Consider the following 115343-nt stretch of genomic DNA (forward strand, 5'->3'; position numbering starts at 1 on the left):
ACACAGATTTCTTGTTTTATCTTGTTAAAGAGCAACTCAACCTCGTAAGAGAAGGTGAGTACCACACTGAGCGTCGAACGCTTCCAGTTGGCTAGGGCTGCGTATTTTACGCATTTCCCGTTTCGCGTCAAGGAGTTTTTACAACTTCTTGCTACGATTGAATTAAGTGCTTAAAAGCGACTCAATTCAACTTAACTCGTCAGCTGGCTTTCGCTGCCTGCCGTGTCAGTGGATGCGCATTATAGGCAGTGAAACTTTTTGTGCAACCCCTATTTTAAGGAAATTTGCAGTTAATTCTAATTATCCAATCTAGCCACACCATACCCACCACTTACCCCCAAAGTTATCCACGCCCGCTCATTTTAGACTCAGTTTCAACTTAAAATGAGGTTTGATGAGCCTCTATATACTAATAAAGCACGGAGATTCCGTTGATTCTCGAGGCCAGAGGTGGGTTCTTGATGCAGCTTGTTCTAATAAATGGGCGAACGATAGATTAAAGAAACTCTTTGCCGACTTAATCAGAGATACAGGCCGTATTGCACAAAGCTGATATTGGCCACTTGTTAGTTATGAGCTTATCTATATAAAGCTAAGTTGATTTATCAAAGACGTAATGCACATTAAGAGTGACATGTTCGCTTACCTATATTTAGTGACAGGAAATTTAGTGACAGAAAATTTAGTGACAGAAAATTTAGTGGCAATAATTTAGAAGCAAAAAATACCCGCCAATGGCGGGTATTTTCTCATTCAGCTATGGCCTTAAACGCTGAGCTTATTCTTCAACAGGCGAGACCACGAACAGTAAGTCGCCTTGAGACACTTGCTGACCATTGCTGTTCAGGATGCGCTCGATACGATACTTCTTATCTTCAGGGTACAGAATCGCACTCTGACGGTTAAAGCCAGCTAAGGTCACTTGCGAGAACATCTTCATCGCTTCTGTTAGTGCTAGCGTTTGATCGACCGTGACTATGTCACCTTCTTTCACGAAGTCCGCTTCACCCGGTGCAGAAGAGGTATAGAAGATACCTGCGCCTTGGGCTAACACTTTCAGTTCGTTACTTTCGCCAACACGCAGTGACTCAGTGTCCACTTCCACAGTTTCAGCGGCAGCTTCCATTTCTGCGATCAACGCAGGAATATCGAGCTCAGCCATTAAGCGTGGCAGATAGTTAGTGTCGTAAACACCTTCGTTGAAGGTACCATCTTTCAAGATCAGCTTGAGTAACGGAATGTTAGTCGCGATGCCTTTCAGCACTACACTGCCTAAGTATTCGTACAGTTTGGCAATCACATCTTCACGGTTTTCACCGCGCATGATGATTTGCGCAATCAAGCTATCGTAGTATGGCGATACTTCTTTACCTGGCGCAGCAATCGAAATGATTTCCACATCTGGATGATCTGGGAACACACACTCAGTGATCTTGCCAGGATTTGGAATAAGCTGCAGTATGCCATGGCTATCGAGCGCCGCTTTCTCAGCCGTCACACGTACTTCCATCGCATAACCAATTTCTTTCGGTTCTAACGCTGCAATTGAACGGCCAGCGGCAATATCAAACTGCGCACTAACGATATCAATACCTGAAGTCGCTTCCGTGACAGGATGCTCAACCTGCAGACGCGTGTTCATCTCCATAAAGTAGACTTCGTTTGCATCTAAGTTATAGATGAACTCAACGGTACCTGCGCCCATGTAATCGGTCGCGTCGCCTAAGGCACGGGTATAAGCCAGCACTTGCCGCTTCAGCTCATCCGGCAGCATAGTTGAGCCAGATTCTTCGACCACTTTTTGGTTGTTACGTTGAACCGAACAGTCACGCAAACCTAATACTTTCGCGTTGCCGAACTTATCACGCAGCAACTGCACTTCGATGTGACGTAGTGATGTCACATACTTCTCTAAGTACAAGTCACCATTACCGAAGGCGGCGGCCGCTTCAGTTGCGGTTTTTTGGAATAAACCAATCATGTCTTCAGGACGTTTTACAACCTGAATACCTTTACCGCCACCACCTTGTACCGCTTTAAGCAGTACTGGATAGCCGATTTCGCTCGCCACGTTTACGGCTTGTTCAGCATTGGTCAGAATACCGTGCGAACCAGGAACAACAGGTACGTTTTGCGCTTGCGATGTCTTAATTGCGTTCGACTTGTTACCCATAGTCGTCATTGAATGCACGCTAGGACCGACGAAGTTAACACCGTTATTCACACACAATGCAGCAAACTGCGGGCTTTCTGAGAGGAAACCAATACCAGGATGCAATGCATCAACCTGTTCATATTCGGCCACTTTCAGCACTGAGTATGCGTTCAAGTAACTTTCGTCCGATGTGTTACCACCAAGACAAACTAACTTGTCGGTTTCTTTGAGCATGTCCGCGGGCACTGATGTCATATCAGGATCAGACGCCACTAATACCACATTGATATTATTGTCATGCGCCTTACGAATAAGTTTTACAGCTGTACAACCACGAGCGTGAACCAATACTTTGTTAATTGGCTTCATTAACTTACGTGGATCGTTCTGCACGATCACTTCTTCTTCAACAGTAGCTTCAACCACTAAGGTCGACAGTGCATTGATGATCACATCGTTAATTTTTGCCGAAGGCATTGGCATCAGAGGATCGATACCTGCTAACTGAGAGTCTAAATTGTCGCTGAATGGGTTATGGACTAAGCCCGCCATTGCGCCAGGTACTTTTGACAAGTAGTTAGACAGCGTTGCCGTTGATGGTAAGTAAGCTGGCACCACCATTTGACCTGCGAATGGCATGTTAGTACCAGACAGATAGTAAGTTTGCACCAATGGGTGAGTCACAAAACTCGCCTGCGCACCACCGGTACAGTCACCAAAACCAAACATCAGTACTGGCAATTCGTTATCACGAATAAAGCGCGTGATACGATCGTTCACCACAGCCATAGAGAATAGCGCCGCGGCGCCTTCTTTAGTCTGCATACCGCCTGAACTGATAAAGCACACAACGGGTAATTTACGCTTAGCACACTCGATTAATAGTGCAGAGAATTTCTCAGCACTGGCCATATCGAATGCACCCGCTTGGAATGCGGTGTTAGACACTGCCACACCCACACGCACTTTTTGACCTTTTTCTTTAAAGTCAGCAATACCTGTGATCAAACCACATGGGCGAATGCCTTTATCTAATGCGTCTTCAATCGATAAACGGAAGCCTGGGAAGTTGAGCAAGTTAGCCGACATTTTGTCGCCGTTGATCTCTTCGAAATGGGTAAAGAACTGCTTCACCACATTTTCCCAAGTCATGTTGCCTTTACGTTTTTCGTCACGCAGCACTTTTTGGATCAATAGATCTTGATAACCCATGGTCAAGCGGTTCCAGAAGTCCTTACGACGACCGATACGCACAGGGTTGATCGCACCAGTGTACTTGCTGGTATCGCTTTCACTATCGAAATACTCAGGCAGTAAACGCTCGAAGAAGTAAGTCAGTACCACGAATAGACTGTCGTTAAGTTGTGGGAAACCCACACTCTTCCACTGCTCTACTCGCACCAACAAATCGGCGCGGTTCGATTGACCCATAAAATACTTGAGCCACTTATAGAACTTAGCTTTGTCATTCGAGGTATCTTGCGTCGACAATGCATGGTCAATTGACTTGTGCAACAGGTTGTTCACTGAGTTACGTGACAAACTCTTCGACATCATGGCTTCTTTAGCGATTGACGCTAAGCTGCCCACAACGTTGTCATACAAGGCATTGAAGATCAGAATGTTATGGCATTGCCAAATAAAGTCTTCACGCAGTTCTTCATTTACCACCACATCAAGCACAGTCAGCTGATTCAGCTCAGGCCATTTAGCTTGAGTCACAGACTTTGGCAAACTTTCTAAGTGCTGAATCAGCCCTTTAAAGTTGTTAGCCGCATTGCTCTTCCAGCGGTGATACAAAGACCAGCTGATGTTGAATAACAACGCCTTACGTGCTTTTTTATAGTTCTCTTTTGGCTCACCCAAAATCAAACGTGTCAGCATGTTACGCTCGGTAGAAACTTCGTCACGTTTAGCGACAAAGTTAGTCCATAATTTATTCAAATCTTCGTCATAAACTAGCTTGTCAGGGTTAGACAACCAAGCTTGGAACACACGGTCTTGTTCCTGTTGAATACGTGCCAACAGATCACCTTCTGGCACGCTAGCACGTGACAGACGACCATATTGCTCTTGAGAAATAGAATGGATACGGCTACGTAGCGTTAAATAACGCAGATAGCGATAGGCGCTACCGAACAAGTTATGGTGACTGGTCGGGCTCGTTGCCACAGCCAATTCTGCGTTCAGTTCCAAAGCCATCAAGTTTTTAGATGGATTAAGGAAACGAGTTAAACTGCGATCATAATGCTCACGTAAATCTTTAGATTCACGCACAAAATTCATCGCTGCACGCTCAACCGCTTCTACGCTGCTAATAATAGCGCGGCGCAGATTGTGCTGACGCTCGTCACGATCGCCCGGTGAAAAGTCGATGATACCGTCGATACAACCTGAGGTATAAAGCTCTTCTGGTGATACACCCACAGATTTCGCACATTCTTGCCAAGATAAGTTGTACTTACGGGCAATACTTTGCAGACCTTGTGGCTGGATCGTGTTGAAAATACCGTCACGCAACGACAACAGAATGTTCGCCGCCGCTAATGGAATCGCACCACCAGAATAACCGGCACCGATAACAATACCGACTGTCGGTACGTCAACGTTAGCGCTTTCAGCAATAGCCTTAGAAATTGAATGCGCTTGGTTTTGGCTGTTAGCGATTTCGCCAGCATCAGCTCCAGGAGTATCAATTAAATAGATAATAGGCATAGACAATTCGGCAAAATGACGAATTGCTTTACAGGCGGCGTAATGATGCTCAGGCATCCAAGCACCGTTTGCGGTAGTGCGTTCTTGGGCGATAAAGCCAATACGACGAGTGCGTGAACCAAAGTTCAGCTCGACCTCAGCACTGTAAAAAGAGCCCAAGTGAGTTTCAGTAATCAAGCGACCTTTAAGATCGGCAATGATACGTTTTGCACCAGGACGACCTTTATCTTGGGTCGGCTGGATTACTTTAGTAACGTAACCGTCGACATCTAACGATGCCAAGTCTTTCAAGTTTGCCTGAATGGCATCCTCATTTAAAAGACCTTTAATTTCTTCCGATAAACTCTGTTTACTGTGCTTAGGAAACAGAGAAAAATCCTTTGCCAAATGCTCGGCTTGTAAAAAAAGCGGATCGGGCGTTTGGGCTTGAGTCATGTGTGTGGGCTGATTATTGCTGGTCATCAAAAGATCCTCTGCTTAGCCTCTGAAAATTTTTAGCCAATAAATATAACTTTGTTATCCCGTCAAATGCCATTAAACTGCATAAGACGCTATGTTCCAAATATGAGACAGTGGGAAAAACATGCCAGATTTAAACGGTATGATGCTATTTGCAGCCGTAGTTAGAGCTAAGGGATTCTCCCAAGCTGCACGTGAAACCGGCCACCCAAAATCCACCATAAGTCGCAAAATCGCGCAGCTTGAAGAACAACTTGGCGTGCGATTGCTACAGCGCGACACCCGTAACCTGAGTCTGACCCAAGTCGGGGCACTCTTTTACCAACACTGTGATTCCATTCGCAATGAGGTGGAAGCGGCCAAGGCAGTTATCGAGAATACTCACGATGATGTGTCAGGATCATTACGCATTGCAATCCCAGTGTCATTTAGCCAAGAACTTATCGCTAACCTCTGTAGCGGATTTATGCGTTTATATCCCAATGTTGAATTGGATGTCCAGTTTACCGACAACGATATTGGTTTAGTCGGTGAAGGATATGACATAGCCATCAAATATGGTCCACTTCAATCGTCAGACCTAGTCGCAAGATTACTGTTTGAACGCCAGCCAATTTTAGTGGCAAGCCCTGCATACTTAAAACTCAAAGGCACCCCCGCGACCCCAAAGGAACTCAGCCTGCACAGTGGGATTTTATTGGGGACTTCTCGCTCAGCACCAATTTGGCCATTGGGTAAAGGTTCGCGTAAAACCATGGCGAACTTTCAGCGTAAAGTGAGGGTCAACAGCCCGATAATGGTGAAGCAATTAGCCATAGATGATTTTGGCATCGCCATGTTATCCAATTCAGCCTGTAAAACCGAACTTGCTAATGGACAGCTAGTACCGATTTTACAGGAGTGGCCGATTGAACCTTTTAAGGTTTACGGGGTTTATTCGAGCCGACGCCAACTGGCCACCAACATCAGTGTCTTCTTAGACTTCTTCGTAAAACGCTTCAGCAGCCAAGAAAGCCTGCAATCCCTAATGGGTTAACGTTTCCCGTCGCATCAAGGAAACCTGTTTCAAAAAAGCCCAATAAAAATGCCTAGATCTGAGTCTAGGCTTTCAGTATCACGATTGATGTCAGCTAAGTAGGCAGCGTCATACGCAATTCTCGCAAGGTTTGGATACGCTATGCTTACACGACCTAGCATGGGCTAAGGAATAACGCGTTCCCGTTTTAAGATTTCCTTAGTAATGGCTTGACGCAATGGTAAACCTGCCGCGTCGGGAATATCCATATTCATCGCAAAAAACCATACATTATCATCGAGTTCAACCCAACCTACCCACCAGCCAATGCTTGGTTCTGCTCTGACTGCATAACCGGTTTTCGCACGGATAATATAGTCAGAATTCGCTTCAGTCAGCATGGCTTGCTTAACAATACGTAAACTGCGCTCAGAAGCGTGTATCTTGTTGTGATAAAGCTTACGTAGGAAATCGATTTGCTCCGTAGCCGAAATTTGTATGCCACCATCTAACCAAAAGCTATCCAAATTTCCCGAAATATCCTCATTACCATAATCAAACGAGGCGATCATCTTCGACATACGCGCCTCACCAATTTGGCGAGCAAACTCTTGGTAGACAGGCACAACCGAATACTTCATTGCAGTAATAAGGTTATGATCACGATTCCAAGTTGCGATATCTCGACTTTTACCATCCCACTTAAAGACTTGATGCTCATCCTTCACCACGCCAAGCTCTAGCGCGATCAAACTGTTAGGAATCTTAAACGTCGATGCAGGTAAAAAACCTTGATTGGCACGTTTAAGATTATTAGTGAATCCCTGTTGCTTGTTTTCATTCCATAACACCACTACGCCTTTAGTTTGGTGCTGAGTAAAACTAGCATCCCAACTGCGGGTTTCTTGCCACTCCTTAGCTGTAGTAGATGCAAAAGTCGGCGCCACTAAGCTTGACGACACTAAAATAGACGACATCACCAGCACAGCCGATATGGTGAACAAACGCATAAAGTCTCCTTGTAGAAAAACAAACAATCCAATGAACTAAAAAAGTGATTAAGGCTATCACTTAGGGTTTTGGCAAGCCCTAGCAAACTGCTGACCAATTGTGGCAAAAAAGAGGCAAACTAGACCCTATTGCACTGTTGCAGATGGATTAATGTCAGCGCCACATGATTTGTGATAGAAGATATTGGCATAAGATGACAAAGATCACTGAGCTTAACTTTATTACCCTCAGCTTGTAGTGCATACTTTTTGGCATAAGAGACTATCCGCACGAAAAAAATAATCATTATTTCCAATGAATAACGTCTAATCACTACAGGGAAGCAAAACATGTTAAAGCCAATGTTAACACTCATCCTCACCACCAGCTTAATGACTACAGCCAGTGCCGTGCAGTTATTTGGTGATGTTGAAGTTTCCCGCCTACCAACAGCCGAAAAAACCATAGGCGACGTAGTCACTCGCTATCAAGCACTTGACGATGGTCTGGCTCAACTGAGCTCAAAGAAAAACGAAGTTGACGCCACCCAATTAGCGGCGCGCCAAGGACACAGATTATGGCAACAAGCTGTCCGCGATGTACAGTCAGGGCATTTTGACGACCGAACTTTATACTGGGCTCGCCTTGCCATGCTTAATAGTCTAAAAACCACCAGCGCCAACTTTAAAATGGCCGATTGGCAACAAGACATATTAATGAGTGCGGTTGAAAAGGCCTCACGGGGTTTTAGCGATATTCAATATGGTGATGATGTCCAAATCAAAATATTTCTCACTGGTTTCGATCCTTTCTTCCTCGACAAAGATATCACCCAGAGTAATCCTTCAGGTTTAGTCGCCCTCGCCTTGGATGGTTTTCGCTTTGAAATTAATGGTAAAACGGCGCAAATAGAAACCGCTATGGTGCCAGTGCGTTTTGCAGATTTTGATCAAGGACTTATCGAGTCGCTATTGAGCCCGATTTATCGCGATCCCAAAACCCAATTTGTGTTCACCGTTAGCATGGGCCGAACTGATTTTGATATTGAACGTTTCCCAGGGCGAAATCGCAGTGCAGCGGCGCCCGATAACCAAAACGTACTCACTGGCGGCACTAAAACCGCACCGGTTGCCCCAAAGCTTAATGGTAAAGATTTTATCGGCCCCGAATTTGTGGAATTTTCACTGCCTGTTTCGGCTATGCAAGTCAAAGATGGTCAATGGAAAGTCAATGATAACCATACTGTCACTACCCTTGCCCGCGGCGAATTTAGTGCAACATCATTAAACGAACTGCAAAACGAAACCTCAGTCGAAGGTTCAGGCGGCGGTTATCTCTCTAATGAAATCTCCTATCGCGCCATAGTCTTGCAGCAAAAGTTTAATAGCCATACCAAGGTCGGCCACATTCACACACCAAGAGTCAAAGGCTATGACGCAGATACTGAGCAAGCCATAGTCGAACAAGTACGCACTATGGTGATGCAGGCGGCAGCGAGTTTATAGCCAAGTCACACTGGCTGAAACTGGCATTGTCAGATAGCGTTCGCTATGATGCGAACGCTTCTGATGTGAACGCTTAGGCAGGCTTAATCACCGATAAGTTTTAAGCACTCAATTTTATCTTTAACCGACGAGATCCAACGCTAACCCTATGCTGAAACCCGCTGACTTACTCAATGCCTTACGCCGTCGCAGCAGTGAAGCACTTGCCCCGCTGTCAAGGTCGACGCACGCAGCCTTAGGCAAAAGCCAAGATAAGTCGCAGGTGATAACGAGTCCACCAGCACCCAATCCGACTCAGGCACATATTTTCACCGGTTCATCACGCCCACTCTCGTCACTACAAATTCAAGTACTAGAGCGAATTGAAGCCTGTTATCGAGAGGCCGAGATATCGCTTAAGCGCACTTTTCCACGCCCAGTCACTCAATTTAGTCTAAGGGGTAAGAGTGCGGGTACGGCTCATCTGCAACAGAATCGCTTGCGATTCAATCCTGTATTGCTACGCGAAAACAGCGAGGCATTTCTGACTGAGGTCGTCCCCCACGAAATTTGTCATTTACTGTGTTTTCAGCTTTTTGGCAAAACCAAGCCCCACGGTAAAGAATGGCAATCTTTGATGTTAACGGTATTTAAGGTCAATCCGAGTACCACACATAGCTTTAATACCACTTCAGTTACAAGTCGCGATGTTGAGTATCGCTGCGCCTGTGGACCGATTCGACTGAGTATTCGCCGCCATAACAAGGTGTTGCGTGGTGAAAGTCGTTATATTTGTAAACGCTGTAAGACCCATTTAACTGCGATCTAGCGACTTTCAGCAAACAAAACCCCACCTAAGTACGACTCAATTTGCATAAACAGCGATATTTCCCTTACCATCACGCCATAAAAGATGAGCCAAAGGCTCGCGTAGTGTTTGTTATTTTGGGATAAATTTTGAACATAGCTTCTTTAACCGTTAATTCACGGCGACTTTTGTTGTGCCTAATCACTTGGGCGGCGACCTTATCTGTGCCCGCAAGTGCCTCAGTGTCACATCCCAGCAGTTTCAGCCAAGCGAAAACCAAGTCACAGGCGCTCTACGCAGGCAGTCGCCAAGGTACTCTGCCCGCAGTCAGCTTTTACTGTGGCTGTGAAATTCAGATCAAAGGCAAATCGTGGAAACCCGATCTCGCCAGCTGTGGTTATCAAGTCCGTAAACAGGAAACCCGCGCCAACCGTATCGAGTGGGAACACATAGTCCCCGCCTGGGAATTTGGCCATCAACTCCAATGCTGGCAAAAGGGCGGCCGTAAAAACTGTGCCGATAACAGTAATGAATTTAATAAGATGGAATCGGACATGCATAATTTGGTACCCGCAATTGGTGAGGTCAATGGCGATCGCAGCAACTTCCGGTTTAGCCAATGGAACGGTAAGGCCGACCAATATGGCCAATGTGCTATGGTAGTCGACTTTAAGAATCGTCAAGCACAACCTCCCGCGAATACCCGCGGTAAGATAGCCAGAACCTACCTCTATATGCAGCAGACCTATGGTCTTAAAATCGCCTCTAGCCAATTAAAATTGTTTAAGGCATGGGATAAAACCTATCCAGTTGATACTATTGAGTGCAAACGTGATAACGCCATAGCGCAAACCCAAGGTAACCATAACCCCTTTGTACAGAATGCCTGTAATGCGCCACCACAGCGTCAACAATTAGCCGAATAAGGTCGACAATGAGAGTCCCAAGAATTTATCAACCTCAGCCATTAGCCATCAATCAACAGTTGAACTTAGACGAAGATGGCACGGCCCATATCGGCAAGGTGCTACGCATGGGCAACGGCGAACATATCAGTCTATTTAATGGCGATGGCAATGATTATCTTGCTGAAATTGTCGATGCAGGTAAGAAGCATGTCACAGTAAAACTGCTTTCCTGTGAGGCCAATTTATCTGAGTCGCCACTCAACTTGCACTTAGGCCAAGTGATTTCCCGTGGCGATAGAATGGAGTTCACCATTCAAAAATCAGTCGAGCTTGGCGTGAATACGATTACGCCGCTGTTTTCAGATCGCTGCGGTGTGAAACTCAACGGTGAACGCCTAGAGAAAAAAATTCAGCAATGGCAGAAGATCGTCGTGAGCGCCTGTGAGCAATCGGGACGCAGCCAAGTGCCCATGGTTCGCCCAGCGATGGACTTGCACGATTGGTGCAGTGAGCCGACCTCGGCGCTTAAACTCAATTTGCATCCACGTGCCGCACACGGTATCAATGGCTTAGATTTAGCCCATACCCGCGTGCGACTATTAATTGGCCCAGAAGGCGGTTTGTCGGCGGAAGAAATCGCCATGACAGAAACCTATCAGTTTACCGATGTGTTGCTTGGCCCCAGAGTGCTACGCACCGAAACCGCCTCGCTCACCGCCATTACTGCACTGCAACTCAGATTTGGTGATTTAGGCTAGACCGTCCACAACCGCACACAGCGGTGGTATGGCACCCCATTATCCAATAAATGCTTTTTTGCCTGCAAACGGCGACAAATAAGGAACAGATTAATGATAAAACTCGGCATAGTGATGGACCCCATCAGTGAGATCAACATTAAGAAAGACTCCAGTTTTGCCATGTTAATGGCCGCGCAGGAAAGAGGTTATCAGCTGTTTTATATGGAAATGGCCGATCTTGCCATGGTCAACGGTGTGGCTATGGCCAATATGCGTCCGTTAACTGTTTTCAATGATGCGAGCAAATGGTTTGAACTCGGCGAAGCTACAGACACGCCGATGAGCGAACTGGACGTGATCTTAATGCGTAAGGACCCGCCATTCGATACTGAATTTATCTACGCAACTTACATGCTTGAACGCGCCGAAGAACAAGGCGTGTTGATCGTTAACAAGCCACAAAGCTTACGTGATGCTAACGAGAAACTGTTTACCGCATGGTTTAGCGAATTCACCCCAGAAACGATCGTGACCCGTGATGCCAAACGTATCCGCGCTTTCCACCAAGCGAAGGGCGATATTATTCTTAAGCCACTTGATGGTATGGGCGGCACCTCGATTTTCCGCGTGAAGCAGGACGACCCAAACCTTGGGGTCATCATAGAAACCTTGACCAGCTATGGCCAACAATATGCCATGGCGCAAGCCTTTATCCCTGAGATAACCAAAGGCGATAAACGCATTTTAGTGGTCGATGGTGAGCCTGTGCCCTACGCCTTGGCGCGTATCCCAATGAAAGGCGAAACCCGTGGTAACTTAGCGGCAGGCGGAAGCGGTGTGGCTCAACCTTTATCCGACAGCGATTGGGCAATTGCCCGCGCCATTGGTCCAGAACTTAAAAAACGTGGACTGATTTTTGTCGGCCTCGATGTCATTGGTGACAAGCTGACTGAGATCAACGTAACCAGTCCAACTTGTATCCGTGAGATCCAAGCAGCATTTGATGTCGACATCACCGGCATGTTAATGGATGCTATTGAAGCACGCATTAACACCAAAGCATAAAAATTTACCAACGAGTTTGTTGATTTAAGGCGCTTTGACATCACAAGCGCCTAGCCACTTTCTAGGGATGTGATATGAGTTTCACCAAAGCGCCATTCTTGTTACTCGGCATAGGTTTATTACTATCGACTCCGACTTGGGCCAACATAGAAACAGGTCCAACGAAAGCACCGTCGCGTCCCAAAAATATTGTCATCATGATAGGTGATGGTATGGGACCGTCTTACACTAGCGCTTACCGTTACTACAAAGATAATCCTGACACAGAGGAAGTCGAACAAACCGTATTCGACCGTTTACTTGTAGGGATGGCGAGCACTTATCCCGCCAGTGTCAGTGGTTATGTTACCGACTCAGCCGCGGCAGCAACTGCGCTCGCCACTGGCGTTAAATCTTACAATGGGGCGATTTCGGTCGATACCCAAAAGCAACCGCTGCCGACCATACTCGAAAAAGCCAAATCCCTTGGCCTCAGCACAGGTGTGGCTGTTACATCCCAGATAAACCACGCCACGCCTGCAGCCTTTTTAGCCCACAATGAGAGCCGTAAAAACTACGACGCCTTAGCACTCAGCTATCTAGAAACCAACGCCGATGTATTCTTAGGCGGTGGTCAAAAATACTTTACCCCTGAACTATTAGCGCAATTTAAAGCCAAGGGTTATCAACATATTACTCGTTTTGAAGACCTCGCCAGCATCACCCAACCTAAAGTGCTAGGCTTGTTTGCCGAAGTCCAATTACCTTGGGCGATTGATGAAAAAGATGCGAAAAAACTCAGCACTTTAACCCAAAAAGCGCTCCGTTTACTGTCGCAGAATGACCAAGGTTTTGTACTGTTAGTCGAAGGAAGCCTCATCGACTGGGCGGGTCACAATAACGACATAGCTACAGCCATGGGTGAAATGGATGAATTCTCCAATGCCATTGAAGTGGTTGAGCAATTCGTGCGTGAACATCCTGATACCCTGATGGTGATCACCGCCGACCATAATACCGGTGGCCTATCGATTGGCGTCGATGGAAATTACAACTGGAACCCTGAAATCCTACGTAACATTTCAGCCAGTACCGACACATTAGCCTTAGCCGCCATCAGCGGTGAACAATGGCAGGCCGATCTCGCCCGCGGTTTAGGTTTTGAGCTCAACGAAGAAGAAATCGCAAAATTAACGGTCGCCAGAATGCAGGGATTAGAAACTATCGCGGTTGCAATTCGCCATGTTATTGATAAGCGAACTGATACAGGTTGGACAACCGACGGTCACACAGGCACAGACGTACAAGTGTTTGCCGCAGGTCCCGCATCTGAGCTGTTTAACGGCCATCAAGACAATACTGATATCGCCAATAAGATTTTCAGCTTATTGCCAAAACCGAAAAAACCTAAGAGCTAATGTCTAAGTGATTCAACGAATAGAAGGCAACCGCATAATGCAGTTGCCTTTTTTATTGGGTCTTTTGATTAGGGATTTTATCAGGTCTTAGCGCAGGGATTCGATGCAAACTGGCTCAGGCGTGAATAACGGGTATAATGCCCACACTTAAGTTTATAGGTGCCTGTAACTGTGTTAACCAATCCATCGCAAGTCATTATTCGTAATCAAGACAGCCTAAGCCAACATAAGGTGTTAGTGCTCAATCATGAAGCCGATCTACTGCCAAAAGCCCTGCTCGATGTCACGGCCTCGGTCGATGCCCTCGCCTTGGATTATCACCATTATTTACACTTAGCGCCGCACGCGAATTCAAAACTGCGTTGCTACTTCGGCCACGAACTGCCACATCAAGACCCAATTAAACCTGAAAAGTACGATACGGTTATCATTTATTTCCCCAAGGCTAAACCCCTCGCACCTTATCTATTTAACCTCGCCGCCAACCATCTTGTGCCTAACGGCCAACTGTTAGTGGTTGGGGAAAACAAAGGCGGGATTAAGTCTTTAGTTAAACTCTTGCCTGAGTATTTTGCGACGGGGATGAAACTCGATAACGCCCGCCACTGCCTGCTGTTTGGTAGTAATTTAGAGGGCTGCGCCCCGGCAATGAAACTTAGCGACTGGGTCAGTCAGTATCAACTCACAACGCCGCAAGGCGAGATCAGTATCTGTAATTTAGTCGGGGTATTTAGCGAAAAACGGTTAGATCTCGGCACTGAATTATTATTGTCACACCTACCAACACTCTCGGGCCGAGTGCTCGATTTTGGTTGCGGCGCTGGCGTAATCACCGCAGCTCTACTAAAAGCACAACCGAGCCTATCCCTAGAATGCGTTGATATTAATGCCATGGCGTTAGCTTCTTGCGAACTCACCCTCGCGGCCAATGGCATGACAGCCAAAGTGTATCCATCCGATGGGCTCACGCAAACCACAGGAAAATTTAACGGCATTATCTCTAATCCGCCGTTTCATGATGGCCTCGCCAGCACCACCAGCATAGCGCAGAACTTTGTTACCGATAGCGCTAAGCAATTACAACATAATGGTATTTGGCAAATAGTCGCCAATCGCCACCTGCCCTATTCCGATATTATCGCTGCCGAATTTGGCCAATTGAAAGTGGTTGCCGACAACAACAAGTACAAGTTGTATTACTTCCAGCACAAATAGATGTTTGATTAATAACGCGCAGATGCTTTCGCTGAAGCGCGTTATTGGCAACTCAGCCACTCACTCTTATCCCAATCCCTGTTTGTTTTCAGATAAAACCTCCCTTTCATCGTGTTACAAAATTCAATATTGTGATTTGCCGCATGCCAGCGATTCTGACAAGTCCTCACTTATAGTCACTCAACAGCCGTTCCTAACATAGGGATTCGATTTAAAACATCAAAATAATGGTTAAACCTAAAATCAATATAAGTTGTGGTTTATTCAGTAATTTTTGCTATAAAACCAGAGATAACACTGATTATAGGGCTCAATTTTTTATAAAAAACTATTTTAAAATTCACTCATAGACCATTAACAACAAAATGACAACATTTGCTGATTTTGCAGCCAAAAAGGCTTCTTTACCCTAAGTTTCTACTGTTATACTCAAAACAGCTTCTTAACAAGAATAAAACGCAATTACTAGGAATGCCCCTATGCTGGACCCTGAACTCATAGAGCTAAACAGCGATAAGACAAAAGCTGAATTGCGCCTGATCCCTAATGTCCATGGTCCAGTCACCCATGAAGACATAATGCGCCTGTTGTCTTTACCTGAATTCGCCGCCCTGTTTCCGCTAGAGCCAGCCATTACTAAAACCGTCGCTAAAATCAACTCTCTTTGTAATCAAGACGATGGAAAATTTGAGCTCTATACTACTTTGGCCGAACGTCGCGATGGCAGCATAGCTATCGAGATTAGTCCCGATAAAATGCAAGCCAGCCTTAAACTTACCGCAGCATGGGGTGGTAAACAGATAGATTTGCCAGAGATCCTCACTCATCTCAAAAAAAACAACGTCTGCATGGGGCTAAGCAAACTCAAAATTCAAGCTCTACTAAAGCAACTCAGCACACTCAAGCCAGGGGAAATCTGCCAAAGCGAAATAGCCCAAGGCAAAGCCCCTGTTAATGGACTCAATGCGGTATTAGAACGCAAAGTATTCCTTGCGCGGGAACGCTTGCTTCAGCCTCAAGAGCGCGAAGATGGCAGTGTCGATATGCGCAATTTAGGCGCAATGATCGTTGTTAAAGCCAATGATCTCTTGATGGTTAAACATTTAGCCACCGAAGGCACTCCAGGCTACAACATCAAGGGCGAAGTCCTTAAACAAAAACCAGGTAAGGATGCAGTGCTTCAAGCAGGTACAGGCACAGCTTTTCATCCCAAAGATCCCAATAAGCTGATCGCCACAGTGCCGGGGCAACCCGTCGAAACCCGTACAGGTATGAATGTCGATGATGTACTGCAACTTAAAGATGTCGACATCAGTACAGGCCATGTCACCTTCAAGGGCAGTATTTTAATTACAGGTGATGTCCACGAGGGCATGATAGTTAAAAGCTCAGGCGATATTACCGTGATGGGGTTTGTAGACTCCGCCACCCTTGAAGCAGAAGGTGATGTGACTGTGAGTAAAGGCATCATTGGCCGCCAGATTAAAGCCAATGAATACTCTACCAATATCTATTCTCAAGGGCAGATCAGCGCCCAATTTGTGCAATATTCTCAATTAGTTGCCAAAGGAAATATCTTAGTCACTAAACAGTTGCTGCACAGTAATACCAAAACCGCCGGCAGTTTAACGGTCAGCGATCCTAGCGGTCGTCGTGGCGATCTGGTTGGTGGAGTCGCACACGCTGAAAAAGGCATCACGGCGGTTGTCATAGGTGCAACGGCAGGGACTAAAACTGACGTTTACTGCGCAATGGGACAGGCTGAACTCAAGCAAGATCTCAAGCTACTCGATGAGAGCGTTAAAGCTATGGTCGTCGCCAGTTTAGATATCGAGGCTCGCCTCAATAAACTGCCCCCCAAGTCAGAATGGCAAGCTGACGCGGTTATGATTGAGCAAATAAAGATGATGCTTGATGAGAAGAATCGCATCATGGACGAACGTACCCGTGAAGAGCTTGAATTCGATACCTTTAAACAAGAAGTCGAAGGCTACTACGAAAAATACCGCATCGAAGTGCTTAAACACGTATTCCTTAACGTTGAGCTGCATATAGGTCCAGCAAATCACCGTACGGCACGTGAACACGGCACTTGTTGTATTGCCAATGTTAATCAAGAGATTAACTTTGACTATAACGCCAAGGCCAAAGCTGCACCGAGCACATAAGGTTCACTAGGGTCCTTAACTTATTGCCCGCTCAGCCAGTGCTGAGGCGGCTTTCGCTCGGCAGCCAAACCTCTGAACTCGTTCTGGCCTCTATCTATCTTCTCCAAGCGTGGCATACTGCTCACAGATAAACGCACGCAGCAGTATGCCAAGTCACCTTCTTGCAAAATCCTAATCCTTGTCTACTGCCGCCGATTGATCTCAGAGAATACCTCAGAGCCCATTTTAAACTTCCTAAGGATCTGAAATGACTAGCGTTAAGATGTCGAGTATTGAATGGCCAGCGATTGTAAAACTGACTCAAAATGACGAATTACTTTACCTAGAACATCAAAGAGATTGGCTCGAACTGGCCTGTCTCTATCAGCATCACTTCATCGAAACCGATCAATTATTAGACTCCAAAGGGCAGCGATACCTTATCAGTGCCTGTCCAAAAAAAATCCATGAAGATCCTGTTGGCGAATTACCTCGATTACTGCGCCAAAAACAGGATTTGCCACTCAATGAATTTATCAAATGGGTTCAAAATCATGCCCAAGCACTAGGACAATGTTGTGTTGCTAAACTGGCTTTCACGACAATTGCCCAAGGAATCGAAATTGTTCGTACCCTCGATGAATAAACAGCAAACACATGATAAGCCATAATAAATGGCTATCAATGACTCAGTTAATCAATAAAAAACAACATGACCTTAAAAGCTAATATCCTCATAATCAATTCACAGGCATAATTTGCCGCGGTGTAACAGCGCTAAGCCAGACGGTAAAGCGCTTAAGATGCACTCCAAAATAACCGTTTTCTGCGTCGACTCAAGGGATGACGTTTAAGTTGGCACTAAATATACAAACAGATGGAACCGAAATTGGAACTACTTAAGATTGACTGCTTAGGCAAACAACTGCGCTTAGAAGGCTCGCTCGCGGGCTGGCAACAACTCTACTGGGACAACACCTTAGTCTCACAAAAAGAAGCTTCCGTCGATAATGGCGGCCTCAAAGTCCATGTCTTTGAGCTCACCCACCACAGCAGCCCGTTGGTGACAGAAAGTGGTGAGCAAGCCATCGCCATAACAGAAGCTAAAATCCAAGTTCGCCTCGAAACCGATCTCGTTTGGCAGCCTTTCCGCCTCGATTACTGCTTGCTGATGGATGACAAGATTATCGACCAAGGGCGACGGACAGAGAAAGATATCGAACGCCAAACACCAGAAACGCCCATCGTTAAGCAGCAAAAAATCAGCATGATAGGACTCGCCTCCCTCGGCTTTAAGCTGTTAAAGAGCGCTAAAGTCATAAAGGTAGTGTTAGCGGGCGCCAGTGTTGCCGCTTATTCTTGGCTATTCTCCTTCCAATTCGCCCTCGCACTTATCGCCTGTTTGGTATTCCACGAATATGGCCATATTCGCGCAATGAAATATTTTGGGATGAAAACCAAAGGGATTTACCTTATTCCCTTTATGGGCGGACTCGCGCTCTCCGATGAAAAAATTAATACACGTTGGCAAGATGTGGTGATTTCTATCATGGGACCTACCTTTGGGCTCTTGATGTCCATCGCTTCCTTGATTGCTTACCACGCAACGGGCAATGTGTTTTTTGCTGGCCTTGCCGCCTTTAATGCGCTGCTTAACCTATTTAATTTATTGCCTATTTTGCCACTCGATGGCGGCCATATTTTAAAGAGCATTAGTTTTTCGATGAACAGCATCATGGGGTTGGTCGCCTGCGCCGCCGGTGCCGCTTTTGGTGTGTATATCAGCTACACCTTAGGCTTAGCGCTATTGGGCTTCTTGTTGTTGATCGGCAGCTTAGAAATTATTTTCGAATGGCGAACTCGTCATCAAAGCCACCTGCTGCCATTAGACAGATACGGGCAAATCTTCTCGGTTATTTGGTATTTACTCACGGTTGGCGCCTTAGTCGGCATCATCTGGCACTTAGCGGGAACGGGCGATGATATGCTCAGTCTGCCGCTGCAAATATTACGCAGCTAATGTGGCTTAACGGCTAAACGCAGCGCAAAGGCACTAGCACGAGTGCTTACACTTGCACTTGCCCAGAGTGATGCAATACAAAAAACCGCTATTAATAGCGGTTTTTTATTTTTCTGTCGCGCTGTGATGCTTTTACAAAAATGCGCTATTCCTTTGCCAAAGGCGGGGCAATATCACTGCCACCAAGGGCTTGATAAAGTGTCGCTTGGGCGGTGAGTTGGTTATAGCGATTCTCGAGTAAAGCCGCCTCGGCGCTGCGACGATTCTCTTGGGCATCAATCCAATTCTGAATACCGATAGCGCCATTGCGGTACTGGCTCTCATAAATGGCTTCAACGGCCGCCGCTGCGCTAAATTGCTGTGCCAACTTCTCCCCTTGATAACGATATTGCTGCTTAGCCGAAATCGCGTTATCGACATCCTCAAAGGCGGAATAAAGCGTCTTGCGATAATTCACCACTGCGGTTTGATAATCGATATCGGCAATGTCGTTATTGATTTGCATTTGATTCCACTGCAAAAAGGGCAAGACTAGCCCTGCGCCTAAACTGCCAACGGGATTACGTAACAACTCTTTTAACTCAGAGGTCGACTCCCCAACACCGCCGGTTAAACTCAGGCTTGGGAAATAACTCGCATAGGTCGCATCTTTACTCGCCAAGGCGGAGCGCAGTTGATACAAGGAGGCCTTCACATCTGGCCGTCTCACTAATAAATCTGCGGGTACACCCACGCTAACGTCCGGCACTGCTACGTCGGGGAGTTGCTTAATCTCAACCCAAGTTTCGCCTGAGGCTAAACTCTGCGCAGGAACAGCTGCAGGAGTCTGATTGAGTAATATCGCGAGGGCATTTTTAGCCACAGTTAATTGCTGAATAAGCTGGCTATGGGCAGCCTCTTGTCCCGCCATACTGCGCTGAGCTTCAAGCACATTCACTTGCGTCACGGCCCCAGAATCATACTGCCTTTGGGTTAATGCCAGCGTTTGCTGACTGTACTCGATACTCTTTTGGCTTAAATCAATCCGTTGATTTAAATAACCTATCTGCCAATACAAGGATGCAGTGGTCGCCACTAGGCTTTGGGTGGTACTTTCTCTATCTTCGGCGCTCGCCAGCGCCGCCCATTGAGCTTGGTCGATATTGGCCGACACTTTGCCCCACAAATCCACCTCATAACTCACGGACAATTTTGCTTGATAACTCTTAGTCGCATCGCTACCCTCCAGTGGCTGATTACGGGAAGCGTCAAGGTTTGCCGATAACTGTGGGTATAGATCATCCCGCGTTAGCCCTGCCTGCAAGCGTGCCTTACGCAGCGTTAAGGTCGCTAGGGTTAAGTCATTGTTAGTGCTCAATACTTGGCTGACCAGCTTATCGAGCTCGGGCTGATGAAACTGCTGCCACCAAGGATCAACTCTCACTTGCTCATTCACTGTGGTGTTTTGCCACTGTTCGGGAATAGCCAGTGCGGGCGGTTCAAAGTCTGAACGCATAACACTGCCACAGCCACTCAGCAAGGCGATTCCTAAAGCCATGCCCACAGCAATCGCGCAACTACGAGGCGAAAAGTGTCGATTAAATATTTTTGTATTCATGGTGTTATTACTCTCTGGCTAATGCGTCAACGGGATCTAACTGCGCCGCATTGCGGGCGGGTAAGAAACCAAATAGCACACCAATTAAGGTCGAACAGGCAAAGGCGGCAACGATGGAGGTGGTGGAATAAATCATTTGGAAACTGCCTCCCGTTTGAGCAAACACCACGCCAATCAAGTAGGACAAGGCGATGCCTAAGGTGCCACCGCACAAACACACTAAAATGGCTTCGATAAGGAACTGGCGCAAAATATCACTCTGGCGCGCACCCACCGCCATACGAACACCGATTTCACGGGTCCGCTCAGTCACAGACACTAACATAATGTTCATCACCCCAATTCCGCCAACGACAAGGGAAATCACCGCGATAGCCGAGATCAGTAAGGTCATGGTTGCTGTGGTTTTTTCGATGTTCTGCCTAATGGTATCGGTATTGATGGTGAAGAAATCTTGCGTGCCGTGGCGCATTTTAAGCAGCGCGATAATACCCTGCTCCGCCGCGTTACTCGGCACAGTTTCATCGAGTCGAACGGTAATACCATCCAAATAGTTTTTACCCACCATACGGCCAGAAACTGTGGTGTAAGGCACCCACACATTAAGCGCATCGCTGTTACCAAAAGCACTTTCTTTGGGTTGAGTCACACCTATGATACGTACGGGTAAATCTCCAAGGAAAATCACTTGCCCTATCGCCGAGTTATTGTCGGCTGCACTGTTAGGGAAAAGCTCCTTACGGGTATTATCATCAATCACCGCATCTTGGGCGAGCGATGCGACACTGGCATCATCCCAAAATTGGCCCTGCGCTAACTCGTACCCTCTTACACGGAAAAACTCAGGCCCCACTCCATTCACCGATGCCGATACCGCTTTATTACCAAAACGAACCGTTGCAGTAGAGCCAATGCTTGGCGTCACGCTATCAACATAGGGCAGATTTTTAAGGGCATTGGCGTCCGTTGCGGTTAAGGTGCGCACCCGCGCCGAGCGTCTATCGCCAAAACCAGAACCCGGGCGAATATCAATCGTGTTAGTCCCCATCGAACTGATACTTTTGAGAATGGCCTGCTGCGAGCCTTCACCTAAGGCCACCACAGAAACCACAGAGGCGATACCGATAATAATCCCGAGCATAGTCAAGAAAGTACGTAACCTGTGGGTCGACATCGCCACCAGCGCCATTTTAAGCGCTTCGACATATCTGTCCAACGAAGCCACCCGCGCACGCGAGCCATCTTTTGCTGCCACTGTTTTTGCGACCACAGTGCCGCTAGGCTTTTGTGGCGCCATATTTTGTAACGTTGAGCTTTGCAACATCGAGCTTTGTGGCTTAGCCGTCTGTTTATCCTGACTGCGCTCATCGCTGATGATCACGCCGTCTTTGATTTCGATAATGCGGTCGGCATATTGGGCCACGTGCATATCGTGGGTCACGATAATGATGGTATGACCGTCGCTGTGAAGCTCCTGCAACAACTGCATCATTTCTTCGCCGCTGTGACTATCCAACGCACCCGTCGGCTCATCGGCAAGGATCACATCGCCGCCATTCATCAAAGCGCGTGCCACACTGACCCGCTGCTGCTGTCCGCCACTGAGCTGATTGGGTTTATGGTCAAGCCTGTCGCCAAGGCCTAAACGCGTTAACAAATGCTCGGCCCTGTCTTTACGAACCGTGCGTTCTTTACCCGCATACACAGCAGGCACTTCGACGTTGCCTATGGCGGTCAAATCACCCAGTAAATGATAACGCTGAAAGATAAAACCAAAGTGCTCGCGGCGCAGCAGCGCTAACTCATCAACGTCCATAGTCGAGGTATCTTGGCCGTTGATAAAATACGCGCCCTTTGACGGCTTATCTAAACAACCAAGAATGTTCATTAGGGTCGATTTACCCGAGCCAGAAGCGCCAACTATCGCCACCATCTCGCCACGGCCAATCGACAAGTTCACATCTTTCAGCACAGTGAGTTGCTGCTCACCCGCCTGAAAAGTGCGATAACAACCTGAAATTTCAAGTAATGCCGTTGTCACTGTTAAAACCTCACGCTAGGTGAGCGACGTAATTTACTGCTGCCATCATCGGAAGACGGCATGCCAAGCACAACCTGATCGCCTTCCTTCAAACCCGCGGTGATTTCAGCATTGATTTTGTTGTTAATCCCCACAGTGACATCCACATATTGCACTTGGTTATCAACTAATACAGGCACTTGATATTGCGGGCCGCTGCGTGCTTTACGCTCGACAGGCTTAGCCTCTGGCGCCGCGGATTTCTCCCTCGGCTTTATACGCAATATCTGCGCAGGCACTAATAGCGCATCATCGGCCTTAGCTAACACTATAGACACCTGCGCCGTCATGCCGATACGCAAGGTGCGGTCAGGGTTTTCTACATCAAACAGACCATGGTAATAAATGGCGTCTGAGTCGCTAGAGCTCATATTGCTATCGTCGCCATCCATCGAAATCGGCCCAGGTTCAATCGCCCTCAAAACGCCGCGGTAGGGATGATTCGGTTTTCCAAGGACAGTGAAATACACGGCTTGACCCGGATGGACATTGACAACATCGGCTTCGGAAATCTGCGCTTTAACTGTCATGGTATCCAGCTGCGCCATTTCAACTATGGTCGGTGTTGTTTGATTAGCGTTAACGGTTTGCCCCACTTCCACCGCGGAATACACCACAGTGCCATCCATCGGCGCGGTAATTTTGGTATAACCTAAATCGATTCTGGCACTGTCGACGTTAATCTCAGCCTGTTGTTTTTGCGCTTCTAATTGCTCAAGCTCGGCTTGATAAACCGTTAGATTAGCATCGGCCACTTCATAATCGGCACGAGAACTGGCCTTATCGGCAAGCATTTGCTGCTGGCGGCTAAATTCCAATTTAGCTTGGCGGATCTGCGCCTGTTTAGCACGGAACTGAGCATTGATACTCTTGAGTGATGCGAGGGCATCCTTCAAATTATTCTGCTGCGCTAGGCTATCAATCTGAGCAATCAAATCGCCTTTCTTTACTTCATCACCCAGTGCCAGCGGCAAACTTAAGATTTGCCCCGATACCTGCGCACCTACACTCACCAGTTTGGATGCCTGCAACATGCCATTGGCCAGCACTGAGTTTTCGATATCGCCACGGCGCACCGCTTCAGTTACATAGGTAGGTACCGTTTCAGGCTTATGCCACATAAAATAAGCACCGCCACTAAGGAGTATTAAGCCGCTTAACGCGAGCAGCAATTTACGCTTTGAGGATTTTTTCATCGGTATTGTCGTGTCCATCAATGCTAAAGACAGCAAGCATTCATCTTGCTAAGGAACTGAAATTGTTCCAACAGTATATAGAGTTAGCCAAAGACAGTAGACGAAGGAAGTGTCGTTAACAGGTAAAGATTTGCAAATATCTGTGTAGAAATTGACAAGGAAAGCACGATTGAGTGGTGCTTAGGCTCAATGCCGATTTAGTACGATACCAAATCGTTAGGTGGTAAATTGTTGTTGTCTACATTCTATGACTGTGCCACTTGTGGTAGTTCAGCCATTCAAACGAATCTAGATACAGACTTCAATTGATTCTTTTTCAAGAAAAATCAACGTCGTGGGGTGAAGCCTTATGACTTTGATGTCGATTTAAATACAAAAACGACCAACCCGCTACGAAACATTCACGCCAAGTACTGGCCATTCTCAGTGAATAACCCAATGATTAATCGAATCAATCACTCAATTCGACTAATTCATGCTGGCGAGGATCACCTGCGTGGCATCAAAACAGGCAAAACATGGCTCGCCGACAGCCAAACTCTGCATTTGGGTGAGTGGCATCACTGAATAGATGATGTCTTTGCCATCAATATCTATGGCTAATTCGGCCTTATCGCCAAGTTCAGTCACGCTCAGCAAACGACCGCTTAGGCAATTTTGCCCATCCACTTCACAGACATGAGTCGTCGCCAGTACAGCGGGGGCTTTAAACAGTAACAACACAGATTTATCCAGGGCTAACTGCAAGCGTTCGCGGCTCGAATGGGTCACTGAAATCTGAATCTGTTGTCCGCCCGCTAAAGTCACGCTGATGTTGTCATTTAATCCAAATGAATCAATGCTATTGATACGCCCCGTTAACTGATTGCGGGCGCTGGTGTTGAGAGAGAAATGCGCCATCACATCCAATAAACTGTGCATATCGACGGACTCATCGAGCAAGGCAGCCAAAGCCATTTCTTGTACTTGGGAGGTGATGGAATACACCTTAAGCAACCGTTCGCCAAATTCGGTGAGTTTAGCGCCGCCACCGCCTTTGCCGCCCTTTTCGCTACACACTACGGGTTCGGGCATGGCGGTGTTCATCTCATTGATCGCGTCCCACGCCGCTTTATAACTGATCCCCGCAAGCTTGGCGCCTTGGCTGATCGAGCCTGTGTTGGCAACCTGCTCAAGCAGGCTTATCCGCCTAGGATTGGCGAAGGGCTTGTCCCCGAGGGAAAGCGTAAGTAATGCATGTAAATCCATCGTTTATCCAGCACCCAAGTCAGACTTGAGTCCTATTGTCCTTCATCGTCTTGAGGATACCAATAAGATTACCTAGATATTTCAGCGGATGAATGCCATTAATCAGCAAGAAACCGCACACAGATCACTAATTGATTGCTTAGGGCTTGAATTATCGATATATAGATTGGTATATAACGATCACTTTTTATCACGGAGGAACACAATGAAATCCATTCACCTTAAGCAATTACTGCATTTTACCACGGCTTCGTTATTCACAATGGTACTGACATCTAGCCCAATTTTTGCGGCAGACAATGAGCAAGTGACTGTTTTTGCAGCGGCATCGCTCACCAATGCACTTAACGAAATCGGCCAGCAATATGAAAAAGAACACAATACTAAGGTGATATTCTCCTTCGCCTCTTCTTCAACACTGGCAAAACAAGTGGCCAATGGTGCGCCAGCCGATCTGTTTGTCTCGGCGAATCAAAAGTGGATGGATTATCTGGTCGATGCTAAAGCGGTCGATGTTAACAGCCGAAAAACCTTGTTAAAAAATACCTTAGTCTTGATTGCCGAGAAAAATAGTCCCATCACAGAAGTCGTGCTCAATGGCGATTGGGATATTAAAGCCGCATTAAAAGGCAGTCGTATGGCTGTTGGCGATCCAGATCATGTGCCTGCTGGACAATATGCCAAGCAAGCCCTCGAAAACCTCAAGCTGTGGCAAGCCGCTGAGCCCTTACTCGCCCGTGCTAACAATGTCCGTGCCGCCCTCGCTTTGGTTGAACAGGGTGAAGCGCCGCTTGGCATAGTGTATTCAACCGATGCGAAAGTCGCCCAAAAGATCAAAATCGTTGGCACCTTTCCAGAAACGAGTTACAGCCCAATTGAATACCCTGTCGCCTTAGTCAAACAAGAATCGACCGCAAGCGCCAAAGCGTTCAATGAGTATCTGCAGGGCCCAAGCGCAAAAAATGTGTTTGAGAAATATGGCTTTGGAGTGAATTAGGGTGCTGAGTGGTTCTTTGTTAAGCGGCTCTATGCTAAGTGGCTCTCTTTTAAGCGACTATGAAATTGCCGCACTACTACTCAGTTTAAAGGTGTCATCCGTTGCCGTTATCGCCAGTTTACCCTTGGGCATTTTATGCGCTTGGGTGCTGGCCAGGGTCGAGTTTCCTGGCAAGGCTATATTTGACAGTGTGCTCCATCTACCACTGGTGTTACCGCCCGTGGTAGTGGGTTACCTCTTGCTGATCAGCATGGGCCGCCAAGGTTTTATCGGCCAGTGGTTATTTAATTGGTTTGGCATCAGTTTTAGCTTTAGTTGGCGTGGTGCGGCCCTCGCGGCGGCGATAGTGTCATTCCCGCTGATGGTCAGAGCCATACGCCAATCCTTTGAAACTGTTGATATTCGACTCGAGCAGGCCGCACGCACTTTAGGTAGCAGTCGATGGCGGGTATTTCTCACCATCACACTGCCGCTCACCTCTCCAGGGATAGTGTCAGGCATGATTATCGCCTTTGCCCGCAGCCTAGGGGAATTTGGCTCGACTATTACCTTCGTTTCTAATATCCCAGGTGAAACCCGTACGATTCCGCTCGCCATGTACTCTTTTATTGAAACCCCAGGGGCAGAATATCAGGCCATGCGTCTGTGCATTATCTCGATAGTGATCGCACTCGCATCTTTACTCGCCTCTCAATGGCTGAGTAAAAAAGCCCTGCAGAGGACGGCAAGCGTATGTTAACAATCAATATTGAAAAACGACTCGGACAACTGCAACTGAAAGTCGATACCCAATTGCCATTGCAAGGCGTGACAGCCGTTTTTGGACGATCGGGTGCGGGTAAGACCTCACTAGTGAACCTACTCGGTGGGCTTTCAACCCCAGATAGCGGTGAAATCCGCCTCGGCGACAAACTGCTTTATCAACAAGGCAAAGTGAACCTTCCCCCAGAGAAGCGCCAAATTGGCTATGTATTTCAAGAAGCACGACTGTTCCCGCACTATAGCGTGAAGGGCAATCTCAACTATGGTGTGCGTAAAGCTAACCCAGTCTTGTTCGATAGAATTGTGCAGTTACTGGGAATTGAAAAACTCCTCAGTCGCTATCCCAGCACGCTATCGGGCGGTGAAAAACAACGGGTTGCCATTGGCCGTGCCCTGCTGACATCGCCCGATATGCTGTTGATGGATGAGCCGCTGGCATCGCTCGATTTACCCCGTAAACGCGAGTTACTGCCCTACTTGCAAACCTTATCGCAGGAACTAAAACTGCCGATAGTGTATGTGAGCCACAGCCTAGATGAGATCTTACAACTGGCGGATTATATGCTGGTGCTGCATCAGGGGAAATTGATCGCCAAAGGGGCCTTAAGTGAAGTGTGGAATAGCGAGCAAATGCGGCCTTGGGTGCCATTGCAGGAACTCAGCTCACTCCTCAGTGCAAAGGTCGCCGACAGACATCCCGACTACCCCATGACGCGACTCGTGATGGATGATGGAAACTATTTGTGGGTAAGTGGCTATCTGGCTGAAACGGCAAAGAAACTCAAAGTGCGTATTCAGGCAAATCATGTCTCGGTTTGCACTGAGATCCCCAAAGGCTCAAGTATCCGCAACCTGCTAAAGGGAGAAATTAAAGAGTTATACCCCAGTGATAACGGCGAGCAAATCCAATTAAAAATCGCCCTAGGCCGCGATGAACTTTGGGCCAACATCACCCCTTGGGCCTGCGACGAACTGCAACTCACTCATGGCAAAGCGATTTATGCACAAATCAAAGGCGTGACTATGACACAAATGGATATCGCCGAATCCCACTAGCTCAACCTAGAGCACCGTTCGAAAACCAAATTTCACGCACAAAAAAACCGACTCTAGGTCGGTTTTAGTTCCTTCATCTGAAGGATTTGGTACCAGTGGCCAGACTCGAACTGGCACGCTTTTAAGGGCGGGGGATTTTGAATCCCCTGTGTCTACCGATTTCACCACACTGGCATATCAAATATGCACTTAGAAGCAATCAAAACAACTGGCTGTCTCTAAGTGCTGGGAATTATACCTTTGCTTATGACAATGGCAAGTCTTTTGCCGCGACTTTAATACAAATTGCATTTAACCGCTCAAAAATCATGCTCTTGGGGTTATTCTGCGCCATGGGATAATAAAAAAGCGGTATATTCTTTATCACTTTTTTGAATATGGTTTACCAACCAAGCTTTCAAGAAAGCCATTAATTCGTCGGCAACATCTTCACCTCTAACAACTCGCTTTTGAAAATCAAGTACTTGCCCTACTAACTTGCCGTGTTTTTCCTTGTGGCTGTCAGTTTGAGGGTAACCAAAACGCGCAAAGAGTTCCTCTTCATAGGCAAAGTGATTGGCCGTGTAATCTACTAACCCTTGCACGATACGTTTGATGGCTTCGAGTCCATACTCTTCATTTAATGTGCGGTGTAATTCATTGATCAATGAGACTAAGCGCTGATGTTGACGATTGATCTCTGGCATTCCTATGTCTAACTCAGGCCCCCATTTCACAAAGAGTTTATTTTGCGCCTGACTCGAATTAAAAAATGCCGCATTCACATGGAATCGATGCAGCAAGGAGCCAATTTCCTGCGACATGTTATACACTTTCAAACTCGATAAGTTAGTGTTGTTGGTGTGGGAGGCATTACTCAGGGCTAGCTCAGCCATCACACTGATATTTTTATTAATTTCCTCTGCTACTGTATGTTGTTGTCCCGATGCAGTGGCAATTTGATGGGACATATCGGTAATGGTCTCCACCTGAGCGACAATCTGCCCGAGTGCACTGTGAGCTTGATCAACCATATCAGCCGTTTCGTCGGCAATCGCCACGTTTTTCAACATGACTTCAACACCATGTTGTGCGCCTTTTTGTAATGCGGCGATTTGCTGCTGGATCTCAACCGTGGCTTCGGATGTTCGTTTAGCGAGATTACGCACTTCATCGGCAACTACAGCAAAACCGCGACCATGTTCACCCGCTCTCGCACTTTCAATGGCAGCATTTAAAGCGAGTAAATTGGTCTGTTCGGCCACCTGCGAAATGGTTTCAATAATGCTACTGATATTATTGCTGTCGGCGGCCAAGTGCTCGATCACGGTTCGAGTATCATGGATCTGTTGCGACATAGCGCCAATTTTAGTGACTATGCCATTCATGATTTGATCGCCGCGCTTAGCAGAACTTTGGGCAATATCAGCTGCCTGCGCAGCGCTCACCGCATTTTGCGATACGGCTTGTACGCTTGAAACCATCTGCGTCATCGCACTGGCGGCCAGTTCCGTTTGATGTTCTTGCTCTAACACGCCTTGTTTTGCCTGCTCACTGATGACCTTGATATCCGAGGCCACTTTTTTCATCCCTTCGCAGGTATCAGACAAAGATAAAATCGTGCGGCTTACATCCTCGCCCATGCGGTTGATACTATGCACGACCTTAATGAACACGCCCGCATCTTTCTCTTCTAATTGATAACTTAAATCCCCTTCGCCTAAATGATGGGCGGCGCGCTCAAGTTGTCTCAAATTACGAATTAATTTATTGATGTTGAACATTAAAATGGCGGCGAGCGCGCTTAAACACAAAATGGCAACAAAGTGCCCTGTGATCACCAAACAATAGAGGGGATAAATCAGCAACAATAGTGGCGCAAAGATAGAATTATATCCCATTGAATCCTTGTGACTTTTTTTAGAATCCATTTTTTACTCCTTTAAAAAACTGATATCGCGCCTTCATATAAAAACAAGAACGAATAAATGGAATAGCGCGTTAACTGAATATCGATCGAGTTGAATAGGTTAATCCTAGACGCTAACGGAAGAAGAAACAAAGCTAAATTATTTGAACTCGTCGCTGTTAAGCATACCCTTAAATTTGACCAAGATCACAGAGTTAACTAAGGGTTATGACTTTGTATTCCTATGTCGATTTTTTATTGATCGAGATCAGTATTTTAGCTATCGAATACCGCTAATTTAGCGAGGACTTCACAGGAAAGAGGATTTCATTCATGGCATTTTGGTTAGATCTAATGTTTGGTAACCCCATAGGCTTACTTTCAATGATCGTTATCTTTAGCACAATAGGGATAGTGTCCTATATCACTTGGATGTTCATTGTGAAGTCGGCACCGAAACAATAGTTTTTGCTCCAGTTGTTCTTCATGTTCTTGTATAAATGCAAAATCTAGGGGGTTTTTATCACCCCCATTTTTTGTTATCTCACTTTTCAGATTACTGCAACTTACCTAAGCCAGCACTCATCCGAGCGAGACAAAACACGCCTATGCGGCGTGTTTTCTGTTTTGTACTAGACCATTTAAAAACTGCGGACGTGCCTTAATCAACGACTGCATTTCCTCTTGGCTCGGCTCACCCGCAGGTAAACGCAGCACATCGCGGTTGAGGTACATGCGGGCCTTCATGGCAATCTTATAATCGGCTGTCGGTCCCTGAATCGCATAATGACGCTCGTTACCTAGCTTTTCTAAGATACAGGCATTCAATAAACTTTTTACGGCAGGCTCATTTTGCGGCAGAGTCAAAATCGTGGCGCCCTGAAGAAAAAACTCTCTGACTAATGCTCGCTCAGCGGGATCAAGCAAGTTCACTTTAGCTTCAATCGTCTCAATAACGCGCTTATCACTTAAATGACGGATAGACTCATCTAAGCCTAAGTTAATTAATTGACTCAAAAAATAAGCGATAGAAACGATTAGACCTAATCCAACAAACTGTGCATGTTCTGGCACAAATTTATCGAGCGCCAGCACTGCCAGCACATTAGGGGGAATAAGAAGTAAGACAGAACAACTCACCATAAGCCACAGCATGACTCTAAACATCATTTTCTTCGGGCTAAAAAACTTAACTGAATCCAGCTTGAGTTTAAACATAGTGCTATCCCAGTGACAAAAAATTGAACTTATCGGCTAATAAGCAAATTTAATGCCACAAATGAAGACATATTTCGTTGATTTTATCTGCGAGAAAATGCACTTTCTGGATCTGTAGGTCTATGCTTATAAGCATCTCAAGCCGCTATTGCATAAAGAAAATTTAAGATGCTGACATTCTTTAGCCAACTTATCAAAAGCCCCATAGGCAGGCACCTTACCCTGTCTATTGTACTTTTTAGTTCTGTTATCACCTTAATCACCACTGCGTATCAGTTGATCAGTGATTATCGCAATGATGTCGTGCGTATCGATAGAGTATTTTCCAACATGGAAAAGGTGAACTTAGATGTGCTCGCCGCCAGTATTTGGGTTATTGACGAGCGGCTCATTAACACTCAGCTCAATGGGCTAATTCAGCTGCCCGATATTAACTATATTTCGATTAAAGATGACAGCGGCCAAGCATGGAATGCAGGCGAGCAGAAACAAGAACACTCCTTAGATAAAACCTTTCCTTTAGTCTATAAATCACCGACTGAAAACATCAATGTCGGCACACTCGAAATACAAGTCGATGTCGATGCTATCTATCAACGCTTGTATGATAAGGCCATTATCATTCTGCTTTCTAATGGCATTAAAACCTTCTTAGTGGCTGGGTTTATTCTATTTTTAGTGTGGTTCAACATTACTAAACACTTAGATAAACTCAGCCAATACTGCAAAAATATCGACATAGACCATGAATATGAGCCACTACAATTTGACCGTCATGAAAAAATTGATGAATTCAAACAAGTCGCCGATTCCATCAATAGCATGCAAGTACAACTTAGAAGCTCATTTAGCGCCTTAAAGAATTCTAAGACGGAACTGCAAATAGCCTTAGAAGATAGAGAGCGGCTACTCAAGCTCGAACGTAGCTATAAAGAAGAGCTCGCAAGACAAGTCAAAGAAAGAAAGAACACTAGAGTTAGAACAATCCCTTAGCGCACTAAAACGAGCACAACAGGTTTTAGTTGAGCAAGAAAAAATGGCGGCCTTGGGTGGACTCGTGTCAGGGGTTGCCCATAAGATAAACACCCCAATTGGCATTTGTTTGACGGCGGCGAGTGCGCAGCTCAGCCATATTGAAGAACTGATCGATCTGATCCACAGCGATCAAGCTACATTAGATGAGATAAATGAAATACTTAATGAGTACCAAGAAAGCTGTGAACTCATTGTCCGTAATATCACTAAAGCCAGTAGTTTAATTCAAAAATTTAAAACGATCGCCATCGATCGCAGTCATGAAGAACACCAATGCTGTAATCTAAACCAGCAGCTACATGAAATCCTAGAGTCGACATTAATTATGCATCCCAATGTTAACGCCTCAACGGAGATCAACGTGGAGCCTACACTCAATATCAAAACCAATATCAGTTTGTTAAATCAAATTGTTAGTAATATTCTCTCGAACGCCTTTACCCATGCATTCCAAGGACATGAAGACAATCTTATCCACATTAGTGCGACTTTGGATGAAGAATCAATTCAAATCAGCATTCAAAATAATGGCTTAGCCATTCCAGCCGATGTTGCTGAGCACATGTTCGAACCCTTCTTTACTACAAATCGTAATAAAGGTGGTACTGGCTTAGGATTATCAGCGGCCTTTAATGCCGCAACACTGTTGAAAGGCACTATGAGTTATCGCGCAGACTCAAAACTAGGCGGCCCGCAATTTGATATTAAATTTCCATACACTCAATGTGAACCAGTCAATAATCAACAAGATTTTTATATCTAGGTATAATCAATGAAAATACATAATATTGAAGGGGTATCACCGCCCTTGAAAGCGGTGATATCTTGACTGAATCTAGGTTAAGAGTTTAAACCGCCTCTTGAGCCTGCTGTGCCAATCGCGCTAATACGCGACTTGCCGCCACAAAACCAAATGTCCCAGTGACCATAGTTACAGCCCCAAAACCAGAAGCACAATCCATCCTCATGCTGCCATCAGCCGCCGCTTTAGTACCGCACACTGAGCCATCGGCTTGGGGATACACTAACTGCTCACTGGAAAAAACAGCATCGATAGCAAACCGGCGTTGCAGGTTTTTAGAGAAGTTATACTCGCGGCGCAAAATATTACGCACTTTGGCTAGCAAAGGATCTTGGTAGGTTTTAGCGAGATCAGTTAACTGAATTTGCGTCGGATCTGTCTGTCCACCCGCACCGCCCACTGTCACTATCTTAATTTTTTGACGTTTACACCAAGCAATTAACGCAGCCTTCTGCTTAACGGCATCAATACAATCAATAACATAATCAATATTGCCCCCCTCTTTAGCCCCGAGCAAATACTCGCCTAGATTATCCAATGTAATAAAATCTTCAATTTCATTCACTTGGCAATCAGGATTAATTTCACGGATCCGCTGCGCCATCACAGCGACTTTAGAGCTGCCGATAGTGGAACTGAGCGCGTGAATTTGACGGTTAGTGTTAGTGACACAGATATCGTCTAAATCCATCAAGCTTATCTGTCCGATGCCGCTTCGCGCTAAGGCCTCTGCCGCCCAAGTACCTACGCCACCAATACCAATCACCACCACGTGGGATGTGGCAAATTTAGCCAGAGCCTTTTGTCCATACAAACGGCCAATTCCGCCAAATCGATTTAGATAGGCCTCAGTCATAAATACTTACCTTATATTACTCAATAACAGCAGGAGCGCTTGCCCTAGCATCGAATGGATGCCAACAGGGCAGCTTAAAAGCAACACCAGAAATGTGCCGTGGATTCTAAACGATATCGACATAAACCGAAATCAGATCCTCAGACACCAGATGCAAAGGGATACGAATACTAAATGAGTGTAATAAAAGCAAAGGCCCATCATTTACCACCGAGTCATTTGGTAATCGACTTAATAAAAACATGTATTTCACTTGTAAAACAATATGTTGAATAAGCCACCCTTTATATGAAACATGATCAAGATCACACTTTATCATTTCAAGTCTGTGCAGACTTTGCCGCATAAAAGCTCAACAGCATGCATAGATACTGAAGTGATCAATGCATATAACAGCGATAAGCACAGGAAAATGAAGATGAAAAAGAATCTACTGACGACGGCTATTATTTCTAGCCTCACACTCTATTCATTCACAGCACTCGCCGATGGCCCTGAATTCTATGGCCATGCTGATCTTGCCATTACCAATTCAGACACAGGTTATGCAACTCAAAACCAAAAGGAGGGCACTGTTCTTGAAAACAACTTCTCTTGGTTAGGCGTAAAAGGTTCTGAAGCTGTAAGCCCTTACTTTGACATCATTTATCAAATGGAATTTGGTGTCGAAAACTTTGACAACTCAAATAAAACCTTCAATGCCCGTAATACATTCCTAGGTATCAGAAGTGCCGCAGGTACGGCTTTAGTGGGTCGTAACGATACCGTATTTAAAGCAGCTGAAGGTAGCTTCGATCTTTTCGGTAATACCAATGCTGATATCGACTTACTGGTTGCAGGCCAAACACGCTCAGCCGATGGCATTTCTTACTATTCACCTAAAATTGCCGATCTCGTGACGCTTAATGCCACTTATCTGATGAGTGATAACTATGACCAAGTGGATAGCAATGGCAACGACGTGTATAGCAAAGATCAAATGTATGCTCTGAGCGCCACCTTAGGGGATAAAGCCTTTAAAGCACAAAACTACTATGTCGCTGCCGCCTATAGTGATGGTATTGATAACGTTGAAGCCTACCGTGGTGTGGCCCAAGCTAAATTCGGTGACGTAATCTTAGGTGCCTTATATCAACACAGTGAGCATGTAGATGATAAGTTTGCCAATCTCTCAGGCGATACCTATTTTGTCAACGCAGCCTACTTAATTGGCGACTTAAAACTAAAGATGATGTACGGCAAAGATGACTCAGGTTTAGGTAAATACGTGAGCCGTTATGTTGGTGACCAAGACAACAGTGGCCTAGAACAGGTCCGTGATGTTGACCTGCAACAGTTCAGTGTGGGCGCAGATTACCGCCTGAGCACTAAGACTATGGTCTATGGTCACTACACGCGCTTCGATGGTGATCTTATGTTGGCCGATGTAAAGCAAGACCTGAATGACAACATCTTTACTGTCGGTTTACGCGTTGATTTTTAAATAGATTAATCAACTAACCCCAAGGTTATTTATTGATAAAAAAGCGGCTTCGGCCGCTTTTTCTGCTTAGATATCGCCCCCAAACACAAATCTATAACCAATATGACAGACTTGCTACAGCATTAGTATATGCTACAGTTACCCTCGCCGACGCACTATCTAAGGCTATCCGCCTTACCTACCACTTAAGTAGTAAGTGAAAAATAGAGTTTTACCCCTTTCAGGTAAATTTGCAGTCAAGATATAAGGAAAGATCCCAGAAATGGCCCGAATATAGGCAAGGAGAGCCAAAAACATGATCTGCGCCACAGCCTGCGAGTCGTAAAACTGTAAAAATCGGCGGCAACTTTGTTACCGACTCAGGTAGCAAATGCGTTAAACCACACAAAAACCATGAAAAATGGATAAGAACTTAGGTTCGAGGGAGCACAAAACATGAAAAAGACATTCATCTCTGCATCAGTTGCATCAGTATTGGCATTGGCTTCATTCGGTGCGCTAGCCGAAGGCCCAAGCTTCTATGGTCGTTTAGAGCTTGCTCTAACCCATACTGACACAGGTGCCACTCTACAATCAGGTACTAACGGCTTAGAAGCAAACTATGCCGATGAGAATAACGCAGGTACTTATTTAGAAAACAACTTCTCTCTATTAGGTGTTAAAGGCTCAGAAAAAATCGCTGATGGCTTTGATGTTATCTACCAAATGGAATTCCAAGTTGAAAACACTTCTGGTGCAGGTGATGTTTTCAAAGCACGTAACACTTTCTTAGGTTTAAAAACTAACGCTGGTACTATGTTAGTGGGTCGTAATGACTCAGTATTCAAACAAGCCGAAGGTGCTGTGGATATTTTCGGTAACACTAACGCCGATATCGACCGTTTAGTCAGTGCCCAAACTCGTACTGCCGATGGTGCTTGGTACTATTCACCAAAAATTGCAGGCTTAGTGACATTAAACGCTAACTATCAATTTGATGATAACGACACTACAGCTAAGACTTCTGAAAGCCTATATGCATTAAGCGCAACTCTAGGTGACAGCAAGTTTAAAGAGCAAAACTACTACGCTGCAGTAGCCTATAACAAAGGCATCGCGGGTGTTGATGCATACCGTTTAGTTGGCCAAGCAAAATTCGGTCAATTCAAAGTTGGTGGTTTATTCCAAAACTCTGAAGATGTTGTGAACAATGACATCGAAGGTAACACTTACTTTGTTAACGTTTCTTATGATCTGAACGGTGTAAACCTGAAGGCTGAATACGGCATTGATGAAGCTGGTTTAGGTGGCGCTTACACTAAACTGGGCGGCGTAAAAGGTGCTGATGACATCAATTTCCAAAACTTCAACATTGGTGCTGATTATCGCGTAGCGAAATCAACTATGATCTATGGTCAATACGCTATGTACCGTGGTGATTTTACTGTTGCTAATGCTAAAACAGATCTACAAGATGACAACGTATTCTCTGTAGGCGTACGTTACGACTTCTAATCTCTTACCTAAGAGATAATAGAAACCTACTGTAGTAATACAGTAGGTTTTTTTATGTCTAAAATCTAATCCAAAAGCGCCAAAAATAAAAAACCACCTAAGCCAAACTGAGGTGGTTTTAGTTAACCCATTAAGTTCTTTACAGCATTGAAACCATTACAAAGCATTAGATGCTCGCTAAAGCATCACCACCGTCACCTAATTCAACGCTATCGACACGTTGTAATCCTCTAGGCAATTTTGCACCACGACGTCCACGTTCACCTCGATAATGCTCAAGATCGCTTGGCTTCAGTGTGAGTTTGCGCTTACCTGCCCACAAGGTAACCGGCGTATCACTCGGCACTAATTGTAAATGCGTCATAAGTTCATCGCGACTCTTGGCCCTTTCGGTTGGTATGCCAATAATTTTATTACCTTTACCCTTGGATAATTGCGGTAACGCTTCTAGCGAAAACAGTAACATCCGCCCTTCGTTTGTGATCGCTAGCAGTGACATTTCTTTAGTGCGGTCGATCAACTTAGGCGTTAATGATTTAGCGTTTGTTGGTAGACTCAGCAAGGCTTTACCTGCCTTATTGCGCGACACCATATCGTTGTATGAACAAATAAAACCGTAACCTGCATCCGTAGCTAACAAGTAACATTGGTCTTCTTCACCCATCAACACATGCTGCATGGTTTCGCCAGGTGCCATATTGAAGCGAGTCGTAATAGGCTCACCTTGGCTACGGGCCGATGGCAGAGTATGGCTATCCGTCGCAAAAGCCCGCCCAGACGAATCAATAAACACTGCGGCCTGATTGCTACGTCCCATCGCGCTACATAGATATTGGTCGCCAGACTTATAGGAGAGCGACAAAGGATCGATATCGTGGCCCTTAGCACAACGCACCCAACCTTTTTCAGATAAGACAACCGTCACGGCTTCTGTCGGCGTTAACTCTTGTTCAGTTAATGCTTTGGACTCATTACGCAATACGATTGGCGAGCGACGATTATCGCCATAGGTTTCCGCATCTTGAATTAATTCTTTCTTGATCAAAGTCTTCAAGCGACGCTCTGAGCCCAATAACTGCTCCAGTTTTTCGCGTTCGGCTTCAAGCTCATTTTGTTCGGCCGTGATCTTAAATTCTTCTAACTTAGCTAAATGCCGTAACTTTAACTCGAGGATTGATTCAGCTTGTTTATCACTGAGTGAAAAACGGGCCATCAACTCAGCTTTAGGATCATCGTGAAAACGAATAATCTCGATCACTTCATCAATGTTGAGGAAAGCGATCATTAGGGCTTCGAGTATATGTAACCGCGATACCACCTTGTCTAAACGATATTCTAAACGACGTTTAACCGTATCAACGCGGAACTCTAACCACTCAGTTAATAAAGTTTTCAACCCTTTAACTCGCGGACGTCCATCGAGACCCAGCACGTTTAAGTTAACTCTAAAGCTCTTTTCTAAATCCGTGGTGGCAAACAAATGCGCCATCAGTTGATCGCAATCGACGCGATTGGAGCGCGGCACCACCACAAGACGCACTGGGTTTTCATGATCCGACTCATCGCGTAAATCGGCCACCATAGGCAATTTCTTCGCCTGCATTTGACCAGCGATTTGCTCTAAAATTTTACCGCTACTGGCTTGATGCGGCAGCGCCGTTATGATGATTTCACCGCCATCGACAGTGTAAACCGCGCGCGCTCTTAATGACCCACGGCCCGACTCATAAATTTTTGCAATATCGGCAGACGGGGTAATAATCTCGGCTTCAGTTGGATAATCAGGGCCTGGTACAAAGGCCATCAATTGCTCGAGTTCAAGCTTAGGATCATCGAGCAATGCTACGCAGGCGGAGACTAATTCTCTCACGTTATGCGGCGGAATATCCGTCGCCATACCTACGGCAATACCAGTAATACCATTGAGTAAGATATGCGGTAAACGTGCAGGCAGTACTTTAGGTTCCTTCAAAGTGCCATCGAAGTTAGCACCCCATTCAACCGTACCTTGTCCCAGTTCACTGAGTAACACTTCAGAGAATTTAGAGAGACGTGCTTCGGTATAACGCATAGCCGCAAATGACTTAGGATCATCGGGGGCACCCCAGTTACCTTGGCCATCGACTAACGGGTAGCGATATGAAAATGGCTGCGCCATCAATACCATAGCCTCATAACAGGCACTATCGCCGTGAGGATGGTATTTACCTAATACGTCACCAACCGTACGGGCCGACTTTTTATGCTTAGATTGAGCCGATAAACCTAACTCACTCATCGCATAGATAATTCGACGCTGTACCGGTTTAAGTCCATCCCCAATGTGTGGCAGGGCTCGGTCCATAATGACGTACATGGAATAGTTCAGATAAGCCTCTTCGGTAAAGCGCCGCAATGGCATTTGCTCTACCCCATCGAGACTTAACTTGATAGCGTCACTCATTTTCTTCTAGTTCCTGTGTTTCTTCAGTACTATCGCCCTTATAAAACAAGCGATACACGTTACCTTTTAAATCATCGGAGATGTACATAGCACCATCGGATGCCGATAACAGCGCAAAGGGTCGAGCAACGGGAAATTCACCGTCAAGGAAACTAACAACCGTTTCACGACTCACCACTTTTTGATCTTCAATCTTAAGCATAACTACTTGATAGCCAACTTTACTCGAACGATTCCACGAGCCATTTTCGGCGACAAACAACTGATTATGGTAAATATTAGGAAATTGACTGCCGCGATAAAATGCAAGTCCCGTGGGTGCAACATGGGCTGGCAACTCATACATTGGCAGAGTGATTTTTAAGTTTTTCGGTTTTTCATAGGCAGGTTCGACAACACTACTGGCATGTAAATAAGGAAAGCCATAATGACTCCCTATCACATCGATGCGGTTAATCTCATCGGGTGGCAAGTTGTCCCCCATCCAATCACGGCCTTGATCGGCAAACCATAATTTTTTGTCTATTGGCGACCAATCAAATCCACTTGCATCACGCACACCAGCCGCAATCTGCTCACTCGCGCCTGTATCAACATTGATCGCTATGATACTACTGTAAGGCACTGGCGCTTCACAGACGTTACAGGGCGCACCAATAGACACATATAAACGGCCATCTGGGCCAAAATTAATTGCCCGAGAACTTTTCTTCTCTGAGTAAGGCAAGTCACTGTAAATCTCTTTGGGTCGACTCGGGCGGCGCAATCTTTGTTCAATATCAACAAAGCGCACTATTTGATTTTCAGTGGCAACAAACAAGTCACCATTGTGGAATGCAATCGCATCGGGTGATTCAAGCCCCTTGGCTATCACATAGCGCTTATCGACACGACCATCTTGATTACTATCAACGAGAGCATGGATAGTGCCGCTCTTATTGGAACCGACAAATAAAGTGCCATTAGCCCCCATCGCCATCTGCTTAGCATCGCCAATATCCGAGGCATAAAGCGATAAACCAAACCCCTTAGCGACGGTAATCATGATCGATTGGGAACCCGCAAAGGCGCTATTGCAGAGCAATAACGTCACACTCGCTAAGAGCGTAAAACCGGCAGAAAACACCTTTAAGCAATTATAATTATTAGTTTTAATATACAACATTGTAATTTTCTTTATGCCTATGTTTTATTGTTATCGGCAATAGTGCACAACATTAAAGTAAAGCCATGTCACCCTTATCTTCAAGCCAGTTTTTACGGTCCGGCGAACGCTTCTTAGCGAGCAACATATCCATCAAAGCATCCGTTTCTTCGATGTCATCTATCGTCAACTGTACTAAACGACGGGTGTTTGGATCCATCGTTGTTTCACGAAGTTGTAAAGGATTCATCTCACCCAAGCCCTTAAAGCGGGTGACTTGTACCTTACCCTTTTTATTCTCAGCGGCAATACGGTCTAAAATACCCGCTCTTTCTGCCTCATCTAAGGCGTAATACACCTCTTTGCCGATATCAATACGGAACAACGGCGGCATAGCAATATACACATGACCCTGCTCAACTAAGATACGGTAATGCTTCAAAAATAGCGCGCATAACAAGGTAGCAATGTGCAGTCCGTCTGAGTCGGCATCCGCAAGGATACAAATCTTGCCATAACGTAATTCAGAGATATCACTACTATCGGGATCGCAACCAATCGCGACCGAAATATCATGGACTTCCTGTGAAGCTAACACCTGCGAAGCATCGACTTCCCAGGTATTCAAGATTTTGCCACGCAGCGGCATGATGGCTTGAAACTCACGATCGCGGGCCTGTTTAGCACTACCACCCGCAGAATCCCCTTCCACGAGGAATAACTCTCCGCGCATCGGATCTTGGCCACTACAGTCTGTCAGCTTACCCGGCAGTGCAGGTCCCGAAGTCACCTTTTTGCGGGCCACTTTTTTGGCAGCCTTTAAACGACTCTGGGCATTATTAATGCACATTTCGGCTAAGGATTCAGCTAACTCGGTATTTGAGTTCAACCAGAGTGAGAATGCGTCACGCACAACGCCAGACACAAAAGCAGCACATTGGCGACTAGAAAGCTTTTCTTTTGTTTGACCAGCGAATTGCGGTTCTTGCATCTTCACCGACAATATAAACGCGGCGCGATCCCAAATGTCTTCGGGTGACAGTTTAATACCACGGGGAATTAAATTTCTGAACTCACAAAATTCGCGCATAGATTCCAATAAACCTTGGCGAAAACCATTCACATGGGTACCACCGAGCGGAGTCGGAATTAAGTTAACATAACTCTCGCCAATAGATTCGCCGCCTTCAGGCAACCAAGTAATGGCCCAATCTGCGGCTTCTAGTTGGCCTTTAAAGCAACCCACAAACGGCTCTTCTGGCAACCTTAAATTGTCGCCAATCGCTGCCTTCAAATAATCAGTTAGGCCGCTTTCATAGAACCATTCATGGACTTCGTTTGTCTGTTTATTGGTGAATTTGATCCGTAAACCTGGGCACAGTACCGCTTTAGCACGAAGTAGATAAATCAGTTTTGAATTTGAGAAGTTAGCCGAATCAAAATAGCTCGCATCGGGCCAAAAATGCACTCGAGTCCCCGTATTACGACGGCCACAGGTCCCTGTTGGGCGTAAATCTTCAACCTTAAAGCCATTTTCAAAAGCGATGTCATACACTTGGCCATCACGGCGAACCGTGACTTCGACACGGCGCGACAAAGCGTTAACCACCGAGATACCGACACCGTGTAAACCACCGGAGAACTGATAGTTTTTATTCGAAAATTTACCGCCGGCATGCAATTTGGTCAGAATTAACTCAACTCCAGGAATGCCTTCTTCTGGGTGGATATCCACCGGCATACCACGGCCATCATCAGTGACTTCGAGGGAGTTATCTGTATGTAGAACAACTTCAATTTTTGTCGCGTGACCTGCCAATGCCTCATCGACACTGTTATCTATGACCTCTTGGCCCAAATGGTTCGGTCTGGAGGTGTCGGTATACATACCTGGACGGCGTTTAACAGGATCGAGTCCGTTGAGAACTTCAATGGCGTCAGAGGTGTATTGATTTGTCATAGGGCACGCTATAGGTTGTTATATCCGGCCATGTTGCGGCTCGGCATGTCAGTTTGTCAAGGTAAGTGTAAAAATTGGCTTACAGTTTGCAGATGCGACTCATAACCAACAAAGCTGTGATCACCACCCGCTTCAACTCGCAATTGACAGTGATGATACTTATTGACCGCTTCGCGATAATCCAGCACATCATCACCTGTCTGCAATAATACCAAAAAACGATCCGGATTGCGGATCACAGCCGTATTAAATTCAGCGACTTCAGACTTATGCTCAGGTAAGACAAGATAATGCTGTTCAGTGTAAGGATTGAATTGCGGCCCCATAAACTCATCGAACAACTCAAAGGGTTTTACCGCTGGATTAACTAACACCGCTTTGCCACCGTAGGTTTCGGCTAAATAGCTGGCGAAATACCCGCCTAAAGATGAGCCTATATAAGTTAATGGCTCGTTGGCATCAATCGCCGCCTCAACATAAGCGGTTAAGAGCACCATCGCAGCCTTAGGTGTATTGGGTAATTGGGGCTGATGGAAGGCCACACTAGGATGATGCAGCGCCATGTACTTAGCCGTCATCACAGCTTTATCTGAAAATGGAGAACTATTAAAACCGTGAATATAAAGCAGCATATTTCCTCAGGCTGCGGCTATTCGCGTTAATAACCGCTAGAGTTGTTGTCGGGGGAAAAATGGTTACCCGGTACGCGATACACTTTAGTGTTGATGCTACCATCGGCTTTCAACTCCAGCAAACGATAACCCGGTTGCACGCCATCCAAGGCAAAATAAGGCGATAACGGCTTAAATTGAATACAAGTGGAAGGTGTCGCCATCAACTGCAACGTGCCATGGGGCCCATTATGATGGGTATCAATACATTGGTGCACATGTCCCCAGAGCAATCCTTTGACCTGCGGATACTTTGCCACTCGCGCGATAAACTCGGCGCCATTGTCCATGCAGTGCTGATCCAGCCAAGTACAATTCACAACGATGGGATTGTGATGCATCACCAGTAAAGTATGGCATTCAGGATGTGCGGCAATGGCTTCATCAATTAATTCGAACTGAGTCTCGGCCATATTGCCGCCAGGCTTTCCCCGCACGGTTGAATCCAACATGAGGATTTGCCAGTTTCCCGCCAGAATACGCTGCTGCCCAAAAATCTGTTCACCCTGCATGTGCAGATACATGATCCGTGGATCGTCATGATTTCCAGGAAGATAATGGCAAGGTAAGCCAACGGGAGTGACTGCTTTCACAAATTGCTGATAGGACTCAGCCGAATAGTCTTGACTCAAATCGCCTGTGGCGAGCATCAAGTGAGCAGGATAGTCCACAGCTCTAATCGTATTTAATACGGCAGCAAAACTTTTGCTAGTATTAACTCCTAATAGCTGAGCTTCAGGATCGGCAAAAAGATGCGGATCTGTGACTTGCACGATACGCACGCTTTCCCCTTCAGCTATGGAGTAAGAGACAGCCTCTTTCAGCACATTGAATACCCAATTCTAAGACTGGCACACGACACTGTGTTGGTAACCAATCTTTAATAACTCTTCCAGGAATGCATTCACCTGGTACTTTTCATCACTTTGATACATGCGTACATTGGGATAATCATACACTGGGCGTAATTGGTAAATCTGTTGGCCAGTTAACACTTCTGCTAATTTAGCATCGTGATAAATTCTCACTAACACCTTGGGAGTATTGATAAACTCCTTGATTTCGATGGGACGAGATATCTCAACTAGCTGAGTATATTTGGTATTTTCTAAAATTCGCACTACTAATATACCAAACTCACCTTCGAGTCGCCATGACTCACCGATAGCTATCTCTAACGGTAACCATTTCAACATGTAACCATAATTACGCCCGCACAGTGCTAAAAAATCACTGACGTTGGGTTTATAGCGCCGTTTTAGACTCGAAGTAGCCAAATTCATCCCAACTTAAACCAGTTGCTGATAGTTTAATTGTAACCATTGTAATCCAATAACGGTCGACGCATTATCGATCTCGCCCGCAACCACTCGCTCATAAGCTTGCTCGCGGCTCATGACATGCAATCGAATATCTTCGTGCTCTTCAGCTAATCCATGCAATCCACGGGCGTCGTTTGAATCGACATCAGCCCAATAGAAATAGAAACGTTCTGTACTACCACCTGGGCTCGCTAAATAGCTATTTACACTGTGTATTTGCTTAGCCATTAAGCCAGTTTCTTCCATTAATTCTCGGTGTGCAACATCCAGAGGCGTTTCTGCGGGCGCAATCATACCCGCGACTAACTCAAGAAGCCAAGGAGATTTAGCAGTTGCTAATGCAGGAAAGCGTACCTGTTCGATGAGTACGACTTTATCTTGCTTGGCATCATAGGGAAGGACGACCACAGCATGACCCCGTTCAAACACTTCGCGAGTGACAGGCTTACTCCAGCCACCAGCGAATAATTTATGCTTGAAAGTGTATTCGTCCATTGAGAAAAACCCTTGATAAAGGGATTTTTTTCCTAAGATCTCAATATCCGTTTGCGAAAAAACAGGGGGTTTCATACTCTATCCTTAAAAGTTAAATTTGCGCCTATAATCAAGGCAATTTGAGCACATTTTTAAAATAAAATCTGTTACACTTCGAATTTGACTTGAAAGTGTCAGAGTTCTTAGACTCTAGGTCATTAAGTTTTAGCTGTATCGGGAAGCGTCGGGAAGCGCAAACCGCCTTGGTAAAGGCATTACTTAGTCTAAACGAAGTTAAAATATTCCTCCGTGGGGGGATTTTGTCTAATAAGGACAGCAAATGAAATTTAAGATCCATAATTTATGCGCAGCATTAACACTTGCGGCTTCCGCTTCAGCGGTGCAAGCAGATGATTTGTTGCAAATTTATCAGCAAGCACTGACTAGCGACCCGCTCGTATTGCAAGCCCAAGCCCAGCGTAATGGTTTGTTTGAGAAAATCGAACAAAACCGCGCTCCGCTGTTGCCAACCATTAGTGCAAACGTCGGTTATGACAAAGCTTGGAATGATCCGAAGGATGATGCAAGTGGTCTAGTAGGTAGCCTGAAATTAAATCAAGTCATCTATGATCACAGTGCTTGGGTTGGTTTAAGTCTTGCTGAGAAAGCCGCTTCTCAAGCTGATTCCGCTTATGCTTCCGCATTACAAAACTTGATTACTCGTATCACTAAAGCCTATTTCGATGTATTAACGGCGAAAGACAACTACGAGTTCCAAGGTGCAGAAAAACGCGCCATCGAGCGTCAACTTGAACAAACTAAACAACGTTTCGCAGTGGGTTTAACCGCGATTACCGATGTGCATGAAGCTCAAGCGCAATATGACTTAGCCTCAGCCACTGAAATTTTAGCCGAAAACACGCTCGCCAATAGTTATGAAGCCTTACGTGAAATCACCGGCATCGATCACAAGACGATTAATGTGTTAGATACCAACCGTTTCTCAGCCGTTACGCCAGCGCCAACGTCATCTAGCGAATGGTTAAAAATTGCTGAAACCAATAGTGTTGATTTAATGACTCAACGTATTGGTAAAGATATTGCCCAAGAGACCATTAAGCTTTATCAAGCAGGCCACATGCCGTCTTTAAGCTTAAATGCCGGTTACAACAAAGGTCTTGAGCAAAAAATGGGGAATCTCAACGAACCTGATTTTGATAATGTCAGCGTTGGTGTCAACTTAAGCATTCCGATTTTCGAAGGTTTTAAAGTCAGCTCACAAGTTAATGAAGCACAATTCCAGTATGTTGAAGCAAGTGAAAAGCTTGAGCAAATTTACCGTGGTGTAGTGAAAAACGTTCGTAATAACTACAACAACGTAGGTGCTTCTATCAGTTCAATCAAAGCTTATGAGCAATCTGTTATTTCATCAGAAAGTGCCCTAAAAGCCACTCAAGCGGGTTTCGAAGTGGGTACTCGTACTATCGTTGATGTTTTGAACCGTACCCGTGACTTGTACGACTCAAAACGTAAATTATCCGATGCGCGCTATAGCTACATCAACTCAGTTGTTGCACTAAAGCAAGCTGCGGGTACATTGAATGAAGATGATGTTATCGCCATCAATAATGGCTTGATTGCACAGTAACAACGCTCTCAGTCATTAAATATAAAAAACCGCCATTTGGCGGTTTTTTATGCTTTAAAGTTAAAATCAACAAAATTAGAAGTTGATTTCAACACCCGCAAAATAACCTTTAAATTTAGTATCAGCACTCACACCCGAGAAATTACTCACATCGAATAAAAATTCACGGTAGCCTACACGTACACGGGTATCGACGGCCAAACCATCAAATTGCCAACCTAAACCAATTGCATAGTCGTGCACGCTTGACTCATTGACGCCCTGCATCAAATCAGCAAAACCGTACAAGCCTAAGCCAGGCATACCTACATGCGTACTGGCGTAACCCATCACAATACCGCTATCGACATCTTTCTCTTCTGGATGGCCAGGATCTTGCACGCGCAGTGAACCATTCATTAACTTGTATGCAGCACCAAGGTCCAATGACACTATGTCGTTATCCAATATTTCGTAATACAGCACGAAATCTGTGTTACTCAAATCAGTATAAGCAGTCACATTACCTTTAAAATCATGACCATTGAAGTTGAAATCAGCACCAGACATGCTGCCTTTCTGATCTAGGCTATTTTCACGGATTTTAATGTTAGGGACAAATGGCAATGGGTGCTCAACTGCAATCCAATAACTGCCTTGAGCAGATGAACTGTAATCAAATGTTTGTTGTGGTTGACCTTTATCAGCAAAAGTACCGCTAGTATCGGCGCGCCAGTAATCACCACCAATCGTAAAACCAACCACAGTTGCCGCTTGGGCAGATGTGGCCATACAGAATCCTAATACCGCACTGGCGAGGAGAGTTTTTTTCATAATTAACCTTGAGATAGCAAGTTCGTTAAATCAATCACCGCGGCATTCGCACGCGACACATAGTTAGCCATAACCAATGAATGATTAGCGACTAAGCCAAAACCGCTGCCATTCAGCACAACAGGGCTCCAGACAGTTTGCTGAGTCGCCTCCAGCTCACGAATGATCTGTCTTAGGCTCACTTCAGCATTTTTCTTCTTTAAGACATCTGCAAAATCGACTTCAACGGCACGCATAAAGTTCAACAACGCCCATGAAGCACCACGGCTCTCATAGAAGACATCATCAATTTTCCACCAACTGGTTTTTACCTGATGGCTGGTCAAATTTGGGGTTGATTGACGCGCCGAATTGTCACCAGCTAGGTCTGTATTTAAGCGCTCTTGGCCAACGCTGGCAGATAAACGCTGCGACATACTGCCCAGACGTTTCTGCACTTCTTTCAACCATTCATTAAGGTTGTCAGCACGGGCATAAAACTGTGCATCTTGATTATTTGGGTCCATCATGCGGGCACGGTAAAGCTTCAGCAATTTGATTGCATCGCGATATTCGCTTTCGGCACTCGGTACTAACCAGCTAGTGTGGTCAATATTGAGCTTAGATTGGGCTTCGCCTAAATCTTTGTCCGCTGCAGATTGTGACTGTGAGCGGCTAAACTCTTTACGCATAATCAAGGCTAAATCACGGGCTTGCTCCAAAGCACCATATTCAAATGCGGGCATGTTATCCATGAAGATGGAAGGTGGCATCACATCGTTTGATAACCAACCACCTTGCTTATCGAGTAAATTTTCGACTGTGAGGATTAGCGATGTAGTGGTAGCGTACCCAACAATATTCTTATTGGATGCTGTTAATTGTTGAGGGCTAATCGGATCCGGTTCGATACTCCACCATACACTCACGCCATAACCGATTAATACTAAAAATAAACCGACCCCGGTAACTTTTTTCCATGTAATTTGCATCAAGCGACTCCTTAATGATGGTGATGATGCTCTTGCTCTGCGGCGTTTTCTACTGCTTTACTAACAGGCAGGGTAATTGCCATTTTCTCGCCACCGTCAAACTCTAATTGCAGTTCAACTTGTTGCTCTAACACCAATGGCGCTTTTAAGCCAAGCAACATGACGTGATCCCCTGACGGCGTTAACGTTAATGTGCCATGGGAGGGGATGTCAAAACCTTCAACATGGCGCATCTTCACCATGCCTTGGTCTTCGATAATCGTGTGTAATTGGGCATCCTTTGCCACAGTCGTACTGACACCGATAAGACGAATCGCTTTATCTGTGTGGTTTTCAAGCGTAAAGTAAGCGGCAGTATTTGGTACTGTCTCAGGCATGGCGCGTATATGACCTTCAGTCATGACTACGTTCGCCAACGCTGAAAATGATGCACAAGATAAAACTAGACAATTAAACAGCTGTTTGAATATTGGTTTCAATGTCTTAAACTCCATGTCTACCCAATGTCGTCGTAAAGGAAACAACCCATGAGTCATATACAGGTTCAGGATGATCAGGGCGTGCGTATTATTAGCTTTAATCGCCCTGATAAACGCAATGCACTTGATCTTAATATGTATAAACAACTGACAGAATACCTGATCGAAGGTGAAGCAGACAACGACATTCGTGCCTTTATGCTCCATGGCCAAGATAATTGTTTCACCTCAGGCAATGATGTTACTGACTTTTTGAAAAATAGTGACTTAGGGCCAAATCATCCCGCAGTACGTTTCTTATTTTGTCTACTCGAACTCAAAAAACCTCTGGTAGCTGCCGTTTCTGGTGCCGCCGTCGGTATAGGGACAACCGTACTGCTACATTGCGATCTGGTATACGCTGACAACACGGCGAAATTTCAACTTCCCTTCGTCAACTTGGCTCTCGTGCCGGAAGCGGGGGCTAGCCTACTCTTACCTGAACTCATTGGTTATCAAAAAGCGGCAGAGTTACTGCTACTTGGTGAAAGTTTTAATGCCGAGACGGCCCATAGACTCAATATGATCAACGAAATTGTGGCCCATGAAGATTTACTCAGTTATGCATTATCTCAGGCAAAAAAATTGGCCAATCAACCGCCACAAGCACTACAAATCACACGTCAATTAATGCGTCCGCATAAAAATCGTGTACAACACCAAATGCACCAAGAACTTGAACAATTTAGCGCTAGGCTAAAAAGTGATGAAGCCAAAAGCAGATTTCAGGCTTTTTTGAAAAAGTAGTCTGCAAGGCAGTATGCACATACATTTTCGCATGAGGGTCAAAGTGCCCTCTTCTTGATAGGTTTAACTGCATCATTTTAAATCAAAACAAGCCACTTATTAGCTCATCAACACCAGCCATCACTGCATGCTTAGGCTGGTTTTTTCCATTGGTCAACTAACAATGCTAAAACAAAGTAAATTAGCAAACTTACACCCGGCATAAATACAACTGCACCAGCCCACACCGCACGAGTCCAAAAACAAGACCAATCAAATTTCCACGCCATGCCTGCAGCAACACCACACACTAACCGCTCTGGACTCTCCATACGCACTTTTAATCGTTTCATCTAAAACCTCGGCTCAGTTGATCGCGAACTTATTTATCACTAACACTATGCCACTGAAACCAGCAAATAATGCCTGAAAACAACGCAAGACTAATTACAGGTAACAGTAGCAATGTCATCAAAGGTGCTACAAACCACATAAGCAGATCCTTTACTTAGCGCTATATTCATCGACACCTGCCGATTCACCTTTATTTTCAGCGTTTAAGCTAAGTTGACTGTTGAAGTCATAAATACTTTCAGCCAGTTGTGTTTGCAATGACATCACAAATTCACGCTTTACACTGACGAACAATTCTTGTGTCTGCGCAGTTAATGTTTGCTCAATAGTTCCCACAACATCTGATATTGGTGCGGCTTCTGCGTGTGCTGCAACGCTACCGACTAACGCGCCTAATAACACACTCATTTGTACTGATTTTTTAATGGTTAACGTAAACATGATGGCATCCCTTTCGATTAATTAACTTGACGAAAGGAGTATTACAAACTGCGTGCCAACTTATAAAAGTATTTTTAAGATTATGATTTTAATCATTTTAAAAAAAATTTTATATGGACAAGATGAGATATAGGGATGGATTGGAAAATAACAAGTGGTGAAAAATACTACTCAAATTAGTAAATTTCACCATCTTTTAAGTCGAGTGGAATTACTCTACAACTTCAGCCTGAATATTCTGAAAAGCCTGCTTTACCACTTCTATCCCAGCGCCGTTTTTATGGGCATTTTCGCTCAAATAACGACGCCACGCACGGGCACCCGGTAAGCCTTGAAATAAACCTATCATATGACGAGTAATATGATTGAGCCGGCCACCAGACTGCAAATGCGCTTCAATATAAGGCAACATAGCCTCAATCACAGCCTCGCGGCTGATCACTGCTTTTTGACTGCCACACAATATTTGATCCACCTGCGCCAGAATATAAGGATTCTGATAAGCCTCGCGCCCCATCATTACTCCATCGAGCTGCACTAAATGAACTTGTGCTTGCTCGAGAGTTGTTACGCCGCCATTAATACCAATATTAAGTGCAGGATAATCACGCTTAAGTTGATACACACGCTCATAATCGAGCGGCGGGATCTCGCGATTCTCTTTTGGGCTTAACCCTTGAAGCCACGCCTTACGCGCATGGATAGTAAAATCCGTACACCCTTTTGCACTGACCACATCAATAAACTGGGTTAAAAACGCATAACTATCTTGTTCATCAATTCCGATACGCGTTTTCACAGTCACAGGAATATCAACGACTTGTTTCATGGCGTCAACACACTCAGCCACTAACTCAGGTTCCGCCATCAAACACGCGCCAAAGCGACCATTCTGCACTCGATCGGAAGGACAACCCACATTGAGATTAACTTCATCGTAGCCTCGCTCAGCAGCGAGTTTAGCGCAACGAGCCAAATCTAAGGGATTAGAGCCACCTAACTGCAACGCCAAAGGATGTTCTTCTTGGTTATACGCTAAGTAATCACCGCGACCATGCAATATCGCTCCTGTTGTCACCATTTCCGTATACAACAAAGCATTAGCCGACATCAAACGTGCAAAATAACGATAATGACGATCCGTCCAATCCAACATGGGCGCAATGGAAAAGGTACGATCGAGGGTTTTAGGCGCTAAACCTTGGTGTTGCTGGGTTTTATCTAAATTCATTACAATCCGAAAAGTTAATATTTTTGCTAATTTTTGTACGTTTTTGCATGTTTTGCATTGCTCGGGGAACCTATAGTGATCCACAATGGATTGGACTGAGGGGTTCGGGGAACCAAAAAACATGGCATCTTATAGCATTCAAAAACGTGAAAAAGCCGACGGTACTGTGCGGCATCGCTGCCTAGTTCGTGTAAAGAAAAACGGCAAAATATTATACACGGAGCAACGTACCTTTACCAAATATGCCGCTGCCGAGGCATGGGGTAAAGATCGGGTGATTGATATTGAGTCAAACGGGTTTGCTACTGAGGATACGGCTCCTATTACATTGGGCAGCATCATCAGCAAAGCCCTGACAGATGAAAACATCGACAGCAGCATTGGTCGTTCGAAGCGCTTTTGTTTACGGCTGTTATCGGATTGCGATATTGCTAAATTGAATCTGACTGATATTAAGCCGCACCACATCATCGATCACTGTAAATTGCGACGCAGCGCAGGCACAGGGCCATCTACTATTGCAGTTGATGTAAGCGTGATCCGATGGCTACTACGAATCGCTAAATCAAATTTTGGGCATGAGGTTTCACAAATTTCGGTTATTGAGGCTTACGATGCACTGTATAGCCAAGACTTGATCGCTAAATCGGGGAAGCGTTCGCGCAGACCGACTACGGATGAGATTGAGAGGTTAAAAGTTGGATTAGCTGCAAGAGCAGATCAACGAGCTGCGCATATTCCTTATATTGATTTGCTCGATTTCTCGATACTGAGTTGCATGCGTATTGGTGAGGTATGCCGGATAACATGGGACGATGTGGATGAGGCACAAAAGGCCGTAATCGTTCGGGACCGCAAAGACCCACGTAAAAAAGCAGGCAACCATATGTTGGTACCACTGTTGGGTGGGGCATGGGAGATACTGCAAAAGCAGCCTAGGAATGATGCGCGGGTTTTCCCCTACAACGAGCGCAGCGTTACTGCAGGGTTTCAGCGGGTGCGTAATGAATTGGGAATTGAAGATTTACGCTATCACGACCTAAGGCGCGAAGGTGCCAGCCGTTTGTTTGAGAAGGGCTATAGCATTGATGAAGTGGCGCAGGTGACAGGCCATAGGAACATCAACACACTGTGGCAGGTGTATACCGAGTTATTCCCTAAGCGATTGCATGATAAGGATGTTTAAACCTCTATCTCCACAAATGGCAAGTCGGGTGCCGTCCCTAGCACCCTGCCATCTTGTACGTAGATGTGATCACCAACCGTTCCCGAGCCAATGGCGCGGATAGTGTGGCCGCTGGCACTGCTGGCGGTGACCGTTCCATCGGCGTTTACTGCAGCTACAGTCATGATCATCCGTGGCAGTACTAACGCTGTTTGAAGTTGTTTAAGCATGGTGCCTCGCTGGCTGTTAGCAGGGTTACGCGATTGAGCGGATCACTGTAATGGATTGTTCGATATCGATATCACCGCGATCACTGACGCTGGCGCGGATGCTCCAACTGTCACACGTTCCTTTAAAGACTTCGGCACCTTCACGAATACCAATTAACATGCCAGGCGTTGCGGGTGGCAAATCAACCATGACGGGCAAGGATAGCGTGACGTTCAGCTTGTCGCCTGTATCTGCCAGCGCATTGGTGCCAGCGATGCGCGCCGCTTGGTTATCTACGATCAACTGAGCGCTAATATCAGCAGCAGGAATATTGCCCGCGCTGCCGGTGCGTTTCACCTTGGCGCTAATCCCCTGTTGTTCACCACGCAGCCACACTACATCACACAAAGGATTGCGGGAGACTGATTCGCTGTAATTGGTGATCACAGCATCGTGCACTGTTAGGTCCGGTACCGCTGTTGCCATTTCCCACGGCACGGTTGGCCAGCGTGGAATGATAGTCAATTTACGGGTGGCATCATCCGCTAAGATCATGCAGCCCAATTGGCTCGCTGCTTCATTAATCGCGTCGATCGGTGACTTGTTACCCACACTGAACGCGCCTGCAGGGACGCTAAAATCTGGTATCCCGCTTAGCTCTGCAGTCCAGCCTGTGTTTTGCAACAGATCACCAATAATACCGCCAAGGCTGCGCAATACAGTGTTGGTGTAGCTGATAGGCAAAAGGTAAGGCGATGACAGCTCTGCGGCGCGTGATCGGCCTGTGCTGCTGTGGGTTTCAATACCAAAGGCTTTGCTGGCGCTTGGCTGCTCGGTAATGGCATAAAACTCATAACCGTTGATGGTGATCAGCAATAGTTCATTGTGAGCACGCTGCGCATCGATACGGCTTGAGAACTCAAGGCTAACCGACCTCGCCCACTGTCCACGGCTTTGGCTAATGCTCACACTGGTGATCACAATCGGTAAACTGTCTGATACTCGCACGCATGTGATCGTTGGCTGCATTAAGTAGTACCTGCGGATTTGTGGTTCAATCGGGATTTTAAAATCGATATTGGGTAATGGTGGGTTAGCATCGATAAGGCCGCCGCCATCGTCCCAGTAGCACACGTTCGGTGAGGCCGTAAATCTAAGCCGTGTTGGGCTAGTTGAGTTGATCCAAGGTTCGCTAAAGCGCAGCGTGACCTTACCCACTGGCGGTACGTATTTACTGGAACATACCCATCTCGCCGCATGGGGAGCCCATGCCACAGTCTTATTATCACCTTGGCTTTGAATGTTGGTATAGCTAAGCGCTATCTCAGTCGCGAGTTGCTCGCCGATATGCAGTTTAACGGTAATTTGCTGGCTCTTGGCGGCGGCCTGTGACCACTGCATTTCAAGCATTATCTGCTGCAGCTCTGGCACTATCCATTTGCTTATGGCTTGCTGACAATGAGCCTCTGGTACTAACCAATTCATGTTGAGTTGAAAAGGTACCAGCGTATTCCATTGCCAGTTAACAGCAAATATTTCGCCAGCTAATGGCGGCGTATTCCATACCATTACAATTTGCTGTTTTAAGCTAAAAAAGCTATCCCATGCAAACACTGCATGGGCAGCATGTGATTGACTGCGCTGGCTTAGTGTAAGTTGCTGCTCGATAATTTGACTCGTATTGAAAACCACCCCGCAAACCATTCCAATGGTTCCTACACGTATAGGATCTGGCTGCTCTGGGACCTGTTCATCACCAAACCGCAAAGTTATCGGTGATGTAGCATTGAGCCAAGGTGTATTAAATCTTAACTGTATCGGTTTGGTTATGCGTACAGTTGTTGAAACTTCAACTTTACTCTGTACAGATAAACTAAATCCCTGCAAATAATTTTCATAAACATTGATAGTTAAATTAGACGTAACTGCAATGACTCGATCTGCAGAAAACTGAAAATCTACAGCTTCACCGTTTGGCGGGAAATAAGCCCCTTGAGGAAACTTGAAATCAATCAATTGGGATCACCCTGTCAAAGACTAAGGCATTAAGTGCGGAACTATCCTCAGCCAAACAAACCACATAATGTTCATCTGGATATGCAGTTTCAATGAGGTAGTCACCCGAACTATCAGAAGTGGTTGAACCAACGAGCAAACCACTACTGCGGAGATATGCTCTAATATCGGTGATGATACCGGTACCATTCTCACCAATCACTTGACCAGATATTTTCTTTAGTGACACAGACCTGAATTGGTACGTGTTGGATGGTGTTAGCTGTTTGCCAAAATTGCCATTTCCGACTAATGCTTGACCAGATGCAGAGGTCGAGTCCATGATAAAAAACTGAAGATAACTGCCTGCATCAGTACCCGCAGTGCAAACCAGTTCAATATTACCTCTCGAAAACTTGATCGCGAGGTCGGTCTTATTTAAATTGCTGTTACCGTATTGCGACCAACTGATAAATAGAATTGCAGCATCTGCCGTTTTATACCACTTGGCATTGTACGATTTACTATCAACATTGGGGCTCTTACAGTTAATAACAAATGAAGGGTTGATCGTGGCGCGTGATGTATAGGCACGAGGTACACTGACTTGACTGGGTGCAACGGCTACTATAGCACGACTAGACGATGAGACAGAGCCCGGTGGTTCGTCAACATAAATACCGATTGATCCCTCAGTTGATTGCATTATTTTGGATGATAGCCCATCTATTGCTGTTGGAAACCCTATATCTATTTCCGTTGCAGCATCATCAGCCTGAACCAAGCCGGGTAAAGTGGCAGTATCACTGAGGCCAAGCTCAGTAGCCCATGCGCTGTATGCGAGCAATGCATTAGCGTGTAATGGTGTTATTTCAACAATGTCATTGAAAATTTGCTTGCCAGTTTTAGGGTCGATAATCATAGTGACACCCTAGTGTCTGCACTTAATAACGTAAACGTACCTGTTGCACTGTATACCAAATCATCAATTTGCTGAGACAAATGGAACGTTGCCCCTTCCCAATAGCTAATATATTTGACAGTAGAACCAGCAGAAACGGTGAATTGCACGTTATTCACTAATGAAATAACACCATTGCTTGGGGCAGAGAAAACGCAATCTTGGCGTGGCGAACTCAATTCATTATCAACACCATTAGCACCTGGCTCACCACTGTGAATAGCAATTTTATCGATAGCGATAGCACCAAGAAGGATGTTTTTTGTAGCAACGCTTATTACCGTATTCATGCCGTTAATATCCAATTTCAATATCATTACTATTGACAAGTGGCAGACGTACACCATCTGCAACCACTGCATTGAATGTTTCATTATCATCAATCATTAGCACGATCACGCCATTGATAGCATAGCTTTTGCGAACCAAGTGCCTAACTATTACACCCGGCTTGATACCACCTTGCCAGATCAATTTCATAGTCACTCGGTCTAAAATGGCATATCGCTCAGCAGCAACATCGGCATCCAGTTCAAACAACCCGACAAGGTAATTCGAACGCTCAATGATTGGTTTAGCAATAAAATCACTCATACCAATCACCTGTTGAAATCCACAAATTACCTGCACCAACATGATTAATAGGCATATGATAGAATGCCACACCATTTACAGTTCGAATCAGTGGTAATAGTGAATCACAATACCCAGTGAATGAGGATTGAAGCATCCCGGGCAGATAACCTCTAAATGCAGGATGGAGATTACTGTTACACATGTTTTGACCAGTAGAGTCCAAAAATGTAGAAGAGTTGGATGAAGGGTTGATAGAACTGGCCTGAATTCTGGCGGGTGTAAATAGCATTGCCAAACCATCGCTAGGTAATGCGGTAATTCTGGTGGTCTGGAACGTATCAGATGAAAGAGATATCACCATCTGTTTTGGATTATCAGTACCGTCAGTTTGGTGCATTTTAGCAACTGGTGTGCCGTTACTTATATACCCAATCCCGTAAGACCAATCTGGCGTGGTTGAATCGATCGCATCCGTATTAGATGGATACGAATATGTGATAAAGCGGTTAAAATCGTTGGGTATGACACTGTGAATATCACCAACGAAAAAACTCAACATTATGCTTGTGTTAAATGGTGTTTTATCTACTGGTGAATCACCGTGAGTAAATAAATAAAAACTGGCTGCGGTGGCTATTATTACCCATTTGTAGGCAAGTGCTGAATTACCAGTGGCACAACGCCAACCACGATTGCTTGTACTTTCCCAACTTTGGTTCAGTGATGATAGCAATGTTGCAGATTGAAAGAATATTGTAGCCTGCAAAGCATTACCAGCAGATTTAGGCCAAAACTTAACAAAGCCACCTGAGCTTAGTAGTGTTGAATTGCGAAACACAACTTGCTGTGTCGCTTCATCTTCAAATGGCACAGACCAGCCAGCGCCCGATTTTGAACCATACCCATCCACCAAACATTTCTTGAGCACGTTGATGAGTTCTGAAGGTCTGACACCTTTTGACATTTGCGGTGCCCCCGCATCATCCCAACGATAAACAGTAACTGGTAATCCCATTACAATAACTCCTATGACTCGTTGCCGAAAAATGACAATACGGCTTTATCTGTAGTGATTTGACTGTGACCTACCTGCACATTGCGTAGCAACATAATCGGATTTGAGGCCGCGAACGTGGCGAAACGAATCGCTTCGCCTTGCTGCCAACCGCCACCCCATGCACCTGAGCGAATGATGAAATAAGGGGCATTTGTCAGTGGGTTAATCGGTGAAAAATCATTGAGTGTGTCACCTGTGGCGATTTGGCCAAGACGGCGGCCAACACAGCGAAATGAGCTGGCTGAGGTCATAATCAATACCCAATCTTCATTCACTGCAGTGGTGTTTTTGACTTCAAACGGATAGTCAACCGCATTCACGTTACCCGTAGCAGGGGCGCCATCGAGGTCCCAATTGTTGGCCCAAGCTGTCATATCGCGAACTCTGCCAACACGGGCCTGCAGGTCGCCAAGGATTTGCACACTGGCTAATGTCGTACCTACTGGATATTCACGGGCTAATGGCTTGGCCAGCACAAGGCTATTGCCTGTAAACGATGACACTAGACCGAGTTCCATAATGGTATCACTTAGCACAAACGGCGCAGTAAACCCCGAAAAATCACTGTTAATCGTGACCGTTCCTGCCACCTTATTTACCGTGAAATGGTCATTGTTATTGGTCCATAGGCTGGCGTCATTGGCATCAGTAATATCCACAAACTGGGCATTTTCACGAATAGTAAACACTGTGCCGACAGAGCCTGTGACTTGCTGCACTTGAGTATGAGAAAGCGCGACAGTGCCCCAGCGTCTGAACATATCGACAATACCGTCATTGGGGATACGCAGTGGGTTTAGCCCATAAATTTCGGCGGGTGGTAGCTGGCGCAATTGGTCGGTAATGTCATAGCGCAGCGTGGTTAAATCCACCGGATTGGTAAATAACAGTTCAACCAAACCATCTACGATAGTGCCGCTAATGCCACTGCCCGTTATCACGCCTTGGTTGTCAGAAGATGCGCTGATAATGGCGTGATCGGATATCCGCTCAACCTGCACGTAAAAGCTCTCTAACAATGGATTAGCCACACTCAAGGCAAATTTAGCCGTAGTATCGCCGGCAGCCGCTGCAGTGGTTGATTCAACTAAACCTGAATAGGTCAATTCAAAATCACCACGGCTGACCGTTTGCTTAGTAACGACACCCGTAAAATAATCAATGGTCGCCAGCAACTCAGTGGTGTCATACAACTTACCGATACCACTATTCACATTTTCAAAAACGTCCTGAGGCACATAGTTACTATCAGCAAACACAGCGCGGCCTTTGATACTGCCGACCGTTAGCTGCTTATTGGCTGGAAAGGCATTAGCGCTTGAGTAAATGCTGTATTTATACGCAGAAACATAATAGAGCGATACTGTGGGATTATAGGCAAAGCGCACATCAGGCCGCAGCGTAACGGTCACGTTCCCAGTCCCCACAGTAATCGACTGAACTAATGCATTATTCCCGCCGAAAACGCCAAAAGGATCGGTAGAAACTGCAGTGACAACATCAGTGTCTATCAGTAAATCCGCTGTGGTGAAGGTATAGCTGTACGTCCCTTCTGCACTTGGCTGACTAATTACTTTGCGGATCACTTGGCTAACAGTAGCATCGCCATTATCACTGCCACCCGTAATAGTATTGCCGGGCTTTGGCGCTAAAGTGGTGATCGCAGGCAGTAGTGATAATTGAGTCGCGCCCACAGCTAAATTTACCCCGCTGGCGGCGGCAGTCAGCTTAGTTACCCCGTGGAATTTTAATGGTGATGCAGTATTAGATAATCGCAAGCGAGTGCATTTACTCTGGCCATTGATTTGCAAACCAGGTTCTGGTGTCGCAAACGGGATCGGCGGGTCAAATACTACGGTACCCACAGCACCGTTCACTATGCTGGTGCGCGTGACTTTGCAAAAATGGGTTTTGCGTGGCCATGCCACGTTTTCAATGCCAGGATATTCCACGGTGATGCAGATCACTTGGCCAACCTGCAGATAAGTCGTTTTCCAATAGTCGCGATCATTAAAGCGATAAGACGACTGCAGGTAATCCGAGGAAAACGAGTTTTGATTCACAAGGAAGCCGGGACCACCTTCACGGATCAACTCCCCTGCAGTGACTGACGACTCAATGATCTCTTTCATATCCGTCATGCGAGATTCATCATCCAGCGCGGCAGACTCGATCATGAATACGTTAACTAATGGGTCTATCGGTGGCTCACTGATAAAAACATGTGCATCAATCAAAGTGCTGGTATCTGGCGTATCGAGCGCAGGGAACGCTTTTACAATGTCGATACTGGATTGGGCATGGTCGATATCGGATATCGCTGAAAATAGCTCGTTAAGCAAGCCTGACTGCACTGCGTTCTTAGTCCGTTGGCCGCCAGCCTCATTACTTGAACCCAGTAACTCGGGTTTAAATACTTTTAAATCTAAACGGGAAATAGTCATAAATGGCCTATAAGGTCAGAAACTTAAGAACCACGTTAGTGAGCTTTTCAAACCCGCCAACTTCGTCGAATAAATCCTCACCCGTTATGGGCGAGCCTGCAGTGTTATCCCAAACTACGTTGTAACTGGTGCCTTCATAGGCCAACGTGAAGGCGGTTAACGTAGTGGCGGCATGGGCTTTTAGTTGTTCAAACTCAGTGCGCAGCATCCATCCAGATTTGGTGCCCAACTCCATGGCAATACCGGCTGGGATAATGGTTTGCTGCACCAATGGCGCACCGTTTAAGGCGCGCTTCATATTGGCCGCAACGCGGGGCGTGTTGTCGCGGTTTAACCACAGCAAATCCACCGCGATATCTATGCTATCGATGGTTGTCATAGGGACCTTTGATTAATTGGAGCGAATAACAGGATTGGCTAACCGCCAACAGATTGCAGGCGTTTGATCTCATTCATCAATTCAGTGACGAGGCTGCGCTTCATTTGGGCGTTAAAGGTGCTATTGCCAACCTGCAGTTGCAGCACTTGCATATCTGAAGTGTTAGCCACAGATTGCGTGCTGGTTTGGGTATTGGCTTGCATGTTAACGCTAGCGGTTGCTTGAGTTTGAGCCGCAGCCTTAGCCGTTGCAGCACTGGCTTCGGCTTGCTTCTTCGCCTCGGCAGCGCTTTGCTTATCGGCGGCTTGCTGGGTTTTAATTTCAGCAGTGCGGAACTCATAAACTTGCTTTAGCGTTCGCTCTGCTTCATGTAAATCGGCAATAAGCTGCTTATCGCCTGTGCGTTCAGCAGCGGCGAGTTGTTCTTTAAGATCGGCAACTTGTTCTTGATAGCGGCGTTTTTCTATTTCATCTTGACGGCCAAGGTAGCCATCAAGCTCATCCTGCAGTGACTTAAGCGTGGACTCGGCACTATCGCGCAGAGAGTCCATGCGCTGTTTGGCGCTTTCCAGTGCGGAAGTGAGCAAAGACATATCTTGATCATTCACTAGATCAAGCGCTTTAGTTGCTCGTGTTGCGCTGTTGATAATGCTGAGATTCGCTTTATCGGTATTATCGAGCGCATCCACTAGATTAAGCAGTTCAAGCTTTTGCCGATAATAAGCGCGTTCGGCAATCTTGCCAGCTTTCTCGGTTTCAAGTGCCCAGTTGCGAAGCCCGACAAAATCAACCGTTTTAGCTAACGTGTTATCAAGCTCATAAATAACACCCGTTAAACGTTCTATTTCGTTTTCGACTTGCCCAAGATCACCAAATTCCTTTTTCACGTTCTGCACACCATAAACAATGGTGTTGAAGTAACGCGCAGCACCATCACTTAAAGCTTTTACGTTGTCATATATGGCGGTACCAATATCGGCAAAATATTGGGCAATAGACTGCAACCCAATGCCAGCTTGTTCGGCTGACTTTTCTACCGTATCCATCGTATTAGATATGGTGGTACCTATTTCTGTAGAACCTTTTTTTACATTATCAGCCGTTTGTTGAGTGTTATCACCCAAGCCAGATTGGGCATCTTTTAAACGAGAATATTGCGCAATAAGTTTATCGATATCGCCAGCAAGCCCCATAGTCGCAGCTTGCTGCCTTAGGCTAGCCTCAACCTGCCCATCACTGGCTTGACCTACTTTTAATGAGGCTTGTTCAGCCTTAAGCGCAGTTTCAGCATATTTTAAAAACGCTTGGTTTAGCTCATTGGTTGACGCAGTGCCATCCTTAGCGCCTTGTTTAACTTCTTCATACGTCTTTTTAGCCTCGGCCGCTTGGTCACGCAAAACCTTAATTGTGGTGATGCCAGCCTTTGCCATTGCCAATTCAAAATCATCAGCGGCAGTGGAGGTTTTTTTAACTTCCGTGGTTAGCTGAGATTGCGCCTTTGCCAACTCAGTGGCTGCTTTCTTGGCATTGTCTTGGGCTGTTTTATAGTCCTCAACCGATGCTTCACCCACAATAAAGGCATCACGCACTTTAGTCAGTTGATCTTGAGCTAGTTGGTTCTGTTCATTCCTTAGGTCAATAGTTGCCCACATCAATTCCATATTTGACAAAGCAAGCTTAGCTTGTTTATCAAGTTGGTTTTCTTGTACGTCACTTAATCTTAGAGTTGTATTTTCAAGTGCAATTTGTGCTGTTTCAAGCTCAGCCATACTGGCTGTACCTGAGTTTTTTAATGCAGTGTAATGCTCTTTAGCCGCCTGTTCGCGAGCCTTCCATGCATCAACTTCTTTAGTTGCAGATTCATTGGCTTTTTCGGCCGCTGCCACCGCTTGTTGACTCGCTTCTATCTGTTGTTCAAGCTGGCTTTTAACTGCCGCTTTTACTTTTTCAGCATTATCAACTTGGGTCTGAGTGGTGCCATCCGAGTCTAAACGGATATCAACACCCATTTGTTTAAGTGCAGCAGTCGCATCACGGGCATCTTGCTCGACTTGATCAAGATAAGCCTTAGAGACAGCCTTAAGCGCGTTCGCTTGGGTTTGAAGAGTTTGCGCTAACTCATCACCACCAAACACCCCAATGACCGTCGCCCAACCTTGCAGAATAAGGGCGAACACGCCACTTATTGCGGCGCCAAATGTAGCCACCACAGAGGTGAAAACGTTAAACACTAGCCTTATGGAACCCGCGACAACATTAAGCCCAGTAGCAAAGGCAGTAATGTTTTCCAACATGCCTTTAAGGCTTGCGCCACCATCTTTTAAAATGGCTTTGAAAAAGTCACTGATATCTTGTGCTGCGGCCTTAATCTTGCCGCTTTGATTTAACTGATCAAAACTGGTGTTAATGTCTTTGAGTAAATCAATCGCCACTTGATAGGCGCCAGAATCAGCAATGATCTGCTTAAACGACTCCCACTTATTCGAGAGAAGATTTAACTGACCACTTAACCGATCGAGACTTAATGCCGCTTGACCATTGGCTTGCTTGCCCATTTCGTCAAACAGTTGCTGCATCACTTCACGGCCAAGCTTGCCCGCTTCACTCAGCTTACCCAGTTGGACCGTGTTTTTACCAGTGACCTTTTCCAGTAAGTCCCACACGGGAACGCCGCGTTCTACCAGCTGCAGAATTTCTTCACCTTGCAGCTTTTGCTTGGCCCACGCTTGGCCTGTGGCGAGGATGATGCCTTCTAGTTTTTCTTGGCTACCACCTAGCTTAGCGTTGTAATCGACCATCGATTGCAAGGCCCCATTCATGGGGTCAATGCCGAAGGTTTTTAACGAGGCGAAGGCTTGCTTAGCGCTATCGAGCTGGGTACCAGTACGGTTAGCAAAATCCTTGATCCACGCAGTTGCTTGCTCGCCGCCCGCAATACTGCCCATCATGGCAGTCATTTGCGCACTAAAAGAGGCCGCTTTATCGCCTGCGGTGAGGATTGACTTTAGGCTTTCCCATAGGCGATCTACGCCCACATAGGCGCCAGCCATCGCAATGAGTGAGCCCGTTGCGGCTTTGATGCTACCGCCAAAATCACTCGATGATTTTTTGCTTTCATCGAGCAATTTATTGTGGCGCTCAAGCCGAGTGTTTACGCCCTTAATCGCGATTTCAGCGGCGGCTTGCTGGGTCTTTAAGTCTTTGCTGGCATCAGCCAGCTTGTTCATATCAATACCGGCTTTATTCAGCACGGTTTGTTGTTTGTCTAACTCCGCCTTGTTGCGGCCAAGGCTAGAGCCGAGTTGATTTAACTCAGTGCGCGCGCCTTTAACCTTAAGCGCATATTCGGCCTTTTTCTGGCCAGCCTGATCAACTTCGCTACTTAATTGCTTAAGCTCAATGCGCTCTTGCTCAAGCTCGGTCGCCAGTTGGTTAGCACTGGTAGCAGTATTTTTTTGCGCTGTTTCGAGCTGTTGTAAATCGGCATTCGCGGCAGCAAGGGCTTGTGCTTGATCTTTACTCGCCTGAGCGCCTTTATCTTGCGTCGCAGTTAAGCGCTCAACCTCAGCACGGGCAGCGGCCAGCTGTTCATCGTATTTGCTTAGCTCAGCAACTGTTTGGCTGTACTCAGTTTCAAGTTTACTGGTTGAGGTTGCCGCCTCTTTTTGGGCCTGCTCAAGTTGCTTTAAATTCTGCGCGGCTTGCTTTTGCTCTTTGCTGAATTGTTCGAGCGCGCGCGAGCCATCGATAAAACCCTTTTCGCCTTTAGTGATGGCGGCGGTGAGATCATCAATCGCCTTAATTGCAGCCTGTTGCTGCTTTAAATCATCTAGGCGTTCGTTTAAGACTTCACTTTGGTTTGCTAACTCTTGCAATGCCTTTTCTGATTTAGCCGCCTCGCTTGAAAACAAGTCGCGGCCTTGGATGATCAGGTTGATTACTTGATCTTTAAAACTCATGGCATCACCGATTGATAGGAATTAACAAACCAAAATAAAAGCCCACAGCACATGGATCACATGCTGTGGGCTATTGGGAACAATCTTTCGACTTATGCTGCACTACGGACGAAGAACTTAGACTTACCCGTGGCAACGATTGAGCTGTCAGCGAGTACAGCACCTTCAATATCGAAGCTACCGTAATCGGTACCGATCAAGTCTAAGCCTGATGTGGGTGTGGGCTTCCACTTATAAAACTTCAGCATCCACGGTTTACCGGTTGAGTCGTTAATACCGTCAACAACCACACTGACCGTTTTGCCTGATTCCGTTAATGCCTGCAACGCATTACCCGCTTGGCTGGTGTAGCCAATGGTTAATGTTTGGCCTGCTGTAATAGCGCCAGTCGATAACGCGCGGATACCTGCGGCACTGACAACATAATCTTCATCAAGTACATAAGTCACATCACCCGCTTCATTTTTAACAACAGGGGCGATACTGGTATCAATCATTTTTGCGGTTTGCGCTAAGCCATCGAGCACAGCGATAATTTCTTCATCTGCGACGGGTGTTGCGGTTAATACATCAATCTTACCGCGCATAGCTAGCGCTAAGTTCTCGTTGTTAAAATCGTAAAAGGTCGCACTTAATTTTACGGATTTAATCAACGTGACTTCATCGGCATAACCTCCGCCACCACGGTAATTGGGCAAGGATTTGGTTTCTTGTTCGATAGCGAGCTTTACGCCGCTCACGTTGCCACAGTCACGGCCATCGATATAGACGATCGCTGAGCCGATGTAACTTTCGGTTACTATTTCACTCATAGTGAGTCTCCAAATTTAACGGTATTAACAAGGGATAGGGTGATAACCGCTAAGCCGTGTTTTTCATGGGCTTCGGGCATGATGTACTTGCAGGGCTCAGACTCCTTAAAGCTGATCACCGAGGGCAACCAACTGGGTTTCTCGGTATTACGTTCATCTTTATAAAACGTACTTCGAATGGCGCGAACCAAGTTAATGAGATCGGCTGTCGGGTTGGTTGACTTGGTCAGATTGATACCCGCGACCACTTGCAGCACCAAATCATCACGATAATTATCGCGACCATTTACCGAACGAGCTTCATCAGTGAATGGCTGCAAAAAGATAAACTTCTTTTCAGATGCGACTGATTGCACATAAAAACCTTCGCGCACAGTGACGCCGTCAACCAGCGCGAGGCGGTCTAAAATTGCTTGGATCATGGGACTGTCCTTTCGGTATTTATCCTTTAGGCATTAACGATTAGCGTACTGGCCATATTTATTTCGCAGATGAGCAATAATCGGCGGCTCAATATCGTCGCGGATCTTGCTAAAACTGCCTGCCACTGAAGGGCCGTACATCGCTTTTTGTCCTTTAAGCTTTCGCCAACTGTTATCACCTTTCTGGCGTTGGAACATGATTTGATTGCCATTGCGACCAATCAAGGTAAAGGTGCCTTTAAACCATGTAGGTTGATTTCGTAGCGCACTGATCATATGACCGTCAGGCCGAGAGCCACCGTTCTTTCCGGTTCGGGTTAAGACTCTGGCATAACGGGTTAATGTGCTGGCACGATAACGAGCGGTGATAAACCCTTTTAAACTGCGTGGGTCAAAACTGACAGACAAATGCTGCTCAATGTAACTGCGGGAACGGAAACCATAACGGGCAAATATCGCATCGACTGCCGCCTTTTCACCAAACTTTACCGAGTCCTCAATCGCCCGATTAATCGCTGGCGCTTGTGCATCACGAATGCGGTTCAGTTCCTTTGTTACCGCCTCCATGCCTTCAATCTTTATGCGTGCCATAGCTATGCCTCAAGCGGAATATAGATAAAGGTCACGCTGACTGAATCCATGCTTACCCTTTGGGTGAGCCGTCCTTGCTGGACGCTAATGCCCTCACCTATCGCAAACTCATCACCAGAATTTACCGCCCCTTCAGACTGTAAAAACTCGGCACGACTGATTAGCTCGGGAACATATTCATTAGACGAGGCCGCAATTTCAGCGCCGTTATCATCCAAACTCACCAGGCGAGTAAATGGCGCGGAGCCATCGCTTGGGGTAAAAAGGCACGGATCAGCCAAACGCTGAAACAGCCGCACCATTTTACCCCGCACTCGTTCGGCAAAGTGGTTGCCAACGTTAGGCATTGATCTTCACCCAGACGGACGTTGAGGGATTGCCTGCACCCAGCCACGCTTTACCGACTCGCGTATTATCAGTCGCGGTGGCAGTGATCACCTTAGCGGTATCATCCCAATACACATCATCGCCTTGGCCGATATCAGCGGTATTGGCTTTGGGTAATTCAAAAACGCCTTCGGCAACAAACTCGCCAGGCGTGTTAGCAGGGATATTGCTTAAAGCAACGGCCAGCAAAGCGCCGATTAGTAATGCCGCGCCGCTAATCACAACAACTGTTGGGGTGAACGTGATGGTCTTGCCATCTTGCACATAATTTTTCATGAGAGTGTTCCTACTTAAAAACAAAACTGAATAAAAAAGGGCTATCGTTTGATAGCCCATTTATGTCGGTTTAGCGCTGTTTACACGCCTGTTGATTTCACCAATCCACGGTAATCAAGCGGCGCCACACCCGCATCGATACGCACTTTGGTGGCTACACCGTCGATAGTGAAGCCTTGTTGCTGCTCAATATAAGGCGTGTCGATACCATCAAGATAAGCCACCTCAATGGTGTCACGGCCTTGACCTGCGGCCAAGAACCATTGCACTGCGCTGCTATCGTCTAAGCGTGGTTCGGCGATCACTTCGGCAAAGTTTTGGATAGGGTTAGCGATACCCGCGTTAACATCCGCACCTTTGACTGAACTCGACTTGATGATCTGGTTCATGGTGGTTTCAAGCGCTACAGGGCATAGCACAAATTCAGGGCGAATGTTGAGGCTGCGATTACCCGATTTTTGCTTACGCATTAACATGCGGTTGGCATCGAGCGCAGCGACACTAGGTACACCTGCACCTAAGTTGCCATGTTCAGCGTGGAACAATGCTTTACCATCGCTCATTTTAGGGTTTTGCGTTAGCACAGCATAAACCAAGTCGCCAATGGTGCCTTTGGCGGCAAAGCCCATCTTCATTGGGATATCAGTCAACATCGACATATCGTCGTTGATGATGGCGTGGCGGGTAATGCTGAACAACTCGCCGTAAGTTGCCAATGCGATTTGTTGCGCATGGTCGCCAACGGTGACGTATTTATACTCAGCCCCTTCGCGCACTTGGCGCAGACTATTAAAGTCGCCAAGGCCAACACGCTTGGCGATTTTAAAGTCGCCTAAAATACCTTTTTTGGTCCAACGCTCGAAGGTTTCTTCGGCGGTTTCCCAGCCCATTAACACTGATTTATTCGCTACATCTAACAGGATATTGCCAAAGTCGCTTGAACTGTGAGTAAAGGCTAGGCCGACCATCTCCATTTTGTTGAGTCCAGCGCAGCCAATACCGCGATCTAGCAGTGATGCGCGCGCTAACTCAAGCATTCCGTAGCTTGAATAGTGGTTGCTCGCTTCAGCTTTCTCGTGGCCTGAACGCGACATTAACTGAGCGCGGATCGAGTCACCAACGATATTGCCGTTACCCGAGTGGATAATAGTACGGGTTGGGATAGTTGCTGCTGGCGTGGTGTTTTCGCCCAACTTTGCCAAAATGCGGTCTTTGGCAATTTCAGCATTGATGTTGGCATCCGCTAAACATTCATTCTTCAGATCAGTCAATTGCGGGAACGCAGCGAACGCAGCATTAATGCCGGTCATACGCTGAGTATTAAACGCAATCGCAGCCGCTTGAATGGTTGCTGCATCAGGTTGAGCAACTGGCACTGTAATTGGTGTTGGAACCTGAGCACTTGGCGCAGGCGCTGGTTGTGGTGCAGGCGAAGGAATGTTTCCCTTGGGTGCAAACAGGTTTTTTAGATGTTCAGGCATATTGGTAAAATCCTTAAGACGTTTTGAATTAAGTGATGCCGCCATTTGCAGCGGATCGGTTAGTGTGTTGGCAAAACCTTTTTCCACTGCTTCGCGGCCTGTTAACCATGTTTCAGCGGCTAATAAGGCGTGAAGTTCATCTTCGGGTAAGCCTGTTTTTTGTTGATAAGCCCCGACTAAGTTACCTTCCACTTTGTCGAGTAAATCGGCGTATTTGCGCATATCATCCGCATCACCGAGGGTTCCGCCCCAAGGTTTATGGATCATCATCATGGCGTTTTCCGGAATGATGATTTCATCAAAGGCCATGGCAATTACACTGGCCATCGAGGCGGCAAGACCATCGATGTAGCAAATCTTGTTCGCTGGGTGGCCCTTTATCATGTTGTAAATCGCCATGCCTTCGAATACATCGCCGCCAGGCGAATGAATACGGGCGGTAATGGTGCCCACTTTGCCTAGCGCTTGCAGATCACGGGCAAACTGTTTGGCTGTAATACCCCAGCCGCCAATCTCGTCGTAAATCATCAACTCGGCATTGCCGTTTTGCGCCTTGAGGCTATACCAGCTTTTGCTTGGGTGAGACTCGTTGTTAATCTGGCTCAGCGTTGCGGCGGGCGCGGTCAGCGCTCCGCTTGGCAGCATTGCGCTTAGCGCTGCTGCCGCTATTGCTATCTTGGTTTTCTTCACTGGTTTGTTCTCCAAGTGTCGGGTCGGGATCATTGGCCGTGACCATTTGGTTTTCGCGGTTGTATTCCACCTCGCGTTTACGCTGGCGTTTCACTTCCGCAGGATTACGGCCACGGGCTCGCGCCCACTCGGCCTCGGTAGCAGCGTTGCCGGCTATCATCATTTCCCAGCCTTCGGCCTCTTTGCGTGGGTCAATCCATGGCATGGTGGGGCCGTAGTACACGGCATCAAACAAGGTGCGGATGTCGAGATCAGGCGGCAACACTAATGGGTCCTGCTTGTTGAGCATTTCCATTTTTAAGAAGTTGCGGAACACAGGGCGCGACCAGCCAGCACAAAACCATTGCTGCATAATGCGGTTCGATTCGTCTTGCTCAACTAGCTCTTGGCGCTGGCTTGAATAACTGCCTTTGTAGTCACGTGAAATACTGGAATAACTGCCACGGCTACCCGCTGCTGCAGCTTTTAATTGGCCGTTACGAAATTCAACTAAGTGCACATTAGGCCGATTAGATTCAATCATCCCGACATCTTCACCGGGCTTTAAATCGTCGAAGGTCATGCCAGGTGCAATAGGAATTTCACGACTTGACGATTCACCGCTTTGGTTGTCTTGAAACATAGTTGCATCGCCGCGTTTGATGTAAAACGCCAGCGCGGCGGCAATCCTTGCGGCTACGCGCTCGGATTCTTCATAGTCTTTAATGTCACCAAGGCGGGTTAAAATGCCATGGAATAGCGACACGCCGCGCAGCTGGTGCAGGCGTTTGAACAAGCCTAAGTGCATCATGCTCGATGCGGGTACCGCTTTAGTTTTGTAGCGAAAGCCAACCTGATCCGCTGGGTGATCCAGCAATACGTGATAGTTAACGACTTGGCCCCAGCCGTTCACCTCAAGTCCTTGCCGTACCCGCTTTGCTGGTTCGTTTAACTCGTAGGGGATAAAGTCGGCTTCTAAGGCTTCAATACTGTATTGAGTGCCTTGCTCGTTGGGGTGGCCGAACTTAGGCACTTTACCCATCACATGCTGGCCGAACACATCACCATCACGCAGGGCGCTACGTAACACTAAACGTTCTAATTCAGGGCGACTAAAGCGGCCCGTCACATCACACTTAAGCGACCATGCACCGAAACGGCGTTGAATATCGTTAGCTAAGTCATCAAGGATTTCACCGCTAATACTGCGCGGCTGCGGTTCAACCACAATCCCTTGGGCACCGATCACCCGTTCTTCCATCCGGTCGAGAATGCCGATACTGAGATCATGATTTTCGTCTAACCAGCGCGCTTGCTCACGCAGGCTTTTACCTGCTGCAAATACCGCTTGGTTAGCCCCGCGACTTTCCTTTTTAGCGCGATGCGTGCGGCTTGGGCTAGCAGCTTCATACCCTTTCAGGTTGCGGTAGCTCATTGCTGCCGCTTCACGCTGTAATGCTAAACGCGGGGCAAATATCGCCAGCGCATCATTGATAATGCTCATGTGTTGCTCCGACTTATATTTTTAGAAGTGCCCTATTAATGCGGCTTGATTAGTTAAAGCTGGCTAACTTGACGCCGCCCTGTGGACGGCTAAAGGCATTTAAACGGCGCTCCCACTCAAGCCGACCTTTGCGAATTTCGCCTAGGTCCTCGGTGGTCATCGTCTTGCCGTTGATCGTGGTTTGCTTGCCTGCCAACACATCAAGCTCGGCCTGAAAGTACGCATCGATCATCTGTTGGCATTGGGTTTGGGTCATGCTGTTATCCTTGGCTTTATGGCATTGACTACAGCCAACCGCCAGAACTGCCACCACCGCCACCGTTTAGGTAAGCAGCATTCGCATTGGCCTGTTTTGCGGCTTTGGGTTTAGGTTCTTTGGGTTGGTCGCTTGATATGGCGATCGGGGTAACTTTTGAAAGCTTGTCGAGGTTGATACCGAATTTCTCTATCGCGATATACAGCGCGGCCAAGGCGTAAACAAAACAATCTAGTGCCTCGTTGCGGCGCTTGCCTGCAGACCATTTATAGATAACGCGCCCTTTGTCGCGCACTGGCACCTTGCGTTCACTGGTGAGCTGTTGCAGTTCAACGTCATCACATACCGCTTCGTTTAGCGGGAAGTGAATCGCACCAGGCTTGCGCACATCAACATCAGGGGCAATTCGCAACATCGACATCAACAACTCTTTGGCGTTGTCAGTACCGACCTCCGTTAAGTAAACGCCTTTGGCGGTTCGCTTACGGGGGAAATTGGCGATCGGCTTGCCGTAAACGTTGGCGCCTTTAAGCGGGATCACCCGCATTAGCCCAAGCTTTTTACTCATGGCATAAACGTCATCGGTGTAGTGACCACCAGAGTCCCAACCAGCGACGCCGATATTCAGCACAACGCCATCGGCACGGGCATAACTTTTGGCGATACGCTCGGCCACTTTGTCTTTTAATACTTGGCTTGCTGGGTCGCCATATAAAATAAAGCGGTCGATTAATGCCGCCTCTTTACCTGCGCCCCAACCCCAAATGCGGCCCTCATAACGGTCGTCTTGGGTGTCGATACCTGCCGTTAAATACACCACCCAGTTAGGCACTTTGCCACTCGGGTACATTTCGCGACGCTTAGCTAAATCTTCCCACTCTAAGCGCTCGCCGTTGTCGTTATCCCACGGTTGGCCTAACTTAGTGTTGACGAAGGTTTGCAGCTTTTCTTTATCGCCTTTGGCTTTAAAGAACTCAGTAACCAGTTTCGCCCAGCTGTTGAGCGAGTTATAGGCCGACCAGATATGAATCGAGATATTGGGTGGTGTGGTGATGTCGCTTCCGTCGGCATCATAAAAATCTAAAAAGTCGCCGGTGCGGATGCCGGTGTTTTCGCATATCCAAATCGCGCTTGGGTGCAGCTCCATATCGTCGAGCTGATTGTTTTCGATGCAGCAACCACAGTGCTCGCATAGGTAATAGGCTGTGCTTGGGTCATGCTCGCCCTTGGCATTTTTATGCCACTTAATACCAAAGGGTTCTTCGGGGCCGCCCCACTTTAAATCCTGCAGTTCGTCGCAGTGTGGGCAAGGCAAGTTGAACCTAAAATAGTGCGGTGATTCGCTGCAGGCTTTTTCAATCTGGCAGGTACCGAGCACTTTAGGCGTTGAACCGCGGATCGACTTAGGAAACATCGACAGTTCGATACGAGTATCACCGAGCGAGGTTGCGTTACCTTCGTGCTCGATGGATTCATCAAAACCCGCTAGCTCATCGTAGATCACATCATCAGTGGAGATTTCGCGATAGTTAGCTGCAGCGGTACCACCGCGCACCATCAGCGTTTTGCCGTTGGTGAAAATCTTATCTTCTAGCGTGCTGTCTTTATGTTTGCGGCCCATCCAAGGTGCAAGCGCGCGCCAAACGGGGATGTCACGAATCGCCGTTTCAACGTGCTTTTTCATGAAGGTTTTGGCTTGACCATCACGAGGCTGATAGATCAGCACGTTGCGCTTTTTGTGCTCAATCTTGTAAGCAGCGTTAGCCATCAGCATTTTGGTGTAACCGACCCGCGCTGACTTCATTAAGTTAAGCGTGCTGATTTGGTCGTTACCCATGGCATTAAGAATGCCAATTTGAAACGGTAAACTTTCCCACTTGCCCTCGGTGTAAGAGGACTCAGACGACATGTAAAAGTGCTCGTCGGCGTACTGTGAACAGGTGAGCATGGGTGGGCGATAGAACGAACGCAGCCCAGCAGAAACGGCGGCTTTCAGATTTTTAATCTGCGCTGCCGATATACTCATCTAATAAACCCTCAATGCCCTCCGCAAGATCGGCGGCGGTGTTTTGGCTTTTAATCACCTCCGCTTTGATAGCGTCGATTGTGCGTTCTGGAATGTCGGGAAATTTGCGTTTTACCCGTATATGTATTTGATCGAGCACTGGGGCAATTTGCGCAGCAATGCGATTTAGCACAAAGGTGGCAAAGAGCACTTCGACCACTTCTTTACGGTCTTTTTCGTTTTTAAGCTCTTGGCCGTCGGCTTGTGCTCGGGTTAAGCGCCAGCGTTCGAAGTCGATATTTGGCGCATCGGGATCATCTTCGTCGGGTTTAGTGATGGTTTTTTTGCGCTCGTTGGCAACTCTGTTGCCCACCACATCGGCCATCTTGTATAAACACACGCGACCGCGCTTGCTGTGCACTGGCACGTCCCACTTATCAAACGCTTGGGTGCTGATCTCAAGGCTTTTGCATAGGTCGGTTTTACTCAGTAGAACAGGCTCGGGTGGTGATGGTTGAATGCGGGCCATTAGGATGCTCCACTTGTTTTAGCAGGGCGGCTTTCAGTTGCATGTCGGCGGCGTGAAGTTCTTGTTTGCGCTTTTCGTCTTTTTCTTCTTGTAAGCGCTCTCGTTGCTCTTTGCGACGCTCACGTTGACGGCGAAACTCTTGATAAGCAAAGTTGCCCAAAAAAGTGAGGAAGGCGAGTAATACGCCAATTAACATCGCCACTTTATCCATAGTAAAGGCACCTCCCAATGTGCTCATTAGTGACGATATATAGGCGCTCAACGTAAACCCTTTTTGGGTGGCAACATCATTAATGTATGGATTGTTCATGCTGTTTTTCCGTTCGCCATGTTTCGATGTTATGCAAATCGGTATCACACTTGGTGATCACGGCTAAGAGTTGAATGATGCAATCGGGCAGATCGGCATTAGCGTCTGAACTACATTCGGCTGGCAGGCACTGGCTCATTAATGATTGCGGCGGTAGTACATATTGGGTCTGCTTGGTGACTACGGTGCGCGCAATAGGCGGCGTGTTTGAGCAGCCGCTTAACATCATCAGGCACAGCAGTATTAGCCCAACTTCGGGTTTGTTCATTGGCTGAGGTCCTTAGTTTTTTAATGGCGTCTCGCTGATCAGCAAGCTGGCGATCAATCTCGGCCTTGGCTTTAGCGGCTTTTTCATTGAGCGCTAAGGCAAAGGCGTAATCCTTAGCGAGCCTGTCACGCTCGATGGTCTGCGCTTGCAGTTCATCGGTAACAACCGTGAGATAATCTTGCAGCATGCGCTGGTTAACGGCGGCGGTTTCTAGCTGCGAGTTTTTTAACGCGAGGTCAGCTTTAACGGCGGTGAGGCTAAGGCCAAGTAGCGTTATCACTATGATGAGCGCAGCAATCAAATACAGATGCAGCGAGCCCGTGGCATTAATGATTTTATTCCACATATAAATCCTTTAAGCAGATTGTTTGCTCTTTTGCGCGGCGTTCGACTAAGCCTGGTAACTTGATGTCACGCGCATAGACAAACCCATTACAGCCCTTTTTTCCGCAGGCTTCGGTGAGTTGGTGGCACGCTGCCACCCGTTCGCCGCGGAGTAACAATTTGCGCAAGGTGGAGGTTTGAAAGTTACCCGCGCCAAAGTTATAAATCAGACTGAGATAAGCAGCGTGTTCACCTTCAGTAAGTTGCACCGGATACGTTAGCCGCCGCAGCTGCCGATCGGCTTTACCTAAATCCTTGGCGAACATTTCAATGCATTGCTGCTCGCTAAAAAACTGGTTGTTCTCAAGCTCGGGGGCAGTGTGGCCAAAGCAAGCAGTGATAACTTCCACCGGATCAAGATAGGTGTGCAGAACGGGCTCGCCGTTCGGCGCTTCAGCGGGGGCAATCAAATTAGCCCCAGCCAGCGCGACAGCAGAAGAAAGCCCCAGTGCCACGAGCTTTTGCTTTAATGACATAGGTCAGTCTCCTTTAAAATGAGGTTAGCCTTAGCGCGGCCAACGGTTAGATCAACGGTGAGGTAGCCGCCTCTAACAGCTGATGTTTTTAGTGTCTTTCAACGTCCGTAGCGGCAATGTCAAACACCACGGCAACACATACCCACCACGACCACCATTGCAGCGACCGTTTTTTTTCAGCGGGGGTTAGCTAACGAACAGCTATTTGGATGTTTGCGAACAAGAAATAGCGCCAAATAAAAAGGGCCCCTAAAAGGAGCCCTTGGCAGAGAAATAACGTGCGACTGAATAAATGTAACCTTAGCAAGCGTATACAAATGTACTCGATTTTAAGGGCCTTGAAAGCGGCAAATGTGCCGCATAAAGCGACAAAAGTGCCGTTTCGGAATTTGTAAATATGTGATACGTGAAAACTTAATCACAGAGGATTTATTGTTTTACTTATCACTTAAGTGATTTAATCCAAAAATGAGAAACTGTTAGATTGTACCTCGCCATTTTCAATCACCTTTGAGTCAATCACTTGATAGGTGGTTTTTGTATTTTCATCTCGTTCGAGAACCTCGATTGAAGTTATACCGTCTTTAGAGCTGGTACTAAGTACACCACCACATGCATTAAGAGCTTTTGAGAACTTTCCATCACCACCAGTAATCTTCACCACAGATAATACTTCAGCGCAAGAACTGCCACCTGTAGCACCTGTCACCAAAACATATGCAGATGTTTCATCACCACCGATCAATTCCGCAGTTACTCCCATGAGCATTGTTTTACCCAAAAGCACACCATCAACCATGTAAGTTTGCTGACCATATATAGGGCTATCATCTTCTAGAACAGTTTCAATAACAAAAAGCCCTGCTTTAGTTTCAATCTGGGTAATTTCAGTTTTTGCATGCACTACATTAGATAAAAGAAGGGCTAAAAGTAGAGGGTAAGATCGGGACATTTTCATTCCTTGAAGTTAACGATCAAAAAAGATCTAAAGTTGTGGTAATTATCAAGCTCAGATGATAGCAACAATTTGTTAACACACAAGTGTTTTTCAAGGGCTATTAGATAGTTAGTTGTCGAATTTTGAGGATCTGAAAGTAGAAAATTTCATAAGCATAAAACAACAACCAACCTCCCCAAAATTCTCATATGTAGTGAAGCATTGCGCGTCACTGCCCCCGCAGTGAAGGCAGCCGGAAGGACCCGTGATGATAATAGGTCGCATCTAGCTCTGATGATAGCCATTCTCATTTGAACAAGCCGCGCCTAACCTATTGACAAAGATGATATTTCACAACCAAACAACTCGTCGCGATAGTACTTGAGTTCCGCTATCGACTCCCGAATATCGGCTAAGGCTTCATGCTGATACTGCTTAGCCTTAATCGCATTACGCTCAACCTCTGGCGCCCAAGCTCTAGCTGCGAGCCCTATTGCTGATATGTCTAGCTGCCTGTAATGCATGTACTCATGAAGCTCAGGCATTTGGCACATGATAAACGAACGATCAAGCATGATTGAGTTACCAGCAAACACCACACCAGTCTTAGCTTTACGGTCATGCTTAGGTATTCCCAGTGCTTTCAGGTGTTCGAGTACCATCTGCTCAGCATGTGCTAACGATACTGATGAGGCACGAACAGCAGCTAACAACCCACTCTTGGTATGCACATCTATCGCCCACTCATGTGACCTTGCAATGTGTTCATCGTCTTGATGCACAACAACGTGCAGCGCTTCACCCACTTGGTTTAACTCACTATCAGTCACGATAAAGGCCAGCTCAAAGATAGGGTAATACTCCATACCCAGCATCCCATTGTCTAAGCGGCCGTTCAGTCCACCCGTTTCTAAATCTCCAAACAAAAAGAATTGCTCCATCACCCACCTCACTTTACTAATTGAATCTCTGCCCTTCTCAACCAATACACATACGACTTCTTACTGTCGAACCCCATCAATGCCCACTGGCCTTTGCACACGTAACAGGTGCGAATCGCCCGAATACAGTTTGGCGATAACCGCTCAATCATCCTATCGAACTGGACCACCTGCTTAGGAACGCTCAACTCCCTAACCAACGCACATCCATAAACCTGCACCTCACCTAACTTATCGCAAGCACTGCGATTAGTGAAACCTTTACCGAGTTCTTGGAACGCCCAATAACGCCCCCAGGCATTGAGCCCAGCACGAAGGGCTTTCATGTTGACCAAGTCATCACGCCCATCAGCAACCAATGTCACTCTTAAATTAGATGGCCTCATTCGCTACCTCCGTGATCTGCTCAATCGATAAATGAAATACATCATCCAAGATGGCAAGAAAATGGTTAGAAGGAACATTGCTCTTACCGCTCTCCCATCGCTGATAAGTACGGCGATCCACTCCGTAAATCTCAGCCACTTCATGCTGACTAAAGCCCCGAATACCACGCCCAGTTTTTAGAATGATTGCTGACCGATTGCTCATAAAACCACCTTATTTAGTGCCATTGCATACTCTTGTAAGGCTGATGCAACGATCATCACAGCCACCCACTCGCACCAAGGGTTTGAGTACTCCCAACATTCGCAGACGATCTAGGGATTATCTCGGGCGCAACCTCACTAAAACCGAGCGAAATTAAATGCGCGTGATACGCATCAAGCGCACTCAACATACCCTTATCCAAAGTCGAATGAACATAGGTACGCAAAAGCACAGGCAAGGCATGATTAAGCAACCGCTCACCCACCATAGTATCCACGCCCATATCTTGGATAATCGTTCGGCAAAGCTTACGCAGATCATGCGAGGTAAACTCTTTAAACCGAATCGTCTCACTCCAATAATGCGCAGTGCGCTGACTAATAGCGCCAACATCACCCGCAAACAAAAACGCCCGCTTACCCACATTTTTAAGCTGCCACTGCAAATAATGCTGGATCAGCGCCTTAGCCGTAGGCGTTAACGGTAGCCGGTGCTCTTGGCGGTTCTTCGCATTCGCCGCAGGAATAAACCAAAACTCACCCGCAAAATGCTCCCATCGTGCCAAACGGGTTTCACCAATGCGCGTCCCAAACATCAGCATCAACATAAACAACATCGCCACCGGCATAAATGCATCCCGCAACGCCACAAACAACGGCCCGAGGTCCGACTCCATCAAGCGCGTATCAGGCTTAGGTGATAAGGTTAAACTCATCGTCACTCGATAACCCATCAGAGGATTAAGTAATAACAACCTAAAATCCGCCGCCAAACTCAACGCCCGCTTAAGCACATTCACACTCAAACGAATGTAATGCGGCGCATAACCCTCATTCAGCATCAGCTTCACCAACGCACTATCCACCACCAAAAACGACAACTCAGCCAAGGCCACATCACCCAACTTAGGCAACAACTGCTTACGCATAATCGACCTACAGTTATCGCGCCAGCTCGGGCTTAAGGTCGAATTACCATCCAAATAATCCCCATACCACAACAGCAAATCAGTCACAGTCGCAAACTCACCGCGCAACACATCCGCACCCGCACTACGCTTAGCCAGCATCACAGGTAAATCCGCTAAAAACGTCTTAATACACATGCTTGGCCACACGCCTTGCTTCTTCCAAACCGTCTTATCTCCCTCATTGATCACCAAATGCACACTCGCCTTCGTCCTATCCGCCGTCGCCCGTAAACGCAGCTCAGGAAACTGCGGGTCCCTAAAATCCCGAGTCAAACCGCCACGTAACCAACGGCGCAGTGCTGCATCGTTCAACTTACCCACCTCAACCCCGCTAGCAGCCATCGTTTGCCCCCTTAAGCCCAAGGTTTGCCCGTAAATTGGCAATAATCGATTTCGCCTTTGACGCCTCAGTCGGCCGCGTCACCGTTTCTGGTAGTGCTTTTGGCAACTCAACATCGGTCAACTCGCCACAGCTAAAGCGCCTGCATAACACTTTGTAATTGCGCTCAAAGGTCATCAACACGTCCTTTTCAAGCCCAGTCGCAAACATCCAACTGCCTGTCTCGCGCACCGCTAAGCGCACCACATCATGGCTCCATGTATGCTTGTCAGGGTGATGGTAATGGCGGGTTGCCTCCTTAAACGCCGCTTCCAACTTGGGCAATCCCAAATCACAGGCCGTGGGTTGGCACCACAAAGCAAACTGGCGCGGTGTCGGCCAAAACTGCCTATCGCCCTGCTCACGTCTCGCGCGATTCAACCCCGCTTGCACTTGCTCGCGGCTCGCAATCCCTTGCGCGGCCAAGGTTTTAAGCCACTCACCTTTGTGGGTCGCTTCGTCCTCAGGCCGTGGCGCACTCACAGGGAACAACACCCGCAACTTGCTAAACACGCTGTCCACAATCGCCATATCCATCGCCGTCGGCTCAGGTTGCGTCACCCGTTCGCCCTGCCCAACCAGCGGCTGGCGCATCAAGGTCTGCAGTGATTTCATGCTCGTATTTTGCTTGGCAGTCATATCAAAGGATCCTCAGGGTCATACACCGCATGGCGCCAATCCACTTGCCCAACGGCAGTTGCTATCGGTCTTGGCAACGGCGTTAGCCAATGGCGTTCGCGGATAAACTTGGTAATACCGAGCACAAACTGGCCGTTAGCGCTAAAGCCCCAACTTGCATCCAGCGCCGCAGCCTCCTTCAACCACGTCACCGCCAGCACGCAATCGGCGTCGGTCAGCTTTTCGGCCTTCCACGCTTTCCACGCAGCCGAATCCGACCCGCCTTTGCGATGGGCGGGATAGGCTTTAAAAAACGCATTGAAAACCGACTTAGCACTCGTTGCTGGACAACTATCTTTTAAAGATTCATTGATAGGTTCTAAAGAGTGATAGATTCCGGTGCTATCTGGTGGCACAGGGGGTGTGCTATCTGGTGGCATACCTATGCTATCTGGTGGCACCCCTTCGGTGCTATCTGCTAGCACAGGGGGTGCTACCTCGTAGCAGATTGAAATCGTGTAAATATTGGTTAAATTTCCCTTAGGTCCCTTACGATTTTTAATCGTCACAAAACCCATATCAACCAAGGCCGCAATATGCTTTCTCACAGTGCTATGACCAATCTCGCACTGGTCAGCAATATGCTGATGGCTCGGCCAACACTCGCCATTATCGTTCGCGTTGTCGGCCAGCTTAATCAACACCAGCTTACGCAGTGGATTACCCACCTTGGCCTTCATCGCTTTTACCATCAATTCCATGCTCATAAGCCACCGCCTAACTGCGCGACAGCCAGCACAAAATTGACGAAATCATCATGTATACGTAACATGTAATCGCCTCTCTTAGGTATTAAGCCCGCGCTCAGTCGCCAAACTTTAGCGGGCTTTCTTATTTCAACTTAAACCCTTTATGTTTTGTCACATCATCAATACTCAGCCATCCAAGTGATAAATATCCCGCGCCAAATTAGTCCGTAACTGGCTATAAATATCGCGCCGCTTGATATGCTTGGCCTGATTAACGGGGTCAATCCGCGTCACCTCAATCGAACGCTCGGCGCGCATTTCTTCCATCTGCAAGTAACCCAAAAACCAATCCACGCACACCCGCGGCAACATCAAGGTGCCTGCATCACCTAAAATCACCCGACTCACCACTTTGTTGGCGATCTCCACTAAGCTGACGGTATCTAACGCCTCTAACTCGGGTTGCGTTTGCAACAGCTCAACAATGCGCCACACCTGCGCACGGCTAAAATTATCCAACGTAGTAAAACCGTAAAAAGTCGCTAACTCGCGCCGTAAATCAACTTGGCACATGGGTAAGGTGTTTTTACTCAAGGCTGCTGCCTGCATCATCAGCACGTTAGCTTGAGCAACCAATAACGCGACCTTTGGATCGGCCGCTTCATCCTCTCGCCGCATATAATCTGCAAACGCTGGCGTAACAGGTTCATCATCACGATTCGCAACATCGCCATGCACCGAACACACGGCGCCGCCCTCCAAACAACAGATTAAACATTCAGGATCAAACATACCGCCCCCTTGCATGCCTTAAAGCCGTGGTATCAAGGCCGACAATTGACCCAAAGCCCATGCTTACGTAACATGCTGTTGCCTAACTTAGGTATTAAGCCCGCTGCCTCCACAGCTCTAGCGGGTTTTCTTATCTTTACCGCTAATCAACATGCCAATCACTTCTCGGCCGCGTATTGCGCCGCCTTACCGCCATGACTCGCTAAATACGGATACGCCAGCTCTAGCGCTGCCATGCTGGCTTGCGTGGTCGCCGCCGACTCTTTTAACTCTCGGTGCGCCGCCACTAACTGCTCTCGCTTGGGCTCCTCGCCCAAATGGATCACCGCCACTTGCGCCTCGGCGTTCTCTTTGGTGAGCGATGCCGCCATATCGGCCACATGCAACACATGGCCGTCACTCATGCGATCGGCAATGACCGTCACCCCAGTGCAACCAAACACATCGTTGAGATACTGCACCCGCAAATACTCGGGCAGCGCCGCCACCAGTGCTTGCTCAACATGAAACAAGCGATCAACCTGCGGATGTTGGCCCTCGTACTGGCCAAGCCAACGGAACAGCTTTTGGGCATTAATTCGCGCATCGTTGTGCACGTCTTGACTGCTGGCAAAGCTAATGCCCTCCGCCGCTAACACCTCGCTTAGCCCAAGGCGCTCAACCGCCGCAACAAAATCTATCGCCAGCGCAAAGCGCGTCATCTTGGGCAACTCCAACACCCGATGAATCGTTTTCATCAACAAATTCAAACGGCTGTCATTTTTACGTGAATGGGTTTTCATGTGTACTGTCCTCCTTCAACCTAAAGTGAACCTAAGCCACATTCGCCGACTCAGGATTATCTAAAACAACGACGGGATTAACTTTGAGTGCGCCATCGGTTAGGCGCTCGATTTGATAAGCGCGGAGCTCTGGAACGTCTTCACCCCACTGGCTAATTGCAGAAGGTTTAATATTCAAAACCTGAGCTAGCTTGGTTTGAGAACCATAAAATTTGACGGCATCATCTTTTGTCATGGGTTGATCTCCACATTAAACAAATAAGTTTTCTTACACAATAGAAAGAAAGGAAACTTATGTCAACAAAAGATAAGATCACTTACATGAAAACACTCGGTCAGCGCATACGCGAAAAGCGTAAAGAATTAGGTATCACCCAAAAAGCACTTGGTGCTTTAGTTGGGGTCTCTGCTGTTGCAGTAACACAGTGGGAAAAAGATGAGACTGCTCCAAAGGGCGCAAATTTATTTGCTCTGGCGAAATCATTAAAATGTGATCTCAGCTGGCTTCTAAATGGACAGGTCGCTTCGAAACCTGAGTCGAATGCTGAATGGGCAGGCGGGTTTGATCTATGGGACAACGATAGCCCATTAGGTGATGATGAGGTTGAGATCCCCTTTTACGTGGATATCGAACTGTCAGCGGGCGAAGGCATTGCAGAAGGTGTTGAATATAAAGGCCCCAAGCTCCGTTTTGCCAAAAGCAGCCTTAAGCGCCAAGGCGTAAACACGGACCATGCGGCCTGTGTCAAAGTGAATGGCAACAGCATGGAACCTGTATTACCCCACGGTTCAACTGTGGGCGTGGATACCTCAGCCACCGAAATAGTTGATGGTAAAATGTATGCCATTAACCACGATGGCATGATGCGCGTCAAAATGCTCTACAAACTCCCCGGTGGTGGCTTACGTCTACGCAGCTACAACCTTGATGAATATCCCGACGAACGCCTCGATGCCGACCAACTAAAACAGGTTAAAGTGATCGGCAAAGTGTTTTGGTACTCAGTCCTTATATGAAGTTTAGTTTTTATAGCGTCCTAAATTTCACTATTAAAAACTAATAATTTAAACTTGAATTTTAAATTATTTACTAGATCTTTGGCCCCCAATTATTACGTTCTGCAATTACTTGCCATTCTGGTTTTTGATTACCAATTAACTGTTGGCAATACTGAATCAAATTTATAATAGATGCGTCGGTACTATGCATGAGACATATAGGAGTTGATTTATTAATACTTATAACATGATACTTTTGCAGCTCAGTGATAACATTAAATAAACACTTAATTAATTCTTTATCTTCTGTTACTGCTTTTACTTTACCAAGTTTAGTTATAAGAGAAGCTACTGTTATAGTTTCTTTACTTAATGCAATCACATTTTTGTACAATTTCATTATCTCACCCTATTCAATACGACAATTATAAAATTCACAAAATACAGACTTTCTCACAGAGAAAAACACAGGAATAAATCTATTATCACAAAAATTACAATTACCCTCTGACAATTTGCTGCTTAGAATTAGTCACAAAATTTGTCTTTGATAGTGGAGACTTGTAATAATCTTCATCTAGAAATCTTAGAAGCATTTTCAAATCAGATTTGTTATTAGGAATACTTATTACTTCAACACCATCTACATCTATTGTTACAAACGGAATATTAAAATCAATCGCAGCGGCTCTCATTTCATGAATAGGAACGTTCTGCAATATACCACTTTGTTGAATTAATGATATCTTCCTTCTAACCCATGAATCTGCCAAAGGCAGAAAAACCTCAGAATCCACTGATTGAATTCTTTCTGCATCCAAAAACTCTTGAACATCATCGTCAGTTGCAACCTTATAATATTCACTTAGATCAAACATTTGACGAGTTGTATGAAAACTATAAAACTTTAATTTTCCTAATTCTAAAGTAGCAGTCAATTTATAGTCAACAGTAATACCGATACCTTCTATTTTCTTGTAAACATTATTAGAATGGAAAATTGACAAACCGTTAGTCGATATAATTTTGCGTCTATCAAAATTTTGAAGAAGTATTTTTATAGTTCCAACATCAGTTTCATAGCCAGTAAACAATGCCTTTATCTCAAGAAAGAAATCTTCATTAGGATTAACAGGCTCAACACCTAAAGGATTTATTATTGCATTTTCTAACCCATCAATATCATCGTAGCCATCAATGTATAGCACCTCATCATGTTCTGGTTTGTACTTCCCATCGAACTCAATTTCTTCATGAGCTGCATCAAAAAATTCTTCTTGGATTTTCAAGTACTCGGTTAACTCAATCTGAACTGGACCAGACAGTTCAAACTTAACAATTCGACTTGCTGGATTGTTTGTTAATGCAAAAAGGCTTAGCAACATATATTACTCCATGATCATTCCGTCAGACAGCTTAATAACTTGCCTGATATCCTTAGGGCTTCTAATTACTCTTTGAGTTATCAACATATAAACCATGCCGTCACTCGATTCGACCTTATAAAATCGAAACTTTAATAGATAAAGTATAGGGTGCGATGGGATATTGGAAATATACCATGCGACTATAAAAATCAATAAAATAACCATTGAAGCTATAACAAAATTAATCTCTGCCATTTTCATAACTACAGGAGCGGCGTAACTAGCCAGAAAAACAAGCAAAAAATAGTCAGCGGATTCAACCTTTTTCGCAATAAAATTTTCTCTCTGGGCCTCTTTCTTTGCTAAATATAGTATTAAAAATGGTAATGTCATGCCTAACAACGAAATTACTGATAGTTGAACTGTCAATAAATCAACACTTCCAATAGTATAAAATCTAACACCTGCAAGCACCAAAAGTGTTGGTGAAAAGGCGGATACAAACAAGACGGTTTTAAGACAATTTCTCACAATTTAGTTCCATTAATTAGCGAAAGTTCATGCTTACTATTCATTAACCATCTTTACCTAACAAACCTATCAGACTTCTATCAAATAATATAGAAATTAATTCACTATTAAAGTAAGAATTTAACATTGAAACCACAAGCATTCTCAATTAGATTTAATCACACAATAATTTAAATTACACAAAACACAACCACTTTCTAAATTAGCATTTAATAGCTATTTGAATAGAAATACAATAAAAACAACTATACCTATAATCCACCACATAGCTGATGAACGACTCTTTTTAGGACTTTTTACTTTTTTAGCAAATGTTCCATCATGTTCAATACTTACATTAATTACGTGATCTCGACCTGAATTAGATTTTGCATCTTCACTTTCCCAACTTGGTTTAAACTCCCCAATTACGTATCTATTTATTTTCTTTATAATTGGTTTTATTCCAACAGCAACTTCTTTATAGTCACCATTTACTTCTTCAAAGCTTGTCCGATACTGCCAATTACTATCAACTTTCGGATTGATACTATCAGGTAATTTGTTAATAGTTTCAATAACTTGCCCATAATTAAGCGCCGGACACAATTCGTTATCCTTCAATATAAGCTCAAGCTCATGCCTTATTCTTTTTTTGTCGAAATGCCAAACGCCTGCGCCATCAAATTCACCATAATCAAGCCAACCACCACCCCATTCATTGATAGGCATGTTTAGTCTCTTACAACCCCATATATTCGCTTCATATTCTTTATCACCAAAACAGAACTGCGCAGGCTTATATGCCTTTTGCCTGTTTCTATAACAACCAACACCATGATAAATTAAATCTTTCTTAGTGGCAGCATGTCCATTAATGAGTAATTGCGACGATTTCCAGCTACCGACCAATTCAAAAAGATTGATTATCAATTCAACTTCTGTAATAGGTAAAGTAATCTTATGTTGAGCTTGCTTTCCTTCGCCAGAGATAGAGTAAGTTGGAATATTTTTGCATATATCTATAGCTTTACCGAAGTGTATAGAGGAACTTTCACCAAACTTAATATCAACATTTGCTATATGTGAATCAGTAATAGGAACAATAACTCGATCCGCATCAGTAACAGGATCACCACACTGTGGGCAGAATTTTGCCCCCTCATTTATACCTGCACTGCATTTGTCACATATCAACATTGGATTAATTCCTTTAATCATTCTTATATACAACTTTACATCGATACACTCAGAAACGGCTTACATAAATGAATAGCCACAAAAGCTGTAAACTCTACTTAGTTCAATCGCTTACTTCACTTTAACACTCGTTCAAAAAAGCATCAAAACAAAAACACTGCAAATAAGTTAACTTTTTAATTGACGCAAAAGATAAGTTAACTTATCTTCTAACCTGTACCCACTACCGAGGACAGGGAAATGATTCTAGCGAAAGTTCACACCACACCTAAGCAACGCGATGAGTTTCGTCTACTGGTTGCAATACGTTTTGCCTGCTTAATGGCGCTGGCCAAGGGCCGCACCGACCCGATGGATTGCCCACGGGTGCAAGCCCGCTGCGCCGAGCTGGTAAAGCATTTTGCCTATCACCACCCAAGCCCCGCCTTTTACCGCCAGTTCATTCGCCACACGGGCGAACTGGGGCTCAACTTCTGCCTGCGCTTCACTGAGCCCCAACAAGGCTTGTACGGCAAGGTGATGGTGTGGCGTAACGAACAGGCGGCCACTAACGTGCATCCGCTGCAATTCACCCAAGCGGAGCAACCAACATGAAAGGCATTAACACCGCGTTTTTGCTTATGGCCCAGTTCAACAAAGTGATAGTGCCACTGGATCAAATCAGCAAAGAGTATTTTGGCCTCGAACCGCGTACCGCGGCCAACTATGCCAAAGCCGGCCGCTTGCCCTTAGCCGCCTTTCGCACCAGCAACAGCAACAAAGCGCCTTGGATGGTCAATGTCACCGACCTTGCCGAATACCTCGACAAGCAACGCGACGCCGCCAAGCAAGATCAAATCAACTTAGCGTAATCAGCGGCTCAGTGGGGAGGTATCTATGTTTTTTGTTTACGGCGTGTCCATGACCTTAGCGAAAAATCAAGCGGCCAAAAAGTGCAGCACCTCAGTAGGCGCGCACCCTAACCGCCGTCAACTGAGCCCCGATGAGTACCAAGCTAAGTTGAATGATATGGCGCAGCACTTGTTTGAAACCATGAAACCACAACGCCTGTCGCATTCGTTATCGACGCCCGCGCTGTGCCAGCAATACATAGTGTTAGCCATGACCCAAGAAGCCCACCGCGATGTGCATATTCGCTATCACAAGCTGTCGGACAAGGTGAACCCCAAAACCAAGAAACCCATCATCAATCTGGTGGTGTTTAACGGCGAAGCCGCAGCTTAGAACTGCTGATTCAAAAGGAAGGAATAGCGTATGAACCACTTACTCCCAGGCTTTGAATCACAAGAGCGCGTTGCGTTATTGCTATCGCTCACCCGCATTAGTTCGCCCGAGGTGATTGCCGCGTTAACGCTGCATTACACCAGCGCCCTGCCCGCCGAACGCGCGGCGGCTCGCCACGGTATTGAACTGTCGAACTTTATGCGCGGGCAAAAGAAGCTAGAGCAAATCGCCGCCACGGTCGAGGCCATTAAAGCCATCGACTGGGCCAAGCTGCAATCAAACCCTTTGCTAACAAACCCTTTGCAACCGAAGCAGGTGGCCTAAATGACTCAATCAGCGGCGTTTCGCCATCTGCTAAATCATTACCGCAGCCATAAGCTAAGCCTATTACTCAAGGCTACAACGGGCGACAGCATCAAAATCGCGCTGGCGCTCGGCGCGTTAGATTGCCTGTACTGGCAAGCATTGGGCAACGGCTTAACCAACCTCGCCAAAGGCATTAGCCGCACCATAGTGTATTCGTACCGATATCACCCAATGCGCCTGCCCTGCCACCCGCCAGTCAGCCAAACAAGCGACAACCAATGCAAGGAGGCAGCATGAATACGTTCAGTACAAAAGCTGGCGTGGTCACGCTATCTAAGCCCTACTCCACCTTGATGTGCGATCAGCAACAAATCGAAGTGAAGTACACCCCAAACAACTATCACGGTTGGGGCATTTGTAAGTCTTTTAACGCCATCGAGTGCAGCGACTTCGGCCAAGCCGACGCCGAAGTATTCGCACTCAACGCAGAATCAAAACTCAGGATAAAAGGAGAAGCAGCATGAACCCGATACAAGCAGCAACAGTAGAACGTGAAGAAGGTTATTGGACCCATCCAGATTTGCCCGAGTGGGACGAAGGCGTAACCCGCGCAGAGTGTGAAGCATGGGCGGCACGCCAAGGCGGCGAGTTTGTGGCGATTTGGTTTGAACTCGATGCCACTGAACATCAGATCGAGCGCTACTTTGACGAGGGCGACAACGATATCAGCGATTGGCAACCCGTTTGCGACAAGGCCGGCTCATTCTTACTGAGTATTCACGACACCGAAGATGGCCCCGTCGCGCTGTTCTTTGCACCGAAAGATAAGGAGGATATGTAACATCGAGCTAAACGGACAAAATTGTGGGTTATAATGTGTAGCGAAACATAACCCACTTTTTTAATTCAGTTTAATCAACTTGTTAAGCTTTAACGGCAAGCTCTGCAATAAGACTGAACCAGATTTTTACCATTGGCTAGCTTTCGAAAGCCAAAATACGCTTCTGCATCTTCAACTGTCATAGCAACTCGGTTACACATTGCTGAAGGACATTGTGCTATTGCTCCATCAACCTTCTCTATTTTTACAAAAGGGCTCTTAGGAGGTGAATTATTAATTGTCTCTTTATGCTTAGAAATTGTAGGCTGTACTTTATAGCGTCTATAAAAGTCAGTACATACCCAAACTAAACCGCAACAAACTAAGTAAGGCTCATAAGGTCCATTAGAATCAAACATCCAAGCGATACCAATGGATATTGAGGAAATAATCGCAACTACTTCTAATAGTGCTATTTTTCCTAGTTTTAAAACATTCATATTATTAACTCTAATTATTTTTTGAAGCCTAACGCCCGCAGCACGGGCAAATTTGGAGCGCAGCGGAAAATTTGTCCCAGTGCCTGCGCTTGTTAGGCGACTTAGAAAAGACTGTTTTGTTGATGTTTAAAAGATTGAATGACATCTCTAATTTTCAGCTTTTTGTCAGCTTTCTCTAATGCTGATGAGCTCATGTAAGAAATAAGTTTTTCAAGATCAGTTACTTCTTTTATCTTGAGGAATTCCTTAGCTTTGTTTATATACACTAAAGCAGATTTCTTTCTTTTTAAGAGCTCAATTGCATTGCTCAAAGTTCCAGTACTTTTCGTATCCCAAACCATTAATCCATAATCACAATCTTCAGCCATCTTTAAGTCTTTAGCCGTAAAAAATTCTCTGGTTCCTGAAGTTGCATTAGTTTCTATTTTTGATACTGGCCAATGTCCAAGATTGTTTCTTGGGTTATCACCGGAACAGTACACAAGGACGTATTCCATATTCTTTGAAATTAAATATTCTTGAATAGAACTATCTACACCGCTAGCATCACCAACAATTACTTGATAACCAGATTCAACTATGTTGTTGATTCTACCTTGAACATTCTGATCTAAGTTCTTGATTCCCATAGAGCCTGATATGAATACTTTATACATTATCTTTTCCTAGTTACCGTGGCTACATAGATATTTCTTATTTTACTATAGCTTCGTAATACAGTTGTAGCGGCCTCCAAAGAAGAACCTGTATCAAATAGATCATCAACAATCAGCACATCGAACAAGCCTACACCCAATACATCGTTTACTTTGAATACCCCCATGAGCGTAGACACCTTTTCATCTCTCGCTTCGATATCCTTCATAGCTGCTGTGCTACCAGTTTTAACAAGTAGATTTTCAACACATGGGATACCCATTCGGCCAGCTAGATCTCTTGCGATCTCGGTGACTGGTTGCTTAGTTCTAGCTTTCGAAGCTGGCATAGGTATTACTAAACTCGATGATGAAAACGTTCTGCCAAAAGAATTGTATAATTGTTGCCCTATGATTGGCACCTGGGAAAAATCAGATCGGTATTTTAGCTGAAAAAGGGCTTCGCCAGCCTCCGGGCGCTCTGTGTCAAACTGCATGTGCCCATATTCATTGTACCCAACAGGAGTACTGCGAGTAGTGTGCTTGTCCAACGAGTAACCTAAGGTCCAATTCCCTTCAATCTTTTTAATATTTACTTCCATTGCAAGCTCTCTCAAATTACTCGAATCGCCTAACGCCCGCATAAGGGGCGGCAAAACTCAAGCGGCATTGGGTTTAAAATGAGAAGCACCAAAACCAAATGCCGCGTAGTTTTGATGTCCCAGCGAGTTTACGAGCGAACTTGATGCGTTTGTTAGCTGCCTGCTAGTGGCAAAAATTGTTGTATATATTTGTTTTATGTTTTTTAAAATCGAAGCCAACTTTTACATTTCTTGCTGACGATTCAAACTCAAGAGTCCAATTATGTAGAGGCCATTCCCAAGGCCCATCCATATGTCGCCCTATAACAATACGATCAATAATGGTAATTACCCTGTGTTCTTTATCTTCCATCTTGGTATTTGCGATGTAGAAGGATTCTGGAAAAAGTGTCTGGAGCCTATCGATGAAACCTTCACCATTCGCAGACGCAAGAATATCATAGCCAAGTTTGTTTATGACTTTATATACATCGCGTATCCCGACCCCTTGGACGGGGTCGAAAACAGGTGTTTTGTTATCAAAGTGGAGTCGATTTAAGTAAACCGTTCCACCTTTTGCCCTAAGATGCACATCGACTTGGATATCAAAAGTATCAGCAGTTACAGAGCGAACTTCAGCGAAGCTAATAGAGGCTGAAAGTGTAGCTTTACGAAAAAACTCTTTGTATAAGAAAAGAGCCAGATTAACTACACCTAGAGCCAACCCTCCAAAAGCCGCAATTCCTTTCATTAACTCAAGGTTCAAAAATATACTCCTTAGGTAAACACTGGTAGCTAACGCCCGTAACACGGGCAAATGAGTGAGCGTCGCGAGGGAAGTTGTCCCTTAGTTACGCTTGTTATAACAAACCTCTCATTTTTAGAGTTAATCAAGGGAGTCCAAAAATGATTTCGATATTTTATCATAAACAAGAAGACGAATACGTGTATGAAGAAGTTTTAGAATTGACCAATAACTTATACCAAAAAAGCCAATTAAGGCTAAAAGCATTAACCATGCAGGCGTATTGGATAAAACCTTATAGTAAGACAAGACGGAGTCGGATGTTATACCCAAAAACCAACAAACAGTTAAAAGAATTAGCGAAAGTGTTAGCGTTATAATGGCTATGACTGTGTATTCAAAGTAATCTAACATTTTAATTAGACCTTTCTCTACGGCAATGAGCCTGCCTTCTAATTTGTCTATACCGTTATCCATTTTTAACCTTTTTTTGCAGTGTGGAGAAATCACTAGCGTGACGAGTGTTATAACGCCTGAGCTCAGGAGCGTTTGAGGCAACGGCTGTTTTTGCGAAAGCAAAAATGGGCGACGAGTCAAATGTCCCATGCTGCGATTTGTGAGGCAAACAACCTGCCAACGTCTTCATTTCATACGTGTTACATGGAATACGTGGCTCTCTAAGATCATTTTTCCTTCACTCGGGCAAAGCACTACTTCCGGGTAATACTCGTAAAGATAAAGGTAAAGATAACTCGAATCCTTCCAAATGCTGCCATCAGCGAGCATGATCAGTTCACCACCGTTGCCATTGAAAGGCGTTGGCTCTTGAATATTGGTCTTGTAGCAAGTTTCTGTTGGTGCGGCTTTCGGCTCGGTTTTACCTTGACTGGGTTTAGGTTTCTCAGTATCAACGTTGCCAAGATTCTTTTCTATCGACCATTTTATCGGATCCCTGTCCTCAATATGGATTGTTACCCACAGTGGCGAAATCTCCGCTAAAAAGGACTTCCCCTCAAACAAGAGGGGTGAAAATTTGAGTGACCACTTTTCAAGAAGCAGTTGCTCCCCTTTTTCCGTGACGATGATAATGTGGTCATCATCAATCTCGGTCTGAACAAAAATTCTTTGCACATCAGCGTACGCTTGACTAACGAAGAGGGCCAAAGTGATCAACAGAAGCCTTACCAGTGCCATAGAACCTGCCCTTATTTACCTAACGTCTTAGTATTTGTGCGCTGCGCTGTTTGCAGGGCATAAATCGCTTGTTGGACTTGGCCGATACCTTATCCAGATTAATTGGTATGCTTCATCCTATAGGAATTTGCATTTTTTGATGCTGGGGTCTGGACTGCTGAGCTATTTTGAACAAATAATATTGCGTGGTTTCTACGAATTTCATCGAAAATCCTTTGTCATCGTTGTGTTCCATCGCATCTTTTTAAATCTAGCTGATTCGAGCAGGCTTAATCATCCCACAAAGTCGCAGTTAAGCTCCGCGCAGCGGCTTAGTTCAACATTTTATTAGTGCACATGCGCGTTTACATCATTAGACCTGTAAAATGCGCATAGTTAATTACTTGTAACAAAAGGAACTTATCAGTTATTTAACAAATAAACCATGCGGAAAAACACAGATGCGTGAGTTCCAAACATACCACCTCAAGCAACGTGCAAATAAGTCATTGATTAAAAATGGTATATACAGGCACTAGCCCTGTAAACGAGCAAAACTATTTTGGTTTTATTTCGTGAAATGTGATCAAATCGAATAATACTGTATACATAACAGCATCTAAGACTGAGTCATTATGAATACAAAAGACAGTTTCTATACCCAAATGTGAGGCATAAGCAAGTAAGGCGAGGAGATTGTAGCTAAGTGAATAACTGACCGACTGTTTTCATTGGAATAAACATTCTTACACGACCGTTGATTTCACAAAGAACCTCGAAACCATACTTGGCATAAAATGATTCAGCTTGGCCGGTTAAACAATCGACAACAATGGCATAAGCTCTCATGTGAGCGTTAATTTCCCACAGATATTCTAGCGCTTTGATTAAGCTAGCTTTACCTAACCCACTACCATGAAACTCTTTATGGACAGCAAGTTGAGCAAGCAGAAAGACCGGAATGGGATAACGTGGTAACTTTTTACCCATGGCTTGCGGCAAGGTATCACGGCAAATTGAACTTGGTGCGATAGTATAAAATGAGCAAATTGGATATTTTTGATTGGGTAATGGCGTTACAGCAGGTAAAACCATTGTACGGCTAATACCTGCTTGCATGTGTTTCGCTGCTTGAGTTTGGATAAAATCGTTTAACTCTGCTTCGCCACAGTCAAATGATGCTCTATCGTGTTGTGATTTATCCAATTCTTTAAAAGTCTTGGAATAACTCACTTAAACTCACCACGTTTAGTAAATGCTGCCGCTTCACGCAATGCCTTGTTCGGGGCCTTAGCCTCATCACAAGCCATTATGAATTGGTCGAATACATCAGCTTTAACAGTAATGCTTTCGTGCTCAGCAATCACCTGAGTTGAATCTTCGTCCATTAAGCGAACAACGTATTCAGTTAAGCTTTTTAACCCAAGCAAAGCCGATGCTTTCTCAGCCTTAGCTTTGATCTCTTCATCCAATCGGATATCAAGTCTTGCAGTCGCCATAAAACCTCCTATCGTACGGAGTTAATCCGTAATGGATTGGAGTATAAAGTTTAAACAACCACAGCGCAACTTGTACGGATAGAGTACGGATTCATTTTTAGATTTGTGGGGATAAAACCTATTTAAGCTAACAACATTAGTTATTTAAAATGACGAGGAATGATCAAAAGCCAACTGTTTTTGTCCTTGTCTAATTTCTTATAAGCCGTATTGCGTTATTATTGATTCATACTTTTTACCGTTTGAATCGACAACAAAAGCTTTAACCTTTCTTAGTTGAAGTAGCTCCTTAATACCTTGTTCACTATAGCCATCAAAATGAAAAACTTTCTTCTGATTTGGCTCGATAGTTAATGTATTAAAGTCATTAAACATTGTATCGTAGACGCCGCCTTCGGCTGTAACTTTTAGACCATTCATATTTATTTTTCTTTTCGGCTCACGAATTCCGAACTTATGTATATAAACCTTTGTTTTCCCTCTATTTAAAAGCACAACGCTCACTGCATTATCAGGTTGTTTATGAGTTCCATCGACATAGCCTACATAGGCTCGAAGCTTGAGAACGCCGGTTTCTAGAAATAAATTCCTAAAGTGCATAACTAAAGCTACAAGCCCAGATGCTGCACCGATAACTATTGCTATTTCACTGAATTCAAACAAAAAACATCTCCTTTATTTAGTACACAAGCGCGAGTTCCAACCTCTTATATCAAGATGTAGATGTATTAGAGTTTGATTTAGGACAACTGAAGTCATAAGGCGGACATACGACATTAAAACGAGCCAGCACTATTTTAACTCGTCTTTAAGCTGCTCAATCTGCCGATCGATAGATGACACCTGCGTATCGGCCTCTTGGGCGGTGGCTGTCATTTCCTGCGCCAAGCTTTGCTCCCACGTTGCACCGGCTAAGTTGTTATTCGCATACTGCCGACTTTCGCGCAGATTACGTAAGCGCTGGTCACGTTCAGCAATCACCCGCTTACGATCACCCTCAAGCCGAGTGATCTCTCGGGCAATACGTTGCTTCTCGATATAGGTACTGATTTCTTTTTTCTTATCAGAGGTAGCGTTTGAACTCACGCTTGATTGAGAAATGCTGTCACTGCTTTTAATAAAGCTACCGACACCACTTAAATCAACTGGCTGACTGTTTTCATCACAGGGATCGGCTTGATACTTTCCATCAGCACATTTATAGACTTCGGCAAAGGCCGAAAAAGTAGGACCGCTCGTTAACACCAGCGCGAGTAGTATTAAAGATTTTCTATCCATAGATCACCTCAATGTTTATTGAGCAATCATATCACCAGCGGGGAACCATGAAACAACTTTTTAAAATCGGTGATCCTATAGTGAACCACACTTTTAACCACCTTATATAAATCAAATGGTTAAATTAAAATCTTACCTATCCAACATGGGCGCAATGGAAAAATGTTCTATCGATTGGAATAGCTGATATAACAGGGGGTTTACTCATTTTAGATTGAATCATCACTCTCACATTCTATTAAGCGGTTTTCACACATCTGTGCATTTTTCTAATTGCCGGGTATCCTGTGAGGTACCCCAAATTATTGGATTAAGCACTCAAGATGGTGTTCCCAGTACCCAGTAATTGACTCGCAAACACGTACTGAACAACACACTACAAATGCGTCGTTAGGGTGAAGCAAAAAAGTGAGACAGTTTACAGCGAACATCGTACTTTTACAAAGTCAGCTAAGACACTCAAGGCCAAGACGCCTTTTTGATAGCACTCCACAATGCCGAAAATAGCCATATAAAATGGGATTACGTAAGACGCGATGGGATAGAGAGTTGAGTAGCAACGCCTTCTCACAAGTTCAAGTGCAAATAAAAGTCGAGTTACTCCATAAAAAGGCTAAAAAACTTTGCAGCATCGGCACTCATGAGCCACTATGAATGGGGCTAATGCAGCCGATATATTGCCATTTTTTGTATGTATGAGACGTAAAACAACGCTATTTGACGATAAGCGTCTTCCAAGCAAACTTATGAACCATCTACAAAACGGTCTAAACAATAAAGGACACGGTTATATGGAGCTTTAGCGGCCTATAACTCAGATAAATGATAAGAATATCTTTAAATTAGCCTCACATTTATAGCTGTCTCATCTAAGCTGATAGAGTGTGATCAAGATTGCTGTCGATAAGCAACTTTTCTAATAGCCTTAAGCAATGCCATTACTCCATGGTTTAGGCTCAAAAGAGGACAAACTTAGGCATGAACGTTAATTTTATTAATCCTTTCCTCCAATCTTTGCTCAATGTCATATCTACGATGGCGAGCATGGATTTGACGCCGGGCAAACCCCAAATCAAAGTAGATAACTTAGCTAAGGGTGATGTGTCCGGTCTAATCGGTCTTGTAGGACCCCAAACAAAAGGATCACTGTCGATTACCTTCGAACAAAAGCTTGTTTTGCAGATAATGCAGAATATGCTGGGCGAAAACCCGGGTAAAATTAACGAGGAAGTGACTGACTTAGTAGGCGAAATTACGAATATGGTGACTGGTGGCGCAAAAAATCTTTTGGGGCAAAAAGGCTATGAATTTGAAATGGCCACTCCTATGGTCGTATCAGGAAAAGGCCATACTATTTCCCATAAAGCTAATGGCACTAAGATTATCATGCCATTTACAAGCCCGCATGGTACTGCTTATATTGAAATATGTTTTGAAAACTAATAGCTTAAATGCATCAAGCCAGTCAGCTCAAAATACATTAACTATCCTGTCGCTCTGGATCTTATGTTTCATTCGCTTATTTAAAGCCAGATAACAAAGATCAGAACGGCTGGTTTACCGTAACCTGAATTGAGGTATTTTTATCGTCTATTTTGCCGCCTAACACCAGTTCAGCACAGCTTCATCCTCAGGTCCAAAACATATTGCGTCGCCAACTGTGAACTGCAAACCACTATTTTGCTTATCTCAGCCCTACAGGTTCGACACTTCTCCCGCTAACAAATAACTATAATTCATAGTGTTATTTGCAGTAACCATTCGTGTAGTGGCAATTATTCATCCTGACACTTTACATAAAAGAAAAAGGTGTTTAATCACCGTTTTCTTGCTAAAAAGTGTCCCAGAATAATTCTATCTGTCAGGGTTAAGCTAAGCAAACAGCAACCCTTGGCGTAAGCTTAGTGACTAATTCGTAAGCGATAGTGCCGATATGTTCAGCGACTTCCTCCACGGGTAATGCCTTACCCCACAGCAATGCACTATCCCCAACTTTATCTTGCGCCCCTTGGCCTAAGTCAACAGTCAACATGTCCATAGAAACACGGCCGACTATGGGTACGCGGCGACCATTGACCCACACGGGTGTGCCTTCCGGTGCATTGCGAGGATAACCATCACCATAACCAATCGCCACTACGCCTAAACGAGTATCTTGCTTCGCTGTCCAGAAACAACCATAGCCCACTGGCTGATTGGCTTTATGATCCCGTACCGCAATCAACTGTGATACCAATTCCATCGCAGGAACTAGCCCGTGATTCGCACCGCAATCACCAGTAACAGGAGATACACCATAGAGTGCAATACCAGGACGGATCCAATCGCCTTGGCTCTGAGGCCAATACAAGGCACCAGCAGAGTTTGCTAAGGTTCTAAATCCGGGCAAGCCTGCCGTTAACGTATTAAAAGCCGCCATCTGTACTGAGGTATAGGTGTTTTCAGGCTCGTCCGCACAGGCAAAATGTGTCATCAAATGGATTGGTTTTGCCACATTGGGACAGGCCATTAACCTTGCGTAAACCGTTGAAAATTGTTCGGGCGTAAAACCTAAACGATGCATGCCTGAATCCACTTTAAGCCAGACAGTGACAGGTTTTGACAACACAGTTTGCTCTAACATCTCAAGCTGAGAACAGTGGTGCACTACAGTGTCAATATCATGCCCGACGAGTAACGGGAGATCGGTGGCACGGAAAAAACCTTCTAGTAATAACAAACGCGCTGTCACGCCGCCCGCTCGTAATTCTAAGGCCTCATCCAATCGTGCTAGGCCAAAGCCATCGGCACTGACTAAACAATTAGCGACATTCAATAATCCATGACCATAACCGTTCGCTTTAACGACGGCCATCACACGACTCGCTGGTGCCTGTTGACGCAACGCAGCGAGATTGGTTTGCAGTGCACTACTGCTAATTTCTGCACGGGGAAAAGGGTTCAAAATTTACCTTGTTTACTCAGGAAATAAAAAGTCACGGATATAAAAAAATACATCAATACAGCTCATCTTCTGCAAACGCAAACTGACTGTTTTTAAACATCAATTAATCTTCTTCAAACTGCGGCCCAGCATAATTATCGAAACGCGAAAATTGCCCTTGGAAAGTGAGCCGCACCCGACCAATGGGGCCGTTACGTTGCTTACCAATGATGATTTCTGCCGTGCCTTTATCTTGAGAATCGTTGTTATACACTTCATCGCGATAAATAAACATGATGAGATCCGCATCTTGCTCGATAGCGCCCGATTCACGCAAATCCGAGTTAACAGGACGTTTATCGGCCCTTTGTTCGAGCGAGCGGTTAAGCTGCGACAGGGCAATAATCGGGATTTCCAACTCTTTGGCTAATGCTTTCAGCGAGCGTGAAATTTCAGAAATTTCTAAGGTACGGTTATCTTTTAAGGCGGGCACCTGCATTAACTGCAGGTAATCTATCATGATCATAGATAAACCACCGTACTCACGGGCGATACGACGCGCGCGGCTACGGACTTCGGTCGGCGTTAACCCCGAACCGTCATCGATATACATTTTACCTTGTTCGAGCATGATCCCCATGGTCGATGAAACCCGCGCCCAATCTTCGTCATCGAGTTGACCTGTACGGATCTTAGTTTGATCAACGCGGCCCAAGGAGGCCAGCATACGCATCATAATCTGTTCGGACGGCATCTCGAGACTGAAAATAAGTACGGGTTTATCTTCATTCATTGCGGCCTGTTCGCACAAGTTCATCGCGAAGGTGGTTTTCCCCATAGAAGGACGCGCCGCAACGATAATCAAGTCACCGGACTGGAAGCCTGCGGTCATTTTATCGAGATCGTTAAAACCGCTCGATACTCCAGTCACACCGTTATGGGGGTTGTTATAAAGCTGCTCAATCTTATCGACTGTTTTTTCCAGAATGGTTTTAATGCCTTCGGGACCTTCGTTAGCATTAGTTCGCATCTCGGCGATCTTAAAGACTTTACTCTCAGCCAGGTCGAGTAATTCACCCGAGTCACGACCTTCTGGGTTATAGCCCGCATCTGCAATCTCATGTGCGACGCGGATCATGTCACGCACTACGGCGCGTTCACGGACGATTTCGGCGTAGGATAAAATATTACCCGCACTTGGGGTATTTTTCGCAATCTCACCTAAATAGGCAAAACCACCGGCATCTTCTAATTGGTTCTCAACTTCTAACTGTTCAGAAACCGTGATCAAATCGATCGGTTGCCCTAAATCAACCAATCTGTGCATGGCAGAAAAGATCATCTTATGTGAGCGAGAGTAAAAATCCTCTTTTACGACAGCCTCAGCGACCCTGTCCCACGCTTCGGCATCTAACATCAAGCCGCCTAATACCGATTGTTCAGCCTCAATTGAATGCGGTGGCAGCTTGAGTCCATCAAGTTGCAAATCTCTTGGCTTACTTTTAGGCTTAAAAGCACCTTGTTGTGACATTAACGCTCCCGATTTCCAACAACTTAACAAAATATGATATAAAACCCGCGTCAAGCAAACAGGATGTTTACACTCGCCTGTTATTTCATTCCAACGGACACTCTAACAATCAATAAGGAAAGAACATGCGTATTGCATTGGTTGCGGCCTTAGTACTGACATCCGGCATAGCAACTGCCGACGAAGGACAATGGCAACCTTATCAAATGCCTTCAATTGCAGACAAACTCAGTGAACACGGAATCGATATTCCAGCAGAAAAACTGGCCGATCTGACAAGTTATCCAATGAACGCCGTGGTTGGGCTGGGCTATTGTACCGCCAGTTTTGTCTCCCCCCAAGGGCTAGTTGTGACAAACCACCATTGTGCCTACAAGGCGATACAATATAACACTAAGCAAGAGCATAACTACCTAGAACAAGGCTTTTTAGCAACATCGATGGACAAGGAACCCTCTGCCGGTCCTAACGAACGTTTATACATCACAGAAGCAGTGACCAATGTCACCGCGCAAATCAATAAAGACCTCAGCCAAGACCCGCTAAGTCGTTACGAAGACATTCAAAATCACAGTAAAGCGCTCATCAAAAGCTGTGAAGCCGATGCTAACTATCGTTGTAATGTGCGCAGTTTCCATAACGGCTTAGAATACTACTTAATCAAGCAATTGATGATCCGCGATGTACGCTTAGTCTACGCACCACCTGAAAGTGTTGGGGGCTATGGTGGCGATATTGATAACTATGAATATCCACGCCATTCGGGTGATTTTGCCTTCCTACGAGCTTACGTCGGAAAAGATGGCAAACCTGCTGCTTATAGCGACGATAACATTCCTTACCAACCAAAGAGCTACCTTAAGGTCAATGCCGATGGCGTAAAAGCCGGTGATGGCGTGTTTGTGGCGGGTTACCCAGGCACGACTAGCCGTTACAACCTGACCAGTGAACTTAAATTTGCCAGTGATTGGTTGTACCCAACCCAAGCTAAGCGTTATCAATTACAGATTGATACTATCGAGGCTATGGGACAAAAAGATGCCGATATCGCCATTAAGTACGCAGGTAATATGGCCTCAATGGCCAACCGGATGAAGAAACTCAACGGCCTACTAGCGGGTTTTAAAGCAACGGATATCATTGGCATTAAGCAAAGCCGTGAAGATAATTTTTTAGCTTGGCTTAAACAAAACCCTAAGCTAAATCAAAATCTCATTGCTGAGTTAGAAGTGTTACTCGCCGAGCAACAACAAGCATTCCAAAGTAATTACTACTTTACCAATGCCCAATCGAGCACATTGTTAACCGCAGCAAACAGCCTCTACCGTCTTGCTAAAGAAAAACAAAAGCCCGATGCCGAGCGTGAGCAAGGCTACCAAGAACGTGATATTGCAATGCTAAGCTCACGTCTTAAACGTATCGATTCAAGTTTTGATGTCACTGTTGATAAGACTTTGTGGCTACAGGATTTAAATGCTTACCTTAGCCAATCAAATCGCGTAGCTGCACTCGATGAAATGCTAAGTGTGAACACTAAAGATGTAGATCTCACAGTTAAACTCGATGGTTTGTACTCACTCACTACGCTCACAGACCAAGCTAAGCGCCTCGCGTGGATGAATGCCGATGCTAGCGCTTTCGAAACCAGTGCCGATCCCTTTATTCGTTTAGCCGTAGCACTTTATGACACGAATATGGCACAGGAAAAGTCAGAAAAAATCTTAGACGGCAAGCTGTCTAGTGCTCGCCCTGATTATATGGCGGCCGTGATCGAATACTACAAAGCAAACAACTGGCCAGTCTATCCTGACGCCAACGGTACGCTACGGATCAGCTATGGCATGGTTGATGGTTATCAATCACGTGATGCGCTCTATAAACAGCCGTTTACTCGTCTTGATGGGATAGTAGCTAAGCACACCGGTATTGAGCCCTATAATGCCCCGAAAAAATTGCTCGATGCGATTCACGAGCAACGTTTTGGCGATCACTTAGTGAAATCTGTCTACCAAGATCCCCGTGGCTGGATTTGCCGTCTGTTCTCTTGTTTGGACAAGCCAGAAGAATTCAACTCAGTACCAGTTAACTTCTTATCGAGCGTAGATACCACAGGTGGCAACTCAGGCTCACCCGTATTTAACGGCAAAGGGGAACTTGTAGGACTTAACTTCGACTCCACCTACGAAGCAATTACTAAGGATTGGTTCTTCAATCCCACCATCACCCGTGCCGTGCACGTGGATATTCGTTATATCCTATGGATGATGGATGAAGTTGACCATGCCGACAATCTGATTAAAGAACTGGATTTAGTAAGAAACTAATTATTATTAATCTGTCATGATTAATGACAATAGAATTAACTAATATGAACCGTTTAATTTAATCAATATAAATTAAGCATCTTTAAAAGATGTCCCAGGAATATTCCTTGGACGGTTTTTATTTTATGTAATTTATCAATTTGTGATCTGCCGCATTATCAATTCACCAAAAACTCAATCAAAGCGTCTTAATTAGTATTATTTAAAGCAAGACTACACATGGACAATTTGTCCAACCTAAAAATAAAATCTAGTGATAAAAGCCACATTAACCAACAAATTTCAATCTAAGCCTTTAAAACAACACAAATAGTGATAGGCAAACGCAGCAAGAATAATAACGCTATGTATTTAAATAAAAAATATAAAAATCACCACTATAAAATTAACCAAGATTGTTATTTTTATTTCTCAAAAAAACTCAAAAAACGCAAATAAAACTATTTAAAACACCTGTTTTATCAAAAACCATAAAACTTGATCACCATCATGTTTTTCATAGGTTCAATTTCCTATCATCCAGCCGCCTAAAATTTCACAAATTAAATGTAACCGTCAACATAAGCACTTAACAAACACATTAAATAACACTGAAAATATAATTCAGGTTGAAAATGAGGAACGCAAAATCCTATGACAGCGACAACTTATCAACCAGGAGAAATCCAAGGGCTGATCAAGATTAATGCATCCAAATGCAAAGGATGTGATGCTTGCAAACAGTTCTGCCCAACCCACGCCATTAATGGTGCCTCGGGTGCAGCGCACTCTATCGATGAAGATAAATGTTTAAGTTGCGGACAGTGTTTAATCAACTGCCCCTTTAGCGCCATTGAAGAAACCCACAGCGCCCTTGAAACCGTGATTAAAAAACTCGCCGATAAGAATACCACCGTCGTTGGCATTATCGCCCCTGCGGTACGGGTGGCGATTGGTGAAGAATTTGGCTTAGGCACGGGCGAACTGGTGACAGGTAAACTCTATGGCGCCATGAATCGGGCGGGCTTTAAGATTTTTGATTGTAACTTTGCCGCCGATCTCACCATTATGGAAGAAGGCAGTGAGTTTATTCATCGCCTCCATGCCAATGTGAAAGGTGAAGAAAATGCAGGTGCATTGCCGCAGTTCACCTCCTGCTGCCCGGGCTGGGTACGCTACCTCGAAACCCGCTACCCTGCACTTTTACCTAACCTGTCAACCGCCAAATCGCCCCAGCAAATGGCCGGAACGGTTGCCAAAACTTACGGCGCCAAGGTGTATCAAATGCAGCCGGAGAATATTTTCACCGTCTCTGTGATGCCTTGTACCTCGAAAAAACTCGAAGCCTCACGCCCCGAATTTAACTCGGCTTGGCAATATCATCAGGAACACGGGGCTAACACGCCTTCGTACCAAGATATTGATGCCGTGCTCACCACAAGGGAAATGGCACAGTTACTCAAACTGCTTGATATCAATCTCGCTAATACCGCGGAATATCAAGGTGATAGTTTGTTCTCTGAATACACAGGCGCGGGCACTATTTTTGGTACAACCGGCGGGGTGATGGAAGCGGCACTGCGTACCGCCCATAAAGTGCTGACTGGCGCTGAAATGGCTAAGTTGGAATTTGAACCCGTACGTGGACTAAAAGGGGTGAAATCGGCCTCAGTCAGCCTGTTTGATACCCAGCTTAAACAAAATGTGACCGTCAATGTCGCCGTAGTGCATGACATGGGCAACAACATCGAACCCGTGCTGCGCGATGTGATGGCAGGCACCTCTCCCTACCACTTTATTGAGGTGATGAACTGCGCAGGTGGTTGCGTTAACGGTGGAGGTCAACCTATTGAGGGTAAAGGCTCTTCTTGGTTAGGTAACATTTAACGGGAAACAAAAATGAACAAGAAAAAACACCTATTTGCCGAGGACAGTTTCTTTCTGTCACGCCGTAAATTTATGGCCGTTGGCGCCGCGTTTGTGGCTGCACTCGCGATCCCTATCGGCTGGTTTACCAGCAAGCTTGAGCGCCGGAATGAATACATTAAGGCCAGAAGCCAAGGGTTATATAAGGACGATAGCCTAGCGAAAAAACGTGTCAGCCACGCCAACCCCGCAGTTGAAAAGTACTACAAAGAGTTCGGTGGCGAGCCATTAGGACATATGTCCCACGAGCTGCTACACACCCACTTTGTCGATCGCACTAAATTAAGCTCTTGATTGGAGATGAGAAATGCATCAAGAACATGATATGAGACCCATTTTAAAACATCCGCTAAACATCAGGATCTTCCACTACATCCTGCTGCTCAGCTTTTTGCCATTAGCCGCGACAGGTTTGTTATTGTTTTTTAAACCGCTTTCCCAAGAAGGTATGCAGCTAACCTATGATGTGCACATTATTGCAGGGATTGTTATGGCCCTCGATGCCGTGGCATTTACCATCATGGCATTCGATCGAGTGGTACTGTTTATCGCCCGTGTGTTTAGTTTCTCAGGGCGCGATGTGAAATGGTTTATGGTGTTAGGCGGCTACCCACAGAAATTCTTACTGGGTAAAAAAGTGCCTATTCCACCGATGAACAAATACAACTCAGGCCAAAAACTCTTTGGTGCCTGCGTACTGATTGGCGGCACACTATTAATCCTCTCCGGTTTAGTGCTGTGGCTCATTCCCCATGCTGCGCCGCGGGATATAGTGTGGTTTTTAGGTCAAGCCCATTTAGTGTCAGGCTTGGTGTTAACCGCCTTCTTGCCTGTGCATTTATTCCTCGCGGTGTACCGCTTTGATGATTTCAAGGCCATGATGATCCACGGTAATGTGCCTTACCATGATGCCGCTGAGTACACCCCTCTGTGGGTTAAAAATGAAATTGCTCCCGTCGCCACTAACGGTGAACAGCTGACAAGCAAATAGCTAAGTCTCCAGCGGCAGTTGCTCACAACTGCCGCATTTTCGCATTCATACTCAAGGGCATAGATAACCATGAGCACACACGAGCATCATTCCATTACCGTCACTGACTATAATCCCAACGTCAGCTTTATCGACGATAAAGCGATTTGGCAGACCATTGAAGACGCCAGTAATCCAAGTCGCGAGCAAGTCCTCGCCATTCTCGACAAGGCGCGCCAGTGTGAAGGCTTAAGCATTAGCGAGACCGCCATTTTGCTGCAAAACCAAGATAAGGCCCTGGATGAAGCACTCTTTGCCGTCGCCCGTGAGATTAAGAACACCATTTACGGCAACCGTATTGTGATGTTTGCGCCGCTGTATGTGTCTAACCATTGCGCCAACAGTTGTAGTTATTGTGGCTTTAACGCCGATAACCATGAGCTCAAACGTAAAACCTTAAAACAGGATGAGATCCGCCAAGAGGTTACGATCCTTGAAGAAATGGGTCACAAACGGATCCTTGCTGTCTATGGCGAGCATCCACGCAACAATGTGCAAGCCATTGTTGAAAGTATTCAAACCATGTACAGCGTTAAGCAAGGCAAGGGCGGAGAAATTCGTCGTATCAACGTCAACTGCGCGCCAATGAGTGTGGAGGACTTTAAGCAACTTAAAACCGCGGCGATAGGCACTTATCAATGCTTCCAAGAAACCTATCATCAAGACACCTACAGCCAAGTCCATCTTAAAGGTAAAAAAACCGACTTTTTATACCGCCTCTACGCCATGCACAGGGCGATGGAAGCAGGAATTGACGATGTCGGTATCGGCGCCCTCTTTGGCCTGTATGATCATAGATTCGAGCTGCTCGCCATGCTCACCCATGTTCAACAACTCGAAAAAGATTGTGGCGTTGGCCCACACACTATCTCCTTCCCGCGGATTGAACCTGCCCATGGTTCGGCTATCAGTGAAAAACCGCCCTATGAGGTCGATGATGACTGCTTTAAGCGCATTGTTGCCATCACTCGCCTTGCCGTGCCTTATACCGGGCTGATTATGAGCACGCGGGAAAGTGCGGCGCTGCGCAAAGAACTGTTAGAACTCGGGGTTTCACAAATCAGCGCAGGCTCGCGTACCGCACCGGGTGGTTATCAAGACAGCAAACAAAATCAACATGATGCCGAGCAATTCAGCCTTGGTGATCAACGAGAGATGGACGATATTATTTATGAGCTAGTGACTGATTCAGATGCTATTCCCTCTTTCTGCACGGGTTGTTACCGCAAAGGACGAACTGGCGATCACTTTATGGGATTAGCCAAACAGCAGTTTATTGGCAAATTCTGCCAGCCCAATGCCTTGATCACCTTTAAGGAATATTTGAACGATTACGCCAGTGAAAAGACTCGCGAGGCTGGCAATGCGCTGATAGAGCGAGAACTGGCTAAAATGAGCCCGTCACGGGCGCGCAATGTGCGCGGCTGCTTGCAAAAAACCGATGCGGGTGAACGGGATATCTATCTATAAATGGCATCTTATCTATTCTCAGATCTCGGCGTGCAGTTGCATTTCGGCCTTAACACTAGCGCCTTACTCAATGCGATAGAACGCGCTGATGAAATCGTGCTGCACGCGGCCATTTACAGTAATTTTGCCGATAATGCCGTAGGGCAGTTGTTATTGCAGCGGCTACAAAACGCCAGCTTAAAGCAACTCACCCTCATTAAACTTGAGCCCACTCGTCTATGGCGGGATGAGTTTGCCACCATCCTAAGGCCCGAGATGCCGCAGCAAGAGGTTGAGCAGCTGTATGATATTTCCCGCCACTGGTGCGCCGAGCTTAAAACGCAGTTTCCTGAGACAGTCAATTTAGTGTCGACCCAAGCGCTACCACTGCAACCTATATTGCTGATTGGCGATAGACTCTTTGTCGGCCACTACGCCCATAGCCACACCACTTCAGCTCAGGGGCTTTGGCTGGAGTTTGACATCCTTGCTTTAGGCCTTGCGCCAAACAGCTTAATCGATTGGTTTGATACAGGCATCCCCAGTGAGCAAAACTCAGCAGTAGAAGTGGCCCTAGGCCGTTATGTTGATGAATGCCGCCGCGCAGTGGGCGATCTTTGGTATCAGAGCTTGATTGAGCTAGATAAAGGGCGTAACTAATGATCACTCGCCCTAGCCAGCCAGTGCCAGTGACTCAGCCAACGTCCGTTAAACCGACCTTGCTTAAGCCCACAGCGTTTTCCTATGCCGAAATCCTTTCGCTACTTCAGGGGCAAGACGATGAATGGTTATTTAGTCGCGCCCAGCTCGCTACTGAATTGCAATTTAATCAACAGGTGTATTTACGCGGCATTGTCGAGTTTTCGAATCACTGTCGTAACCACTGCCATTACTGTGGTTTACGCACCGAAAATCGGCAGGTAACACGCTATCGACTCTCAAACGAAGAAATCCTTAACGCTGTGGATAGGATTGCCGAGCTGGGACTAGGTACAGTAGTGCTGCAATCGGGGGATGACTTTAACTACAGCGGCAATCGTATCAGTACCCTTATCAGTGAAATTAAGCAGCGCCATAACCTAGCAATCACCCTCTCCCTCGGTGATCGCAAACATCAAGAGCTGGAAAAATGGCGCGAAGCGGGTGCCGATCGCTATTTACTCAAGATGGAAACCTTCGACCGCGCCCTCTTTGCTCGGTGTCGCCCTAAAGCCAATTTTGACGAGCGCATTGCAAGGCTCAATTATCTTAAGTCTCTGGGATATCAAACTGGCTCAGGGATTATTGTCGATTTACCGGGAATGACGGATGCGATTTTAGCGTGTGATATTCAGCATTTATCGGAGTTGCAACTCGATATGCTGGCCTGTGGCCCCTTTATTGCCCATCACCAAACACCGTTTGCGACTTCCCCCAATGGCAGCGCCCTTAAGAGTCATAGGGTGAGCGCTATTTTGCGACTGATGAATCCGGGGGCGAATATTCCTGCCACCAGTTCCCTCGACGCCCTCGAAAAAGGCGCAAGGGAACTGGCACTCAAACGCGGATGTAATGTGCTTATGCCCTCCTTCACCCCAGCACAAGTCAGTGGCGATTACAGCATCTATCCGGGAAAAAACCAGCAACAAAACCCAGCAGCAGAGCGACTTAACCAAGTCTGCCAGCAAATTCAACGCCACGGGCTAATCCCCTCCTTTAGCCGTGGTGATTCAAAAAGGACCCAATATGTGTCAAGGCATTAATCCACAAGAGCATAGCCAAACCCAATCGGCACCAAGAGGAATGCGCTACCATATCGCCTTGGTCGGTCGGCGTAATTCGGGGAAATCCTCCCTACTTAATATGATCGCAGGGCAACAGATCTCGATAGTATCCGATATTAAAGGCACAACCACAGATGCCGTGGCCAAGGCCTATGAGTTACAACCCTTAGGGCCGGTGACCTTTTACGATACCGCTGGCATAGACGATGAAGGGACATTAGGTGCAATGCGAGTGAGCGCCACTCGCAGAGTGTTGTTTCGCTCCGATATGGCACTCTTAGTCGTTGATGAGCACGGGCTGTGCCCCTCAGACATGGCATTAATCGATGAAATACAGCAATTAGAAATGCCAATACTTGTGGTATTCAATAAAGCCGATATCTGCCTCCCCAAAGCTGAGGATATTGCTTTTTGCCAGACTCAATCCTTACCCTTTATTGTCGTTTCTGCCGCCACAGGTCTTGCAGGTAAACAGCTTAAGCAGTTGATGGTCGAATTAGCACCTGCGGAGTATAAGCAGGAGCCGCTCCTAGCGGGCGACCTCTATCAAGCGGGGGATGTCATTCTCTGCGTCGTCCCTATCGATATGGCCGCACCTAAAGGGCGTTTGATCCTGCCACAGGTGCAGATACTGCGTGAGGCGCTTGATCGTAGCGCCATCGCAATGGTCGTCAAAGAAACAGAACTAACGCAGGCATTATCAGCGGTTACGCCTAAGCTAGTGATTTCTGATGCTCAAGCAATTAAGCAAGTCGCCGCCACAGTGCCAGACGCAGTCCCTCTCACCACCTTCTCAACCTTATTTGCCCGATTTAAAGGCGATTTAGCCGTTCTCGCTGCGGGAGCTGATGCTTTAGATAAATTGCAAGATGGTAATAAAGTGCTCATCGCCGAAGCCTGTAGTCACAATGTGCAGGAGGACGATATTGGCCGAGTTAAACTTCCCCGCTGGATAAATAGCTACACTGGCAAACAACTCCAGTTTGTAGTTACATCTGGGCACGACTTTCCCGATGATTTAGAACAATATGCCCTCGTCATCCACTGCGGCGCTTGTATGTTTAACCGCAATGAAATGCTCCGTCGCATCCGTGAATGTCAACGGCGGCAGGTGCCTATCACTAACTATGGGGTGGCGATTTCTAAATTACAGGGCGTGCTACCGCGAGTGCTTGCGCCGTTTAACCGCAATCCTCAGCAATAGCGTATGTGTTTTAGCGTCTGGCTTGGCTGCACTCAAGTGGCTAAGCCTGATTAGCGTTAATACGTGACAAACAGCCACTCACACAGCAATGCTAAATCGCGCCCATAAAAAAACACCGCCTAAGCGGTGTTTTTTTAGTTTAAAGCAGTATGTAATTAAGCTTCTGCAACGATAGAAACTTTAACAACAGCTTTAACTTCAGTGTGTAACTGAACTTCAACTTCGAAGTCGCCAGTAGTACGCAGAGCGCCTAATGGTAAACGAACTTCTGATTTAGCCAGTTCAACACCAGCAGCAGTCACTGCATCAGCGATGTCACGGTTGCCAACTGAACCAAACAGTTTGCCTTCATCACCCGCTTTAGAAGCAATAACAACAGCTTCCAGTGCAGTGATTTTCTCAGCACGTAGGTTAGCAGCAGCTAATTCAGCAGCTAATTTAGCTTCTAATTCAGCGCGACGAGCTTCAAATACTTTAACGTTGCTTTCGTTAGCAACAACAGCTTTACCTTGTGGCAAAAGGTAGTTACGAGCGTAACCAGCTTTAACAGTAACTTGGTCACCCAAGTTGCCTAGGTTAGCGATTTTATCAAGCAGAATAACGTTCATTATCAAATCCTCTATATTCGATTAGGAATACTGCAATTACTGATGTAAATCAGTGTATGGCAGTAGAGAAAGATAACGAGCACGCTTGATAGCGCGAGCTAGTTGGCGCTGATATTTAGCACTAGTACCAGTGATACGGCTAGGAACAATCTTGCCGCTTTCAGTGATGTAGTTCTTTAAAGTAACGATATCTTTGTAATCAATTTCTGCAACACCTTCAGCGGTGAAACGGCAGAACTTGCGACGACGGAAATAACGTGCCATGTTGACAGTCTCCTAAGTTTTCAATTCGACATTTTCGGCATGGATGACTAAGCGGTTCTGACCATTACGCCCCTGTTGAAGCGTCATAAAGCCTTGCACTTGTACTTCCACACCTGCTTTCAGATCTTCTGCGACGCTTTCAAAGCGTGGGCCACTCAATATCACTTGAATTTGTACGTAGACGTTGCGGAGCATTTCGGCTTCATAACGCTGCGATTTGTGTTCCAACATAATTACACTGTGTGCAATACCTGCTGGGCTTTTAAAGCGTCTTGAACGAGTTATCGTTCCTGACAACACCAAGTTATTGGTGGTCACAGATTACCTTACTCAGCGATTTCTTCAGCGTGAGCTTCATCATATGAGCGTTCGCCAGCTGGGCCACGACGTGAATCGCGCTCATCTCTAGCTCTAGCCATTGGAGATGCTTCAGTAACGGCAACTTTAGTACGCATTACCATGTTACGCAGAACTGCGTCGTTGAAACGGAAAGCTGTTTCTAGCTCTTCGATCGTCTCTGCTTTAGCTTCAACGTTCATCAGAACGTAGTGAGCTTTATGCAGGTCAAGGATTGGGTAAGCCAGTTGACGACGGCCCCAATCTTCTAAACGGTGGATTGTGCCGTTAGCTTCGGTGATAACACCTGTGTAACGCTCAATCATACCTGGTACTTGTTCACTTTGATCTGGGTGAACCATAAATACGATTTCGTAATGACGCATTTATTGCTCCTTACGGTTATGTAGCCTCGGTATTGGCTCAGTCAAACCAAATGGAGGCAAGGAACGAAAAATAGTGACTGATTTGAGCGCGAGATAGTACAGAAAGCAAGCCAGAAACTCAAGCAATAACTTTGCCTCGCCAATCAATACAGGTATGATGGCGGTTCGCCTACATTCGGACGTCTGAAATCAGCTAACCAAGAATAAAACATAATGCTAAAAGTTATTGCGCCAATCGGTTTGTTTTTCCTTTCATTTCCTGCGCTTGCGCTTGTTCCACCTGATTATCAGGAACCGCCCAGCGATTTTACCGCGGAAATCGAAGCTGGCTTGCAACTGAACACAGGCAATACCGAATCCAGCAGTTTTAATGGTCGAACCCAACTGATTTACGATACAAAGCAAACCAAGCAAGAAGCCACACTAAAAGCCTATTTTGCCTCAGAAAAAAGTCAAACAACCTCCGAAAAATATGAGCTACAGTTACAATCGAACTATAAACTGACTAAGGGTTATGTCTTCGGACGTGGTGATTTTACTTGGGATCAATTCGGTAGTTACACACAAATATCAACGCTTTCGAGTGGTTACGGTTTCAATGCTATCAGTAGTTATAAAACAAAACTCAGTCTCGAGTTCGGCCCAGGTTATCGATATAACTTACCTGCAGAATCGATAACCATCCCCAGCCCTGATGCCGAAAAAGATGTCATTCTTCGTACCGCTGCCAAATTCTCTCAAAAGCTACAGGAATACAGCAGTCTCAATGCCGATCTCACCGCGGAAGTGGGCGAGAACAACAACACCCTCACCTTAGATATGAACTATAAAAATCTGGTGTTCCAAGATTGGGCATTTAAGATCGGGATGAACATCAAATACACTGAAGTGGTACCAGAAGGAAGCCAACCCATGGATACCATCACCACCTTCAACTTGCTTTACACTTTTAGATAACTCCTTTTAAAAAATACCCAAAATGCATAGAGTAACATGACGCTAACAGCCTACTCTGCTGGCGTCTATGTGAATGCTTTACAAGCATCCCCTTGAGTTGTCCCGACATAATTCAGTGATTTTTTGAGCAGAAATGCGCAATTAATCAAGATTTACCAACAATTTGCAACACAACATAAACACTAACCCCTGATATACTCACTCCTCATTATCAATCTAGTTTGTGTTTTCGGAGTTGTATATGACTAATCCGCTGCGCACTTTCGCCTCTTTATATAGCACCACGTTATTAATGGTATTAGCCGGCGGCTTACTTACCACCTATCTTGGGCTCAGGCTCTCAGTGATGAATGTGCCACAAATATGGATTGGCGGCATGATGTCGGCCTACTATGTTGGCCTAGTGGCAGGCTCTAAGATTGGTCATCGACTTATCGCTCAAGTGGGCCATATCCGTGCCTTTGTCGCCAGTGCAGGCATAGTCGCGGCATCGGCATTAGGCCATGCTCTCGTGGATGAGCTAGCGGTTTGGCTGCTCCTCAGACTCGTGGTCGGCATGGGGATGATGTGCCAATACATGGTGTTAGAAAGTTGGCTTAACGAACAAGCTGAAAGTAATCAAAGGGGCACAGTGTTTGCGAGTTATATGATCGTATCTTACTTCGGCTTAATCTTGGGCCAAGGTGCGATCAGTATTTTCCCCGACTTAGGACTAGAGCCACTACTGCTTATCGCAATTTGTTTTTCACTCTGTATCGTACCTATTTCACTCACGCGTCGTCTTCACCCTGCGCCCTTAGTTCCTGCACCACTCAAAATTGCCTATTACTGGAAAAAAGCGCCACAAGCACTCACGACAATCGCGATTGGTAGCATGATAGTGGGTTCGTTTTATGGTCTCGCTCCCGCCTACGCCAGTAACTTAGGTTTACCGCCTGAAAAAGTCGCCACGTATATGACGGCAACGATTTTAGCGGGATTACTGGCACAGTGGCCAATGGGAAAATTGTCCGACATTATGTCCCGCAGTCGCCTTATCCGTATCAACTGCATATTGCTCGGTATCTTAGCCTTAGCTATCGCCTTAACCCCTTATCATCCGGTGATTTCACTGGTGATGACCTTTCTATTTGGTATTTTAGGTTTCACTTTTTATCCGCTCGCCACAGCGCTTGCCAACTCTCGAGTAGAGCAAAATGAGCGGGTAGGCTTATCAGCAACAATATTATTAACCTTCGGCTTAGGCGCCAGTATCGGTCCGCTTATCGCATCGACATTAATGCAATGGTTTGGCAACAACATGCTATATGGCTTTATGTCAGCCTGTACCTTAATACTCTTTGTGCGTTTACGTTATGTACATTCACAGCAAAAAGTCGAAACCAATGTCACCCAAGACTACATAATGGCGACGGGCGACTTAGTCTCGTCACCACTGGCGGCAGCGTTGGACCCACGGGTTGATGTTGAATCAATTCAAGAGCATATGACGCCCAGCGCTAACTTAGATGAATCGGAGCATGATTTAGGGGCCGATGGTGTCGATGACGATATTATCGATGATAATGACAGTGATGAGGAACAACTCGCCTTTAGTTTCGATATTGAGCAAGCAGAGCCTGAAGCCGCTCAAATAGATGAAACTGATAGCAATCAGGTTAACCTAGACAAAGCGATGACGTAAAAAAGGCCAATAAAAAACGGATTAACTTTATATCGTTAATCCGCCTTTTTTATTACGACCAGTGGTTACTGCAGGTTGTTACTTAAAGCCTGATACTGCATATGCGAGATCAGGCAAACGTGAGCATATTAGCTACGACGCTGACGCACTGCTTCAAACAAGCAAATACCCGTTGCAACCGATACGTTCAAGCTAGACACACTACCGGCCATAGGGATAGAGATCAGTGAATCGCAAGACTCACGGCTTAATCGGCGTAAACCTTTATCTTCCGCACCCATGGCAATCGCCAATGATCCTTTAAGATCGGCTTGATAAAGCTCGCAATCTGCCTCGCCCGCAGTGCCCACAATCCACACACCTTTATCCTGCAGGTGACGCATAGTGCGCGCAAGATTAGTCACTTGGAATAAAGGCACTGTTTCCGCAGCGCCACATGCCACTTTACTCACAGTCGCAGTTAAGCCAACTGAATTGTCTTTAGGCACGATAATACCTTGTACGCCAGCCGCATCGGCATTACGTAGGCAAGCGCCTAAGTTATGGGGATCCGTCACACCATCCAAGATCAACAGGAATGCTTGCTTAGTGTTAGCAAGCAACACATCTAAATCTTGCTCATTCAATACTTTCGCCGCTTTAACGCGCGCGACTATGCCTTGATGTTGGCTGCTTTCCGCTTTGTCATCTAAGGCTTTACGAGAAGCGACTTGAATCGTCGTGCCAAAGGCTTTGGCCTGTTCGGCCAGCACAGTTAAGCGCTCATCGTCACGACCTTGTAACAGCCACAACTCAATAATGCGCTCAGGGCTGTGTTTTAACAGGGCTTCAACTGCGTGGATCCCAAAAATAATATCTTGTTTTTTCATTTATTTCTTTCTCGTGCTCCGCTTAGCGGCTTTTGGCTTTTTAGCCGGATCTTTTACTGCTGCTTTTTTAGCTTTAGTGCCAGCTTTGGCCTTAGGTTTGGTTTTGCCTGTTTCAGCCTTGGCGCTAGATGCCGCGGTTTTGCCTGCTTTACCTTGCTTAGCGCCTTCACGATTAACGCGCTCACGGGCTGTCATCGGCTTATCACGGCTGGCAGATACTTTACGCTTACCACCTTTGCCGTCATCCCCCAGCATAACCAAATCAATCTGTCTGTCATCTAAGTTGACTGCAGCAACCTTAACCGTCACAGGATCGCCGACTTGATAAACTTGACCTGTGTGCTCACCGATAAGACGTTGACGCATAGGGTCGAATTGGTAGTAATCACTACCTAGGCTTGAGATATGCACTAAGCCATCGATAAACAGTTCATTTAAGCGCACAAACAAACCAAAACTGGTCACTGAGGCAATCACAGCTTCAAAGGTATCACCGACGTGATCTTGCATAAACTCGCACTTGAGCCAATCGCTAACATCGCGAGTCGCTTCATCGGCACGACGTTCTGTGGTTGAACACTCTTCGCCCAATTGGTCGAGCTCATCGAGCTGATAATGATAGCCACCATCCTGCGTCCACTTCTCAGTGGCTTCGCCCCTTTCCTTCGCCAGTAAATAACGGATCACACGATGTAACACTAAATCCGGATAACGGCGAATGGGCGAGGTAAAATGCGCATATTCTTCTAAGGCTAAACCGAAGTGACCTTCGTTATCCGGAGTGTAAATTGCCTGACGCATAGAGCGCAGTAACATCACTTGGATAAGTTCAGCATCAGGGCGGTCGGCAATTTGCAACATCACATTCTGGTAATCTGACGGCGTTGGCTCAAGTCCGCCGGGCATGCTTAAACCACGCTCAGCAAGGAACTCTTTAAAGTTTGCCAATTTTTGCTCGGATGGCGCTTCATGCACACGATACAAGACTTCGCCTTTGTGTTTCTTCACAAACTTAGCCGCAGAAACGTTGGCTAAAATCATGCATTCTTCAATGATTTTATGAGCTTGATTACGGCCACGCGGCACGATTTTATCAATCTTGCGCTGCTCATTGAAAATGAACTGCGTTTCCATGGTTTCAAACGCAATCGCACCACGCTCGGCTCTTTGCTCATCTAGTGCTAAATACAATGACTGTAAACACTGTAAATGCGGGAACAAGACTTCATGCTCAGGCGCAATTGGGCCGCCTTCTAACATTGCTGCCACTTGGGTATAAGTGAAACGGGCATGGGAATACATCACAGCCGGATAAAACTTATAACCTGATAACTTACCTTTAGCAGATACGGTCATCTCGGCGACCATACATAAACGGTCGACGTGAGGATTAAGTGAACAGAGGCCATTGGAGATTTTCTCCGGCAGCATAGGGATCACTTGCGATGGGAAATACACAGAGTTACCACGGGCACGTGCTTCGGTATCTAAGGCAGAATCGGTGCGGACATAATAACTAACGTCGGCAATCGCAACCCATAAACGCCAGCCGCCACCGGCTTTTTTCTCCGCGTACACGGCATCGTCAAAATCGCGGGCGTCTTCACCGTCGATAGTCACTAATGGCAGATGACGTAAATCCACACGACCGACTTTATCGGCGTCGGTTACTTCATCGGGAATACGGCGCAGTTTCTTCTGAATCACAGGTGACCAAGTATGGGGTAAATCATAATTACGCAGGGCAATTTCGATTTCCATCCCCGGCGCCATTTGCTTACCGAGCACTTCAGTCACTTTACCCGCAGCCTTAACAAAACGGCCTGGGCGACGCGTTAATTCAACCACAACC

Annotated in this window: 116 protein-coding genes, 1 tRNA gene and 1 pseudogene (1 of these 118 running past the window's edge); 41 read left to right on the forward strand and 77 right to left on the reverse strand. The window is 45.9% G+C overall.

Annotation, left to right across the window (positions count from 1 at the left end; genetic code table 11):
- Nucleotides 1-778: 778 nt before the first annotated feature.
- On the reverse strand, nt 779-5332 hold the full coding sequence (locus tag L5M71_RS14085; RefSeq protein WP_263208280.1) for a biotin carboxylase N-terminal domain-containing protein: 4554 nt from the start codon (nt 5330-5332) through the stop codon (nt 779-781).
- A 121-nt stretch (nt 5333-5453) separates the two neighbouring features.
- On the opposite strand from L5M71_RS14085, the gene L5M71_RS14090 reads away from it, so the two are divergent.
- A complete protein-coding gene (locus L5M71_RS14090) occupies nt 5454-6365 on the forward strand; it encodes a LysR family transcriptional regulator (protein ID WP_263208283.1) in 912 nt (303 codons plus the stop codon).
- 164 nt (nt 6366-6529) lie between these two features.
- Here the strand turns inward: L5M71_RS14090 and blaOXA are convergent, their stop codons facing one another.
- Nucleotides 6530-7354: a class D beta-lactamase gene (blaOXA, locus tag L5M71_RS14095; RefSeq protein ID WP_263208285.1), complete on the reverse strand. Its 825-nt coding sequence runs from the start codon at nt 7352-7354 to the stop codon at nt 6530-6532.
- 330 nt (nt 7355-7684) lie between these two features.
- Here blaOXA and L5M71_RS14100 point away from each other — a divergent pair, with 330 nt between their 5' ends.
- The 10 genes from L5M71_RS14100 (at nt 7685) to L5M71_RS14145 (ending at nt 19118) form a co-directional block, all read left to right on the forward strand.
- The gene (locus tag L5M71_RS14100; RefSeq protein ID WP_263208287.1) at nt 7685-8839 is read left to right on the forward strand and encodes a hypothetical protein; all 1155 of its coding nucleotides are present in this window, start codon (nt 7685-7687) and stop codon (nt 8837-8839) included.
- Nucleotides 8840-8987: 148 nt separating this feature from the next.
- Complete coding sequence (locus tag L5M71_RS14105; RefSeq protein WP_263208289.1) at nt 8988-9647, forward strand: SprT family zinc-dependent metalloprotease; 660 nt, start codon at nt 8988-8990, stop codon at nt 9645-9647.
- A 128-nt stretch (nt 9648-9775) separates the two neighbouring features.
- Nucleotides 9776-10552 (forward strand): endonuclease EndA, encoded by a 777-nt coding sequence (endA, locus tag L5M71_RS14110; protein WP_173913177.1) that lies wholly within the window; start codon nt 9776-9778, stop codon nt 10550-10552.
- Between the two features lie 8 nt (nt 10553-10560).
- Nucleotides 10561-11292, forward strand: a complete 732-nt coding sequence (rsmE, locus tag L5M71_RS14115) for a 16S rRNA (uracil(1498)-N(3))-methyltransferase (protein WP_263208292.1) — start codon at nt 10561-10563, stop codon at nt 11290-11292.
- Nucleotides 11293-11385: 93 nt separating this feature from the next.
- On the forward strand, nt 11386-12339 hold the full coding sequence (gshB, locus tag L5M71_RS14120; RefSeq protein WP_168826802.1) for a glutathione synthase: 954 nt from the start codon (nt 11386-11388) through the stop codon (nt 12337-12339).
- A gap of 74 nt (nt 12340-12413) precedes the next feature.
- Nucleotides 12414-13736 (forward strand): alkaline phosphatase, encoded by a 1323-nt coding sequence (locus L5M71_RS14125; RefSeq protein WP_263208294.1) that lies wholly within the window; start codon nt 12414-12416, stop codon nt 13734-13736.
- A gap of 171 nt (nt 13737-13907) precedes the next feature.
- A complete protein-coding gene (locus L5M71_RS14130; protein ID WP_263208297.1) occupies nt 13908-14951 on the forward strand; it encodes a methyltransferase in 1044 nt (347 codons plus the stop codon).
- Nucleotides 14952-15430: 479 nt separating this feature from the next.
- The gene (locus tag L5M71_RS14135) at nt 15431-17119 is read left to right on the forward strand and encodes a DUF342 domain-containing protein (RefSeq protein ID WP_198573564.1); all 1689 of its coding nucleotides are present in this window, start codon (nt 15431-15433) and stop codon (nt 17117-17119) included.
- A 247-nt stretch (nt 17120-17366) separates the two neighbouring features.
- Nucleotides 17367-17744 carry a DUF4144 domain-containing protein gene (locus L5M71_RS14140; protein ID WP_263208300.1) on the forward strand — a complete coding sequence of 126 codons (378 nt, stop codon included), beginning with the start codon at nt 17367-17369 and terminating at the stop codon, nt 17742-17744.
- Between the two features lie 231 nt (nt 17745-17975).
- Nucleotides 17976-19118 (forward strand): site-2 protease family protein, encoded by a 1143-nt coding sequence (locus L5M71_RS14145; RefSeq protein WP_168826794.1) that lies wholly within the window; start codon nt 17976-17978, stop codon nt 19116-19118.
- Between the two features lie 145 nt (nt 19119-19263).
- On the opposite strand, the gene L5M71_RS14150 is transcribed toward L5M71_RS14145, so the two are convergent.
- The 4 genes from L5M71_RS14150 to L5M71_RS14165 form a co-directional block, all read right to left on the reverse strand.
- The gene (locus tag L5M71_RS14150) at nt 19264-20715 is read right to left on the reverse strand and encodes an efflux transporter outer membrane subunit (protein ID WP_263208302.1); all 1452 of its coding nucleotides are present in this window, start codon (nt 20713-20715) and stop codon (nt 19264-19266) included.
- A 7-nt stretch (nt 20716-20722) separates the two neighbouring features.
- A complete protein-coding gene (locus L5M71_RS14155; RefSeq protein WP_263208305.1) occupies nt 20723-22756 on the reverse strand; it encodes a MacB family efflux pump subunit in 2034 nt (677 codons plus the stop codon).
- Between the two features lie 2 nt (nt 22757-22758).
- Complete coding sequence (locus L5M71_RS14160; protein WP_263208307.1) at nt 22759-23991, reverse strand: efflux RND transporter periplasmic adaptor subunit; 1233 nt, start codon at nt 23989-23991, stop codon at nt 22759-22761.
- Between the two features lie 468 nt (nt 23992-24459).
- A complete protein-coding gene (locus L5M71_RS14165; RefSeq protein ID WP_263208310.1) occupies nt 24460-25239 on the reverse strand; it encodes a TOBE domain-containing protein in 780 nt (259 codons plus the stop codon).
- A gap of 205 nt (nt 25240-25444) precedes the next feature.
- Here L5M71_RS14165 and modA point away from each other — a divergent pair, with 205 nt between their 5' ends.
- From modA to modC, 3 genes are read left to right on the forward strand one after another with little or no spacing between them, the layout of a single operon-like run.
- Nucleotides 25445-26236: a molybdate ABC transporter substrate-binding protein gene (gene modA / locus L5M71_RS14170; RefSeq protein ID WP_263208312.1), complete on the forward strand. Its 792-nt coding sequence runs from the start codon at nt 25445-25447 to the stop codon at nt 26234-26236.
- A 1-nt stretch (nt 26237) separates the two neighbouring features.
- On the forward strand, nt 26238-26975 hold the full coding sequence (gene modB, locus L5M71_RS14175) for a molybdate ABC transporter permease subunit (protein WP_263208314.1): 738 nt from the start codon (nt 26238-26240) through the stop codon (nt 26973-26975).
- Entirely contained in the window at nt 26969-28054 is a 1086-nt protein-coding gene (modC, locus tag L5M71_RS14180) for a molybdenum ABC transporter ATP-binding protein ModC (protein WP_263208316.1), read from the forward strand. Before modB ends, modC begins: the two co-directional genes overlap by 7 nt.
- Before the next feature lie 87 nt (nt 28055-28141).
- On the opposite strand, the gene L5M71_RS14185 is transcribed toward modC, so the two are convergent.
- Both L5M71_RS14185 and L5M71_RS14190 read right to left on the reverse strand, forming a co-directional pair.
- Nucleotides 28142-28228, reverse strand: a tRNA-Leu gene (locus L5M71_RS14185).
- A gap of 146 nt (nt 28229-28374) precedes the next feature.
- Nucleotides 28375-29964 carry a bacteriohemerythrin gene (locus L5M71_RS14190; protein WP_263197381.1) on the reverse strand — a complete coding sequence of 530 codons (1590 nt, stop codon included), beginning with the start codon at nt 29962-29964 and terminating at the stop codon, nt 28375-28377.
- A gap of 311 nt (nt 29965-30275) precedes the next feature.
- Here L5M71_RS14190 and L5M71_RS14195 point away from each other — a divergent pair, with 311 nt between their 5' ends.
- Nucleotides 30276-30407 carry a DUF3149 domain-containing protein gene (locus L5M71_RS14195; RefSeq protein ID WP_006083014.1) on the forward strand — a complete coding sequence of 44 codons (132 nt, stop codon included), beginning with the start codon at nt 30276-30278 and terminating at the stop codon, nt 30405-30407.
- A gap of 141 nt (nt 30408-30548) precedes the next feature.
- Here the strand turns inward: L5M71_RS14195 and L5M71_RS14200 are convergent, their stop codons facing one another.
- Complete coding sequence (locus L5M71_RS14200; protein ID WP_263208318.1) at nt 30549-31160, reverse strand: superinfection exclusion B family protein; 612 nt, start codon at nt 31158-31160, stop codon at nt 30549-30551.
- Between the two features lie 168 nt (nt 31161-31328).
- On the opposite strand from L5M71_RS14200, the pseudogene L5M71_RS14205 reads away from it, so the two are divergent.
- Nucleotides 31329-32958, forward strand: a pseudogene (locus L5M71_RS14205) (ATP-binding protein).
- Nucleotides 32959-33043: 85 nt separating this feature from the next.
- Here the strand turns inward: L5M71_RS14205 and tcdA are convergent.
- Nucleotides 33044-33853, reverse strand: a complete 810-nt coding sequence (gene tcdA, locus L5M71_RS14210) for a tRNA cyclic N6-threonylcarbamoyladenosine(37) synthase TcdA (RefSeq protein WP_113941536.1) — start codon at nt 33851-33853, stop codon at nt 33044-33046.
- A 418-nt stretch (nt 33854-34271) separates the two neighbouring features.
- Between tcdA and L5M71_RS14215 the strand changes: the two genes are divergently transcribed.
- Together L5M71_RS14215 and L5M71_RS14220 are read left to right on the forward strand one after the other, a co-directional pair.
- A complete protein-coding gene (locus L5M71_RS14215; RefSeq protein ID WP_113941534.1) occupies nt 34272-35336 on the forward strand; it encodes a porin in 1065 nt (354 codons plus the stop codon).
- A 435-nt stretch (nt 35337-35771) separates the two neighbouring features.
- Nucleotides 35772-36830, forward strand: coding sequence for a porin (locus tag L5M71_RS14220; protein ID WP_263208320.1), 1059 nt, complete (start codon nt 35772-35774; stop codon nt 36828-36830).
- Between the two features lie 166 nt (nt 36831-36996).
- Here L5M71_RS14220 and parC read toward each other — a convergent pair whose 3' ends face one another.
- The 7 genes from parC to nudF are packed head-to-tail and all read right to left on the reverse strand — an operon-like array spanning nt 36997 to nt 44940.
- Nucleotides 36997-39273 (reverse strand): DNA topoisomerase IV subunit A, encoded by a 2277-nt coding sequence (gene parC / locus L5M71_RS14225; protein WP_105251475.1) that lies wholly within the window; start codon nt 39271-39273, stop codon nt 36997-36999.
- A complete protein-coding gene (locus L5M71_RS14230; RefSeq protein WP_263208322.1) occupies nt 39266-40438 on the reverse strand; it encodes a PQQ-dependent sugar dehydrogenase in 1173 nt (390 codons plus the stop codon). The genes parC and L5M71_RS14230 overlap by 8 nt, the downstream gene beginning before the upstream one ends.
- Nucleotides 40439-40490: 52 nt before the next feature.
- The gene (gene parE, locus L5M71_RS14235; RefSeq protein WP_105251473.1) at nt 40491-42377 is read right to left on the reverse strand and encodes a DNA topoisomerase IV subunit B; all 1887 of its coding nucleotides are present in this window, start codon (nt 42375-42377) and stop codon (nt 40491-40493) included.
- Nucleotides 42378-42433: 56 nt separating this feature from the next.
- Nucleotides 42434-43009 carry a YqiA/YcfP family alpha/beta fold hydrolase gene (locus tag L5M71_RS14240; protein WP_173246860.1) on the reverse strand — a complete coding sequence of 192 codons (576 nt, stop codon included), beginning with the start codon at nt 43007-43009 and terminating at the stop codon, nt 42434-42436.
- A gap of 26 nt (nt 43010-43035) precedes the next feature.
- Entirely contained in the window at nt 43036-43875 is an 840-nt protein-coding gene (gene cpdA, locus L5M71_RS14245) for a 3',5'-cyclic-AMP phosphodiesterase (protein ID WP_105251471.1), read from the reverse strand.
- A gap of 15 nt (nt 43876-43890) precedes the next feature.
- Complete coding sequence (locus tag L5M71_RS14250) at nt 43891-44331, reverse strand: DUF1249 domain-containing protein (protein ID WP_105251470.1); 441 nt, start codon at nt 44329-44331, stop codon at nt 43891-43893.
- Between the two features lie 6 nt (nt 44332-44337).
- The gene (nudF, locus tag L5M71_RS14255) at nt 44338-44940 is read right to left on the reverse strand and encodes an ADP-ribose diphosphatase (protein ID WP_028759445.1); all 603 of its coding nucleotides are present in this window, start codon (nt 44938-44940) and stop codon (nt 44338-44340) included.
- A 244-nt stretch (nt 44941-45184) separates the two neighbouring features.
- Between nudF and tolC the strand changes: the two genes are divergently transcribed.
- Nucleotides 45185-46492 carry an outer membrane channel protein TolC gene (gene tolC / locus L5M71_RS14260; RefSeq protein ID WP_105251469.1) on the forward strand — a complete coding sequence of 436 codons (1308 nt, stop codon included), beginning with the start codon at nt 45185-45187 and terminating at the stop codon, nt 46490-46492.
- 75 nt (nt 46493-46567) lie between these two features.
- Here tolC and L5M71_RS14265 read toward each other — a convergent pair whose 3' ends face one another.
- From L5M71_RS14265 to L5M71_RS14275, 3 genes are read right to left on the reverse strand one after another with little or no spacing between them, the layout of a single operon-like run.
- Entirely contained in the window at nt 46568-47305 is a 738-nt protein-coding gene (locus L5M71_RS14265; protein WP_263208325.1) for a TIGR04219 family outer membrane beta-barrel protein, read from the reverse strand.
- Between the two features lie 2 nt (nt 47306-47307).
- Nucleotides 47308-48276, reverse strand: a complete 969-nt coding sequence (locus tag L5M71_RS14270; RefSeq protein ID WP_105251468.1) for a DUF2333 family protein — start codon at nt 48274-48276, stop codon at nt 47308-47310.
- A gap of 11 nt (nt 48277-48287) precedes the next feature.
- Nucleotides 48288-48770, reverse strand: coding sequence for a copper chaperone PCu(A)C (locus L5M71_RS14275; protein WP_113941529.1), 483 nt, complete (start codon nt 48768-48770; stop codon nt 48288-48290).
- A 33-nt stretch (nt 48771-48803) separates the two neighbouring features.
- Between L5M71_RS14275 and L5M71_RS14280 the strand changes: the two genes are divergently transcribed.
- On the forward strand, nt 48804-49541 hold the full coding sequence (locus L5M71_RS14280; RefSeq protein ID WP_263208327.1) for an enoyl-CoA hydratase: 738 nt from the start codon (nt 48804-48806) through the stop codon (nt 49539-49541).
- A gap of 131 nt (nt 49542-49672) precedes the next feature.
- Here the strand turns inward: L5M71_RS14280 and L5M71_RS14285 are convergent, their stop codons facing one another.
- The 3 genes from L5M71_RS14285 to dusA all read right to left on the reverse strand — a co-directional run bounded on the left by L5M71_RS14285 (nt 49673) and on the right by dusA (nt 51546).
- On the reverse strand, nt 49673-49873 hold the full coding sequence (locus L5M71_RS14285; protein ID WP_113941528.1) for a PspC domain-containing protein: 201 nt from the start codon (nt 49871-49873) through the stop codon (nt 49673-49675).
- Nucleotides 49874-50024: 151 nt separating this feature from the next.
- A complete protein-coding gene (locus L5M71_RS14290) occupies nt 50025-50315 on the reverse strand; it encodes a hypothetical protein (protein ID WP_173497179.1) in 291 nt (96 codons plus the stop codon).
- 211 nt (nt 50316-50526) lie between these two features.
- On the reverse strand, nt 50527-51546 hold the full coding sequence (dusA, locus tag L5M71_RS14295; protein ID WP_263208329.1) for a tRNA dihydrouridine(20/20a) synthase DusA: 1020 nt from the start codon (nt 51544-51546) through the stop codon (nt 50527-50529).
- 121 nt (nt 51547-51667) lie between these two features.
- On the opposite strand from dusA, the gene L5M71_RS14300 reads away from it, so the two are divergent.
- Nucleotides 51668-52732 (forward strand): tyrosine-type recombinase/integrase, encoded by a 1065-nt coding sequence (locus tag L5M71_RS14300; protein ID WP_012088299.1) that lies wholly within the window; start codon nt 51668-51670, stop codon nt 52730-52732.
- On the opposite strand, the gene L5M71_RS14305 is transcribed toward L5M71_RS14300, so the two are convergent.
- From L5M71_RS14305 to L5M71_RS14460, 33 genes are all read right to left on the reverse strand, one after another.
- Nucleotides 52729-52941 carry a hypothetical protein gene (locus tag L5M71_RS14305; protein WP_011847761.1) on the reverse strand — a complete coding sequence of 71 codons (213 nt, stop codon included), beginning with the start codon at nt 52939-52941 and terminating at the stop codon, nt 52729-52731. The genes L5M71_RS14300 and L5M71_RS14305 overlap by 4 nt on opposite strands.
- A gap of 25 nt (nt 52942-52966) precedes the next feature.
- On the reverse strand, nt 52967-54937 hold the full coding sequence (locus tag L5M71_RS14310) for a hypothetical protein (protein WP_263203725.1): 1971 nt from the start codon (nt 54935-54937) through the stop codon (nt 52967-52969).
- Nucleotides 54930-55838 carry a hypothetical protein gene (locus tag L5M71_RS14315; protein WP_263203726.1) on the reverse strand — a complete coding sequence of 303 codons (909 nt, stop codon included), beginning with the start codon at nt 55836-55838 and terminating at the stop codon, nt 54930-54932. The genes L5M71_RS14310 and L5M71_RS14315 overlap by 8 nt, the downstream gene beginning before the upstream one ends.
- On the reverse strand, nt 55835-56167 hold the full coding sequence (locus tag L5M71_RS14320) for a hypothetical protein (RefSeq protein WP_263203728.1): 333 nt from the start codon (nt 56165-56167) through the stop codon (nt 55835-55837). Before L5M71_RS14320 ends, L5M71_RS14315 begins: the two co-directional genes overlap by 4 nt.
- A gap of 4 nt (nt 56168-56171) precedes the next feature.
- On the reverse strand, nt 56172-56471 hold the full coding sequence (locus L5M71_RS14325; protein WP_012089172.1) for a hypothetical protein: 300 nt from the start codon (nt 56469-56471) through the stop codon (nt 56172-56174).
- A complete protein-coding gene (locus L5M71_RS14330; RefSeq protein ID WP_263203730.1) occupies nt 56464-57468 on the reverse strand; it encodes a hypothetical protein in 1005 nt (334 codons plus the stop codon). The genes L5M71_RS14325 and L5M71_RS14330 overlap by 8 nt, the downstream gene beginning before the upstream one ends.
- Nucleotides 57469-57479: 11 nt before the next feature.
- Nucleotides 57480-59954, reverse strand: a complete 2475-nt coding sequence (locus L5M71_RS14335; protein WP_263203732.1) for a hypothetical protein — start codon at nt 59952-59954, stop codon at nt 57480-57482.
- 7 nt (nt 59955-59961) lie between these two features.
- Nucleotides 59962-60333: a hypothetical protein gene (locus tag L5M71_RS14340; RefSeq protein WP_012586816.1), complete on the reverse strand. Its 372-nt coding sequence runs from the start codon at nt 60331-60333 to the stop codon at nt 59962-59964.
- Between the two features lie 38 nt (nt 60334-60371).
- Nucleotides 60372-64292, reverse strand: coding sequence for a tape measure protein (locus tag L5M71_RS14345; protein ID WP_263203735.1), 3921 nt, complete (start codon nt 64290-64292; stop codon nt 60372-60374).
- Between the two features lie 92 nt (nt 64293-64384).
- Complete coding sequence (locus L5M71_RS14350; protein WP_106649474.1) at nt 64385-65104, reverse strand: hypothetical protein; 720 nt, start codon at nt 65102-65104, stop codon at nt 64385-64387.
- Complete coding sequence (locus tag L5M71_RS14355) at nt 65101-65526, reverse strand: hypothetical protein (RefSeq protein WP_263208332.1); 426 nt, start codon at nt 65524-65526, stop codon at nt 65101-65103. Before L5M71_RS14355 ends, L5M71_RS14350 begins: the two co-directional genes overlap by 4 nt.
- 33 nt (nt 65527-65559) lie before the next feature.
- Nucleotides 65560-66117: a hypothetical protein gene (locus L5M71_RS14360; protein WP_263208334.1), complete on the reverse strand. Its 558-nt coding sequence runs from the start codon at nt 66115-66117 to the stop codon at nt 65560-65562.
- A 2-nt stretch (nt 66118-66119) separates the two neighbouring features.
- A complete protein-coding gene (locus L5M71_RS14365; protein WP_012196685.1) occupies nt 66120-66464 on the reverse strand; it encodes a hypothetical protein in 345 nt (114 codons plus the stop codon).
- The gene (locus L5M71_RS14370; protein WP_263208336.1) at nt 66457-66780 is read right to left on the reverse strand and encodes a DUF2190 family protein; all 324 of its coding nucleotides are present in this window, start codon (nt 66778-66780) and stop codon (nt 66457-66459) included. Before L5M71_RS14370 ends, L5M71_RS14365 begins: the two co-directional genes overlap by 8 nt.
- An 80-nt stretch (nt 66781-66860) precedes the next feature.
- Nucleotides 66861-68951: a ClpP-like prohead protease/major capsid protein fusion protein gene (locus L5M71_RS14375; protein WP_263208337.1), complete on the reverse strand. Its 2091-nt coding sequence runs from the start codon at nt 68949-68951 to the stop codon at nt 66861-66863.
- The gene (locus L5M71_RS14380) at nt 68854-70434 is read right to left on the reverse strand and encodes a phage portal protein (RefSeq protein ID WP_263208338.1); all 1581 of its coding nucleotides are present in this window, start codon (nt 70432-70434) and stop codon (nt 68854-68856) included. The genes L5M71_RS14375 and L5M71_RS14380 overlap by 98 nt, the downstream gene beginning before the upstream one ends.
- A gap of 49 nt (nt 70435-70483) precedes the next feature.
- On the reverse strand, nt 70484-70690 hold the full coding sequence (locus tag L5M71_RS14385) for a hypothetical protein (RefSeq protein WP_106649468.1): 207 nt from the start codon (nt 70688-70690) through the stop codon (nt 70484-70486).
- 28 nt (nt 70691-70718) lie between these two features.
- Entirely contained in the window at nt 70719-72716 is a 1998-nt protein-coding gene (locus tag L5M71_RS14390; protein WP_263208339.1) for a phage terminase large subunit family protein, read from the reverse strand.
- Nucleotides 72691-73224, reverse strand: a complete 534-nt coding sequence (locus tag L5M71_RS14395; RefSeq protein WP_263208340.1) for a terminase small subunit — start codon at nt 73222-73224, stop codon at nt 72691-72693. Before L5M71_RS14395 ends, L5M71_RS14390 begins: the two co-directional genes overlap by 26 nt.
- A complete protein-coding gene (locus L5M71_RS14400; protein ID WP_220592014.1) occupies nt 73178-73534 on the reverse strand; it encodes an HP1 family phage holin in 357 nt (118 codons plus the stop codon). Before L5M71_RS14400 ends, L5M71_RS14395 begins: the two co-directional genes overlap by 47 nt.
- A complete protein-coding gene (locus L5M71_RS23150) occupies nt 73515-73763 on the reverse strand; it encodes a hypothetical protein (RefSeq protein WP_227500694.1) in 249 nt (82 codons plus the stop codon). Before L5M71_RS23150 ends, L5M71_RS14400 begins: the two co-directional genes overlap by 20 nt.
- The gene (locus tag L5M71_RS14405; protein WP_263208341.1) at nt 73645-74148 is read right to left on the reverse strand and encodes a hypothetical protein; all 504 of its coding nucleotides are present in this window, start codon (nt 74146-74148) and stop codon (nt 73645-73647) included. The genes L5M71_RS23150 and L5M71_RS14405 overlap by 119 nt, the downstream gene beginning before the upstream one ends.
- Complete coding sequence (locus L5M71_RS14410; RefSeq protein WP_263208342.1) at nt 74138-74662, reverse strand: lysozyme; 525 nt, start codon at nt 74660-74662, stop codon at nt 74138-74140. Before L5M71_RS14410 ends, L5M71_RS14405 begins: the two co-directional genes overlap by 11 nt.
- A 457-nt stretch (nt 74663-75119) precedes the next feature.
- On the reverse strand, nt 75120-75614 hold the full coding sequence (locus tag L5M71_RS14415) for a hypothetical protein (protein WP_263208344.1): 495 nt from the start codon (nt 75612-75614) through the stop codon (nt 75120-75122).
- Nucleotides 75615-75925: 311 nt separating this feature from the next.
- Nucleotides 75926-76540, reverse strand: a complete 615-nt coding sequence (gene orn, locus L5M71_RS14420; protein WP_263208346.1) for an oligoribonuclease — start codon at nt 76538-76540, stop codon at nt 75926-75928.
- An 8-nt stretch (nt 76541-76548) separates the two neighbouring features.
- Entirely contained in the window at nt 76549-76926 is a 378-nt protein-coding gene (locus L5M71_RS14425; RefSeq protein ID WP_263208348.1) for a hypothetical protein, read from the reverse strand.
- Nucleotides 76913-77131, reverse strand: coding sequence for a helix-turn-helix transcriptional regulator (locus tag L5M71_RS14430; protein WP_115335513.1), 219 nt, complete (start codon nt 77129-77131; stop codon nt 76913-76915). Before L5M71_RS14430 ends, L5M71_RS14425 begins: the two co-directional genes overlap by 14 nt.
- Before the next feature lie 55 nt (nt 77132-77186).
- A complete protein-coding gene (locus L5M71_RS14435) occupies nt 77187-78443 on the reverse strand; it encodes a tyrosine-type recombinase/integrase (protein ID WP_263208350.1) in 1257 nt (418 codons plus the stop codon).
- Nucleotides 78433-79119: a replication protein P gene (locus L5M71_RS14440; protein ID WP_263208352.1), complete on the reverse strand. Its 687-nt coding sequence runs from the start codon at nt 79117-79119 to the stop codon at nt 78433-78435. Before L5M71_RS14440 ends, L5M71_RS14435 begins: the two co-directional genes overlap by 11 nt.
- A complete protein-coding gene (locus L5M71_RS14445) occupies nt 79116-79865 on the reverse strand; it encodes a helix-turn-helix domain-containing protein (protein ID WP_263208354.1) in 750 nt (249 codons plus the stop codon). The genes L5M71_RS14440 and L5M71_RS14445 overlap by 4 nt, the downstream gene beginning before the upstream one ends.
- Before the next feature lie 168 nt (nt 79866-80033).
- On the reverse strand, nt 80034-80639 hold the full coding sequence (locus tag L5M71_RS14450) for a hypothetical protein (protein ID WP_263208357.1): 606 nt from the start codon (nt 80637-80639) through the stop codon (nt 80034-80036).
- Nucleotides 80640-80797: 158 nt separating this feature from the next.
- The gene (locus L5M71_RS14455) at nt 80798-81421 is read right to left on the reverse strand and encodes a hypothetical protein (RefSeq protein WP_263208359.1); all 624 of its coding nucleotides are present in this window, start codon (nt 81419-81421) and stop codon (nt 80798-80800) included.
- 31 nt (nt 81422-81452) lie between these two features.
- A complete protein-coding gene (locus L5M71_RS14460) occupies nt 81453-81656 on the reverse strand; it encodes a Cro/CI family transcriptional regulator (protein WP_263208361.1) in 204 nt (67 codons plus the stop codon).
- 59 nt (nt 81657-81715) lie between these two features.
- Here L5M71_RS14460 and L5M71_RS14465 point away from each other — a divergent pair, with 59 nt between their 5' ends.
- Complete coding sequence (locus L5M71_RS14465; RefSeq protein ID WP_263208363.1) at nt 81716-82438, forward strand: helix-turn-helix transcriptional regulator; 723 nt, start codon at nt 81716-81718, stop codon at nt 82436-82438.
- Nucleotides 82439-82511: 73 nt separating this feature from the next.
- On the opposite strand, the gene L5M71_RS14470 is transcribed toward L5M71_RS14465, so the two are convergent.
- The 4 genes from L5M71_RS14470 to L5M71_RS14485 all read right to left on the reverse strand — a co-directional run bounded on the left by L5M71_RS14470 (nt 82512) and on the right by L5M71_RS14485 (nt 85518).
- A complete protein-coding gene (locus L5M71_RS14470) occupies nt 82512-82820 on the reverse strand; it encodes a hypothetical protein (protein ID WP_263208365.1) in 309 nt (102 codons plus the stop codon).
- 100 nt (nt 82821-82920) lie between these two features.
- Entirely contained in the window at nt 82921-83805 is an 885-nt protein-coding gene (locus L5M71_RS14475; protein WP_263208367.1) for a DUF4868 domain-containing protein, read from the reverse strand.
- 3 nt (nt 83806-83808) lie between these two features.
- The gene (locus L5M71_RS14480) at nt 83809-84318 is read right to left on the reverse strand and encodes a hypothetical protein (RefSeq protein WP_263208369.1); all 510 of its coding nucleotides are present in this window, start codon (nt 84316-84318) and stop codon (nt 83809-83811) included.
- Nucleotides 84319-84534: 216 nt separating this feature from the next.
- Nucleotides 84535-85518, reverse strand: a complete 984-nt coding sequence (locus tag L5M71_RS14485; protein ID WP_263208371.1) for a zinc ribbon domain-containing protein — start codon at nt 85516-85518, stop codon at nt 84535-84537.
- 219 nt (nt 85519-85737) lie between these two features.
- Here L5M71_RS14485 and L5M71_RS14490 point away from each other — a divergent pair, with 219 nt between their 5' ends.
- From L5M71_RS14490 to L5M71_RS14520, 7 genes are read left to right on the forward strand one after another with little or no spacing between them, the layout of a single operon-like run.
- Entirely contained in the window at nt 85738-86091 is a 354-nt protein-coding gene (locus tag L5M71_RS14490; protein ID WP_263208373.1) for a hypothetical protein, read from the forward strand.
- Nucleotides 86088-86348, forward strand: a complete 261-nt coding sequence (locus L5M71_RS14495; RefSeq protein WP_006082040.1) for a pyocin activator PrtN family protein — start codon at nt 86088-86090, stop codon at nt 86346-86348. Before L5M71_RS14490 ends, L5M71_RS14495 begins: the two co-directional genes overlap by 4 nt.
- 25 nt (nt 86349-86373) lie before the next feature.
- Nucleotides 86374-86721 carry a hypothetical protein gene (locus L5M71_RS14500; protein WP_011847795.1) on the forward strand — a complete coding sequence of 116 codons (348 nt, stop codon included), beginning with the start codon at nt 86374-86376 and terminating at the stop codon, nt 86719-86721.
- Between the two features lie 30 nt (nt 86722-86751).
- The gene (locus L5M71_RS14505; RefSeq protein WP_263208375.1) at nt 86752-87045 is read left to right on the forward strand and encodes a hypothetical protein; all 294 of its coding nucleotides are present in this window, start codon (nt 86752-86754) and stop codon (nt 87043-87045) included.
- A complete protein-coding gene (locus tag L5M71_RS14510) occupies nt 87046-87324 on the forward strand; it encodes a hypothetical protein (RefSeq protein WP_263208377.1) in 279 nt (92 codons plus the stop codon).
- The gene (locus L5M71_RS14515) at nt 87321-87551 is read left to right on the forward strand and encodes a hypothetical protein (RefSeq protein ID WP_012089043.1); all 231 of its coding nucleotides are present in this window, start codon (nt 87321-87323) and stop codon (nt 87549-87551) included. The genes L5M71_RS14510 and L5M71_RS14515 overlap by 4 nt, the downstream gene beginning before the upstream one ends.
- Nucleotides 87548-87868, forward strand: a complete 321-nt coding sequence (locus L5M71_RS14520) for a hypothetical protein (protein ID WP_263203736.1) — start codon at nt 87548-87550, stop codon at nt 87866-87868. The genes L5M71_RS14515 and L5M71_RS14520 overlap by 4 nt, the downstream gene beginning before the upstream one ends.
- 89 nt (nt 87869-87957) lie before the next feature.
- Here the strand turns inward: L5M71_RS14520 and L5M71_RS14525 are convergent, their stop codons facing one another.
- The 4 genes from L5M71_RS14525 to L5M71_RS14540 all read right to left on the reverse strand — a co-directional run bounded on the left by L5M71_RS14525 (nt 87958) and on the right by L5M71_RS14540 (nt 90329).
- Nucleotides 87958-88347 carry a hypothetical protein gene (locus L5M71_RS14525; protein WP_263203738.1) on the reverse strand — a complete coding sequence of 130 codons (390 nt, stop codon included), beginning with the start codon at nt 88345-88347 and terminating at the stop codon, nt 87958-87960.
- Between the two features lie 101 nt (nt 88348-88448).
- Nucleotides 88449-89003 carry a hypothetical protein gene (locus L5M71_RS14530; RefSeq protein WP_263203740.1) on the reverse strand — a complete coding sequence of 185 codons (555 nt, stop codon included), beginning with the start codon at nt 89001-89003 and terminating at the stop codon, nt 88449-88451.
- Nucleotides 89003-89584 (reverse strand): ComF family protein, encoded by a 582-nt coding sequence (locus L5M71_RS14535; protein ID WP_263203741.1) that lies wholly within the window; start codon nt 89582-89584, stop codon nt 89003-89005. The genes L5M71_RS14530 and L5M71_RS14535 overlap by 1 nt, the downstream gene beginning before the upstream one ends.
- A gap of 163 nt (nt 89585-89747) precedes the next feature.
- Nucleotides 89748-90329: a hypothetical protein gene (locus L5M71_RS14540; RefSeq protein WP_263208379.1), complete on the reverse strand. Its 582-nt coding sequence runs from the start codon at nt 90327-90329 to the stop codon at nt 89748-89750.
- 140 nt (nt 90330-90469) lie between these two features.
- Between L5M71_RS14540 and L5M71_RS14545 the strand changes: the two genes are divergently transcribed.
- Nucleotides 90470-90688: a hypothetical protein gene (locus tag L5M71_RS14545; protein ID WP_263203973.1), complete on the forward strand. Its 219-nt coding sequence runs from the start codon at nt 90470-90472 to the stop codon at nt 90686-90688.
- Between the two features lie 262 nt (nt 90689-90950).
- Here L5M71_RS14545 and L5M71_RS14550 read toward each other — a convergent pair whose 3' ends face one another.
- The 5 genes from L5M71_RS14550 to L5M71_RS14570 form a co-directional block, all read right to left on the reverse strand.
- Nucleotides 90951-91502: a hypothetical protein gene (locus L5M71_RS14550; RefSeq protein WP_263203974.1), complete on the reverse strand. Its 552-nt coding sequence runs from the start codon at nt 91500-91502 to the stop codon at nt 90951-90953.
- Between the two features lie 681 nt (nt 91503-92183).
- Nucleotides 92184-92714, reverse strand: coding sequence for a GNAT family N-acetyltransferase (locus L5M71_RS14555; RefSeq protein WP_011847801.1), 531 nt, complete (start codon nt 92712-92714; stop codon nt 92184-92186).
- Nucleotides 92711-92980 carry a DUF1778 domain-containing protein gene (locus L5M71_RS14560; protein ID WP_012586779.1) on the reverse strand — a complete coding sequence of 90 codons (270 nt, stop codon included), beginning with the start codon at nt 92978-92980 and terminating at the stop codon, nt 92711-92713. Before L5M71_RS14560 ends, L5M71_RS14555 begins: the two co-directional genes overlap by 4 nt.
- A gap of 198 nt (nt 92981-93178) precedes the next feature.
- The gene (locus L5M71_RS14565; RefSeq protein WP_041411001.1) at nt 93179-93643 is read right to left on the reverse strand and encodes a hypothetical protein; all 465 of its coding nucleotides are present in this window, start codon (nt 93641-93643) and stop codon (nt 93179-93181) included.
- A 129-nt stretch (nt 93644-93772) separates the two neighbouring features.
- Nucleotides 93773-94258 carry a hypothetical protein gene (locus tag L5M71_RS14570; protein WP_106649440.1) on the reverse strand — a complete coding sequence of 162 codons (486 nt, stop codon included), beginning with the start codon at nt 94256-94258 and terminating at the stop codon, nt 93773-93775.
- A gap of 978 nt (nt 94259-95236) precedes the next feature.
- On the opposite strand from L5M71_RS14570, the gene L5M71_RS14575 reads away from it, so the two are divergent.
- Entirely contained in the window at nt 95237-95701 is a 465-nt protein-coding gene (locus L5M71_RS14575; RefSeq protein WP_105251417.1) for a chemotaxis protein CheX, read from the forward strand.
- Nucleotides 95702-96125: 424 nt separating this feature from the next.
- Here L5M71_RS14575 and alr read toward each other — a convergent pair whose 3' ends face one another.
- Both alr and dnaB read right to left on the reverse strand, forming a co-directional pair.
- A complete protein-coding gene (gene alr / locus L5M71_RS14580; RefSeq protein WP_263208381.1) occupies nt 96126-97202 on the reverse strand; it encodes an alanine racemase in 1077 nt (358 codons plus the stop codon).
- Nucleotides 97203-97305: 103 nt separating this feature from the next.
- Nucleotides 97306-98712 carry a replicative DNA helicase gene (gene dnaB / locus L5M71_RS14585; RefSeq protein ID WP_105251415.1) on the reverse strand — a complete coding sequence of 469 codons (1407 nt, stop codon included), beginning with the start codon at nt 98710-98712 and terminating at the stop codon, nt 97306-97308.
- 125 nt (nt 98713-98837) lie between these two features.
- On the opposite strand from dnaB, the gene L5M71_RS14590 reads away from it, so the two are divergent.
- From L5M71_RS14590 to hydF, 8 genes are all read left to right on the forward strand, one after another.
- The gene (locus L5M71_RS14590) at nt 98838-101036 is read left to right on the forward strand and encodes a S46 family peptidase (protein WP_263208384.1); all 2199 of its coding nucleotides are present in this window, start codon (nt 98838-98840) and stop codon (nt 101034-101036) included.
- Between the two features lie 633 nt (nt 101037-101669).
- Nucleotides 101670-102902 (forward strand): iron hydrogenase large subunit HydA, encoded by a 1233-nt coding sequence (gene hydA, locus L5M71_RS14595; protein WP_263208386.1) that lies wholly within the window; start codon nt 101670-101672, stop codon nt 102900-102902.
- Nucleotides 102903-102914: 12 nt separating this feature from the next.
- A complete protein-coding gene (gene hydB / locus L5M71_RS14600; RefSeq protein ID WP_023268564.1) occupies nt 102915-103235 on the forward strand; it encodes an iron hydrogenase small subunit HydB in 321 nt (106 codons plus the stop codon).
- Nucleotides 103236-103266: 31 nt separating this feature from the next.
- Nucleotides 103267-103932, forward strand: a complete 666-nt coding sequence (locus L5M71_RS14605; protein WP_263208392.1) for a cytochrome b/b6 domain-containing protein — start codon at nt 103267-103269, stop codon at nt 103930-103932.
- A 69-nt stretch (nt 103933-104001) separates the two neighbouring features.
- A complete protein-coding gene (gene hydG / locus L5M71_RS14610; RefSeq protein ID WP_109277689.1) occupies nt 104002-105441 on the forward strand; it encodes a [FeFe] hydrogenase H-cluster radical SAM maturase HydG in 1440 nt (479 codons plus the stop codon).
- A complete protein-coding gene (locus L5M71_RS14615) occupies nt 105442-106080 on the forward strand; it encodes a hypothetical protein (protein ID WP_263208397.1) in 639 nt (212 codons plus the stop codon). It abuts the gene before it with no gap.
- Nucleotides 106080-107162, forward strand: a complete 1083-nt coding sequence (gene hydE / locus L5M71_RS14620; protein ID WP_263208399.1) for a [FeFe] hydrogenase H-cluster radical SAM maturase HydE — start codon at nt 106080-106082, stop codon at nt 107160-107162. Before L5M71_RS14615 ends, hydE begins: the two co-directional genes overlap by 1 nt.
- Nucleotides 107146-108387 carry a [FeFe] hydrogenase H-cluster maturation GTPase HydF gene (gene hydF, locus L5M71_RS14625; RefSeq protein WP_263208401.1) on the forward strand — a complete coding sequence of 414 codons (1242 nt, stop codon included), beginning with the start codon at nt 107146-107148 and terminating at the stop codon, nt 108385-108387. Before hydE ends, hydF begins: the two co-directional genes overlap by 17 nt.
- 155 nt (nt 108388-108542) lie before the next feature.
- On the opposite strand, the gene rplI is transcribed toward hydF, so the two are convergent.
- From rplI to rpsF, 4 genes are read right to left on the reverse strand one after another with little or no spacing between them, the layout of a single operon-like run.
- Entirely contained in the window at nt 108543-108995 is a 453-nt protein-coding gene (gene rplI, locus L5M71_RS14630; protein ID WP_113939970.1) for a 50S ribosomal protein L9, read from the reverse strand.
- 36 nt (nt 108996-109031) lie between these two features.
- The gene (rpsR, locus tag L5M71_RS14635; RefSeq protein WP_006083042.1) at nt 109032-109259 is read right to left on the reverse strand and encodes a 30S ribosomal protein S18; all 228 of its coding nucleotides are present in this window, start codon (nt 109257-109259) and stop codon (nt 109032-109034) included.
- Between the two features lie 12 nt (nt 109260-109271).
- Entirely contained in the window at nt 109272-109577 is a 306-nt protein-coding gene (priB, locus tag L5M71_RS14640; RefSeq protein ID WP_105251411.1) for a primosomal replication protein N, read from the reverse strand.
- Between the two features lie 8 nt (nt 109578-109585).
- Nucleotides 109586-109981 carry a 30S ribosomal protein S6 gene (gene rpsF / locus L5M71_RS14645; protein WP_105251410.1) on the reverse strand — a complete coding sequence of 132 codons (396 nt, stop codon included), beginning with the start codon at nt 109979-109981 and terminating at the stop codon, nt 109586-109588.
- Nucleotides 109982-110194: 213 nt separating this feature from the next.
- Here rpsF and L5M71_RS14650 point away from each other — a divergent pair, with 213 nt between their 5' ends.
- Complete coding sequence (locus L5M71_RS14650; RefSeq protein WP_263208403.1) at nt 110195-110938, forward strand: YdiY family protein; 744 nt, start codon at nt 110195-110197, stop codon at nt 110936-110938.
- A 241-nt stretch (nt 110939-111179) separates the two neighbouring features.
- The gene (locus L5M71_RS14655) at nt 111180-112622 is read left to right on the forward strand and encodes an MFS transporter (RefSeq protein WP_105251408.1); all 1443 of its coding nucleotides are present in this window, start codon (nt 111180-111182) and stop codon (nt 112620-112622) included.
- A gap of 128 nt (nt 112623-112750) precedes the next feature.
- On the opposite strand, the gene rlmB is transcribed toward L5M71_RS14655, so the two are convergent.
- Together rlmB and rnr are read right to left on the reverse strand one after the other, a co-directional pair.
- A complete protein-coding gene (gene rlmB, locus L5M71_RS14660) occupies nt 112751-113491 on the reverse strand; it encodes a 23S rRNA (guanosine(2251)-2'-O)-methyltransferase RlmB (protein WP_263197406.1) in 741 nt (246 codons plus the stop codon).
- A protein-coding gene (rnr, locus tag L5M71_RS14665) for a ribonuclease R (protein WP_263208407.1) crosses the window boundary here: on the reverse strand, nt 113492-115343 show its 3' portion. Its footprint extends 572 nt past the window's final position; the window shows 1852 of its 2424 coding nt (coding positions 573-2424); the start codon falls outside the window, past its right edge; its stop codon occupies nt 113492-113494.

Origin of the sequence: Shewanella sp. SW1, from assembly GCF_025653545.1 — a bacterium.
Lineage (GTDB): Bacteria > Pseudomonadota > Gammaproteobacteria > Enterobacterales > Shewanellaceae > Shewanella > Shewanella oncorhynchi.

What these genes read in the sequence shown, in the direction of transcription:
- L5M71_RS14470 (WP_263208365.1), bottom strand. Translation starts at nt 82,820, where the DNA reads ATGAAATTGTACAAAAATGTGATTGCATTAAGTAAAGAAACTATAACA.
- L5M71_RS14105 (WP_263208289.1), top strand. Translation starts at nt 8,988, where the DNA reads ATGCTGAAACCCGCTGACTTACTCAATGCCTTACGCCGTCGCAGCAGT.
- L5M71_RS14425 (WP_263208348.1), bottom strand. Translation starts at nt 76,926, where the DNA reads ATGAGGCCATCTAATTTAAGAGTGACATTGGTTGCTGATGGGCGTGAT.
- L5M71_RS14465 (WP_263208363.1), top strand. Translation starts at nt 81,716, where the DNA reads ATGTCAACAAAAGATAAGATCACTTACATGAAAACACTCGGTCAGCGC.
- L5M71_RS14165 (WP_263208310.1), bottom strand. Translation starts at nt 25,239, where the DNA reads ATGGATTTACATGCATTACTTACGCTTTCCCTCGGGGACAAGCCCTTC.
- L5M71_RS14525 (WP_263203738.1), bottom strand. Translation starts at nt 88,347, where the DNA reads ATGAATGTTTTAAAACTAGGAAAAATAGCACTATTAGAAGTAGTTGCG.
- rlmB (WP_263197406.1), bottom strand. Translation starts at nt 113,491, where the DNA reads ATGAAAAAACAAGATATTATTTTTGGGATCCACGCAGTTGAAGCCCTG.
- L5M71_RS14405 (WP_263208341.1), bottom strand. Translation starts at nt 74,148, where the DNA reads ATGTGGAATAAAATCATTAATGCCACGGGCTCGCTGCATCTGTATTTG.
- L5M71_RS14145 (WP_168826794.1), top strand. Translation starts at nt 17,976, where the DNA reads ATGGAACCGAAATTGGAACTACTTAAGATTGACTGCTTAGGCAAACAA.
- L5M71_RS14330 (WP_263203730.1), bottom strand. Translation starts at nt 57,468, where the DNA reads ATGGGATTACCAGTTACTGTTTATCGTTGGGATGATGCGGGGGCACCG.
- L5M71_RS14370 (WP_263208336.1), bottom strand. Translation starts at nt 66,780, where the DNA reads ATGAAAAATTATGTGCAAGATGGCAAGACCATCACGTTCACCCCAACA.
- L5M71_RS14655 (WP_105251408.1), top strand. Translation starts at nt 111,180, where the DNA reads ATGACTAATCCGCTGCGCACTTTCGCCTCTTTATATAGCACCACGTTA.
- hydA (WP_263208386.1), top strand. Translation starts at nt 101,670, where the DNA reads ATGACAGCGACAACTTATCAACCAGGAGAAATCCAAGGGCTGATCAAG.
- L5M71_RS14510 (WP_263208377.1), top strand. Translation starts at nt 87,046, where the DNA reads ATGACTCAATCAGCGGCGTTTCGCCATCTGCTAAATCATTACCGCAGC.
- L5M71_RS14190 (WP_263197381.1), bottom strand. Translation starts at nt 29,964, where the DNA reads ATGGATTCTAAAAAAAGTCACAAGGATTCAATGGGATATAATTCTATC.
- L5M71_RS14200 (WP_263208318.1), bottom strand. Translation starts at nt 31,160, where the DNA reads ATGTTTAAACTCAAGCTGGATTCAGTTAAGTTTTTTAGCCCGAAGAAA.
- L5M71_RS14345 (WP_263203735.1), bottom strand. Translation starts at nt 64,292, where the DNA reads ATGAGTTTTAAAGATCAAGTAATCAACCTGATCATCCAAGGCCGCGAC.
- L5M71_RS14535 (WP_263203741.1), bottom strand. Translation starts at nt 89,584, where the DNA reads ATGGAAGTAAATATTAAAAAGATTGAAGGGAATTGGACCTTAGGTTAC.
- L5M71_RS14460 (WP_263208361.1), bottom strand. Translation starts at nt 81,656, where the DNA reads ATGACAAAAGATGATGCCGTCAAATTTTATGGTTCTCAAACCAAGCTA.
- L5M71_RS14380 (WP_263208338.1), bottom strand. Translation starts at nt 70,434, where the DNA reads ATGAGCATTATCAATGATGCGCTGGCGATATTTGCCCCGCGTTTAGCA.
- parC (WP_105251475.1), bottom strand. Translation starts at nt 39,273, where the DNA reads ATGAGTGACGCTATCAAGTTAAGTCTCGATGGGGTAGAGCAAATGCCA.
- L5M71_RS14410 (WP_263208342.1), bottom strand. Translation starts at nt 74,662, where the DNA reads ATGTCATTAAAGCAAAAGCTCGTGGCACTGGGGCTTTCTTCTGCTGTC.
- L5M71_RS14515 (WP_012089043.1), top strand. Translation starts at nt 87,321, where the DNA reads ATGAATACGTTCAGTACAAAAGCTGGCGTGGTCACGCTATCTAAGCCC.
- L5M71_RS14085 (WP_263208280.1), bottom strand. Translation starts at nt 5,332, where the DNA reads ATGACCAGCAATAATCAGCCCACACACATGACTCAAGCCCAAACGCCC.
- L5M71_RS14605 (WP_263208392.1), top strand. Translation starts at nt 103,267, where the DNA reads ATGAGACCCATTTTAAAACATCCGCTAAACATCAGGATCTTCCACTAC.
- nudF (WP_028759445.1), bottom strand. Translation starts at nt 44,940, where the DNA reads ATGAAACCCCCTGTTTTTTCGCAAACGGATATTGAGATCTTAGGAAAA.
- L5M71_RS14325 (WP_012089172.1), bottom strand. Translation starts at nt 56,471, where the DNA reads ATGAGTGATTTTATTGCTAAACCAATCATTGAGCGTTCGAATTACCTT.
- L5M71_RS14305 (WP_011847761.1), bottom strand. Translation starts at nt 52,941, where the DNA reads ATGCTTAAACAACTTCAAACAGCGTTAGTACTGCCACGGATGATCATG.
- L5M71_RS14650 (WP_263208403.1), top strand. Translation starts at nt 110,195, where the DNA reads ATGCTAAAAGTTATTGCGCCAATCGGTTTGTTTTTCCTTTCATTTCCT.
- L5M71_RS14335 (WP_263203732.1), bottom strand. Translation starts at nt 59,954, where the DNA reads ATGACTATTTCCCGTTTAGATTTAAAAGTATTTAAACCCGAGTTACTG.
- L5M71_RS14560 (WP_012586779.1), bottom strand. Translation starts at nt 92,980, where the DNA reads ATGGCGACTGCAAGACTTGATATCCGATTGGATGAAGAGATCAAAGCT.
- gshB (WP_168826802.1), top strand. Translation starts at nt 11,386, where the DNA reads ATGATAAAACTCGGCATAGTGATGGACCCCATCAGTGAGATCAACATT.
- L5M71_RS14430 (WP_115335513.1), bottom strand. Translation starts at nt 77,131, where the DNA reads ATGAGCAATCGGTCAGCAATCATTCTAAAAACTGGGCGTGGTATTCGG.
- L5M71_RS14220 (WP_263208320.1), top strand. Translation starts at nt 35,772, where the DNA reads ATGAAAAAGACATTCATCTCTGCATCAGTTGCATCAGTATTGGCATTG.
- L5M71_RS14500 (WP_011847795.1), top strand. Translation starts at nt 86,374, where the DNA reads ATGTTTTTTGTTTACGGCGTGTCCATGACCTTAGCGAAAAATCAAGCG.
- L5M71_RS14615 (WP_263208397.1), top strand. Translation starts at nt 105,442, where the DNA reads ATGGCATCTTATCTATTCTCAGATCTCGGCGTGCAGTTGCATTTCGGC.
- hydF (WP_263208401.1), top strand. Translation starts at nt 107,146, where the DNA reads ATGTGTCAAGGCATTAATCCACAAGAGCATAGCCAAACCCAATCGGCA.
- L5M71_RS14240 (WP_173246860.1), bottom strand. Translation starts at nt 43,009, where the DNA reads ATGCTGCTTTATATTCACGGTTTTAATAGTTCTCCATTTTCAGATAAA.
- L5M71_RS14195 (WP_006083014.1), top strand. Translation starts at nt 30,276, where the DNA reads ATGGCATTTTGGTTAGATCTAATGTTTGGTAACCCCATAGGCTTACTT.
- orn (WP_263208346.1), bottom strand. Translation starts at nt 76,540, where the DNA reads ATGGAGCAATTCTTTTTGTTTGGAGATTTAGAAACGGGTGGACTGAAC.
- L5M71_RS14230 (WP_263208322.1), bottom strand. Translation starts at nt 40,438, where the DNA reads ATGTTGTATATTAAAACTAATAATTATAATTGCTTAAAGGTGTTTTCT.
- L5M71_RS14550 (WP_263203974.1), bottom strand. Translation starts at nt 91,502, where the DNA reads ATGGCACTGGTAAGGCTTCTGTTGATCACTTTGGCCCTCTTCGTTAGT.
- modC (WP_263208316.1), top strand. Translation starts at nt 26,969, where the DNA reads ATGTTAACAATCAATATTGAAAAACGACTCGGACAACTGCAACTGAAA.
- dusA (WP_263208329.1), bottom strand. Translation starts at nt 51,546, where the DNA reads ATGAATTTAGATAAAACCCAGCAACACCAAGGTTTAGCGCCTAAAACC.
- rplI (WP_113939970.1), bottom strand. Translation starts at nt 108,995, where the DNA reads ATGAACGTTATTCTGCTTGATAAAATCGCTAACCTAGGCAACTTGGGT.
- L5M71_RS14125 (WP_263208294.1), top strand. Translation starts at nt 12,414, where the DNA reads ATGAGTTTCACCAAAGCGCCATTCTTGTTACTCGGCATAGGTTTATTA.
- L5M71_RS14490 (WP_263208373.1), top strand. Translation starts at nt 85,738, where the DNA reads ATGATTCTAGCGAAAGTTCACACCACACCTAAGCAACGCGATGAGTTT.
- L5M71_RS14395 (WP_263208340.1), bottom strand. Translation starts at nt 73,224, where the DNA reads ATGGCCCGCATTCAACCATCACCACCCGAGCCTGTTCTACTGAGTAAA.
- blaOXA (WP_263208285.1), bottom strand. Translation starts at nt 7,354, where the DNA reads ATGCGTTTGTTCACCATATCGGCTGTGCTGGTGATGTCGTCTATTTTA.
- L5M71_RS14150 (WP_263208302.1), bottom strand. Translation starts at nt 20,715, where the DNA reads ATGAATACAAAAATATTTAATCGACACTTTTCGCCTCGTAGTTGCGCG.
- L5M71_RS14590 (WP_263208384.1), top strand. Translation starts at nt 98,838, where the DNA reads ATGCGTATTGCATTGGTTGCGGCCTTAGTACTGACATCCGGCATAGCA.
- L5M71_RS14285 (WP_113941528.1), bottom strand. Translation starts at nt 49,873, where the DNA reads ATGAAACGATTAAAAGTGCGTATGGAGAGTCCAGAGCGGTTAGTGTGT.
- dnaB (WP_105251415.1), bottom strand. Translation starts at nt 98,712, where the DNA reads ATGTCACAACAAGGTGCTTTTAAGCCTAAAAGTAAGCCAAGAGATTTG.
- L5M71_RS14265 (WP_263208325.1), bottom strand. Translation starts at nt 47,305, where the DNA reads ATGAAAAAAACTCTCCTCGCCAGTGCGGTATTAGGATTCTGTATGGCC.
- L5M71_RS14250 (WP_105251470.1), bottom strand. Translation starts at nt 44,331, where the DNA reads ATGAATTTGGCTACTTCGAGTCTAAAACGGCGCTATAAACCCAACGTC.
- L5M71_RS14450 (WP_263208357.1), bottom strand. Translation starts at nt 80,639, where the DNA reads ATGTTTGATCCTGAATGTTTAATCTGTTGTTTGGAGGGCGGCGCCGTG.
- L5M71_RS14440 (WP_263208352.1), bottom strand. Translation starts at nt 79,119, where the DNA reads ATGACTGCCAAGCAAAATACGAGCATGAAATCACTGCAGACCTTGATG.
- L5M71_RS14215 (WP_113941534.1), top strand. Translation starts at nt 34,272, where the DNA reads ATGAAAAAGAATCTACTGACGACGGCTATTATTTCTAGCCTCACACTC.
- L5M71_RS14435 (WP_263208350.1), bottom strand. Translation starts at nt 78,443, where the DNA reads ATGGCTGCTAGCGGGGTTGAGGTGGGTAAGTTGAACGATGCAGCACTG.
- L5M71_RS14390 (WP_263208339.1), bottom strand. Translation starts at nt 72,716, where the DNA reads ATGAGTATATCGGCAGCGCAGATTAAAAATCTGAAAGCCGCCGTTTCT.
- L5M71_RS14340 (WP_012586816.1), bottom strand. Translation starts at nt 60,333, where the DNA reads ATGACAACCATCGATAGCATAGATATCGCGGTGGATTTGCTGTGGTTA.
- hydB (WP_023268564.1), top strand. Translation starts at nt 102,915, where the DNA reads ATGAACAAGAAAAAACACCTATTTGCCGAGGACAGTTTCTTTCTGTCA.
- L5M71_RS14495 (WP_006082040.1), top strand. Translation starts at nt 86,088, where the DNA reads ATGAAAGGCATTAACACCGCGTTTTTGCTTATGGCCCAGTTCAACAAA.
- L5M71_RS14100 (WP_263208287.1), top strand. Translation starts at nt 7,685, where the DNA reads ATGTTAAAGCCAATGTTAACACTCATCCTCACCACCAGCTTAATGACT.
- L5M71_RS14570 (WP_106649440.1), bottom strand. Translation starts at nt 94,258, where the DNA reads ATGGATAGAAAATCTTTAATACTACTCGCGCTGGTGTTAACGAGCGGT.
- L5M71_RS14415 (WP_263208344.1), bottom strand. Translation starts at nt 75,614, where the DNA reads ATGTCCCGATCTTACCCTCTACTTTTAGCCCTTCTTTTATCTAATGTA.
- L5M71_RS14520 (WP_263203736.1), top strand. Translation starts at nt 87,548, where the DNA reads ATGAACCCGATACAAGCAGCAACAGTAGAACGTGAAGAAGGTTATTGG.
- L5M71_RS14545 (WP_263203973.1), top strand. Translation starts at nt 90,470, where the DNA reads ATGATTTCGATATTTTATCATAAACAAGAAGACGAATACGTGTATGAA.
- L5M71_RS14275 (WP_113941529.1), bottom strand. Translation starts at nt 48,770, where the DNA reads ATGGAGTTTAAGACATTGAAACCAATATTCAAACAGCTGTTTAATTGT.
- modA (WP_263208312.1), top strand. Translation starts at nt 25,445, where the DNA reads ATGAAATCCATTCACCTTAAGCAATTACTGCATTTTACCACGGCTTCG.
- L5M71_RS14140 (WP_263208300.1), top strand. Translation starts at nt 17,367, where the DNA reads ATGACTAGCGTTAAGATGTCGAGTATTGAATGGCCAGCGATTGTAAAA.
- tolC (WP_105251469.1), top strand. Translation starts at nt 45,185, where the DNA reads ATGAAATTTAAGATCCATAATTTATGCGCAGCATTAACACTTGCGGCT.
- L5M71_RS14475 (WP_263208367.1), bottom strand. Translation starts at nt 83,805, where the DNA reads ATGTTGCTAAGCCTTTTTGCATTAACAAACAATCCAGCAAGTCGAATT.
- L5M71_RS14300 (WP_012088299.1), top strand. Translation starts at nt 51,668, where the DNA reads ATGGCATCTTATAGCATTCAAAAACGTGAAAAAGCCGACGGTACTGTG.
- L5M71_RS23150 (WP_227500694.1), bottom strand. Translation starts at nt 73,763, where the DNA reads ATGATGTTAAGCGGCTGCTCAAACACGCCGCCTATTGCGCGCACCGTA.
- L5M71_RS14355 (WP_263208332.1), bottom strand. Translation starts at nt 65,526, where the DNA reads ATGATCCAAGCAATTTTAGACCGCCTCGCGCTGGTTGACGGCGTCACT.
- L5M71_RS14290 (WP_173497179.1), bottom strand. Translation starts at nt 50,315, where the DNA reads ATGTTTACGTTAACCATTAAAAAATCAGTACAAATGAGTGTGTTATTA.
- L5M71_RS14445 (WP_263208354.1), bottom strand. Translation starts at nt 79,865, where the DNA reads ATGAGCATGGAATTGATGGTAAAAGCGATGAAGGCCAAGGTGGGTAAT.
- L5M71_RS14365 (WP_012196685.1), bottom strand. Translation starts at nt 66,464, where the DNA reads ATGCCTAACGTTGGCAACCACTTTGCCGAACGAGTGCGGGGTAAAATG.
- L5M71_RS14385 (WP_106649468.1), bottom strand. Translation starts at nt 70,690, where the DNA reads ATGACCCAAACCCAATGCCAACAGATGATCGATGCGTACTTTCAGGCC.
- L5M71_RS14360 (WP_263208334.1), bottom strand. Translation starts at nt 66,117, where the DNA reads ATGGCACGCATAAAGATTGAAGGCATGGAGGCGGTAACAAAGGAACTG.
- L5M71_RS14320 (WP_263203728.1), bottom strand. Translation starts at nt 56,167, where the DNA reads ATGAATACGGTAATAAGCGTTGCTACAAAAAACATCCTTCTTGGTGCT.
- L5M71_RS14485 (WP_263208371.1), bottom strand. Translation starts at nt 85,518, where the DNA reads ATGATTAAAGGAATTAATCCAATGTTGATATGTGACAAATGCAGTGCA.
- rpsF (WP_105251410.1), bottom strand. Translation starts at nt 109,981, where the DNA reads ATGCGTCATTACGAAATCGTATTTATGGTTCACCCAGATCAAAGTGAA.
- L5M71_RS14505 (WP_263208375.1), top strand. Translation starts at nt 86,752, where the DNA reads ATGAACCACTTACTCCCAGGCTTTGAATCACAAGAGCGCGTTGCGTTA.
- rpsR (WP_006083042.1), bottom strand. Translation starts at nt 109,259, where the DNA reads ATGGCACGTTATTTCCGTCGTCGCAAGTTCTGCCGTTTCACCGCTGAA.
- L5M71_RS14090 (WP_263208283.1), top strand. Translation starts at nt 5,454, where the DNA reads ATGCCAGATTTAAACGGTATGATGCTATTTGCAGCCGTAGTTAGAGCT.
- L5M71_RS14455 (WP_263208359.1), bottom strand. Translation starts at nt 81,421, where the DNA reads ATGAAAACCCATTCACGTAAAAATGACAGCCGTTTGAATTTGTTGATG.
- L5M71_RS14270 (WP_105251468.1), bottom strand. Translation starts at nt 48,276, where the DNA reads ATGCAAATTACATGGAAAAAAGTTACCGGGGTCGGTTTATTTTTAGTA.
- tcdA (WP_113941536.1), bottom strand. Translation starts at nt 33,853, where the DNA reads ATGACTGAGGCCTATCTAAATCGATTTGGCGGAATTGGCCGTTTGTAT.
- L5M71_RS14350 (WP_106649474.1), bottom strand. Translation starts at nt 65,104, where the DNA reads ATGAGTGAAATAGTAACCGAAAGTTACATCGGCTCAGCGATCGTCTAT.
- L5M71_RS14160 (WP_263208307.1), bottom strand. Translation starts at nt 23,991, where the DNA reads ATGAAAAAATCCTCAAAGCGTAAATTGCTGCTCGCGTTAAGCGGCTTA.
- rsmE (WP_263208292.1), top strand. Translation starts at nt 10,561, where the DNA reads ATGAGAGTCCCAAGAATTTATCAACCTCAGCCATTAGCCATCAATCAA.
- L5M71_RS14400 (WP_220592014.1), bottom strand. Translation starts at nt 73,534, where the DNA reads ATGAACAATCCATACATTAATGATGTTGCCACCCAAAAAGGGTTTACG.
- L5M71_RS14135 (WP_198573564.1), top strand. Translation starts at nt 15,431, where the DNA reads ATGCTGGACCCTGAACTCATAGAGCTAAACAGCGATAAGACAAAAGCT.
- L5M71_RS14575 (WP_105251417.1), top strand. Translation starts at nt 95,237, where the DNA reads ATGAACGTTAATTTTATTAATCCTTTCCTCCAATCTTTGCTCAATGTC.
- L5M71_RS14315 (WP_263203726.1), bottom strand. Translation starts at nt 55,838, where the DNA reads ATGATTATCGACCCTAAAACTGGCAAGCAAATTTTCAATGACATTGTT.
- L5M71_RS14280 (WP_263208327.1), top strand. Translation starts at nt 48,804, where the DNA reads ATGAGTCATATACAGGTTCAGGATGATCAGGGCGTGCGTATTATTAGC.
- hydG (WP_109277689.1), top strand. Translation starts at nt 104,002, where the DNA reads ATGAGCACACACGAGCATCATTCCATTACCGTCACTGACTATAATCCC.
- L5M71_RS14530 (WP_263203740.1), bottom strand. Translation starts at nt 89,003, where the DNA reads ATGTATAAAGTATTCATATCAGGCTCTATGGGAATCAAGAACTTAGAT.
- parE (WP_105251473.1), bottom strand. Translation starts at nt 42,377, where the DNA reads ATGACAAATCAATACACCTCTGACGCCATTGAAGTTCTCAACGGACTC.
- hydE (WP_263208399.1), top strand. Translation starts at nt 106,080, where the DNA reads ATGATCACTCGCCCTAGCCAGCCAGTGCCAGTGACTCAGCCAACGTCC.